At 38.6% G+C, this 115,343-nt stretch carries 102 protein-coding genes (2 of these 102 cut by a window edge); 58 read left to right on the top strand and 44 right to left on the bottom strand.

Annotated features, from left to right (window positions below; translation table 11 throughout):
• Positions 1-614, top strand: the 3' end of a protein-coding gene (gene clpX / locus LEP1GSC203_RS06335; protein ID WP_002973065.1) for an ATP-dependent Clp protease ATP-binding subunit ClpX. The gene continues 667 nt to the left of window position 1, outside the view; only the last 614 of its 1,281 coding nucleotides appear in the window; the start codon falls outside the window, past its left edge; it ends in the stop codon at positions 612-614.
• Between the two features lie 88 nt (positions 615-702).
• Positions 703-1,536 (top strand): subclass B1 metallo-beta-lactamase, encoded by an 834-nt coding sequence (gene bla, locus LEP1GSC203_RS06330; protein WP_002973048.1) that lies wholly within the window; start codon positions 703-705, stop codon positions 1,534-1,536.
• On the opposite strand, the gene rktP is transcribed toward bla, so the two are convergent.
• The 3 genes from rktP to LEP1GSC203_RS06315 all read right to left on the bottom strand — a co-directional run bounded on the left by rktP (position 1,513) and on the right by LEP1GSC203_RS06315 (position 3,668).
• Entirely contained in the window at positions 1,513-2,607 is a 1,095-nt protein-coding gene (gene rktP / locus LEP1GSC203_RS06325) for an Arg-Lys translocation region protein phosphatase RktP (protein WP_002973159.1), read from the bottom strand. The two genes, bla and rktP, sit on opposite strands and share 24 nt — an antisense overlap.
• The gene (tatC, locus tag LEP1GSC203_RS06320; RefSeq protein WP_002972962.1) at positions 2,604-3,320 is read right to left on the bottom strand and encodes a twin-arginine translocase subunit TatC; all 717 of its coding nucleotides are present in this window, start codon (positions 3,318-3,320) and stop codon (positions 2,604-2,606) included. The genes rktP and tatC overlap by 4 nt, the downstream gene beginning before the upstream one ends.
• A gap of 81 nt (positions 3,321-3,401) precedes the next feature.
• Complete coding sequence (locus LEP1GSC203_RS06315) at positions 3,402-3,668, bottom strand: Sec-independent protein translocase subunit TatA/TatB (RefSeq protein ID WP_002973087.1); 267 nt, start codon at positions 3,666-3,668, stop codon at positions 3,402-3,404.
• A 23-nt stretch (positions 3,669-3,691) separates the two neighbouring features.
• Between LEP1GSC203_RS06315 and LEP1GSC203_RS06310 the strand changes: the two genes are divergently transcribed.
• The gene (locus tag LEP1GSC203_RS06310) at positions 3,692-5,593 is read left to right on the top strand and encodes a hybrid sensor histidine kinase/response regulator (protein ID WP_002972965.1); all 1,902 of its coding nucleotides are present in this window, start codon (positions 3,692-3,694) and stop codon (positions 5,591-5,593) included.
• On the opposite strand, the gene LEP1GSC203_RS06305 is transcribed toward LEP1GSC203_RS06310, so the two are convergent.
• Entirely contained in the window at positions 5,573-6,592 is a 1,020-nt protein-coding gene (locus LEP1GSC203_RS06305) for an alpha/beta hydrolase (protein WP_039937366.1), read from the bottom strand. The two genes, LEP1GSC203_RS06310 and LEP1GSC203_RS06305, sit on opposite strands and share 21 nt — an antisense overlap.
• Positions 6,593-6,602: 10 nt before the next feature.
• On the opposite strand from LEP1GSC203_RS06305, the gene LEP1GSC203_RS06300 reads away from it, so the two are divergent.
• Entirely contained in the window at positions 6,603-7,040 is a 438-nt protein-coding gene (locus LEP1GSC203_RS06300; RefSeq protein ID WP_232225812.1) for a copper chaperone PCu(A)C, read from the top strand.
• A complete protein-coding gene (locus LEP1GSC203_RS06295) occupies positions 7,037-7,594 on the top strand; it encodes an SCO family protein (RefSeq protein WP_002973182.1) in 558 nt (185 codons plus the stop codon). The genes LEP1GSC203_RS06300 and LEP1GSC203_RS06295 overlap by 4 nt, the downstream gene beginning before the upstream one ends.
• Here the strand turns inward: LEP1GSC203_RS06295 and LEP1GSC203_RS06290 are convergent.
• Positions 7,574-9,520, bottom strand: coding sequence for a M3 family metallopeptidase (locus LEP1GSC203_RS06290; RefSeq protein ID WP_002973039.1), 1,947 nt, complete (start codon positions 9,518-9,520; stop codon positions 7,574-7,576). The genes LEP1GSC203_RS06295 and LEP1GSC203_RS06290 overlap by 21 nt on opposite strands.
• Before the next feature lie 67 nt (positions 9,521-9,587).
• On the opposite strand from LEP1GSC203_RS06290, the gene LEP1GSC203_RS06285 reads away from it, so the two are divergent.
• Complete coding sequence (locus LEP1GSC203_RS06285; protein ID WP_002973017.1) at positions 9,588-9,992, top strand: thiol-disulfide oxidoreductase DCC family protein; 405 nt, start codon at positions 9,588-9,590, stop codon at positions 9,990-9,992.
• On the opposite strand, the gene LEP1GSC203_RS06280 is transcribed toward LEP1GSC203_RS06285, so the two are convergent.
• Complete coding sequence (locus tag LEP1GSC203_RS06280) at positions 9,989-11,461, bottom strand: ArnT family glycosyltransferase (RefSeq protein WP_039937430.1); 1,473 nt, start codon at positions 11,459-11,461, stop codon at positions 9,989-9,991. The two genes, LEP1GSC203_RS06285 and LEP1GSC203_RS06280, sit on opposite strands and share 4 nt — an antisense overlap.
• A gap of 119 nt (positions 11,462-11,580) precedes the next feature.
• On the opposite strand from LEP1GSC203_RS06280, the gene LEP1GSC203_RS06275 reads away from it, so the two are divergent.
• On the top strand, positions 11,581-12,729 hold the full coding sequence (locus tag LEP1GSC203_RS06275) for a hypothetical protein (RefSeq protein ID WP_002973025.1): 1,149 nt from the start codon (positions 11,581-11,583) through the stop codon (positions 12,727-12,729).
• A 16-nt stretch (positions 12,730-12,745) separates the two neighbouring features.
• Here LEP1GSC203_RS06275 and LEP1GSC203_RS06270 read toward each other — a convergent pair whose 3' ends face one another.
• The 4 genes from LEP1GSC203_RS06270 to LEP1GSC203_RS06255 are packed head-to-tail and all read right to left on the bottom strand — an operon-like array spanning position 12,746 to position 15,871.
• A complete protein-coding gene (locus tag LEP1GSC203_RS06270; protein ID WP_002973128.1) occupies positions 12,746-13,969 on the bottom strand; it encodes an LIC_12337 family protein in 1,224 nt (407 codons plus the stop codon).
• A gap of 3 nt (positions 13,970-13,972) precedes the next feature.
• A complete protein-coding gene (locus LEP1GSC203_RS06265) occupies positions 13,973-14,176 on the bottom strand; it encodes a hypothetical protein (protein ID WP_002972994.1) in 204 nt (67 codons plus the stop codon).
• A 40-nt stretch (positions 14,177-14,216) separates the two neighbouring features.
• Positions 14,217-15,140 carry a DUF4384 domain-containing protein gene (locus LEP1GSC203_RS06260; RefSeq protein WP_002973019.1) on the bottom strand — a complete coding sequence of 308 codons (924 nt, stop codon included), beginning with the start codon at positions 15,138-15,140 and terminating at the stop codon, positions 14,217-14,219.
• Positions 15,137-15,871, bottom strand: a complete 735-nt coding sequence (locus tag LEP1GSC203_RS06255; RefSeq protein WP_198008564.1) for a FecR family protein — start codon at positions 15,869-15,871, stop codon at positions 15,137-15,139. Before LEP1GSC203_RS06255 ends, LEP1GSC203_RS06260 begins: the two co-directional genes overlap by 4 nt.
• A gap of 155 nt (positions 15,872-16,026) precedes the next feature.
• Here LEP1GSC203_RS06255 and LEP1GSC203_RS06250 point away from each other — a divergent pair, with 155 nt between their 5' ends.
• The 10 genes from LEP1GSC203_RS06250 to LEP1GSC203_RS06205 all read left to right on the top strand — a co-directional run bounded on the left by LEP1GSC203_RS06250 (position 16,027) and on the right by LEP1GSC203_RS06205 (position 34,169).
• On the top strand, positions 16,027-17,547 hold the full coding sequence (locus LEP1GSC203_RS06250) for a TolC family protein (protein ID WP_002973066.1): 1,521 nt from the start codon (positions 16,027-16,029) through the stop codon (positions 17,545-17,547).
• Complete coding sequence (locus tag LEP1GSC203_RS06245; protein ID WP_198008563.1) at positions 17,534-18,898, top strand: Ig-like domain-containing protein; 1,365 nt, start codon at positions 17,534-17,536, stop codon at positions 18,896-18,898. Before LEP1GSC203_RS06250 ends, LEP1GSC203_RS06245 begins: the two co-directional genes overlap by 14 nt.
• Positions 18,899-18,903: 5 nt before the next feature.
• On the top strand, positions 18,904-19,428 hold the full coding sequence (locus tag LEP1GSC203_RS06240; protein ID WP_002972973.1) for a hypothetical protein: 525 nt from the start codon (positions 18,904-18,906) through the stop codon (positions 19,426-19,428).
• Positions 19,425-19,934 (top strand): hypothetical protein, encoded by a 510-nt coding sequence (locus tag LEP1GSC203_RS06235; RefSeq protein WP_002973077.1) that lies wholly within the window; start codon positions 19,425-19,427, stop codon positions 19,932-19,934. Before LEP1GSC203_RS06240 ends, LEP1GSC203_RS06235 begins: the two co-directional genes overlap by 4 nt.
• Positions 19,931-20,563, top strand: coding sequence for a hypothetical protein (locus LEP1GSC203_RS06230; protein WP_002973001.1), 633 nt, complete (start codon positions 19,931-19,933; stop codon positions 20,561-20,563). The genes LEP1GSC203_RS06235 and LEP1GSC203_RS06230 overlap by 4 nt, the downstream gene beginning before the upstream one ends.
• A gap of 167 nt (positions 20,564-20,730) precedes the next feature.
• Positions 20,731-21,960 carry an efflux RND transporter periplasmic adaptor subunit gene (locus LEP1GSC203_RS06225; RefSeq protein WP_232225811.1) on the top strand — a complete coding sequence of 410 codons (1,230 nt, stop codon included), beginning with the start codon at positions 20,731-20,733 and terminating at the stop codon, positions 21,958-21,960.
• Positions 21,957-24,941 (top strand): efflux RND transporter permease subunit, encoded by a 2,985-nt coding sequence (locus tag LEP1GSC203_RS06220; protein ID WP_002972979.1) that lies wholly within the window; start codon positions 21,957-21,959, stop codon positions 24,939-24,941. Before LEP1GSC203_RS06225 ends, LEP1GSC203_RS06220 begins: the two co-directional genes overlap by 4 nt.
• A complete protein-coding gene (locus tag LEP1GSC203_RS06215) occupies positions 24,938-27,616 on the top strand; it encodes an efflux RND transporter permease subunit (protein WP_002973117.1) in 2,679 nt (892 codons plus the stop codon). Before LEP1GSC203_RS06220 ends, LEP1GSC203_RS06215 begins: the two co-directional genes overlap by 4 nt.
• 24 nt (positions 27,617-27,640) lie before the next feature.
• Positions 27,641-33,532: a TIGR04388 family protein gene (locus tag LEP1GSC203_RS06210; RefSeq protein WP_002973110.1), complete on the top strand. Its 5,892-nt coding sequence runs from the start codon at positions 27,641-27,643 to the stop codon at positions 33,530-33,532.
• Positions 33,522-34,169: a hypothetical protein gene (locus LEP1GSC203_RS06205; RefSeq protein WP_002973035.1), complete on the top strand. Its 648-nt coding sequence runs from the start codon at positions 33,522-33,524 to the stop codon at positions 34,167-34,169. The genes LEP1GSC203_RS06210 and LEP1GSC203_RS06205 overlap by 11 nt, the downstream gene beginning before the upstream one ends.
• A 174-nt stretch (positions 34,170-34,343) precedes the next feature.
• Here LEP1GSC203_RS06205 and LEP1GSC203_RS06200 read toward each other — a convergent pair whose 3' ends face one another.
• The 3 genes from LEP1GSC203_RS06200 to LEP1GSC203_RS06190 are packed head-to-tail and all read right to left on the bottom strand — an operon-like array spanning position 34,344 to position 39,497.
• The gene (locus tag LEP1GSC203_RS06200) at positions 34,344-36,200 is read right to left on the bottom strand and encodes an adenylate/guanylate cyclase domain-containing protein (RefSeq protein ID WP_002972963.1); all 1,857 of its coding nucleotides are present in this window, start codon (positions 36,198-36,200) and stop codon (positions 34,344-34,346) included.
• The gene (locus LEP1GSC203_RS06195; RefSeq protein WP_002973177.1) at positions 36,197-38,173 is read right to left on the bottom strand and encodes a glycoside hydrolase family 5 protein; all 1,977 of its coding nucleotides are present in this window, start codon (positions 38,171-38,173) and stop codon (positions 36,197-36,199) included. The genes LEP1GSC203_RS06200 and LEP1GSC203_RS06195 overlap by 4 nt, the downstream gene beginning before the upstream one ends.
• A 4-nt stretch (positions 38,174-38,177) precedes the next feature.
• Entirely contained in the window at positions 38,178-39,497 is a 1,320-nt protein-coding gene (locus LEP1GSC203_RS06190) for an O-antigen ligase family protein (RefSeq protein ID WP_002973026.1), read from the bottom strand.
• Positions 39,498-39,546: 49 nt separating this feature from the next.
• Between LEP1GSC203_RS06190 and LEP1GSC203_RS06185 the strand changes: the two genes are divergently transcribed.
• Positions 39,547-40,836, top strand: coding sequence for a glycosyltransferase (locus LEP1GSC203_RS06185; RefSeq protein ID WP_002973063.1), 1,290 nt, complete (start codon positions 39,547-39,549; stop codon positions 40,834-40,836).
• 124 nt (positions 40,837-40,960) lie between these two features.
• Here LEP1GSC203_RS06185 and LEP1GSC203_RS06180 read toward each other — a convergent pair whose 3' ends face one another.
• The 3 genes from LEP1GSC203_RS06180 to LEP1GSC203_RS06170 are packed head-to-tail and all read right to left on the bottom strand — an operon-like array spanning position 40,961 to position 43,714.
• On the bottom strand, positions 40,961-42,001 hold the full coding sequence (locus tag LEP1GSC203_RS06180; protein ID WP_002972987.1) for a hypothetical protein: 1,041 nt from the start codon (positions 41,999-42,001) through the stop codon (positions 40,961-40,963).
• Between the two features lie 46 nt (positions 42,002-42,047).
• On the bottom strand, positions 42,048-43,106 hold the full coding sequence (locus LEP1GSC203_RS06175) for a glycosyltransferase family 9 protein (protein WP_084764910.1): 1,059 nt from the start codon (positions 43,104-43,106) through the stop codon (positions 42,048-42,050).
• Positions 43,103-43,714, bottom strand: a complete 612-nt coding sequence (locus LEP1GSC203_RS06170) for a DUF4254 domain-containing protein (RefSeq protein WP_002973080.1) — start codon at positions 43,712-43,714, stop codon at positions 43,103-43,105. Before LEP1GSC203_RS06170 ends, LEP1GSC203_RS06175 begins: the two co-directional genes overlap by 4 nt.
• 104 nt (positions 43,715-43,818) lie before the next feature.
• Between LEP1GSC203_RS06170 and LEP1GSC203_RS06165 the strand changes: the two genes are divergently transcribed.
• Positions 43,819-44,628 carry an NRDE family protein gene (locus LEP1GSC203_RS06165; RefSeq protein ID WP_039937362.1) on the top strand — a complete coding sequence of 270 codons (810 nt, stop codon included), beginning with the start codon at positions 43,819-43,821 and terminating at the stop codon, positions 44,626-44,628.
• 2 nt (positions 44,629-44,630) lie between these two features.
• Here LEP1GSC203_RS06165 and glyA read toward each other — a convergent pair whose 3' ends face one another.
• Genes glyA through LEP1GSC203_RS06150 form a run of 3 tightly spaced genes read right to left on the bottom strand, consistent with a single transcriptional unit; the run spans position 44,631 to position 47,568 of the window.
• Positions 44,631-45,881 (bottom strand): serine hydroxymethyltransferase, encoded by a 1,251-nt coding sequence (glyA, locus tag LEP1GSC203_RS06160; RefSeq protein ID WP_002973118.1) that lies wholly within the window; start codon positions 45,879-45,881, stop codon positions 44,631-44,633.
• Positions 45,878-46,747, bottom strand: a complete 870-nt coding sequence (locus tag LEP1GSC203_RS06155) for a lipoate--protein ligase family protein (RefSeq protein WP_002973112.1) — start codon at positions 46,745-46,747, stop codon at positions 45,878-45,880. Before LEP1GSC203_RS06155 ends, glyA begins: the two co-directional genes overlap by 4 nt.
• Entirely contained in the window at positions 46,744-47,568 is an 825-nt protein-coding gene (locus tag LEP1GSC203_RS06150; RefSeq protein WP_002972988.1) for a rhomboid family intramembrane serine protease, read from the bottom strand. The genes LEP1GSC203_RS06155 and LEP1GSC203_RS06150 overlap by 4 nt, the downstream gene beginning before the upstream one ends.
• A gap of 58 nt (positions 47,569-47,626) precedes the next feature.
• Here LEP1GSC203_RS06150 and LEP1GSC203_RS06145 point away from each other — a divergent pair, with 58 nt between their 5' ends.
• The 3 genes from LEP1GSC203_RS06145 (at position 47,627) to LEP1GSC203_RS06135 (ending at position 51,731) form a co-directional block, all read left to right on the top strand.
• Complete coding sequence (locus tag LEP1GSC203_RS06145; protein ID WP_039937418.1) at positions 47,627-48,580, top strand: MBL fold metallo-hydrolase; 954 nt, start codon at positions 47,627-47,629, stop codon at positions 48,578-48,580.
• A gap of 4 nt (positions 48,581-48,584) precedes the next feature.
• The gene (locus tag LEP1GSC203_RS06140) at positions 48,585-51,002 is read left to right on the top strand and encodes a penicillin-binding protein 1A (RefSeq protein WP_002973040.1); all 2,418 of its coding nucleotides are present in this window, start codon (positions 48,585-48,587) and stop codon (positions 51,000-51,002) included.
• 288 nt (positions 51,003-51,290) lie between these two features.
• On the top strand, positions 51,291-51,731 hold the full coding sequence (locus tag LEP1GSC203_RS06135; protein ID WP_002973055.1) for a tetratricopeptide repeat protein: 441 nt from the start codon (positions 51,291-51,293) through the stop codon (positions 51,729-51,731).
• 56 nt (positions 51,732-51,787) lie between these two features.
• Here the strand turns inward: LEP1GSC203_RS06135 and LEP1GSC203_RS06130 are convergent, their stop codons facing one another.
• The 3 genes from LEP1GSC203_RS06130 to sppA all read right to left on the bottom strand — a co-directional run bounded on the left by LEP1GSC203_RS06130 (position 51,788) and on the right by sppA (position 54,924).
• A complete protein-coding gene (locus tag LEP1GSC203_RS06130; protein WP_002972997.1) occupies positions 51,788-52,399 on the bottom strand; it encodes a hypothetical protein in 612 nt (203 codons plus the stop codon).
• A gap of 79 nt (positions 52,400-52,478) precedes the next feature.
• Positions 52,479-53,906 (bottom strand): MBOAT family O-acyltransferase, encoded by a 1,428-nt coding sequence (locus tag LEP1GSC203_RS06125; RefSeq protein ID WP_002973140.1) that lies wholly within the window; start codon positions 53,904-53,906, stop codon positions 52,479-52,481.
• Positions 53,907-53,925: 19 nt separating this feature from the next.
• Positions 53,926-54,924, bottom strand: a complete 999-nt coding sequence (sppA, locus tag LEP1GSC203_RS06120) for a signal peptide peptidase SppA (RefSeq protein ID WP_002972984.1) — start codon at positions 54,922-54,924, stop codon at positions 53,926-53,928.
• 55 nt (positions 54,925-54,979) lie between these two features.
• Here sppA and LEP1GSC203_RS06115 point away from each other — a divergent pair, with 55 nt between their 5' ends.
• Complete coding sequence (locus tag LEP1GSC203_RS06115; RefSeq protein ID WP_039937359.1) at positions 54,980-55,876, top strand: aldose 1-epimerase; 897 nt, start codon at positions 54,980-54,982, stop codon at positions 55,874-55,876.
• Positions 55,877-55,933: 57 nt separating this feature from the next.
• The gene (locus tag LEP1GSC203_RS19555) at positions 55,934-56,143 is read left to right on the top strand and encodes a hypothetical protein (RefSeq protein ID WP_002973090.1); all 210 of its coding nucleotides are present in this window, start codon (positions 55,934-55,936) and stop codon (positions 56,141-56,143) included.
• Here the strand turns inward: LEP1GSC203_RS19555 and LEP1GSC203_RS06110 are convergent.
• On the bottom strand, positions 56,094-56,942 hold the full coding sequence (locus LEP1GSC203_RS06110; protein WP_002972964.1) for a hypothetical protein: 849 nt from the start codon (positions 56,940-56,942) through the stop codon (positions 56,094-56,096). The two genes, LEP1GSC203_RS19555 and LEP1GSC203_RS06110, sit on opposite strands and share 50 nt — an antisense overlap.
• Before the next feature lie 34 nt (positions 56,943-56,976).
• Here LEP1GSC203_RS06110 and LEP1GSC203_RS06105 point away from each other — a divergent pair, with 34 nt between their 5' ends.
• The 5 genes from LEP1GSC203_RS06105 to LEP1GSC203_RS06080 all read left to right on the top strand — a co-directional run bounded on the left by LEP1GSC203_RS06105 (position 56,977) and on the right by LEP1GSC203_RS06080 (position 61,016).
• The gene (locus tag LEP1GSC203_RS06105; RefSeq protein WP_002973008.1) at positions 56,977-57,741 is read left to right on the top strand and encodes an LOG family protein; all 765 of its coding nucleotides are present in this window, start codon (positions 56,977-56,979) and stop codon (positions 57,739-57,741) included.
• Positions 57,742-57,759: 18 nt separating this feature from the next.
• A complete protein-coding gene (gene rpmB, locus LEP1GSC203_RS06100) occupies positions 57,760-58,044 on the top strand; it encodes a 50S ribosomal protein L28 (RefSeq protein ID WP_002973139.1) in 285 nt (94 codons plus the stop codon).
• Between the two features lie 23 nt (positions 58,045-58,067).
• Positions 58,068-58,709, top strand: coding sequence for an endonuclease III domain-containing protein (locus tag LEP1GSC203_RS19550; RefSeq protein WP_084764908.1), 642 nt, complete (start codon positions 58,068-58,070; stop codon positions 58,707-58,709).
• Positions 58,710-59,511: 802 nt separating this feature from the next.
• Positions 59,512-60,420 (top strand): UbiA-like polyprenyltransferase, encoded by a 909-nt coding sequence (locus LEP1GSC203_RS06085; protein WP_002973016.1) that lies wholly within the window; start codon positions 59,512-59,514, stop codon positions 60,418-60,420.
• Entirely contained in the window at positions 60,420-61,016 is a 597-nt protein-coding gene (locus LEP1GSC203_RS06080; RefSeq protein ID WP_002973167.1) for a UbiX family flavin prenyltransferase, read from the top strand. Before LEP1GSC203_RS06085 ends, LEP1GSC203_RS06080 begins: the two co-directional genes overlap by 1 nt.
• Here the strand turns inward: LEP1GSC203_RS06080 and LEP1GSC203_RS06075 are convergent.
• Positions 61,000-61,413, bottom strand: coding sequence for an acyl-CoA thioesterase (locus LEP1GSC203_RS06075; protein ID WP_002973064.1), 414 nt, complete (start codon positions 61,411-61,413; stop codon positions 61,000-61,002). The genes LEP1GSC203_RS06080 and LEP1GSC203_RS06075 overlap by 17 nt on opposite strands.
• A 66-nt stretch (positions 61,414-61,479) precedes the next feature.
• On the opposite strand from LEP1GSC203_RS06075, the gene pyrB reads away from it, so the two are divergent.
• The 12 genes from pyrB (at position 61,480) to LEP1GSC203_RS06015 (ending at position 70,845) form a co-directional block, all read left to right on the top strand.
• The gene (pyrB, locus tag LEP1GSC203_RS06070) at positions 61,480-62,412 is read left to right on the top strand and encodes an aspartate carbamoyltransferase (protein WP_002973015.1); all 933 of its coding nucleotides are present in this window, start codon (positions 61,480-61,482) and stop codon (positions 62,410-62,412) included.
• A complete protein-coding gene (locus tag LEP1GSC203_RS06065) occupies positions 62,405-62,773 on the top strand; it encodes a DUF2203 domain-containing protein (RefSeq protein ID WP_002973032.1) in 369 nt (122 codons plus the stop codon). Before pyrB ends, LEP1GSC203_RS06065 begins: the two co-directional genes overlap by 8 nt.
• On the top strand, positions 62,757-63,983 hold the full coding sequence (locus LEP1GSC203_RS06060) for an LL-diaminopimelate aminotransferase (RefSeq protein WP_002972976.1): 1,227 nt from the start codon (positions 62,757-62,759) through the stop codon (positions 63,981-63,983). The genes LEP1GSC203_RS06065 and LEP1GSC203_RS06060 overlap by 17 nt, the downstream gene beginning before the upstream one ends.
• Before the next feature lie 52 nt (positions 63,984-64,035).
• Entirely contained in the window at positions 64,036-65,028 is a 993-nt protein-coding gene (locus LEP1GSC203_RS06055) for an adhesin OmpL37 family surface protein (protein WP_002973022.1), read from the top strand.
• Between the two features lies 1 nt (position 65,029).
• Positions 65,030-65,668, top strand: a complete 639-nt coding sequence (locus LEP1GSC203_RS06050) for a hypothetical protein (RefSeq protein ID WP_002973095.1) — start codon at positions 65,030-65,032, stop codon at positions 65,666-65,668.
• Positions 65,669-65,714: 46 nt separating this feature from the next.
• Complete coding sequence (locus LEP1GSC203_RS06045; protein ID WP_002972999.1) at positions 65,715-66,878, top strand: helix-turn-helix domain-containing protein; 1,164 nt, start codon at positions 65,715-65,717, stop codon at positions 66,876-66,878.
• A 140-nt stretch (positions 66,879-67,018) separates the two neighbouring features.
• Positions 67,019-68,422 carry a transcription termination factor Rho gene (rho, locus tag LEP1GSC203_RS06040; RefSeq protein ID WP_002973142.1) on the top strand — a complete coding sequence of 468 codons (1,404 nt, stop codon included), beginning with the start codon at positions 67,019-67,021 and terminating at the stop codon, positions 68,420-68,422.
• Between the two features lie 12 nt (positions 68,423-68,434).
• Entirely contained in the window at positions 68,435-68,635 is a 201-nt protein-coding gene (rpmE, locus tag LEP1GSC203_RS06035) for a 50S ribosomal protein L31 (protein ID WP_002973045.1), read from the top strand.
• Positions 68,636-68,681: 46 nt separating this feature from the next.
• A complete protein-coding gene (locus LEP1GSC203_RS06030) occupies positions 68,682-69,476 on the top strand; it encodes a pentapeptide repeat-containing protein (RefSeq protein ID WP_002973012.1) in 795 nt (264 codons plus the stop codon).
• Complete coding sequence (locus tag LEP1GSC203_RS06025; protein WP_002973153.1) at positions 69,473-69,661, top strand: hypothetical protein; 189 nt, start codon at positions 69,473-69,475, stop codon at positions 69,659-69,661. The genes LEP1GSC203_RS06030 and LEP1GSC203_RS06025 overlap by 4 nt, the downstream gene beginning before the upstream one ends.
• Before the next feature lie 117 nt (positions 69,662-69,778).
• A complete protein-coding gene (locus LEP1GSC203_RS06020) occupies positions 69,779-70,075 on the top strand; it encodes an STAS domain-containing protein (RefSeq protein ID WP_051064145.1) in 297 nt (98 codons plus the stop codon).
• Positions 70,076-70,080: 5 nt separating this feature from the next.
• The gene (locus LEP1GSC203_RS06015) at positions 70,081-70,845 is read left to right on the top strand and encodes an LA_1326/LA_4305 family lipoprotein (protein ID WP_002973175.1); all 765 of its coding nucleotides are present in this window, start codon (positions 70,081-70,083) and stop codon (positions 70,843-70,845) included.
• A gap of 7 nt (positions 70,846-70,852) precedes the next feature.
• Here LEP1GSC203_RS06015 and LEP1GSC203_RS06010 read toward each other — a convergent pair whose 3' ends face one another.
• The 7 genes from LEP1GSC203_RS06010 to LEP1GSC203_RS05980 all read right to left on the bottom strand — a co-directional run bounded on the left by LEP1GSC203_RS06010 (position 70,853) and on the right by LEP1GSC203_RS05980 (position 80,890).
• Positions 70,853-72,523: a DUF342 domain-containing protein gene (locus tag LEP1GSC203_RS06010; RefSeq protein WP_002973074.1), complete on the bottom strand. Its 1,671-nt coding sequence runs from the start codon at positions 72,521-72,523 to the stop codon at positions 70,853-70,855.
• Positions 72,524-73,591 (bottom strand): hypothetical protein, encoded by a 1,068-nt coding sequence (locus LEP1GSC203_RS06005; protein ID WP_002973052.1) that lies wholly within the window; start codon positions 73,589-73,591, stop codon positions 72,524-72,526. It lies immediately after the preceding gene.
• A complete protein-coding gene (locus tag LEP1GSC203_RS06000) occupies positions 73,588-74,421 on the bottom strand; it encodes a TrmH family RNA methyltransferase (protein WP_002972980.1) in 834 nt (277 codons plus the stop codon). The genes LEP1GSC203_RS06005 and LEP1GSC203_RS06000 overlap by 4 nt, the downstream gene beginning before the upstream one ends.
• 24 nt (positions 74,422-74,445) lie before the next feature.
• Positions 74,446-75,279, bottom strand: coding sequence for a class I SAM-dependent methyltransferase (locus LEP1GSC203_RS05995; RefSeq protein ID WP_002973180.1), 834 nt, complete (start codon positions 75,277-75,279; stop codon positions 74,446-74,448).
• Positions 75,276-77,207, bottom strand: coding sequence for a SpoIIE family protein phosphatase (locus LEP1GSC203_RS05990; protein ID WP_002973057.1), 1,932 nt, complete (start codon positions 77,205-77,207; stop codon positions 75,276-75,278). Before LEP1GSC203_RS05990 ends, LEP1GSC203_RS05995 begins: the two co-directional genes overlap by 4 nt.
• A gap of 57 nt (positions 77,208-77,264) precedes the next feature.
• Positions 77,265-78,554: a citrate synthase gene (locus tag LEP1GSC203_RS05985; protein WP_002973093.1), complete on the bottom strand. Its 1,290-nt coding sequence runs from the start codon at positions 78,552-78,554 to the stop codon at positions 77,265-77,267.
• Positions 78,555-78,622: 68 nt separating this feature from the next.
• Positions 78,623-80,890 (bottom strand): lytic transglycosylase domain-containing protein, encoded by a 2,268-nt coding sequence (locus LEP1GSC203_RS05980; protein WP_002973141.1) that lies wholly within the window; start codon positions 80,888-80,890, stop codon positions 78,623-78,625.
• Positions 80,891-80,938: 48 nt separating this feature from the next.
• Between LEP1GSC203_RS05980 and LEP1GSC203_RS05975 the strand changes: the two genes are divergently transcribed.
• The 7 genes from LEP1GSC203_RS05975 to LEP1GSC203_RS05945 all read left to right on the top strand — a co-directional run bounded on the left by LEP1GSC203_RS05975 (position 80,939) and on the right by LEP1GSC203_RS05945 (position 86,691).
• Positions 80,939-82,138 (top strand): LBF_1011 family protein, encoded by a 1,200-nt coding sequence (locus LEP1GSC203_RS05975; protein ID WP_002972956.1) that lies wholly within the window; start codon positions 80,939-80,941, stop codon positions 82,136-82,138.
• Between the two features lies 1 nt (position 82,139).
• The gene (locus tag LEP1GSC203_RS05970) at positions 82,140-82,913 is read left to right on the top strand and encodes a hypothetical protein (protein ID WP_002973071.1); all 774 of its coding nucleotides are present in this window, start codon (positions 82,140-82,142) and stop codon (positions 82,911-82,913) included.
• 68 nt (positions 82,914-82,981) lie between these two features.
• Positions 82,982-83,422 carry a bactofilin family protein gene (locus LEP1GSC203_RS05965; protein WP_002973191.1) on the top strand — a complete coding sequence of 147 codons (441 nt, stop codon included), beginning with the start codon at positions 82,982-82,984 and terminating at the stop codon, positions 83,420-83,422.
• Positions 83,423-84,352 carry a PdxA family dehydrogenase gene (locus tag LEP1GSC203_RS05960; RefSeq protein WP_002973078.1) on the top strand — a complete coding sequence of 310 codons (930 nt, stop codon included), beginning with the start codon at positions 83,423-83,425 and terminating at the stop codon, positions 84,350-84,352.
• 11 nt (positions 84,353-84,363) lie between these two features.
• Positions 84,364-84,786 carry a hypothetical protein gene (locus tag LEP1GSC203_RS05955; RefSeq protein WP_002973184.1) on the top strand — a complete coding sequence of 141 codons (423 nt, stop codon included), beginning with the start codon at positions 84,364-84,366 and terminating at the stop codon, positions 84,784-84,786.
• Between the two features lie 16 nt (positions 84,787-84,802).
• Entirely contained in the window at positions 84,803-85,924 is a 1,122-nt protein-coding gene (locus LEP1GSC203_RS05950) for a DegT/DnrJ/EryC1/StrS aminotransferase family protein (protein ID WP_002973075.1), read from the top strand.
• A complete protein-coding gene (locus LEP1GSC203_RS05945; RefSeq protein WP_002973174.1) occupies positions 85,924-86,691 on the top strand; it encodes a hypothetical protein in 768 nt (255 codons plus the stop codon). The genes LEP1GSC203_RS05950 and LEP1GSC203_RS05945 overlap by 1 nt, the downstream gene beginning before the upstream one ends.
• Positions 86,692-86,700: 9 nt before the next feature.
• On the opposite strand, the gene LEP1GSC203_RS05940 is transcribed toward LEP1GSC203_RS05945, so the two are convergent.
• From LEP1GSC203_RS05940 to odhB, 4 genes are all read right to left on the bottom strand, one after another.
• Positions 86,701-87,564, bottom strand: coding sequence for a hypothetical protein (locus tag LEP1GSC203_RS05940; RefSeq protein ID WP_002972957.1), 864 nt, complete (start codon positions 87,562-87,564; stop codon positions 86,701-86,703).
• 162 nt (positions 87,565-87,726) lie between these two features.
• Positions 87,727-90,495 carry a 2-oxoglutarate dehydrogenase E1 component gene (locus tag LEP1GSC203_RS05935; RefSeq protein WP_002973100.1) on the bottom strand — a complete coding sequence of 923 codons (2,769 nt, stop codon included), beginning with the start codon at positions 90,493-90,495 and terminating at the stop codon, positions 87,727-87,729.
• A gap of 34 nt (positions 90,496-90,529) precedes the next feature.
• Positions 90,530-91,936, bottom strand: coding sequence for a dihydrolipoyl dehydrogenase (gene lpdA, locus LEP1GSC203_RS05930; protein WP_002973089.1), 1,407 nt, complete (start codon positions 91,934-91,936; stop codon positions 90,530-90,532).
• A gap of 6 nt (positions 91,937-91,942) precedes the next feature.
• On the bottom strand, positions 91,943-93,166 hold the full coding sequence (gene odhB, locus LEP1GSC203_RS05925) for a 2-oxoglutarate dehydrogenase complex dihydrolipoyllysine-residue succinyltransferase (RefSeq protein WP_002972989.1): 1,224 nt from the start codon (positions 93,164-93,166) through the stop codon (positions 91,943-91,945).
• Positions 93,167-93,323: 157 nt separating this feature from the next.
• Here odhB and LEP1GSC203_RS05920 point away from each other — a divergent pair, with 157 nt between their 5' ends.
• Both LEP1GSC203_RS05920 and LEP1GSC203_RS05915 read left to right on the top strand, forming a co-directional pair.
• Positions 93,324-93,857 carry a gamma carbonic anhydrase family protein gene (locus LEP1GSC203_RS05920; protein ID WP_002973111.1) on the top strand — a complete coding sequence of 178 codons (534 nt, stop codon included), beginning with the start codon at positions 93,324-93,326 and terminating at the stop codon, positions 93,855-93,857.
• Between the two features lie 213 nt (positions 93,858-94,070).
• Entirely contained in the window at positions 94,071-94,322 is a 252-nt protein-coding gene (locus LEP1GSC203_RS05915; RefSeq protein WP_002973146.1) for a hypothetical protein, read from the top strand.
• Between the two features lie 26 nt (positions 94,323-94,348).
• On the opposite strand, the gene LEP1GSC203_RS05910 is transcribed toward LEP1GSC203_RS05915, so the two are convergent.
• Positions 94,349-96,112, bottom strand: a complete 1,764-nt coding sequence (locus LEP1GSC203_RS05910; RefSeq protein WP_002973033.1) for a GAF domain-containing SpoIIE family protein phosphatase — start codon at positions 96,110-96,112, stop codon at positions 94,349-94,351.
• Between the two features lie 186 nt (positions 96,113-96,298).
• On the opposite strand from LEP1GSC203_RS05910, the gene nirK reads away from it, so the two are divergent.
• The 4 genes from nirK to LEP1GSC203_RS05890 all read left to right on the top strand — a co-directional run bounded on the left by nirK (position 96,299) and on the right by LEP1GSC203_RS05890 (position 100,367).
• Positions 96,299-97,720 carry a copper-containing nitrite reductase gene (nirK, locus tag LEP1GSC203_RS05905; RefSeq protein WP_002973135.1) on the top strand — a complete coding sequence of 474 codons (1,422 nt, stop codon included), beginning with the start codon at positions 96,299-96,301 and terminating at the stop codon, positions 97,718-97,720.
• A gap of 22 nt (positions 97,721-97,742) precedes the next feature.
• Positions 97,743-98,510, top strand: a complete 768-nt coding sequence (locus LEP1GSC203_RS05900) for a formylglycine-generating enzyme family protein (RefSeq protein WP_002973195.1) — start codon at positions 97,743-97,745, stop codon at positions 98,508-98,510.
• Positions 98,507-99,118 carry an SCO family protein gene (locus LEP1GSC203_RS05895; protein WP_002972969.1) on the top strand — a complete coding sequence of 204 codons (612 nt, stop codon included), beginning with the start codon at positions 98,507-98,509 and terminating at the stop codon, positions 99,116-99,118. The genes LEP1GSC203_RS05900 and LEP1GSC203_RS05895 overlap by 4 nt, the downstream gene beginning before the upstream one ends.
• A 190-nt stretch (positions 99,119-99,308) precedes the next feature.
• Positions 99,309-100,367: a BPSS1187 family protein gene (locus LEP1GSC203_RS05890; RefSeq protein ID WP_002973188.1), complete on the top strand. Its 1,059-nt coding sequence runs from the start codon at positions 99,309-99,311 to the stop codon at positions 100,365-100,367.
• 14 nt (positions 100,368-100,381) lie between these two features.
• Here the strand turns inward: LEP1GSC203_RS05890 and LEP1GSC203_RS05885 are convergent, their stop codons facing one another.
• The 5 genes from LEP1GSC203_RS05885 to LEP1GSC203_RS05865 are packed head-to-tail and all read right to left on the bottom strand — an operon-like array spanning position 100,382 to position 106,797.
• Positions 100,382-101,119, bottom strand: a complete 738-nt coding sequence (locus tag LEP1GSC203_RS05885; protein ID WP_002973043.1) for an SDR family NAD(P)-dependent oxidoreductase — start codon at positions 101,117-101,119, stop codon at positions 100,382-100,384.
• Between the two features lie 53 nt (positions 101,120-101,172).
• Positions 101,173-102,204 carry an MBL fold metallo-hydrolase gene (locus LEP1GSC203_RS05880; RefSeq protein WP_002972977.1) on the bottom strand — a complete coding sequence of 344 codons (1,032 nt, stop codon included), beginning with the start codon at positions 102,202-102,204 and terminating at the stop codon, positions 101,173-101,175.
• Between the two features lie 10 nt (positions 102,205-102,214).
• Positions 102,215-104,638, bottom strand: coding sequence for an ATP-binding protein (locus LEP1GSC203_RS05875; protein WP_002973133.1), 2,424 nt, complete (start codon positions 104,636-104,638; stop codon positions 102,215-102,217).
• Positions 104,639-104,680: 42 nt separating this feature from the next.
• Positions 104,681-105,619, bottom strand: coding sequence for a sigma-70 family RNA polymerase sigma factor (locus LEP1GSC203_RS05870; RefSeq protein WP_002972967.1), 939 nt, complete (start codon positions 105,617-105,619; stop codon positions 104,681-104,683).
• Positions 105,616-106,797, bottom strand: a complete 1,182-nt coding sequence (locus LEP1GSC203_RS05865; RefSeq protein ID WP_002973088.1) for an NAD(P)/FAD-dependent oxidoreductase — start codon at positions 106,795-106,797, stop codon at positions 105,616-105,618. Before LEP1GSC203_RS05865 ends, LEP1GSC203_RS05870 begins: the two co-directional genes overlap by 4 nt.
• A 102-nt stretch (positions 106,798-106,899) precedes the next feature.
• Between LEP1GSC203_RS05865 and LEP1GSC203_RS05860 the strand changes: the two genes are divergently transcribed.
• Positions 106,900-108,156: an OmpA family protein gene (locus LEP1GSC203_RS05860; RefSeq protein ID WP_039937347.1), complete on the top strand. Its 1,257-nt coding sequence runs from the start codon at positions 106,900-106,902 to the stop codon at positions 108,154-108,156.
• Between the two features lie 29 nt (positions 108,157-108,185).
• On the opposite strand, the gene LEP1GSC203_RS05855 is transcribed toward LEP1GSC203_RS05860, so the two are convergent.
• A complete protein-coding gene (locus tag LEP1GSC203_RS05855) occupies positions 108,186-109,709 on the bottom strand; it encodes a malate:quinone oxidoreductase (protein ID WP_002973034.1) in 1,524 nt (507 codons plus the stop codon).
• Positions 109,710-109,779: 70 nt separating this feature from the next.
• Here LEP1GSC203_RS05855 and LEP1GSC203_RS05850 point away from each other — a divergent pair, with 70 nt between their 5' ends.
• Both LEP1GSC203_RS05850 and LEP1GSC203_RS05845 read left to right on the top strand, forming a co-directional pair.
• Complete coding sequence (locus tag LEP1GSC203_RS05850) at positions 109,780-110,976, top strand: metallophosphoesterase (RefSeq protein WP_002973183.1); 1,197 nt, start codon at positions 109,780-109,782, stop codon at positions 110,974-110,976.
• Positions 110,977-111,115: 139 nt separating this feature from the next.
• Positions 111,116-112,897: a methyl-accepting chemotaxis protein gene (locus LEP1GSC203_RS05845; RefSeq protein WP_002973148.1), complete on the top strand. Its 1,782-nt coding sequence runs from the start codon at positions 111,116-111,118 to the stop codon at positions 112,895-112,897.
• Positions 112,898-112,996: 99 nt separating this feature from the next.
• Here LEP1GSC203_RS05845 and LEP1GSC203_RS05840 read toward each other — a convergent pair whose 3' ends face one another.
• Positions 112,997-113,599, bottom strand: coding sequence for a hypothetical protein (locus LEP1GSC203_RS05840; RefSeq protein WP_002973073.1), 603 nt, complete (start codon positions 113,597-113,599; stop codon positions 112,997-112,999).
• 27 nt (positions 113,600-113,626) lie between these two features.
• Entirely contained in the window at positions 113,627-114,460 is an 834-nt protein-coding gene (locus tag LEP1GSC203_RS05835) for a hypothetical protein (RefSeq protein WP_002973018.1), read from the bottom strand.
• Between the two features lie 718 nt (positions 114,461-115,178).
• Between LEP1GSC203_RS05835 and LEP1GSC203_RS05830 the strand changes: the two genes are divergently transcribed.
• Positions 115,179-115,343, top strand: partial view of a methyl-accepting chemotaxis protein gene (locus tag LEP1GSC203_RS05830; RefSeq protein ID WP_002973005.1) — the 5' portion only. The gene runs 1,596 nt beyond the window's last position; only the first 165 of its 1,761 coding nucleotides appear in the window; it begins with the start codon at positions 115,179-115,181; its stop codon lies beyond the right edge, outside the window.

Here is a 115,343-nt window from a genome sequence, read left to right as displayed (position 1 = left end):
CCAATGTTCCTCCACAAGGCGGAAGAAAACACCCACACCAGGAATACATTCCTGTGGAAACCAAAAATATCCTCTTTATTTGTGGGGGAGCTTTTGTGGGACTTAGTGACATCATCAAACAACGTGTGGGTGTAAAATCGATTGGATTCCACTCCAATGAAATTGTAAACGATAAGGGTCGAAAGATCGAAGAAGGGGAGTCTGTAGTTCACCATGTGATTCCAGATGACCTGATGAAGTTTGGTCTCATCCCAGAATTCATTGGACGACTTCCGATCATTGCCACCCTCGATGAACTTACGATAGAAAGTTTAAAATCCATTTTTACAGAACCTAAAAATTCCCTTCTTAAACAATACCAAAAGATGTTTGATATTGAGAATGTGAAACTTAAGTTCACTGAAGCCGCTATTGAAGCCATTGCACAAACAGCGATTAAACGTGAAAGTGGGGCTCGTGGATTACGTGCGATTGTGGAAGAGATTATGATGGAGCTCATGTTCCAAATTCCTTCTCGTAAGGATGTTTTGGAAGTGGTTGTGACAGATGAAACTGTCCTTAAAAAAGAAGCTCCTATCACCATCCTCAAAGGCGATATCGAAAAGATCGCTTAAAGAAAAATTAACATTTTCTAGATCTAGAAAAACTACCGAAAGCCTATCTTAACCGATAGGTTTTTGTTTTTATAGGGGGTAATCTTTTATGAATTTTGTTTCCAGTAAAAATACACGATTTTTTTCCTCAATTCCATTTATGATTCCAATTCGAGTTCTGATTTTGGCTTTCTGTATTGGATTTTCTTTTACTAAATGCAATTTCCAAAAGGCATCTGCTCCTTTACCGTTTCCTGTTTCAAACGATATAGTTTCTCAATCTTCCCATCATCTTGAATGGATCAAAGTGAAAGAAACAGTTTGGATCCATAAAAGTTATGGTGAGTTTGGTGGACAAACTTATTCTGCAAACGGACTTGTGATCGTCACAAACAAAGGTGTAGTTGTGGTGGATACACCCTGGAGCGAATCACAAACCGAAGAGTTGTTTGCTTGGATCCAATCCAAATTCCAAAAAGAGATCCTTTATCTGATTGTAACTCATGCACACGACGACCGTATGGCGGGAACTCCCCTGTTTCAAAAACGGAATATCCCGATCTTTAGCACCAGTTTAACGGCAAAATTAGCCAAAGAAAAAGGGTTTGGAAAAACAAATCCTATCCTCGACATCCAAACAAGACTTGGAGCAGGAAACCAATGGGTCGAAGTATTTTATCCAGGTCATGGACATTCGGCAGATAACATTGTGGTTTGGTTACCTGACACTCATATCCTTTTTGGAGGTTGTCTGATTAAATCGCTGGAAGCGAATGATCTTGGGAATACAAAGGAAGCGAATCGGGAGGAATGGGAAAATTCCGTAAAGAGAGTTCTTTCTCGTTATCCCGATGCGGAAGTAGTCATTCCCGGTCATGGGGATTGGGGAAAACTTGACTTACTCCGCCATACAATTCGTTTACTTGTTTCGCCTGACAACTAAAATGGAAAGTTTTTCCATTGGGTTAGAGAGGTTTCTTTCTGCACCGAGTGCACTCATTTTTTTTGCAATGGCAAGTAACATTTGTCTAGAAGAACTAGGTCGTAAATCCAAAAGGTAATCTACGAACTCTTCCATAATCTCAAAAGATGTCAGTCCAAACTGAGTGAGAGTTCTGTCACTTGCCCAAACCAAATAATCACCAATCTCAATTCCATCAGCAATAGACAGTGGGTGTTTATGGTTCGGATACCAATGGTCATCTCCACTGCCTTCAATCACTTGGATTCCATGTTCGGAAAATTGAAAGATTGGCATGTCCATATAGTGAAGAAAAGACATCTTATCTTCTTTATATTGGATTCCGAAAGCAGAGATTTTTAATTTTAAAAACGTAAATTGGTGGAGGGCGATTTTTAATTTTTCCAAAATTTCTTCTGTCGAAAAAAGACCATCTCCAAAGGAAGATACAATTCCATGAATAAAAACTTTTTCAGAAGATTCTAAAATCCCCGGTTCCATATGTCCGGCAAGGATACCAAATATACCATCTTTTGCTCTTACAATTCGGATATAATCTGCTCCCGCATAACGCATCACTGATGGAAATACGGATACATCAAATCCATGAATTTTAGGGATATGAATATCTGGGATTTGTTTGTTTACAGAAGCGGCTTGGTTTGTTTTCCAATCGAATTTGTTTTCGAATTGTTCTTCACCTAGACTTTCATCACCTTGCAAAAGTGTAAATCGCACTGATTTATAGATTTTATATTCTTCTGATTCTTTGTTTAAATTCCGAATATCTTTAGGTAGTTCATTGTCCTGAATATGTGCAATAAGATGCAAAATATATTGGTATAAAAAACCAAGAAAATAATAGGTCAAAAAACCAGTTAACAAGGAAAATACGAAGGAAGAATAGATCCCAACCAAATTGAAGTTAAGTGTATTTTCGCCTTTTGGATTTTGCCAATGGGTAAAAGTAAACTCAGCTAATAAAAAATGAATAAAAAAGAATAGGAAACTAATGATTCCCAGTAGAACGGGAAGTTTGACACGAAAACTCATTTGCGGTCTGTTGTTTCCAAAACTTTCATAACTATAGCAGAAAGAAAAAATAGAAAGCTAAGGGGAACAAGTAACATCAGCATAGAAAATACATCGGGTCCAGGAGAAAGAACGGCCGAGACAACGGCAATGATAAGCACTGCCTCTCGCCATCTAGAAATAAGAAAACGAGAAGAAAGGATTCCTATCCGACCGAGTAGGATGAGGACAATTGGTAACTGAAATGAGGCACCAAACACTAAGTGCAAATTGAAGAATAAATCGTAGTATTCGTCAATCGGTAAATAAGGATCCACCCCATCGGGTCTTAAGACCACAAGAAAGACTCTTAGAAAGTTTTCAAAGACGGTGAACCAACATAGGGCAAGTCCCGACCAAAAGAGTAAGGTGGAAAATAAGATGATGAACTTTCCCCATTTTTCCGTTCTAGGATCCACGGCAGGAGCCACAAATCCCCAAAGGATGTACAATAAAAACGGCAAAGAGACAAGGACAGATAGGATGAAGGAAGTTTTAAGATAGATTAGAAACGGCGCCATAAGCTGGATCTGAAAGAAATGGGCGTCAGGGCCTAGGACCGATTTGTAGGGTTGGATGAGAAAACTATGGATTTCGCTACCGAAATACAAAGTGCCAATCATAAAGACAGACACCACTAAAATGGAATAAATCAGTCTTTGGCGGAGTTCCTCTAAATGGTCTCCCAGGGACATATACTTTTCCCTGGTTTCAGAGTCCTCCGGCAGCGGAAGTGGAATTGTGGTTCTCTTTTTCCCAGCCAAGGTTTGGATCTTTTAAGCTTTTTTCTTTTTTCCAGATTTAGATGCAGCAGATGACGACTTAGGCTCTTCCTGTGGGAAAGAGGTTTGTGTCGGTTCCTCTTCTTGGCCTGTTAGGGACTTCCGAAATTCTTTGATTCCAGAACCCAAATCTTTGGCAAGGCTTGGAAGGCGTTTCCCACCAAAAAAAAGTAACGCTAAGAAGACGATGAGTGCAATCTCCCATGGTCCCAAATTAAAAAAAGCAATAGGTGCTTGAAAAGAAAACGGATTGGATGGCATATTTCCCTCTTAAGGCAAGAGTTATGCAAACGAATCTGGAAGCAAGCGGAATGATAGAATTCTTTAAGGTCTTGCCCAATCTATTTTCCGGCGGTGTCTACTTAACAGATCCCAAAACTGGTCAGATTTTATTTTCGAACGATTTTTTTAAAAACAATTTAGGTTGTCATAAAGAAAATGCGGATTGTATGGAGTCCGATCTTTTGTTATGGGTTGCGGAGGAAGACAAAGCAAACTTTCGAGACCATTTTCTTTTTCCAAGCAGACATTTTGACCGTGATACCATCCAAGGTGACTATCGTTTTTTAATGCCGAATGAAGTTCTCGTTCGGTGGTTTCAATTTGAAAAGAGAAAAGTAAGAATTCCTAATATAGATTCTTTATTACAAATTGTTTTTGTACGTGATGTAACCAATGAAAAAACAAACGAAATCAATATTGTAGAACAAATTCAATTCTTTCTTGGACTGTTTGAAAATGCTTCCGTGGGTATGGCCTTACAAGACTGGGAAGGTGGATACTTCCGAATCAATCCTCGGTTTACTGAAATCACTGGATATAGTTTTCAAAACTTAACCGACATGAATATCAAACGAATCAAAGGGGAACCCATCTCAGAAGAAGAGATGGAATACTTTGGTTTTTTTAAGGAAGGAGCAGAGGAGTCGCGACTGACAAGAAAGGATGGCCGCCGAATCAATGTCTACCGCCGAATCAGTGCTTTCCGAAACTCACAAGGGAAACCCGATTTTTATTATGTTTTTTTGGATGATGTTACAGAGAAAAAACAATTAGAATCCTATCAATTGCATTCTCAAAAAATGGAAACCATTGGAAGTTTGGCGACAAACATTGCTCATGATTTAAACAACTATCTCCAACCAATTCATGTTTTTTCTCAGTTAGGTGAAGAGCAAATCAAGTTAGGTAAATTTGACCAAAATAAAATATTAGAATATTTAGAAAAAATTAGAATGGGTGCAGATAATGCTCGTTCGATGATCCATAGGATTATCAAATATTCTAAGGTAAAAGATGAAGATTCTGCTACTAAAATTGAGATATCATCTGTGGTTGAGTCTTCCATTCCACTGGTGAACGCTGGATTACCAAAAAATGTGGAAGCTCAGTTCGATTTTCATAAATCTCCACTTTATACAAAATTAGATGCAGTCAGATTTTCTAAAATTCTCTGTGAACTAACTTCCGGCGGTTTACTCGTTTGGGATGACAGAAAAAGAGGTCTTGTCCGAATCAAAACTTCTGCTGCCGACGAGTTTAAACTTTTAGTTTCCATGGAATTTACAGGACTTTCTTTGCCGAGCCTCTCCGGTATAAACACCCTCGACTTTGTGAACTTTGGTGATGAGGAGTTCCAGTGGACAGGAATGCACCTAATCAACCGTTATGTGAAAAATTGGGGTGGTGAGTTTTATATAGAAAAACCGGAGCCGATGACAGTTCTCATCCACATTTTTCTTCCCTTAGAAGAAGGACAAATTGTCCTCGGGCCTGCAAGACCGGTTCAGGAAAACAACCCTAAAGATGTATGGTCTGAGATTTCTAAAAAAGAAATTTGGATTGTGGAAGATGATGAAGCTGCGAGTGAAGCTATTTGTTTTGTGCTTTCTCAGAAACAAGTGGTACCTACTGTTTTTCAAAGTTCTTCACAGGCTTTGGATAACTTAAAGAATAAAGTTCCTGATTTTATTTTATCGGACTACAGAATGCGAGAAATGAATGGACTAAGCCTCATTCGGAAAATTAAAAAAGTAAACCCCGAACTTTCTGCAGTTCTTTATACAGGAAATAGGGACGGACTTGATTCTGAGGAGTTGGATGCAGAGCGGATATTGGTTCGTTCTAAACCAATATCCGTTGATGAACTTTACGAAACGATTTTGTTATCGTTTGGATTTCTTTGATTTTTTAACTTCTTCGGCTCCTGTACTGTCTTTGATAAATTGTATCAGTTCTCTTTCAATGAGCTCTTTATCTGTTTTTACATACTTAGAAAGTAAAACATGGGAACCATTTTCAATTTTTAAGAGTTTGTTTTTTGGGTTGGGATTTTGACCCGACTGAATCGCATCATAAACCTTTAACATTGCCGGTACAGAAGCCACAAAGTCATGTTCTCTTTCTGATTTATAGTAGTACATCAGTAAGGTGGGGGCTGTAATCTTTGGGTAAGGATTGTCTTTGTCGACAAACCTTTTTAGATCCAATATGTTTTGAATGGCTGCATAATACTGATCTAAGTACCAATATTTTGCTGATTCATCTTTAGGATCTGTTTTTGAAATACGCATTTCGCCTTTGATGGCATTGATAAAGGATTTTCCCCAATGGAACCGGAAAATATGAGCACTTGGATCGTCGAAATCATAAAAGGGAGAAGCAAGGACAAGTGAGTCCACAAGATCTGGATGTTTTGCTGCTAAATAAGAAGCAATGTTTCCACCCATGCTTGTTCCCACTAACACTGTTTTGTCGCCCAGTTCTCTGGCATAAATTAAACTATCTTCAGCATCTTGAAGGTATTTTTGAAAATTGGTATTTAGATGATCTTCTGCATTGGTTCCATGCCCAGGTAATCTTAAATAATATGTATTGGCGCCGAAGTATTCAGTGAGTTTATTTGTGACTTCCTCTCCTTCGCCACGACTCGCACCAAATCCATGGATGTAGACAATGACTATGGGAGTTTTTTCTTCCGATACACGAACCAGTAATTCTTCGTTGTTAGGTCTTGTGTTTTCTTTTGCACTGAGAGCAAGTTCGTTCTGGTAAAAGGCATCAAAATTTTCAAATTTACGAGAGGAATCATAATTGTATTCACCGGTAGACCAGTTGTAAGTGGATACTAGAAATGAAGAAAGAATGAGAGTGATCGCAATCACCCATTTGATTATTATTCTCATCGAGGTTCTCTTGTTACGAAAGATAAATATAACAAATGCAGGATTTCTGTTACTAATTCAAGTCAATTTGTTAGTTTTCTGTCACAAACCGACAGAACCCATCAGGCTCTGGATGACAGCTCCTCCAGAGGTAGCAAAAACTGCTGCTGTGTATGGTGAAATTCGAAATCCCTACAAAACCGATGTGGAAATTCAAACTATAGTTAGTAACGGATACAAAACAGTGGATTTCCATGAAACAAGTTTAGATGAAAGTTCTGGAATCACCAGGATGCGAAAGTTGGACTATCCTATTTTACTAAAAGCTAGTGAAACCATTGAACTAGTGCGATCCGGGAAACATTTGATGTTATATGATAAATTGCATCATTCGGGAAAGTTGGATTTAAAAATTCAATTTTCGAATGGAGAAAGCCAAACCGTTGTTGTGGAAGAGAAAGAATTATGAATAGAAAAAATATATTAATCTCGTTAGTTGCATTTTTGATTGGTTGTAGTTCTGCCCTAGATTTCACAGAACTACCGATAGGTGGAAATTTTGAAGTTTTGGACAAATCTGGAAATTCAGTATCCTTAAAAACCTTCGAGGAGCCAGTCCTACTCGTGTTTTTTGGCTATACCTATTGCCCTGACTTTTGTCCCAACACATTGGCAAAAATCAAAGCTGCCGTAGAGCCTTTAAGCGAAGTGGAGAAAACAAAATTCAAAGTTGTTTTTATTTCTATAGATCCTGTGCGTGATTCTCCAGAGACTACCACAAAGTACGTTCAGTTCTATTTGCCTCAATCGGTGGGACTATCTTTTTCATTTGATACAACTAATAAAATTCTAAAACAATATGCAGCATACGTGGAAAAAACAGAAGATGGCCAAAGTTTTGACCATTCTACTTATATTTACGTTTTGGATAAAAATCGGAAGACCCGAAAGTTAATCAAGTCTACCGATTCCAAAGATGTCATTACCAAATCCATACAGGTATTAAGCGGCAATTCCATTTAATCTCAATAATGCATCTATCTCTGGATCTCTTCCATAAAAATCGCGGAATAGGTCCATGGCACTTGCTGACCCACCTTTTTCCAATACTGTTTTTCTAAAATGAGCTGCATGTTCTAAGTCAAAAACTCCCCGGTCAACAAAGGAATAGTAGGCGTTAGCGGAAAGTAACTCAGCCCATTTGTATGAATAGTATCCTGCTGCATATCCACCAGCAAAGATATGGGTGAATGAATTTTGGAATTTATTGTAGGATGGAGGGAAGACAACACAAACCTCATTTCTTACTTGGTCTAAGATTTCCTGAACTCTTACTTCACTTGGTTTTTCCCTATGGATCAACATATCGAACTTTGCAAATTCTAACTGTCGCACAACACCCATCGCTGACATAAAGTTTTTGGCCTTTACCATTGTTTCGATATAGGAATTTGGGATAGGCTCTTTCGTCTGGTAGTGTTTTGCGAAAAGTTCCAATACTTTTGGTTCGTAAGCAAAGTTTTCTAAGAATTGAGATGGAAATTCGACTGCATCCCATTCTACACCATTGACCCCACTCACAAAGGCTTCCTTAACGCGTGAGAGTAAGTGGTGGAGGGCGTGGCCCAATTCATGGAAAAGTGTTACAACATCGCTTGGTCTTAGCAAAGAGGGTTGTGTGCTTGTGGCTTTCGGAAAACTAGCTACGACAAAGGCTACAGGAAGTTCTATTTTTCCCGTTTCGTCTTGGAAGTGGGGCTTCCAATTATGCATCCAAGCGCCCCCTTTTTTTTCTGCGCGAACTTCAAGGTCCAAATACAATCGCGATCTGATTTCTCCTTCCACAACCAGGTTATAACAAAGAACAGACGGTTCCCATACAGGAGTAGTCACTTGTTGGAATTGAATTCCTAAAAGTTTTTCCAAAAATTGGAAGGTTCCTGCAATGACAGTTTCTTTTTCTAAATAAGGACGGTAGATTTCTTCATCATAGGAAAAGGATTCCTTTTTTAGTTTTTCAGAATAATATGTTAGGTCCCAAGGTTGTAGATCCGAATGACCTAATTTTTTAGCAAAAGCTTTTATCTCGTTTAGCTCTTGTAAGGCGATTGGCGTTGCTTTTTTTGCTAAATGATCTAAAAATTCAATTACTTGTTCAGGTGTGTCCGCCACTTTCATGGCCAAACTCAAATGAGAGAATGTTGGAAATCCTAGGAGTTTTGCTTCCTTATCGCGTAGTTCTAAGATTTCTTCCATAAGTTTTCCATTTTCTGGAGCTCGTGTGCAGTATCCATCATAGAGTTTTTTTCGAATTTCTCTATTTTCACCGTAAGTCATATAAGCAATGTAAGATGGGAAGTGTAATGTGAATTTATAGGTTCCGTCATCTTGTTTGGCAGAAATTTTTTCGCTTTCAGGAAGGCCAGTAACATCGGCCTCTGAAAGAGAAAGTGCAAAGGCATTAGTCGCATTGAGTACGTTTTGCGAAAATTGGTTTGAAAGATCGGATTGGCGAATTCGAATTTCTTTTAAGGCATTTTTAGTTTCCGCGTTAAGACCCACTCCAGATAATCGGAAGTCACGGATCTCATTTTCTAAAACTTTGGATGCTTCGTGATTTAAGTTTGATTCAGAGGATTGGATTCTTAATAGAGTAGAAAAAATATCTTCGTTTTGACCTAGGTCTGTATAGTATTCACTCAGTATTGGCAAAAGCCGACTGTAGATAGTTTGGCTTTCTTCATTATTTTTTACAGAATTGAGATGTGAGATTTCTGTAACAAGATCTCCGAGTTCCGTTTGGATGCGTTGGTATGGTTTTGCAAAATTTTGAAATGTAGGGTTTTCTATTTTTAATAGAGTTTGAATGAACTTTTTGTTGGACTCCATTTTTTCTAAAATGGCGGATTCTTTTTTGGGAAGATTATCAGAATGAAATTCAGGGAACATAAAGGCCTCTATAGATTTAGACTCGATTTCAAATGGTTCTTCGCCAGTTTGGGAGTAGAGGGAAAGGATGCCACCGGAAAAAAGTAAAATTGTTTTCTTTGATGGGGTTTGTCATTTGTGTATGGGTTCGGTTCAGTTTCTTTTGAAACATAACGCAAAAGAGGATTTATTTTTTTCTACCATTGGATCTGAAACCTTTTTTTCCCTGCTTCCCAAAGATTCCTTTTCCCAATTGCCAGACAGCATACTGTATTGGAAGGAAGGAACTTTGTATTTAGAATCGGATGCGGTTTTGCAACTGACTCGAGAATTAAAATTTCCGTGGCCATTGTTTTATTGTTTTTGGATTTTTCCTCGTTCCCTTCGTAATCTCATTTACCGATTTATCGCCAAACACCGCTACCAGTGGTTTGGCAAAGCAGAAGTTTGTATGGTACCATCACCAAACATTAAAATACGCTTTTTAAACTAAAGGTCGTTTGTTTTTACCACTCTTAGTTTTAACATTTTGTTTCTGTCATAAGCATAAATAGATAGTGGTTCTCCCATTCCTTCCCAATGGAGACCAAGTCCTTTCCAAATTTGGTAATCGGATTCAGAGACTAAAAAATACCCTTTCTTTGTTTTGAGGTCTTCCCAAGTGATTTCCTGGATAGGTCTGTGGTAATAATATGCAAAACTCGGAATTCCATGAGCACCAAAGGAGTGTAAGGTTTTATTTTGAGGAACTAAACTACTAACAACACTTGCCGCTTTGATTGTATCCTTTCGCAATTCTGAAAACCGAGGGAGTAAAATAAAAGAAATGGTTGCGATCATCACAAGTGATACGGTGAGATAAACTCGATACATATAAATTTGATTGTGTTTTCTTGCGAGTTGGTCTGCTAAAAGAATCGATAAGATGGGATAAGCACTTAAAGGATAGGAGGGAAGTTTACTTGCTAAAAATTCATAGAAGAGCCAAGAAAAGACGAGTCCGAGTAATAAAAACCTTTTGGATGTAAAAGGGAAATTGTTTTTTTTCCAATGCCATGGAAGAAGGTATTGGGTTACTCCCAAACCTTCTGTTTTTAAATAAGCAATGAGTTTCCAGCCGTTTTCATTTAAGAAAGAAAGATACAACCTGCTCCATGGGAAAAACGTTACTACAAATAACACAAGATAGGTGCCTGGAGGTCCTGATTGGCCAAATACCGGATCGGTGGCCCTTCGTAAAATATACCAATCCACCATCCATCGAATGAGTTCCCCCTTATCTTTTTGCCAGGAAAGTGTTCCCCAAAGAAGAAGAGGAACGAATGCGATAGGAAGCCAAACAAATGGATTTAATTTCCAAATCTTAGAACGGATTTGGTTTATACTTAAAAGTAAAACACAGGTTCCACCAAGAAAGATGAGAATGGGAGGCCCTTTCACAAGGAGTCCCAAGCTAACCGAGAGCCAAAAGAAAAAAACAAACCGCTTCTTTTGCGATTGAATCCAGTGATATAGAGAAACAAATCCACACATCCCAAAAAATACTAAAAGAGAATCTACAAGGGCAATTTTTCCATTTAACGGAAAATACAAAGAAAAACTGAGAATACTAAATGCATACAGTGCTGTCCTTGATCCAAACATTATGCTAGTTAGATGGTATGTTAGTAAACTAGTTCCGAGGATACAAAGAGCAGGGAAAAGGCGTAAGATCCATTCAGAAGGTCCGAAGATTTGAAAAAAAGACGAAGTGATCCAAAAATGCAATGGCGGTTTTCTATGGGGAGTGGAGTAGGGAAAGTCCATGGTAAGAAAGTCTTTTGTTTCCACCATAGTTCGAGAAAATCCAGCATAAGCAGCCTCATCTTGGTCGACAAGGGGAGAGGAATTCCCATAGAATAAATAGACAATTAGGACAGAGAGAAGGATGAGAAAGGTGCGGTGGACAGATAAGAATTTCACAGTTCCAACGAAGGAAAAACCTGCCTTGTTTGTCAAAGCAGAATTGAATTCTTGTTTTTGTATCCATTTTGTAACAAAACTGGAATCAAAAGGTAAAGAAAGTTCTGTAGAGTTTTCTTATGCTTTTCAATGTTTCCGGGCCCATTGTTGACACAGACAGGCAAACGGCTCTACGTCCTTCTTTATGGAAGTATCGGTATGTGCTTGTTTTCCTCTCTTTGCTCGGAATTCTCTGTTTTTATCAGCTAGCAGTTGTCATACTTTTAAGGAAGTCGATAAATTTATCAACCTCTCCTTTCCAAGGAACAAATCTTGTAAATCCATACCAAAATTGGAATGGAGAAGGTCAGGAAAAGATCTCCTTACATGCACATTCCGACGAGGTTTGGTTTACGCCGGAAAGGCATACAGTGGCCGAAATCCAATCGGAATACAAAAGAGAAGGTTTTTCCAATATAGCAATTACCGATTATGGTCAAATTTCAGAAACAGAGAATCCAAATTACATTCGTGGATTGGAATGGGGACAAAATTTAAAAAAACGCCATTTACTTGCGATTGGAATCAAAAAGTCCTTTTATGATTATTTCCCAGTGTATGCAACTCGAGAAAATTTAAACTGGGTGATGGATCGTATGAAAAAGTTAGGTGGATATGTAATCATTCCCCATCCCAAACTATTTGATTCATTTTCAAGGGAAGAAATGAATTCTTTGGGTGGTTTTCAAGCAGTAGAAGTGTATTCTCCATTTGGTGATGATCCAAAAATTTTGGACACTTTACTCAGCCAAGGAAGGAATGTCCATTGTATGGCAAGTGATGACCTACATTATTTTCCAGAAACTTCAATTAAAAGTTTTAACCAGCCATTTTGGAAAGATATGATTCAAACTTTGGGTAACCAAAGAGGTCGTAAGGGAGAGAGTTTTCTTCGTTACATTGTGACTGCAGAAGGTGTAAAGGATCAGAATTCTGTATTATCTTCTTTAGAGTCTGGCTCTTTTTATTGTGTTAAAAAATTCTTTTCTGGAGCCGAAGATCCGAAGGTTCCAAAGATTCAGGTGACAAAGAATCATTCCATCCAACTGAATTCAAAAGAACGCTATTTAGAAATTCGTTTTATTGGACAAAAGGGTGAAGTTTTGCAAATTGATCCAGATACCAACCACGCAGAATATGTTTTTAAGGAAAACGATTCTTATGTGCGATTGGAGATGATCGGCTTAACTGGATCGATTCTCTCCAATGCTATTTATAGAAACAATTAGTAAAATTCACCTAACCTTATTTGAAGGTTAGGTTTTGGTCAGAACCATCAAAGGCATCTAAAAAAGCTTTGGAAGTGGTTTCATATTGTTTTACCGTTCCAAGTCCCGCTTGTCCTGCAATGCTTGCTCCAAATGCTACATAGGTTCTATTGAAAGCTTCATCTACAGACATAAAGTCAGCACCACCTACGGTGGGACTTGGATAGTCTGCTGGAATTTGGGCCGCTAAGAGTTGGTCCGTTACATACCCGTTGATATTAAAGATTCCATAAGACAAACGAACATTAGGAGCCGAAGGTGATTCCGGAATGGCACAGATGGTTTCCGGTCTTGCCGTACTCATGGTAAAGGTGGCTTTAGCTGTTGTTTGGAAAGGAGAGTCAAACTTTTGCATATACGCAAGTGCATAGTAAATTTGATCACTAGCACCAGTTCCTTGCACTGTATTGCACACTGTTTTTAAATTGTCTAACGCCGCCGTACCTGTTGGGTTTACGGCTTTGAGTTTAGTGAAGGTCAAACGAACCACGGAACGAAAACATAGTTGTCTTCCTGAATCTACTTCCGTTAAAACCACACGACCATGTTTACTGATCCAACTTGAATTTTCGGGACCGTTTCTCCAAGTATAAGTTTGAAATTTTGTTCCGTAGATGGAATCATTTCCCGTGTAACTTTCTGTGATAACATCTCCCACATTTGCAAAAGCAGGGTTTCCAAAATCAACCAAACGATAATAAACTAAAGCACCATCATTTCCTAAAGTAGTTTCTGGATCATCGAAAAACAACTGTAAGGAGGGAATCGAAGCACCTGTTTTTTTGATCTCAAAAAAATGGTTAAAAGTTTTTGTTCCTGTGTAGGCCGTGGAACTAATCCCTGCCGTAGGTGTGCTGATTTTGATGGTAAGTGTTGCAGAACCAAATCCATTCAAATTGACATTACTAAGGACATCATTTCTTGGTGCAGAGTTATTGAAGTATCCCGCATTTTTTAAAGCAAGGATGAGAGAGTCAATGATCCCTGAATTGCCCCTGGCCCAAGTCGCAGACTGGCGGACAAATCCCCAGTTGTCCGCACTTGTGGCAGACCAAAGTTTTTCTGAACCAATTCCAAACTGTATGGCTTCGCTAAAGAGACTAGTGAGTCGGATTTCCTGATCCAAACGCGCAAGTTTGTGGAAGTCCGATACTTGGAAACTCATACCCAAAAAGATAAATGTATAGAGGACCTTTTTCATAACTTACTCCGCAATTCCTTTGGGAATACAAATTGTGAAACCTGACTTGGGTCCAGAACAACCAGCCGATTGGTTGTAGGCCCAAAGTGAGAGTAAGAGGGCATTTAGCACATTCTCATCTTTTTTATCCTCTTTTTGAAAGAACGAACAAGCGACGAGAGTACTGAGTCCGAAAAGGGCAATGGTTTTAAGGATAGAGGGTCTCATACCTTTTATAACAAAAGGTATGAGGTGAATTTGCAAGAAATTATCGAGAAAGGATTTGGTATTCCCACTCCATTACTGGACTTTGTTCAATGGATGCAGTGAGTGTGTTGGGAACAACCGTCATAGACCTAGCAGTGGTTTTAGTTCCAGTGACTGCTGGAGGAAGGAGTCTATAAAACGAATCTTCCTTTTTTCCTCGGAGTTGAAATTCTTTCCATTCTTCGCGAGAAGCAAAGGCACGAATTCGGTCTTTGGAGGGAACGGAAGAAGCTTTGAATGAAATTCGTTTATCAGGAATTGTCACTCTGTCTCCTTTGCGTACAAAATTGTCATTTTGGATTTGGTTCGGGAAAAGAAGGATGGGTTCGCCTTTTTGATTTTCTGGGACAAGTACTACATAAACATAATTGTCTTCAGCAGATTCAATTTCAAATCGAATGGGCTCACCTGCCACATAGGTAGGTTTTAAGGAATTGATTTTGAGTTGGGCATTGGATCCAGATCCCGTTTCAGAAAGAGCTAAGTAGATATTCTTTTTATCCAAAAATCCGAGGAAGTCAGAAACTAGCGTTTTAGAAAGACTATCAGGTAAAGAGTTTCTGTACTCTAACTTTCGGTGTAAGACATCCACAAAAGAAATCACGGCTTGTCCGTCTTCAGTTGAGATGAGGACAAGTTTGTCTGTGTCTGTGTATCGCTTGATGTTTGCTACTGTTTCTAGTGTTGGATTTCCTTCTTTGTCAAATTCCCAATTTCCAGACTCGGATTCTTTTAAAGGAAGGGATATCGTTCCCCTGGATGTGGACTGGATTTGTTCTTTGATAAAATCACGTAAAACAATCCCTTCTTCAGTGGCAGGAACTGCTTCCACAGCAATTTTATACACAGGGAGTCTTCCGATTTTGTCAGAAGAAAAGATCGAAAGAGAAATGAGAGCAGATAGAATTAGAAAACGTTTCATCATTCGTCTATCCTGCCTTGGCCTTTGTAATCATTCATAAGTTGGTCGTTCTTTTCGTATTGTTCTTTGATACGTTGGTAATTCTCTTCTTTGATGGCTTTGAATTCTTCAAAAATACGCATTTTGTCTTTTACGAATTCATCTAAAATTTGTTTCTTTAGCTCTTTACCGGAAAGTACTACTTCTTCGTTTTCCTTAACGAGAGTTTGTTTTCCTTTTTTATCGGGACTTACAGCAACAGTTCCTTCATTGACGTAGACTCCGGTCGCAACATTGCTTAGGTCTTCATCCACCCCACCAGTATCCGGGGCTGCTGCTAAAAATTCTGTTCCTCGAACTCCAGCCACAAAACTAGGATTGACTACGCTCAGTTGGTTTTCGTTTGGAACTCCAGTTTGCGGTTTGTGGGCTTTTACAAATAACTTCCCCCCCACAAGTTTCAAAGTGGTGGATTTCGATTTTGGGTTGAGGAGGTCTTCGATTTGGATAGAAGAATATTTGGCCAAACGAATGGTAGATTGGGTAGCCAATTGGATTTCGCAAGTTCCATCTTCTGTAGTGATGGTATCACCCTTTTTTAGGATACTTCCTAATTTTACAGGTTCCTTGGCCTTTTTGAACCGTGGTCCCGAAAGGTAGTTTTTTCCTTGGTTGAAACTAATAATTCCTACCTCCTCTGCTAAAACGGCGGAGGTTACAAAAAGAAACAAAATGGACACAAGGAATCGGATCATGCCACTTTTATAAAGGAACTTTCTTCTCTTACAAGTAAAAAAAACTAAAAAAAAAATCAAAAAATCTCCTATAAAAAGGGAAAACGAGAACCAGCGAGCGAATTTATCACCTATCGTCTGATATGTGGTATTGGGTTTGGATTTTCTGTTTTTGTATGGTTTGTAATTCTCTTCCATTACAGGCGGAAGGGAAATTGTTATGGGAAGACTGTGTTTGGATAGGAATGGAACGAAATGGGAATTTGGGTTTGGAACAGGTTCGTTCCGAAATCTATCCTATTCTTACCCGGGATAAATGGAAACAATATCTCCCTAAATTAGGGATCCATTACTTTGGTATCTTTTCAAAAAACCAGGAACAAATCGATCAGGAATACCGAGATGTTCGATTGCAAATCCAACAACTTCTTTATGATGGCGGTGAAACCGAGAGGGAAAAACAAAAACTAGAAGTAAGGCGACTCATTCATTCGGAAGAGAAAAAACTTCTCAGAGAAAAAGTATTCAAATCTATATCCATAGCCTATTTAAATTTTAATAAACGTCAGTTAGTCGACTCAATCTATTTACTTCGGTCGGAACGTTATCATTTAGAAAAATCAAAACAAGAAAAAGAATCTAGTTTAGGCCTTTCTCCCCAAGGAGAATGGGACAAACGAAAAGTCTGGGAAGTCGAATTCCAGTCCAAGTGGATCCATTCTACGGCGGCTAAAAAAATCTCCCTTTTGGAATTACAACAATCAATGTCTTTGGATCCCAATATGAATCTATCCTTAGAAGGAGGCATTATAGAACGGATCCGACTATTTGATCCGAACAAACTTAAGGCCACACCTGATGAAAACCATCCATTACGAAAAAAAACAAGGTTACAAATCGAATTGGCAGAACTGGACGAAGAGAGTTTGGAAAATGATTGGAAACCAAAACTTGTATTAGGTGGATATGTAGGAAAAAATGGCAACGCAGGTTTCCCTTTACAGAATGAGATCTACGGAGTTAGTGTAGGGGTCCAAGCAAATTTGGGTGGAACCAATTTTCAGTCAAATACACAAAATGGAATGCAATCCGAGGGGAATGGAATCCAAAGAATCCCAGGTTATGGACCACAACCTGTAGGACCTGGAGAAAATTCCTTTCAAAGTGGATCGATAGGACTTTTCGATGATTTAGGTCGTAATAAAAAAATATTCGATTCAAAAATGAGTTTGTTACAAGCTAAAACGGAATGGAAACAAACTGAGATTAGTTTCTCAAATCAAATTCAAACATTAGAAATTAAGTTAGTTGAATTGTATAAAAAGTACAATTTGTACTTAGAGAATACAAAATCTAATTTCTACCAACATAAACTAAAAAGAGAAGAAAAAGTCCAAGGCCTCATATCTGAATTAGATTATTTAAAATCGGAAGAAGAGGTATTTGTTGGTTTGGAAATTCTATTAGACCATTACTTTCAATATATTTCTACGGCCTTGGACCTCGTTTTATTATTGGGAGAAAACCCATTTGAAAATCGTTACTACCGATTAGAATCTAAAATAAACCAAAGTGAACTAACGAGGATTCTGGAAGATTGGAAACAGGAACAATCTTTTGGAATTAAAAAAATTAACGAACCAAAATTTAGAAAACAATACCCATTTTTTATGGAGGATTCGTATGAAACTCGTTAGATGGAATTGTATATTCTTACTTATCGTTCTATTATTTCAATGCAATTCAAAATTAGGTTCTTTGGAAGATTGGATGGGAGTTTTGAGTGGTGGAGATTCTCCTCGGGTTCTAATGTTGAGTCCAACTTCTGATTCCACAAACGTAGATCCAAAGACAAATATATCTTTTGCCTTTAGCCATCCTATGTCCATCCAGTCTTGTGTTACTGCTTTTTCATTGGAACCACCAGTCAGAGGAAGTTTTGAAACCTCAGAGATCACTTTAAAATTTTCACCCAAAGAAGAACTACCTTCAGGTGGTTATATCGTTCGTCTCACAAAACAATGCGAAGGCAAAGATGGAAAAGATTTAGATCGGGTTTATAACATTCCCTTTCGGGTAGGAGATAAGGAAAATCCTTCTCCCCCAGACCTAACATCTGTTTTTGTTTTGACGGGAACAGAAGAAGAATGTTTGGCCGGAGGAATTCCTGTCGGCATACATTTAAGCGATGTTTCTTCTGCCTGTTCTGGTGTTCCAGGCCCCCCTCCCATCCAAGTCCAATTTACCAAACCTATGAACCAAACCGAAGTGGGACTTGGGTTACGTATCGAACCAAGTATTTCCTACCGTTTGGAATGGGAAAGCCCAACTCAATTCACAATTTTACTAGATACCGTTTTGTTGCCTGAAACAAGATACCACATTCAATTCCCCGCAGGTTTACACTCTTTGGATGGAGAGGAACTAACAGAGACAATTCGCTTAGGTTTTTTGGTGGGTAGGGATGGAAATGACCCGGAGGTGATTGGATTTGGATTAGAATCACAAAATTGTGGGTTGGGAATTCAGGAATTAGGTTCTATTGCCGGTTCTCGTTGGGATTCCCTAACTTGTTTTTGGAGTCGAGGGTTGCCCATTTTAAGTCCTAATTTTTACCAGTTTCGTGGTGGAGACGATGGCACTGGTGGGTCTTTAAGTTCACAAGCTTGTGCCGATGTGAATACAGATAATTTTCGAATTATGTTTAACCAATATATGGATACTTCTTCTGTGATTGGTGCAACAAGACTTTCAAAAATTTCTCCACCTTCAACAAACATTCGTTTGTCGACTTGGGTATGGAGCCATTGTCAAACTGTTTTACCATTTGGCTGTCGAGAACTAACCTATTCTTTTGCGGAAAGTGAGGCTAGTTGTAACGGTAGTTTGTTTGGGAATATTTCTACTGGAGGGGATTTTAACCTTTCCGCTTCAGCAACTGCTCCGAGTTTTTATCCATTTTATGAATTTCGATTGGATGCAGAGGCAAAATCAAGTTCGGGCAAAAAAATGAAATCAGCATTTGTCATTCAGGTGGAAGCAAAATGAAGTGTATGTTGTTTCTTGTCTTTCTTTTCTTACTATCTTGTGTCGATAGTTCACGAACCGTAAAAACAAAGTCCTTCAAAGTTCCGATAGGATCGAAGTTACTTTTTGTAACTAAAACCGCGCGGATATTTAATGAAAGTTATACGCAAGAAAATGAAATTAGTCTGAACATTTTGGAAGCATTGGAAGAGGTTGGTTATTCTGTTGTTTTGAATGATGGGGTTTGGGAGGAAAACGCTTTTCCTGTTCCAGAGGATCATTTAGATCAATTCCATAAAACACTGAAAAACCAATCCTTCGAAGATCGATCAAGGATTCAAATTTGGAAAGAACGAGCCGAAAGGATAGGAGCAGCTCAAGTTTTACTTTTGCGGTTTTGTTTTCCCTCCGAACCAAATGAGGTTCACATCCGAATGTTATGGATTAATTTTTCTAATAATGAGGTCAAACGGTTCGATTGGATTTGGAATCAAAAGGTTTCGTTTTCATTAGATGATATTTTCCAACAAACGGATTGGAGGAGATTATGAATCAAAAGTGTATTGTTTTTTGTTTGTTATTTTTTCCGTTTTTACATTGTTCACGGTCTAACCCTACCCATGCAAATGATTTCAAAATCCTATCCGATGCTTTTCATGCGGGTCATTTGACCGTTGTTAGGTCTAGGCTAGTGGAAATTAAAAATGATAGAGATTTAACAAAGGAAGAAGTGGCACTCTATGCAAAAACTTTGTTTTATTTGGGAGAATGGAAGGAGTTCTTTGCACATTGGGCTGGAGTTTCCCATAAAACACCAGAATTGATTTTGTTGTATTTTAAGGCTGTGTTTGTATCATCATTGCCGGTCATCGTATCGGCAGAAGATGAATCAAAACTAATCGAACTTTTGTCGGTATCTCCAGAAGCTTGTTTGTTATATTTAAAATTGAATCAAAGTAAATGGCAAGGTAAACAAAGAAAACTTTTTTTGGCCCAGTGGAAACAATTCCAAACCCAAGTAGATAGACTACAAAAACAATTGGGAGAAATCAAATGATTGGTTCTGTCTGGATGCATTGGTTCCAAGCAAACATTCGAAAAATGGGGAGATTGGGAAAAGTAAAGGTAATCAATTTTTATCATTCTCCTTTTTTTTATCTACTGCTTTACCTTTTCCTCTATGGGTTCCACTGTTTTTGGAATTGGGAAGAATGTATAAAGATCAATCGAAATTTGGAAGTGAACGCGGCCAACTCAGGCAAAGAACTTTCTATTTGGAGTTTGTATCCGTTTCAGATATTTAGTGTCCTTTTTGTCGCAGTTTTTTATTTTATTGTTTCATTCAGTATCAATTTTTTATTCGCAAAAGGAATCAGAACTAAACTTACCTATAGTAGTAATCTGAAAAGTTTCCTTAAAAAACTCACACAACAATTCTTTTTCTTTGTATGCCTATTGTTTATAGGAAACCAGTTCTTAGGCTTATTTTTAGATACAAAGTTTTATTCTTTCTTGGTTGTGATGTTTTGGACAGGTTTGTTTTTAGTTTTTCTGATAAAAAATGGCGAATTGTACAATCGTTTGTTTGTTTCAGAAGACCGCTTTATTCTATTTCTTTCCCATAGTTTGGGTTATTTGAATCCTATCTTATTTGTTTTCTTTGTTCTAGCATTGGCAAATGTATGAATTCAAATCAGTGGTCCATAATAAAAATTTGGATTCGTAAGATCATGATATTGGGAGTTTTATACGTTTCCTCCTCATTTCTTTATAATTACTTATCTACAGTGGGGATGCGTGGTCGATTTCCCTTATTGGCTACAGTTCTGTATTTCCCTGAATCCTGGGGAAAAATGAATGAAATTTCCGCGATGGAATCGCCAAAACAAAGTTTGGTGTATAAAAAACCACGTGTATTGGAAGAAAACAAAGTTTTAGAATTTCCTTCGGTTGTAGAGCCTACAAAAGAAATTCAACTACATAGCAAACAAAATGGAAGGATTCGAAAGATTTTTGTTGAAGAAGGAAGTTATGTAAAAGAAGGCCAAATTCTATTGGAGATGGATGATGAATTGATACGATTAGAGGGGGAGCGGTTACGTCTTTCTTCAGAAATAGCTGGATCCCAAGTATCGATTGCTTTGGAAAAATGGAAAACTGCAGAGAAACAAATTGATATCAAACTGAGAGAAATTGATAAAAAAACGGAATGGATTGATTTAGCCGAAAAAGAATGGTCTCTAAGTAAAGACTTAAAAGAGAAGAAAATTTTACTTTGGAAACAAGGGTTTGTTTCCTTAACCGAAATAGAAAAACTAAAACAAGACGAGGAATCCAAACAAACTCAATATAAAAATTTAATTAGAGATAGAGAAAATTTATTATCGGGAATCAATTTAGATTTAGGTTCAGAGAACCTTAATTTTGAAGAGAAACTAAAATTTTGGAGGGAAAAAAATACATCTTTAGAAAAATCTGAATACGAATTAAGTCAGTCTCATCAAAAAATTATAAAAAGTCAAATTAAGTCTAACGATCAATTGTTAGCTGAAGCTCGATTGAGAGCTCCGAAACCTGGTAAAATATTAAAAATCCATACCAAGGAAGGGGAACTAACAAACCAAATGCCGGTTATGGTTCTCATAGAAAAAGGTGAACTTTCCGCTGGATTTCAAATTGCTGAATCGGATCTTATCTATCTTTCCCCTGGTAAGTCAGTTATATTTATTCCCTCAGGGAAAAATTCTTCAGCTATCAAAGGTAAGGTGGATCGAATTGGCGGATTTTTAGACTCTAGATCTCATAGTATCGGAATCAAAGTCAAATTGGAATTGAAACAAAATATGATTTTGCCTGGCATGTTCGGACTCATTCAGGTGAAACTTCCTGAAATTACAGAGAAGGTTCTCATTCCTTCCTCTTCTCTTCATGGCGATGAGGCCAGTGGCTTCTATGTGAATGTAAAAAGTGTTGGTGGTATTGAAAAAAGATTCATTCAATTCAAACCATATTTGTTAAACGAATTAGAAATATTGTCCGGATTATCAGCTGATGAAATAGTAGAATCTAGTTTGTCATTATGAGCATAAGGAGCTATATTCACTCTTTATTCCAACACAAACAATTGTATTGGGTAATTTGTATTTTATTATTTATTGCAGTTTTGTTTCGAATTTCTGAGTTAGAAATTTGGTTGTTACCGAAATTAACCCCTGCAAGTTATTTTATACTCACAGAATATCCTAATCATTCTGCGGAAGATACGGATTTACTCGTAAGTTTGCCAATTTCAGAAATGGTATCTTCGGTAAAATCTGTCGAACGTATACGGACAATGTCGGAACATGGAAAGTCAATTGTCCAAATCAATTTGCAATTTGGTGCCTCTGTTTCTGAATTTAAAGATGAGCTGTATCAAACAATTTTGGAAATGAAAGATAAATTGCCGTTAGGTGTCGGGAATTCGTGCTTGTTGCAAGGAGAGGTTAGTGAAACACCTTTTCTGGAAATTCTCATTCCAAAAACGAAATTCGGAAATGCTGAAAATTTCAATTTTTATCTACAACAATTGTTTTTCCAATTAGAACGTATTTCTGGTGTTACAGAAGTGAAGAGAGTGGCTGAACCTAAAAATTCCACCTTCATTTCTCTTGATTCCCAAGTTTTAGATTTGTTTCCTATCAACATTCGAGATTTAGAACACCAGATACAAGTAGCCATGCGCGGTGGTTCGCTTGGTTCCTTGGAAGGTTACACTAAAAATACCGAATTAAAATTTGCGCCAGAAATCCGCTCCAGTCTTAATCTTAACCAATTTCCTATCCATTTAGGAAATGGAAACTCGGTTAGTTTAGGAAGATTAGCTAAAATCTATCAATCCCAATTGCCAAGTGAAAGAATAACGCGAATTAATGGAATGAGTACTGTTTATATAGCAGTTTTTACTGACCCTTCCGCAAACCCATTGAAGTTATCTTCAGAAATTAAAGAAAAGTTAAAACAATTTGAAAATGAATTGCCTTCCAATATTTTTTATAATGGATCCGATGAACTAGAAAATCAATTAGTTCAATTTGGATTTAATGTAATTTGGGGATTGTTTTTTGCCTTTTTGTTTTCTTATTTTCTTTATCGAAGTTGGACACCAGCCTTAATTTTGTTTGTTTCTGTTTTGTTTTCTCTGATTCTTTTTTTTCACCTACTATTATTATTCTCTATTTCTATCAACTTACTAAGTTTAGGTGGAATTTCTGTTGGAATAGGAATGTTATTTGATGCAAGTAACCTTTCAGTTTTTTCTATTCGTAAACAATTGTTGAATGATGTTTCTGCAGTTGAAGCAGTTATCGAAGGGTTGCGGTCTGTCCTTGTATCTCTTTTTTCTTCTTCCTTAACTACCATTGTTGTTTTTGTTCCGCTATTAGTATATCCGATGGAGTGGAAAGACTTCTTTTTTGATTCAGGGGTGTGCATTGCTCTATTGGTTTTCTGTTCTTTGGTTTCTTCTGTTTTCATTGTTCCATTAATTTCTATTTCTTTTTCTGATTTTTTGAAACCAAGTGGCTATAATACAAACTCAGAAAATCTAATTTTGGAATTTTACGAAAGAACTTATGTGTTTTTTAAATTTTGGAATTACAAAGCGGTTGTGATTCTTTTGGTTTTATTTTTGAGTTTCATTATCTTTTCAATTGGTCCAAAATTTGAAATTTTCCCCAAACAGAAACCTGTTGGTGTCCGGTTGGAAATGATTCCGATGCAACCCATTCGTTTGGAGGATGAACTTGCCTTTGTTTTAGATTTGGAAAGCAAAATCAAAAGATATGATTCTAACCTTTCTGTTTTAGTAGTTCCTCTGGATGTTAAAAATACCCAAAGTGAAAATCCTCAAATAGGGATTCCCATTCAATGGAAACTGCTTAGGGTAAGTGACCATGAAAAATTAAAAACTTTTATTTCTGATAATCTTTCCAAAACGAATTGGGATTTGAAATTTGAATCTATAGAATCTCAAGTTGCGAGTACCCTTCCTTTGGTTTCTGTAGATTCTCTTCTTTTTTTTCATGATAGTTGGGAAGAGTTAAAGAGGATTGCAAAAGAATTTGAGATTAAATCCAAAACTCTTGGATTTGCTGGTAAGTTTGATTTTTTACCAAAACAAATTATTTTGGAGGAATGGGACCGGAACCAAGTTCCTGTTCCAGATTTCATCCCTAATGAAGAAGATTTAAAGTTAAAGTTTTTATACCATCAGATTCCAAAGTATTTGGGTACAGTCGGTGAAACATCAAAAAATAATTTATATCTTGGTTTGGATTCTTTTGGTTCTGATTCTTGGAATTGGAAAGATCTTTCTAGTTTAAGTTTTAAAACAAAAACCAATGAATCTACTTACATCAGCTCTTTGTATCAATCTAGGAAGAAAGAAAGTTATAATCAATTTCGAAGAGATTCTGGGCTTTTTTACATGGAATGGATTGGGGAGTATGCAGATTCAGATCCAAGATTGGTGCTCCCGAGTGGGCCTTTTTCTATTCTTAAGGTATCGGCAAAAGATCAGATACAAAAGTTTTATTTAATACTGGTTGTTTTATTACTGATTTCATTTGTTTTTATCTACTTGGCTCTTGTTGGAATTTATGAGTCTTTTGAAATTCCTTTTTTTTATCTTAGCATTTCTTTTTTATATCTGGCGTTTACAACGACCTTCGTATTTATTCTTTTTCAGGAATTTCATCTTGGACATTATTTAGGTCTTATCGTTTTACTTGGATTATCCATTGATAGTATTTCTTTATTTGGCGAAAGGTGGAGAGAAATACCAGCGGAGACCATTGGCTTTAAAAGAAGAGAATTAGTATTTCGTTGGTTGGTTTGGCCTATTTTATTAAACTCAGGTACTACAATGATGGGATTAATTCCAGTCATTGTTTTTGGAAACCAGAACTCTGAATTTTCAAAAGCAATTGCCTTGACAATGTTTATTGGGATTCTGATTTCCATCGTCTTTGTTTTCTATATTTATCCAACTTTGTTTTATAGATTTAGCGGTAAATCTCAATGAATCGGCGATGGGTTTGGCAATTCCGTTACCGAATTTTTTCGTTTGTATTGTTTTTAACGTTACTTTCCCTATTTTCCTTGAATAACGTTTTGTTAGGTGAAGACCATGTACCTGAAAAAATGGTAACAATACAAATCACACACCAATGGCCCGATAAAACTGCCTCACAAGTTGAAGAGGAGATAACAAAGCCTTGGGAACAAATATTGAAACCTATCTCTGGTTATAAACAAATTGATTCGATCTCCGAACAAGGTAATGCGCAATTAAATCTAGAGTTAGAAAAAGGGATAAAGAGTCAGGAGGTCGTCCAATCCATTCGAAATGAATTTCTTTTGCAGAGGCATAGGTTCCCTCAAGATTCTTTTTCCCCTCGGATTCGTTCTGATGAAGTAGAAGATCATTACATTCTCATTTTGCAAAAGATAAAAAAAAGCTCTGATAGAAATAGGAAATTATTGGAACAGAAGATACGAAACATAAAGGGAGTATCTTCATTTGTCCATTATGGAGAAGCCGAAGAGGAGGTGTTATTAAAAGTTCGTCCTGAATTGATTTTGGGTTTTGAATTTCCTTCGCTAGCAACTATCTATTCTGCAATTCGAAAACATAACTTTGGATTTAGTTTTGACAAGTTAAATGCTCTATGGTTTCAAAAAGATTTCCCCACAGATCCGAGTGGATGGTCCAATCTCGGAATCCCTTCTTCTTTTGGTGAAGGACTCCATGTTTCTTCTATTGGATCTGTTTCTTTGAAAAAACGACATTTACATCAAGGAACAAGGATTAACGGATTAAGTTCGGAAACGATTGTAATTAAGGCTGGAAATGCTGCTTCTTTATACCACATAACTAACGAATTAAAATCAATTGTATCGGATACTAAGGATTGGATTTTAGTTTATAATAGTCAGGAAGATTTTTTTGAAGATTTGTTTCGATATTTGATACTTTTCTTTTTTTTAGAGGTAATTTTCATATTATCTCCAACTTTCTTTGGAAAGAAAACCAATGAAATAGGAATAGATTTTCTTTCTTTTTATATAGCTTTTTTCATTTTTTTGGGTGTATGTAGTTTGTCCGCTTACCCTATAGGTAGGTCGATTTTGTTTTCCTCTATCCTCTGGAAATATTTTTTGGTTTTTTTCCCAACTAGAAGGGTTGGGAAATGGATCGCCCATATTTTTGTTTCGTTATCTATTTTGTGGATATTTATTTTTTTGCATTGGTTTCCTCAATCTTTTGGAATCAGTTTTTTGATTCATATTTATTTTTTACTTTCAATTTCATTCTTTAAAATTCTTTTCCAAACTTTACTCTCTCAGTGGATTTTGAATTTTCGTATTCCATTTTTTAAAGGATTCTTTTATCAGTCGCAACAATCAATAGAGCCGAGAAAAAATCCAGGCAAACCAATCATTCGATTTTTGATTTCTTTAGCATTGATTGTGGGAATGATTTTGTCCTTGGTATCAAGTTTTTCATTCTATTCGTCACAACCTTTCTATGGAACCATTCAAATGGGAAGATTGGAATTTCCTACATTCATTCCCGAACAAGAATCCAGTCGGATCACAAAACAAGTAGAAGATACAATTTTGCAACGAAAATTGACAGATTTATTAGTAGTGAAACAAAACCTTTCGAGTGCAACATTTTACTATCGTTTGAATGAATTAGGTTTGAAATCCGGGATAAAAGATCTTCCAACAGAATCAGGATACTTTCATATATTGGGAGAGTCAGATACTAATTCGAATCGAATTCTTCGTTTTTCCAATGCAAATCCCAATGATTTAGAAAAAACAGTTCTAGGTTTGGTTCCATGGTTACGAACAATTCCGGAAGTAGAAGAAGTTGTTTTATGTTTCCAGCCTGCTACGGAAGGACTAGAGATTCATGCACAAACTGAATTTCGCAATTTAGCCAGTTTTAATTCGGAAGATTCTTTTCGCGAAAGATCAATGGAATTACAGTCAGCAATTGTAGGTAAAATGCTTTTGAATAATAAACTAACGGATGTTCGCCTATTTGTTGAGCAAGACAAACAACCGGATCGTTATCCAATGAGGCCAACGAAAATGACTTCAGGGGTACCAATATTCAGTAATACATTTTTGGATTACAAAAATGTCAAAACCCCTGGTAGAATTTATCATAAAAATGGTGAAACAAGTTTGGAAATTATGGTTAAAGGTAAAGTAATCCAATGGAAGGAATTAAAATTTAAAATTCAGCATTTTTTAAGTAAGGATGCAGTCAAACTTTCCGAAATAAGTCCTCCTAGAGATTTAAGTGATAGGTATCAGCCTTTCTTTTTGATTTTACTGATTGGTTTGTTTTTATATAGGAAAAAAGATAAGTGGCTTTGGTTTGTCCAATGGATTTGTTTTCTGTTTCTTTGGAAGTTACATCTTTCTTTTTTTGGTAATGACTACTTTCTTTTCGGAAACGTGGCAATCTTTTTGTTGTTTTTGATCTTATGGTTCCCTCGTCATTGTTTGGAATTTAATTATCAAATTCCGTTGGTTATTTTATTGGTATTATCTTATTTACTTCCGGGTGAAGGAGGTAGATTTTTTATGGGAGGTTTTTTATTGGTACTTTGTTTTCTGTATTTCCATTCTAAAATAATTCAAAAATGGAAAAATTTTAAAACCAAATTTAACTTTTGAAACCTAAGAGAACTGAGGTTCTCTATGTTTCTAAAACCATCGGTTCGTCCTCTTGTCATCTTTACTTTGGCAGCTTTCGTTTGTGCAATTTATGGGCAGTCACTATCTGAAACTTGGAATGTCCCTGTATACCAATCTTCCGACTATTCAGAGTTCTATGGTAATCTTTATTTTGCAAATTCGACGGAAGAATGGGATTCGCGAGTGGAAGAGGTTTTATACCATTCCATTGGCCAGTGGCAAGAAAATGCTGATCAAATGGTGGAACAAATTTTGTCAGAAGAAACCGGAAAGGATGCTTTTGTTTCTAACGAAGGTTATTTGGATGAAAAGCGGCGGTCTCTATTATCTGAAATTTCTATTTTGTATTCCGCTTGGGAAAGAGATTTAATCGACGATTATTTTGAGAATCGAAATGCATTTTTGGAAAAATTGGAAACAGGAAAAGTGGATGCACTATATTTTCATAGGATTGGACAGGAATCTTTATATGAAGAATATACAGTCGAAGAACTAAAATTAGCAGAAAATCGAAATAAGATATTAGAATCTGCTAGGGAATGGGAGTTCCAATGGGGACAGACTAGGCAGGAAGGATTAGATTCGTTTGCTAATTCTATTGCAAAGCTTGATAATGATTACCAAACCTATCTCCGTTCACTTGATGAAACTGAGAACCAATTCTCCAAAAATTTGAATGCCATTAATTCCTATAAGAATACAATCAAAGTTGCATTGTCTGATGTTGTATCTCAATTGAAGTTGGGATTAGATTCTTCCTGTTCCGTTTCATCTGGTTGTCAATATAGGAATTTTGATGGAAGTTATAACGATGCAGGTAAAATATTTTCCAAATTCATTAATGATCTTTCTTTGCAGCTCAATCAATCAGAGATTGATCCTGATTCGATACTAACTTCAATATCAACTAAGATAAGGGATTTCCTGACAGATGAATCGAATAAAGCTCTTTCAGAATACAACATTTATAATAATCAAGTTTATACATACCAGACTGGATTTCAAATCAATTTGAATCATACGAAGGCAACCTTTGATTTAGCGAATGCACAGTGGAGGTTACGAAACCAAACTTATCACGAGTTATCGGCAGATTTAAAGTATGAAAACTGGTTGACTGGAGGTGCGGGAGAAGTTGGAAATTTTTCGGAAATTTATGACCTAGAGATGAAAGGGATTTTTCAGTCAATCCATCATGGGGATTCCGAAAGGCTTATTAGCATCATCAATAATAGATTAGGTGATGGAAGGCGTGTCCAGTCTTTGGTGTCGGCTAATTTATACACTGATGCCTTCCACTTTATTAACAATCAAAAGATTGGAGATTTTTATATCCCATTTGACTCTGCAAGTCATACCCATGGTAATTTACTCATAGACGGAAAAACTTCCTATGGATATTGGAATGCTGATAGATACCTAACGATTTTAACTCCTGGCAAGGTTAGTTTTCAAATGGGTGCCATTGGGTATTCAGTTCTCTATGAAATGTATGATGAAAATTCTTCTACAACTTCTCTCTATTGGAAAGATAATTATTCTCAGTTAGGTGGTCAGTCAAATCACTTTGGGAATATACTGCTTCCTGCAGTATCCAATTGGGAATCAAAAGTAAAAGAGTATTCCCAGTCCTATGAGGAGTGGAAGGGTACTCGAGAAAATCTTATCGCGGAAGCGACTGCCAAGTTGGAAGCCAATCGATTGGAAATTGAAAGTTCAAAAGAGGAATGGTTGGAGCGTTTGGAAGAGGAAAAACGTAACGGCTGGAAGTCGTGGTCTGATTTGTATCAATCTGGAGATACGAATGAAAATTTCTCGCCCTCGATTTCAAATTGGAATCCACATTCTAAAACTCCAGTATTTGGAGATTCAAAACTTTCCGAATTTCAGACTTTGGCAAATTTCCAGGTACCTACTGACGAGCTTCAGTTTGGTGGTAATAGTTTGTTACAAGAATTTCAGAGAACTATCACTGGTTTGGGACAATATGCTTCCGTTATCCAAATGAATAGTGATTTAGAAAAATTTAGTCATTCCGAACAAAAAAAATTAATTAACCAAATGTCCTATACTGTCCAGCTAGAATCATTAGGTGGGAGGGAATTAACAAGAAATGAAAAAATATTAATTGGTAGTTTTGAAGGTTCTGAACTCACCGAAGCAGAACAACAGAATTACGGATCTTGTTACGAAAATCCAAATGCAGATATATGTAAATCTTTGTTAAAAAAAGATTACGATGTAACATTTGATTCAAAGAACGGAATACTCACTTTAAAAAAAGATATCCATAACGGTTTGTTGGCTGGAAAAAATTCAGATGGAGAATACAATGCTGGAAAAACAGAGGAAGTTCGGCAGGTACATTTAAGTTCTATTGGTAAACTTCAAGTTTCAGATAAACTCAATTTTTTTACAGAATGGAGTGAAGAAGACTGGGCTACACTGCAACAAAAGAAAACAGATATTTCTAATTCTTTTTTATCAAATTCACTCCGCAAAGACAAACAATCCATTGCTTCGAATATGAATTCGATCCAGGAAAAAGAAAAACGTAATCAAGAGTTATTCTATGCTAGAAAAGAAACTCAAGAAAAGAATGATTCGCTAATTCAAGAATTGGCAATTGCCTATTTTACTGGAGGAGGCGCTGCAGGGATGAGGGCAGCTCTAAATAGTAAATTAGAATCTGCAATTAATGGTGAATTGGCAAAAGCTTGGATCACTGCTACTGGAGGACAAGAATCAGATGTTCAGATGGCAAGTATGGTTATCGATTTTATGCGAGGAAGGATGAGCGCTAAAAAAATTCAATCGCGTGACCAATTTATTTCTATCAAAAACCCTTTGCAAGCTTTGGAGACAGTCTTTGCTAAATCAATATCAGGTACATTAAACGTATTAGACCAAGCTTCTTTTGGTGCAGCTTCAGTTACATTAAATGCAACGATGGCATCGTCTATGGGTATTACCAAAGCATTACTTGGCGAAAGACAGTTTAACAAACTAAATGATCAAATTGCAGGTAGAGGAAAACGTTTGCAAGAGATTCAAACAAAAGAACAGTCGATAATTCAAAATGGTGTTTCGACAGTTATCTCTCAAGGAACTGGAATCCCAATTGATGCTATATCAAAAATGTTAGGTGATAAATATGGACAGATCAAGGCGAAAAAAGCTAACAAAGAGATGGCAAAAAATCCCATATTCGATATGGGTTCGCAGGTGATTGGGGCTTTTGGAGGGATTGTTAAGACTGCTATAGTTGCTTTCGGAACTAATGAAGAAGGAATTCAATCGGTTATGGAGGATACTAATGGAATTCTCCATGCAGGGAATCCGAATCAAAATTCTTCCACTAGTACAAGTTTGGGATATTCATTGCAAGCTTTCGGTTTACAAGCGGGTTGGACAAAACACCAAAGTGCTTATCTCAATCTCCGCGATTCAAAAGCAGTAGTGGAAGAACTTGGAAAGAAAGAACTTTCTAAAATTTTAGCGAAATCCATAGGAATCGATGAAAATGCAATCGGCCAAATTATCGATTCCACTTATTCTTCTTACCAAAAAGAAAAATCTGATAAAAAAGCCAGGTCAAATGCAGTCAGACAAACGGTAGTAAATGCAGTTTCTATTGCGCTTACTATGGGGGCTAGTGGTTTATTGACAGGAGTTAACTCCGCTTTGTCGGCGATAGGAAAAGCGGTTAGCAGTATCACAAGCGGACTTTTACCAGCAACTACTCAAGTGGGACAAGCCGTAGCTTCCACCATTGTTCAAACCATTGCAGGCAGTCATGAAGGTCCTAAGGGGGCCATGGCGGGATTTGCCAATGGAGTATTAGGTGGAATTACACAAGGAATGGGAAAAATCCAATCTGGATATTTAAAGGGTATGATACCTGGTATTGGTGTTTCTTATTCTGAAAAAAATGGTTGGGGGGGGTCTGTTGGAATAGGAAATGCCATTAGTAATATGAGTGTTAGCTTTTCTGAACAAGGAAATACTTCTTTACAAGCTTCCAAATCATTGGGTGGAGGTGTACAATTGGCCACAGATATCACAACCAACGGTGCTTTAAACGTAGGTCTCAATTATAATCCTACTGGTGAAGGACCAAGGAAGGATTGGAATTATTCCATGATGTATGATTTGAAAGCAGGGGGACTCAGTGGGAGTATTGGTTATACCGATCCAACTTCTAAACTTGGTCTGACTTCTTCCATAGATAAAGATGGAATTTCCGCCTCATCGAAGTTACAAGGAGTCACATTAGGAACAAATTCGGAAAATGGATTTGAAATGCAGGAAATGAATTTTGCCGAACAGAACATCAATGCTGCTCAGGATGAAAGTGATCTAAGTGATGGAGAAACATTGTCGGATGCGGGAAATGATTCCGATTCATTTTCTGACTTTGCCAATGCTGCTGGAACCATGGGTGCTCTGTTACTTGGAGGAGTTGGTTTAGGGTTTGGTTTGCGAAACCGATTGAGTCGTGGACTTTCTGGAATTACTTCTATAGGATCCGATGCACAAACCATCGACATTCAATCAACATCTGAAAAACCTATCTTGGGAGCCATTACCAATCCATTAAAGGCTGGGTTACTTCGTTTGGGCCAAACTGTCTCGAGTTTTGCCGATGGATTCACTATAGAAAAAAATTCGGAACATAACAAAAAATCAAAAGTAGACTCTAAACAAAAAATCTCTAACGAGGAAATCAAAAAAATTGAATCCAGTGTAATCGATGATTTTAACAAAGATTCTCGTCTAGATACAGAGAAGAAACTTTATGAATTGAGAAAGGCAGGTGTGGATACAACAGAAATCGAAGCAAAAATAAAGAAACTACAAGGTGGAAAAGATGCACCCATACCAAAGCTGGTAGAAAAAGAACTGAATGAATATATCCGTCTGCGTGAAGGAAATTCACCTTATACATTGTCTCCGGGGAATACTATCTATATTTCATCCGCAATTGCCTTAGCAGGCATAAACATAAATCATGATCCGAAGAAAGAATCGAATGCCGCCTACTTGAAACGATTAGGTGACGAAATCTGTGAAGCTTCTAAAAATGTAGACCTCTCTACAAAGGAGTTAGTCACCGAACATGTTGTCAATGTCGCAAAACTTTTAGGGGAATCTCTGAAAGGCAAAATTTCTTACCAACAATATAAAATAATCGATGGTAAAGAAGTGGTATCTGGAGTAAATCCAGTAGATGCGAATGGATTTCGCTCTGTGGATGGATTAGACTGTATTCGGTTTATAGGAGCTGTTCTGAATGCATCCGGTATCACCACCGCGGGAAGTTTTGCAAATTTAAATACAGATGTATACCAAATGCCAAATGAAATGAAAAATATGAGTTCAGAATATGCCAATCGAACGGCTCATAAAAATGGAGTGGAATACTTCCGCCAATCATCCAATTTTATGAATTTAGTTTCGGATCGAATCACAACGAGTAAGGATTTAGCTGACCATAAGGCCAATTTCAAACCAAAAGAACTCAACATAGGTCTGATTGGAATCACGAGAGCCGATAAAAGTTTGCCTAACAGCATAAGTTCCGCTGTTAAGTCTGACCATGTCTATATGATTACCAACAAACGGTTTAATAAAGAACTCGGTATTTTTGAATACCAGATTGCAGAATCACGAGATGGAAAGGGAATAGATAATAGATGGATTAGGTCTGAAACTAATAGAGTATTGAATGAGAAGATCAATGCAGATTTGAGTAAAAGTAAACTAACTAAGAGCGAAATACAAAATCGGATAAAAATATTGCTAAGTTCTTCCGAGTCTACTGATTATTTGAAGCGATCTGAATACTATGAATTAAAACCTCTGGTTAGGTTAGGAAATGAAAATGAAGTTTAAGATTCTATTGTATATATTTTGCTTATTAAATGCAACACATTGTAAAGAGAGTAAGAATATCTCAATTGAAGAAAGTGGCTCATTTAATGTCGATTTGGAAGAGGGTTGTAAATCGGTAACCAATTATTATGATAAGCAGAACAATTCAAAATGTGAGATGCAAAAAGAACTGCTATTCTGTTATAATTTATTTCATAAAGCTAATTCTTCACTAATTGATCAAATTTTTTATAAAACTAAATGGTCGGATTCCGAACAAGAATCAAAACGTTATTTTTGGGATCAACGAGGTAAGGTGACTCTTTTGGAAGGTGGGCCTGCGGATATGGAAAAAGATTACGAAATTATCGGTCAAGGAAAAATATATAAAGAGAATACTGGTTGGGTTTACGAACAAACATGTAAACCTGGTAAATGTGAAGATCTTAAGTTTTCTATTGAATACATAAGTTGTGATGCAAGCTTTCACCCAAGTGATCGAGATTATCATCTGTCGGTCACTATTGGAAATAGACATTATGATTTTTTAGAGCCTAATAATAAAGAAAAACACGTTTCGCTAGAGTACGATGGAATCATTAAACCACAAATTAGGAACGGATTCGAACTTTATCTCGTTCCTCCTCCGGTCAAATAAATTCCCGCGCCAGCGATTGCAGCGGAAATCCTTTCGCGATGCGAAAGATTGGAGCGTAAAGCGCGGTCGTTTGGTAAAACGGATATCCATCCACCAAACGATTGCGAGGCGCCCGAAGATCTAAACTTAATTATATTACTGTTTCCAGTTCCGGTGTCTGGACGGGAATTGAACTTATACCTTCCAAACATAAACAAAATCAGTTCTGTCAGCCCAGGGGAGGGGAAATTCGATTTTATGTAGTTTGATCGATTCCGCACGTAGGTATTCCCGGATGTCTCGGTCGCGGAAAATGGTTTCGCTAAAGGAAACTTCCCCTGAGTTTGTTACCGATTGGATTTTAGCCGTGTAGTTGACTGTGTTTCCGAAGTAGTCGATATTACTGTTTAGGTTTACTGCCAAACAATTTCCGGTATGGATGGAGATTCGTATCCTAACGGGCGTATGTTGGTTTTCGGGGTGAAACCATTCTTGCATTTCCTTTGCTGCCTTTAATGCTTGTAAGGGGCTTGAAAAACTTGCCATTACGGCATCGCCGATAGTTTTTACAACGACACCACGAAAATTTTGAATGATTTGGTTTGTTTTGATGAAGTGTTCGCGGACTTGTAAAAAGGCACCGTGGTCTCCTTCAGATTCGTAGAATTTTGTCGAACCAACAATATCAGTGAATAGGATGGTTTTGATTCCAATGTCTAGTTGTAAATTGGTGGCAACCGCTTCTTCCGAAAAGAGATCACGAAATTCCTGGTAGTTGAAAATTTCTGAAGGTCTTAGGCTTGTTTGGTCTTCGCTTCTTTCTTCAAGGATGATGGTTACATCGTTGTCGGAATCGTTTTCAAATACTAAGTTTGGTTTTAGGGAAACTTTGATTTCTTCTTCTTTCGTTTCAGGTAACCACAAAATATCTGTTTGTGGGTATGCAGATTTAACATCTACTAGACGATATTTTTTATCTCCTTTTTTTCGAAGCCGGAATACTCCCGCCCCAATGAGCAAACTAGAAGAAAATGATTTTTTTCCTCCAATGGTTTTTGTTAACAGGATATGTTGTTTTTGAGCTGGTTCTGCAGCACAGTAGAATTGTTTTTCGATAATTCTGATGCTGGGATGGAGGTGAAAAGTTACTTCAATAGAGTTCACACCTGTTGTGTCAAAATCAATCTCACAAACTTCGCATTCGTCTTTGGCTGGTAGATCACTAAGACGAGTGAGGCTTGTTCGAACACCCCGACAGTGTGGACATACAATATCCCAGCTGAGAGTAAAGATTCCCAACCGGCATCCATGTAAAAAGAGAAATAGGACTTCGTCGGGATCTAAGTCTAGTTTTCGACTTACTTCCTTAATACGAATTCGGTCTAGTTCATTGTCAGAGGCCGTTTTGATCCATTGAAAAACTGCGGTAACTGCTTCTTTCGAAATACCTTTGTTGATTAGGTTTTGGGTTTCTTTGTCTAGTTTTTCTGGATGGATCCACTGCGCTTCTGGAACAAATGAAAATTCCTTACCAGGAACTAATGATTTAGTGCGTTTCTTAAGTTTGATCTCATCGGCTATTTCGTTTAAAGACCTGCGAAAGGAGATTTCCAGTTTCGGCATTGCATATTGGAGAAGTTTTTTCATAAAGAAATTTCTAGGAATCCAACCAAAGTAAATATAAACTTTACTTCTCGATTCACCTAATGTCTCTAATATGATCCTACTACGGACATAGTGTCCAAATCCTTTAATATAAATGCGAGCGTTCCCAATTTCTTTGAGATACTCCCACTCCCAAGGGACTTCTTCCCATTCTAATTGAAAACCCACTTGTCTGGTTTTCCCCATCATGATTCCGTTTTCTTCCGTGTAATGATAAATAGGCATACCCACCCTTTTGTTGAGGGCGGAGGTATCAATTAGATGGGGCCAAATTTCTTCCCTTGTCACCGGTAAGTCAAATTCCCAAAGTGTGTCTAAGGGTGTTGCCAGTGATTTCCATCGATCTTCCCAGGGGTATTTTTGTAGTAAGGATTCTAAATCAATCATAATGGTGTTAGGATGAGGCTCGCTTTCCCCCCATTCCCTTTGACTGTAAGTTCTCCTTCGTTTTCCGAAATTTTTTCTGCATTGGAGAGTACGATCTGTACGCCATTTGGGTATACAAATCTTGGTACTTTGATCACACAAGGTTCTGTGATGGCAAGATCTGACAACCATTCAAAATGAAATTCTCGGGAATCTAAATCGTATTTCATTTTGATCGGTGTTCCTTGAGTGAAAGCAGCATAAGGCCTACAAAACCCTTCAATAGCCCGACCACCCCCGCCGTAAACATCGGGGTCGGAGCCTGGAATGATTTGGTCTTTGGAAAAAATACTGAGGTCTTCTTGGTTCCAACCATCTCCTACCATCAAATCGTTTTCGTTTGTTGCAGTGTAGTTCCAAAGGGTGTTCGAAAGAAATAAGTGATCCATTGCATTGTACATGGCATCGAGGGCCATTACATGCCTCTTCCAAATTTTGGGAGAGTGGTTTCCTTTTTTCCATTCTTTGTATGCTTTTCCCCCTTGTAAGTCAAAAGGGATTCCAAATTCACCGATAAGACTTGGAATTTTTCCTGGAACAGAATCGGCTGTGTTTTTGATACGAGTGAGCTGACGCACATACATAGCTTCAATTCCAGATTTCCCGAATACAGGTCGTTTGGTGAGAGTATCAATGGCTATCGGATAAAGAAATGTTTTGAAGAGTAGGGTGAGAATATCATACCAATGAGCGGCATTGACAGCAAGTTTTGGTGCCTCTCCGTTGAGGTGGGGGTGAGTAAAAGCATCAGAGGCTTCTCTTTCGATAAATACCATCCAATCATTTCGAATGGACCTAATGGTTTCGCCGACAGTTCGCATAAAAGGAATCAGGTAGTCTGCATCAAAGTCGATAGCTTTCCCTTTGACGTTTTGAAAAAAATCATTTCTTTCAATGAAAGGAGTTCCATCTTTTGTTATGGTATAAGCTCCTTCTAATTGAAAGGGATCGCCTGGAGATTCTGGTAACCAAATGGAAATTTGGTTTTTGTTAACGGTTACAGTTTTAGTAGGAACAAATCCACCTTTCCAAACTTTGAGTGTGAGGTAAGGTAAATCAATCGTATGTCCATGGGATGAGAAGAGAGCATCGATTGGAGACCAACCTAGTCCCGGTTTGGCGGGATCTTTGTCTGTGTTTGTTAGACCACGGTCATTCATGGCACGACCGATAAATCCTTTTCCTGGTTCATTCAGAGAATCAAAACCTAAAACAAAATCAAAATCCTTTACACGTTCTGCAATTTGTTTCATACAGCCTAGGTAGTGGCCTTGCAGATAATCTTGTACATTTTTTCCATCGATTAGGAAGTTAGGAGCAAAGTCTTTTCCTCCAAAAAATAAAGTCCAAAGGATGGCATTCCCAGCATAACGATAGTTTTGTGACCAGCACATGGTTGGGTAATTTTCTTCCTGACGGATGCCTGGTCTATTGTAATCATACGCCCTTTGCATGACGATGGCGGCATCTGCTTCCGAGAGTTTACGATAATCGATCCCCATTTTTTCAAAAATCCAACCCGGTGCCCCGTCTCCACCAGTCATCCGAGACCAAACATCTTGATGGAAATCTACAAAAACATAAAAACCATATTCTCCCGCCAAACGAACAATTTCTGTAAAATAATCCAAATAGGCTTCGTCATACTCTCCAGGACCTTTGTGTTCGACAGCTTCCCAAGTGGTTAATAAACGTAATACGTTAAACCCCCATTTTTTTAGTCTGGTGAAATGGGTATCTGCTTCCGAAAGAGGAAAAGGTCTGCCAATAAAACTTACTTCTTTGTGGTCAGAAAAATCGGTTGGGAACTGGGTTCCCCCATTGGGGAAAGGAACCTTGGTATCGCCACCTAAATTGATTCCGCGTAAGATTACTTTTCTTCCAGTTGTATCTACGAACCATTCGCCTTGGGGTGAGAGTTTTTTTAGTGCCATCGATTTATCTTCCTGCCTCAATTTCATACGTATTATTTTCGGACTCGGCGTAAAGATTGAGATAGCCGAGTAAAAAGTAAAATACAATCAATACTTCATCATCTTGAAAATAACATTGTAATAGACCAGATAAGAAAAACCCAACCAAACCATAAGTCATAAACCTGATTTTTTTGGGAATGTTTCCATTTAATAAAGTGTAAAGGATGGTGCCAAATAACAGAAGATATAGAATTCCCTGTGGACCACCGAATACGGCTGTTAAATGGAAGTAATCATTGTGTGCATGACCTCGTTGTGTCACTTCGTAAAAGAAACTAAGTTCTTTGTTTTCTTTTTCTCTTTCCTTTCTTGAAATCTCAATTTCTTTTTGGTAATTTCCTGAGCCAATTCCAAAAATAGGATTTTTTTCGATCAGAGGGAAGGTGGAATCCCAGATAAAAGTTCGTCCAGAATCAGTATGTTTCTCTCCACCAAACAAGGGATCAACTACCCTTTTGACTGCTGATGTGGTTTTGTAACCTGTAAATATTAAAATAAGAAATAGAATACTAAAGATTACTATTCGTTTTAGCATTTTTTTGGAAATGTCTTTGTCTATAAATACTAAAATATAAATTCCAAAAATTGTGCTTACCAAAGCGCCGAGTAACGATGACCTCGCATTGTTAAATAAAAACACTGTTGCTACTAACAAAAGTAATATGGCATTAACTGATATTTTGGAAAAGGATTCTTTTTTATACCAAGAATCATATAAACGGAATACAAATCCTGGAAAGATAAATGCTAGTAATCCACCAAAAGTGAGGTGAGTATTCATAAGTCCAATAGGTAGGTAGATGTTTATGTTAGTAATTTTTCCATAATGGTGTTGGTAAGGCCAAGAAGCAGAAGTTTTATACAGATCTGAAATTAGTCTGGAAAGCCTTGTCATAGAAAAAATGGAGATAAAACCTGTGATGACGATCACCAGAGCGAAAATAAAAAAAGTTTTATACAGGTATTTTTTATCCTCTGGTTTGATCCCTTGGATTGAGATAAAAGCAGTAACAAGAAAGATGTCTTTCATCTCATCACGGAACGCATGTTTGATGGATGTAATGTCGAAACCAGAAGCGGAGAAATGATACAAAACGGTTACAATTTGCCAAAGATAAAATAAAAAAAGAATTTTTACCAATTGGCTTTTTAGTTTCGGTTTTTCTGGCAGAAGTAGGAAAAAAACAAAAGAGAGGAGTAAGAAAAGTTGGCTAAGGGAAACAGAAAGGGCACAGGAAATGATGGACAAAGCAAGAAAGAAGCGATAGATTCGGTAAAACATAACTTTGGATGAGACTAATGCTTTTCTCCAATTTGTAAAGAGGTAACAGTTGCGAGTCTTATATTTTTCCGATACTTTTTTGCCAAAAACCGACGGAGTCGCTGTTTCGATTAAGAATTTTTCAGAACTTTTGGCTTTGCGTGGGCACGAGTTTTGTATTTGTGCTCCTAAATATGGTGACGGGGACTTTGATCGGATGACAGACAACATCCAAGTCATCCGATTTCGCTCTGGATATTTGCCAAGTTACCCCGATATCAAAGTAGTTTTGCCTTCTCCAGGAAAAATCAAACGAATCATTGAGGATTTTAAACCCGACCTCATCCACATCCATACCCCAGGACTCCTCGGGCTTTATGCAGTGAATGCCGCTGAGAGATTTGGAATTCCTACAATTGGCACTTATCATACGCTGATGGCAGAACAGGAAATGTATGTTTCCTTTTATCGGTTGTTCAAACTCGATAAACTTTTTTTCAAAGCCAATAAATTTAAGAAAAAACTGAATATTGATGAATTGGATAAAATTGTAAAATTTGATAACTTCAATATACGCAAAAAAATTATCTTAAAAATATGTAATGATATCTATAATCGTTGTGATGTGGTTATTTCCCCAAGCCACCTCATTAAAGAACAACTTATCGAATATGGAATCACTCGCCCTATCACTGTAGTTTCCAATGGAATGGATTTGAAACGGTTTCAAGGAAATCCTAAAAACTATACTGGTGGGGAGGCACCGAAATTTTTACATGTGGGTCGCATCTCTTATGAGAAAAATTGTGATGTGATACTCAATGCTTTTAAAGCCATTCATGAACATTATCCTAAAGCAACACTTGCCATCATAGGTGAAGGTCCAGCCATTCCTTCGTTACAAAGACAAGCGGAACATTTAGGCATCCATGAGGCAGTGAGTTTTAAAGGATTTATCCCCAATGCTGTGTTACACGAGGAGTATCCAAAATATGATGTATTTTTGACTGCATCCACTATGGAAACCCAAGGCCTTGTTGTATTAGAAGCCATTGCTTGTGGACTTCCTGCTGTGGGAGTGGATTCATTCGCATTGCCAGAACTCATTCGTCACGGCGAAAACGGATACATTGCTAAACCTTTTGATTCCAAAGGAATTGCGCAAGGTGCTTTGGAAATTGTTCGGAACCCAGAAGAATACGCAAAGTTTTCTAAAAATTCCATTCAAATTGCTTCAGGACATGAAATGGAAAAATGTGTCGATGCGATGGAAGAAGTTTATTCCAAAGTCATAGAAGCAATGAAAGGGAAAGTTAAAAAATCAAATATCTTTGATCTATTTTTTGATTTTATGCAATGACAGATTTTGCGATCGCAGCTCTCGCCGAATGGAATACAACCACTCTTTTATTTCCTACGTCCGCAAGGCGCTGCTTGTTTGATTTTTGTGATGATGGTAAAGATTCGAAAATGGAACTTAGAATCTAATCCTGATTCGGAGTTGGATAAAAAACAACAGACTTAAGGATACGTCCTTCCTCAGTATCTTCAAAAACAACTTCTGCCTGTTTGGTGCGAGCGGGCATATAGAGTTGGACCGCTTCCACAATTTCATAGGCACTTAGAGTGTAGTCTAAAACTTTAATTGCAAGTTCTACGCCGAGAAACCTTTCTCGAGTTACGGTTTTAGTATCTGTTTTTTTGGCAATAATAAGCCATTTGTAAAGACGGGCCGAACGATTGGTGTCTAATAGATTTCCAATATCCAGTTTCATTTGAGGGAGGACGGCGGGAGTTTGGTTGAACCTAACTTCGATTCCTCTCAAATGAGGCTCACTCAGTCTTAGGGAAAGTTGTTTGTCAAAAAGTTCATCATCAATATATTCAATGCGATCACAAGTGGAGTACACTGTGTTACATAAATTTCCGTAATTTTTATGGAAGAAAAATACCTGTAAAACTTTTCCCGTTGTGGGATGGTAAAGGACTTTTGCATTATAGTGGCCCATTCTACCAAATTTAAGAGCAGAACGAATTCGTTTGTATAAATTATAACTCAAACCAAAGAGGTCTTTTACGATGGGAACATCAGTAAAACCTAAACCTCTTGTGGCAATATAAAATGGTTCTAAACTGACATGACCATCCCGTCTTGCAATTTCACGTAAATATTCTGTGATATCGTCCATACGAGATTCACTGAGTGAAAGAGGTGCATCTAAAAAATCTACCACTACTTTTCCGCCGTTTTTCCCCAGTTCCTCCCAGACTTCTGATATATACTTTCCGTCATCCGAATAAGGAATTTTTTTACAATACAACTCTTGGCATTTGATTTGTTCTTCGTAGTCGGCTTTGTTGGGAGAAGGGAGAATGACTGGTTGGAATTCAGAAGAAAATTCTTCCGCCAAAATCTGCATGGGGTTTAGAAAAAGAAAAAGAATGAGGGGTAGGGAATGGAAAAAAATGGAAACAGTTTTGTCGTAAGAACTAGGAAAACTGTTCTCAGTCGTTTGCAGTTGCATAAAAGTCTCCTATTCTCTCTCGTTGGATTTGAGAATGTCTATTGAATTACCAAAGTGTATTTACATTTTGGATGAGTCGGATTCGTCTAACAACGTCTAGTGGGTCAATTAGTTCCATACAAGCATGATCCCCACGCCAACATTTTGTATTTCCATAAATAGAACAAGGCCTGCATGGTAAGTCTACTTGTAATACTCCCGAATCTTCTTGGGCAAAAGGACCAAATCCAGAAAGAGGGTGTGTGGTTCCATAAATTCCAATCACGGGTTTTTTGAGAAGTGCCGCAATGTGGACGTTGGAACTATCCATCCCAATCATCACATCCAACCTGTCCATGATCCCGAGTTCTCCCCGAATTCCTAAATTCCCACCTTGTACAATATGAGCCCGTTTTTGACCATCGCGAAGGATATCTAATTCTTTTGCTTCGTCTTTGCCACCAAACAGAAATACGTTGCAATCGGGGAATTCATCGAGTAATACTTCTACGAGTCGTTTGCATTTTTCAAAACTCCATTCTTTGAGTGCATGTCCTGCAAAAGGTGCAAATCCAAACCATTGGCCTTCTTTTTTATCAATGCCTTTTGATTTAAAGAAATCTTTTGCATACATTTTCGATTCTCCATCCACATTGAGCCAAGGGCCTTTGCGAATCGGGGCATCAAAACCTGCTTTGCGAAATACATTTAAATAACGTTCTACTGTATGGGGAAGTTGATTTAATTTTTTATTATAACGTCTTGTTTGCGCTAATTTTTCACGACGGCCTTTGATGATTTTGGAGTAAGCAACTCCTTGGCTACGAAATAAAAAAGCAATAAATCGGGAACGAACTGATCCATGTAAATCAATCACGTGACCGAATGGTCCTAGTTTGGCGATATCACGATACATACGCCAAAGACCCAAAATTCCTTTGTATTTTTTTAAGTTAATTCCTAACACATTCAAGTTCGGAATATTATAGAAAAACGGTGCGAAGTTTCCTCTTGTAACCACTGTCAGCTGAATATTTGAATATTTAGCTGCAATGGCAATGAGAGCTGGGGTCATTAAAGCCACATCCCCCATTGCCGAAAATCGTAGTACTAAAAGGTTTGTCATTTTTGATTCTTATACAAAGACGGATTTAGATTCTGGTCGTTGTACATCTTCATTTGACGATAAACTTTGACTCGTTTGGTTCCCTCGGAGTAATCGAGAAAGAGTTCGTCCAAACATTTTTTCAAATCTTCCCTTTGGTCTAGGAGTACATCTAACTTTGTTTGGCATTTAGCAATATGTTCTTGGGAAGCAGATGCGTCTTTTCTTGCGACTTGTTCTTCCATATGGTAAATTTTGAGTTCTAAAATACTCATTCGATCGAGTAACCAAGCAGGAGACTCAGAATTCAACCTTGCATTTGGTTTTGGTGTGATGGCGCGAAACATTTCGATCACAAAGTCGTCGAGTTTTTCTACCATATCGGTTCTGTCTTGGTTCAGTTTGTCAATTTTTCGTTTGAGAGCCACAACATCTTCCAAAGCAATGTCTGGTCTTCGGATTTCATCTTCAATATGCCACTGGATGGTATCGATGTGGTTTTTTTGGTAGAGTGTGGACTCCAAACTTCCTTCAGGATAAGGATTTGGATGAGGGGCTTCTTTTTTATGCCAATCCAGAACGGATTCCTGGAAAATAGAGACGGCTTTTGTGGCTTCCAATGCTTTCATATCGTAATGCAATTCATGATTTAATATGGTTTTTGGCGTTCAATCCAAATATTTCCCAGGTTTTTCGCTTTCTTTTGCCATCTGCTTCAGACATTTGAATTGTCATGTGCCTAGTTGTAATTGCGTACAGGGTCCATCCTGAATTTCCACTTGTGATTGTTTCCAATCGAGATGAGTTTTTTGAAAGGCCCACGGGCCCACTCCAAATCTGGGAATCGAATCCTAAGATCCTGGCGGGAAGGGATTTAAAAGCAGGGGGAACTTGGCTTGGTGCTAACTCTCTCGGTAAAACTGCTTTTCTTACGAATGTAAGAAATTTTAAAAAACCTCCCCATCCCAATCCGAAATCACGTGGAAGTCTTGTTTTGGATTTCTTAAAATCATCCAAAGATCTAAGTTCTCTCCAATACCGAGAGGAGGTTTTACAAACGGCTTCCGACTATGAAGGATTTAATCTCTTTGTATTCGATGGAGAAGTGGCAAGTTATATTGGCGGGGAACCTTTGCAGTCCCAGATTTTAGAACCAGGGTTTCATGCCGTAAGTAATGCCAATTGGAATACCCACTGGCCTAAAACAGAAAAATTGAAAACTGGCGTAGAACAGTTGTTTGGTTCTATTCTAGAAGCTCAAAACTGGACAAACCAAGTGACTCAGGAATTTTTTAAAATGTTAGCAGATTCCGATTTAGTAAAAGAAGATTCGTTTCTTCCCGATACAGGAATTGGTCTCGAACGTGAAAGATATTTATCTTCGATTCGGATTCGTGTCCCCGGTTATGGAACTCGGGCATCTACTTTGGTATTTTATGGAAAGGATTCGGTAGAGGTAGTGGAGCGCACTTTCTCCGATCCGTTTTCGAATGAATTTACGGAACGGAGAGAGGTTTTAGAGTTTAGCGAAACTAAATCTTAAGTTTAGTCTTCCAATCGGAAATGTTTCATAGGGAAAGCGGAAGTGATTTCTTTCACTGCTGCTTTTACTTTGGATTCCCAAGTAACATCACCGAAATGTTCGAGGAAATCACAAATTAAATTTCCAACTGCTTCGATTTCTTTTTCTTTTAACCCACGAGTGGTGAGAGCTGGAGTTCCAAGTCGAATTCCAGAAGCCACTGCAGGCGGGTTTTTATCAAAAGGAATCGCGTTTTTATTTACGGTCACTCCAATATGATCTAATCCATCCGCGGCATCTTTTCCTGTAAGTCCTTTGACAGACACATCCAACAGAACGATATGATTGTCAGTTCCACCTGAAACCACTCGGAAGCCACGTTTTTGGAATACTTCCGAAAGAACTTTTGCATTCTTCACCACTTGTTGGATGTATGTTTTGAAATCTGGACGGAGCGCTTCACCAAAAGCCACTGCTTTTGCTGCAATCACATGCATAAGTGGTCCCCCTTGGATTCCAGGGAATACTCTTGAGTTTAAAATCTTTTCATGTTCCGATGAGGAAAGGATAAGTCCTCCCCTTGGTCCCCGTAAAGTTTTGTGAGTGGTTGTAGTTACAAAGTCACATACGCCAATTGGACTGGGATGTTCGCCGGCAACCACCAAACCAGAGATATGCGCAATGTCAGCCATGATTTTAGCACCAATTCCGTTGGCAATTTCTTTGAATTTATTAAAATCAATGGTTCTTGGATAGGCAGAAGCACCGACAACAATGAGTTTCGGTTTGTGTTCTTTGGCAAGTTTTGCAACTTCATCGTAATTAATGGTTTCTGTTTTTTCATCCACTCCATAAGGGATTGGTTTAAAATATTTTCCGCTGATGTTGACTGCACTACCATGTGTTAGGTGTCCGCCATGTGCCAAATTCATTCCAAGAAAACTATCTCCTGGTTCGAGAGTGGCAAGAAATACAGCCATATTCGCCTGAGCCCCGCTATGTGGTTGTACGTTTGCGTATTCTGCTCCAAACATTTTTTTGGCTCTTTCAATCGCGAGTTCTTCTACCCTGTCTGCGTTTTCACAACCGTTGTAGTAACGTTTTCCAGGATAACCTTCCGCATATTTATTGGTGAGAGTGGAATGGTAGGCTTCGAGTACGGGACGTGATACAAAGTTTTCACTCGCAATCATTTCGAGGGAATGTTCTTGGCGTTCGTCTTCTTTTTTTAATGCAGCGTAAACTTCAGGATCTTGTTTTTCTAAATAACTCATGTGGGAATTTCTCTGTGGAGGGTATAGTCTGGATTTTGGTATTTCTTCTTACGAATAGATTCAGATTCCTGGAGGACGAGTTTCCGAAAAGTAGAAAAGTCCGGGCCAAAGAAGGAAATTTTTGAAAAATCTTCGGGTGTATTTTCCCCTAAATAAGTAAAAACTTCTGAAACTAGATCTTTTGCCCAAATACTTTCAGAAAAAAAATCGGGAATCGAGGTAAGGAAGTCCTTATGGCTTCGCTCTTTTCGGTAGTCTGGTTCTTCGGGAGGGTGGTGGAGGACTTCCGCCACTCGTTCAATTAAGTTTTCTTCCAAAATCAAGGTGCCATGTTGGACAATACAATTACGTTTGCGAAACTGTGCATTCCCCGAGATCTTTTTTAAAATTCCATTTTTTTCTAATACTAAATCGGATTTACCTTTTGGCGAACAATGGATGCCTTGTTTACTTAAGGATTTGGCAACAATTCCCAGTAAAATATCATAGGAATCTTTGACAGGAAAGAGTTCCTTTCTTTCATTTAAGTTTAGATAAAGCGAATAGTTGATATTACCTGTTAAAGAATGAAATACTGTCCCGCCTCCCGAAGCCCGTCTAGCAATATAACAAAAATTAGGTTTTGGTTTTTTTGAAAATCCTATGGTGCGGGCTTCCGTTTCATAAGCGCCGACTACTTCTTCTTTGATGTTGCGAAAGGGATTTTCGGAAAGTCCCAAAATAATGGAGTCCGGATTTTTCCAGAGCCTAACCCCAGCTGTGATATTTTGAGATACCAGTTGAAGTGACAATGCCTCCTCAATCGCCAAATTATAGTAAGGTGACCTAGGAGGGATTTGTGGGAAATAGAATACTTTGGAATTCACTCGTTGAAATATTTTTGCGATGCATCGTTTAAAAATTTTCGTTCGCTGCGAGAAAGGGACTCCATTCCATTTTTGGAAATTTTTTCCAAAAGTTCATCCACTTTCGTTTTCGCATTTTCCCTTTTCGCCATTTCCTCTTGGTAACGCATAAACCTACGTTTTTGTAAATACCGAGAAAGAGACCAAGTCGGAACGGATGCCTTTGTATTTTTCCAGCCAGTGTAAACTTTCATGAATAAGAAACCCCCAATGGCTCCCCCTAAGTGGGCAAAATGGGCAACTTTTTCCCCTTGGGCAAAAAGAACCATAAGCATCACAATCATCACAAAGTATTTAGCTCGCATAGGGAAGATGAGAAATACAAGAAGTTCACGATTCGGCCAAGTCATCGCATAAGCAACGAGTAGGCCATAGATACTGGCACTTGCACCCACCACAAGGCCCTGAGGAATGCCAAAAAAATGAGCAAGAATCGTACAAACCCCACCAAGAAATGCGGTAAAAAGATAGAACTTTAAAAAAGCACGTTCTCCCCAAATTTCTGCGAGTTCTGAACCAAACATCCAAAGGCTCAGCATATTAAAAAGAATATGGAGGAAACTTCCATGGAGAAAGGCATAACTTAGGAGTTGCCAGACCCAGCCATGAAAAACGAGTTCTGGGGTAAGCCCAAAATACAATTCCACTAAGGGAGAATGGAAAGCCAGTTTCGTTGCCATCTGCAAAAGAAAGAGAATTGCATTGATGATCATGAGAGTGCGTACAACGGGAACCATGGGAGGTCCAAATCGGAGTTCATATCCTGGGTAACGAGAGGCCATAAATTCAAGGTCGCAAATCTTGAGTGACAAGGAAAGTCGATTTCCTAGCATCGAGGAAGTGATTGTGCAACTCTACGGAGTCCGCGGCTCCATAGCGAGTCCCCTCCGAAACCAAGACTACCGCAAAAAAATTATCGATATTCTGGACCTCTACAGGCAAACGGGGGCTGGCGTATCGGCGGATGAATTTTGGCAAGACCTTCCCTACCACCTAAAATTTGTGACAGGATCCGACACCACTTGTGTTTCCGTCACTGACGATGAGGGGGAAGTCTACATTTTAGACATGGGGACAGGCTTACGAAATTTGGGTGACGAACTCATCTCGGAATATTTTTCTACGAAGTTAAAAAGGACAGTTTCTTTCTTTATCACTCATACCCATTGGGATCACATCCAAGGCCTTCCCTTCTTCAAACCTATTTATTTTCCCGACTTCTACCTTAATTTTTATTCACCTTATTCGGATTTGGAATCGCGCCTCCAAAAACAACAAGAGCCAGAATACTTTCCAGTCGCTTTGGATGGAACGGGTTCCGCCAAAGACTTCAAACTTTTTTTTCCGGGTGATGTTTTAGAATTTGGATCGGGAATGAAGGTAGAGTGTTACCCTCTGAAACATCCCGGAGGTTCTTTTGCTTATAAATTTACCAACAGAGCCGGTAAAATTTTCATTTTTGCCACGGACGCCGAGTTTACGGGAGGGGATATGGATTTAATTCATGAATGTTATCCTTTCTTTGCAGAAGCAGATTTACTCATACTTGACACACAATACACGTTAGACGAGTCCTTTTCTAAGTTTGATTGGGGCCACACAGCATACACTATGTCTGTGAACTGTGCCTCTTCTTGGAAAGTAAAGAACTTAGTTTTAACTCATCACGAACCAAGTTATTCAGATGAAAAAATTTACGAAATTTATAATGATGCCAAGCTCCACAAAGAGCAGTTAGGCGAAAAAAAATTAAAAATTCATTTAGCAAGGGAAGGATTGCGATTCCACCTATAATATTATGAACAAAGAAAAAACACTCCGAATCACTATCACTACTTTCTTTAGCATTGCCCTACTTGGGGGATTCTTTTTTGGATATATCCTTTCTGAAGTAAATAAAGGAAAAGAGTTACAAAAGTTGGCATCTTACCAACCGACAACTCCTACCAAACTTTATGATTCGAATGGAGTTTTGTTTGCTGAACTATATCGTCACAAACAAGAATTATTAAAATATAGCGACATTCCTCCTCATGTAATTCATGCGTTTTTATCCGTTGAAGATGATAACTTTTTTAACCACTTTGGTATAGATTTTTTAGCAATCGTACGTGCTGCCATTAAAAACGTATTTGCGGGACGTATCGTCCAAGGTGGATCCACACTCACCCAGCAGTTAGCAAAAACTATCTTACAACAAAGGAAAAAAACCTTTGGTCGTAAATTTTTGGAAGCGCTACTCACTCTACAGATTGAACAAGAATATACTAAAGAAGAAATTTTAGAAATTTATTTTAACTTAATTTATTTAGGTCATGGAACTACAGGACTTTCTTCTGCAGCCAATGTTTACTTTCAAAAAGATGTGAGAGATTTAAGTATCGCCGAAGCAGCTATGCTTGCACGTCTTCCGAAAGCTCCCGTTACTTATTCCCCGTTTAAAAACCCAAAAGAAGCTAAACAGGCTCATATGGTGGTTCTTGGCCTTATGGCAAAAAATGGATTTATCCCGAAAGACCAAGTGCAAAAAATCCATGATGATTTTTGGGACAAGTATTGGCCTGTTGTCATCACACAATCGCCCTCTCGTTCCACTTGGGGGGCAAAACTCAACAGAGCTCCATATTTTACAGAATGGGTGCGCCAAATTTTAGAGAAAGAACTTGGTGAAGAGGCTTTATATACCGGTGGTTTAAGGGTGTATACAACCATTGATGTAAGAAAACAAGAGATTGCAGAAGAAGAACTTAGAAAAGGTCTTATCGAACAAGACAAGTATGCATTTGGAGCAAACTTCCGTTATGTAGGTCGTGCCGACCGAGGTCTTGTTTCTTTATACAATTTATTGGGATCTATTTTTCCGGTGGGAGTTCCTTATGTAACCAGTTTGGATGATAGACAAGTATTTCGTCTTCATTTAGAAAAAGAAATGGCCCCAGCTTTGGAACTTTTAACTGACTTTGTTCCTTCGGAAAACGAAAGTTCTGCAGTCAAAGAATTTCAAAGATCATCACTAGTGTTTTCTTCCAACTTACACGTAGAAGGTGCCATTGTCACCATTGACCACCAAACAGGATACATTCAAACCATGGTCGGTGGATCTAGGTTCTCTCCAAAAAATCAGTTCAACCGAGCTATGCAAGCTCGCCGCCAAACCGGATCTGCATTCAAACCATTTGTTTATGCAGCAGCCATTCAAAATAGGGCTGTTGGTTCTGGAACTGGAATTATGGATGCTCCTCTCACAACCATCACAGAAGAAGGGGAAGGGTATTCGCCGCAGGATATATCGGGAGATTTTAGAGGGATGGTTCCACTTTCGCGTGCACTCTCTTTATCTTTAAATATCGTATCGGTGCAAGTGCTTATGCGAACAGGTACCGATGCTGTAATTGATTTTGCATCCAAAGTGACAAAAACAAACAAAGCTAGGTTTCCTACAGGTCCTGCTTTGGCACTAGGTGTGGCGGAACTTACCCCTTATGAGATGGCACTTGGTTATTCCATTCTTGCTAACAAAGGCAAGGATGTAATCCCATTTAGTGTTCGTTATGTGCTGAACCAAAGTGGTAATGTAGTTTACAATAAAGAAAAAGAAGTTCAAGAAACTCTTGCCGAAGAAGCAAAAAATGGATCGATCCAAATCATCCCTGAAGCCACAGCTTATATCATTAAACAAATGTTAATCGGTGTTGCCATGGGGGGAACTCCTACCCAAGCCCTTCGCGCTGCAGATAAAGGAAATTATAAAGGTGAGTCTGGTGGAAAAACGGGATCCACTTCCTCATATACTAATGTTTGGTATGCTGGTTTTGACCCGAAATACACTTCGATCGTTTGGATGGGATTTGATAAATCCTCACTTTCCCTTGGAAAAGGTGTGACAGCGGCTGGAGTGGCAGCACCGATTTGGGGAAAAATATACTCTCGTTGGTACAACGAGGGTCCATATCCATTATTTTATCCCAATGGACGAGCAGAAGAAATTCCTGCTGATGTCGTAAAGGGAGCTACTTGTGCTTTCAATGGCCTCTCTCCTGGACCCAATTGTCCTTTGACAGGAAATTTATTTTTAAAGCCGATTACTATCGCTGGTCGTACCCTTGCCGTTCCCGGTGGTAGACAGTGCGATGGGGACCGTGACCACTACCGGTCTATGGACCTAACAGACTTTCTCCAAAGAGAGTTAGAAATCTCTGATGAGGAATTGAAGTAAGCAAGTTTCCTTTTTCATCCGCTCTACTTAGTAAGCCACTTTCCAAGGAAAGGGAGGCACAAAACGTAAGCGGGTCTCCTTTTCCATCATAAGCGACATAACCCATACCTTTTTCTATAATTCTTAGGAAATACATTTCTAATTCATCATTGTGCGTACAATTTAAGCAAATTGGTCTTCATTTCAAGCTTCTGACTTTCCCCATTGTCCTTCCTATGCGTTTTGGAGCCCTTTGGTCCTGGCACGATAGTTGCATCATAGTAAGGGAACAGTTAGTTCGGAGGGAATATGAAAAAAGCAATTCTACCCATTCTAGTTTTAGCACTTACGGCATCCATTTCTGCCGGAGAGTCTTCTTTTATGAACGAAGACCTAGATTCCCTCATTAGCCAATATGACAAAGAAACTCTGACCGCAATTTCGAACGAACTCGTAAAACTTGCTAGTGAAGAAGAGGGAATGGGAGAGTTTGATTTGGCTTCTGGACATTATTCACGGGCGATAAAAATTAGAGAAGCGATTGGAATGAGTGAACACAAAAGTTTTGCTTCCATCCAGTATCTAGCAAGCCTTGCCCATTCCAAAGCAGGTAACTTTTGCGAAGCTTCTACACATGCGAAAAAAGCAAGTGAAGCTTTTCGCCAACACGGAATTACTAAATTCGAACAAAAAGCAAATGTAGAACATAAAGAATATGCACGTGCTTGTGCAGTTGTGGCTTTTAGATAAACACTATGTAATGATTCTTTCTAGAGATGGTTACCCTTTTTTGATTCTTCTTCGAATCAATCCAACTTCACGTGGTTGTACACGTGGGGTTGGAATTCTTTTTTCCCATACTTCAATCTAGCTTTTTCAAATAAACTCGACTTGGTGTAGGGAAGATCCGACTCCCATGCAATCCCAAAGTTTGCTTCGTTGTATCCTGATTCATATTGTAAGGGGAATAGTGATTTCCCATCATAATAATACAATAATCTATGGTTACTCGAACGCTGGTTTGGTGATTTCTGACTGGAACAAGGAAAGAGTTTCAACCAATCTTTGCCTTGGGGAATCAGTATTGTGTTTTGATTCGATTTACATTCCAATTCATTGATAAAATTTGTTTGAAATAAAACCCAATCCCCAGACTTTTCAAAGTCTCCCATTCCTTCTTTAAAATGAAATTCGGAATGGTCTTCGTATACTTTCCACTCGCTCCAGGTTTTGGTGAATTTTGAGTTGGATTGTAAATGGATTTCTTCTTTCCAATATAGTTGGAATTGTTTGGAGCCAAATGCGGATTTTTTTTCGGCCGGACGTGAATAGGTTCCAAGTTTGATTTTTTGATCTCTTATGGCTTCAATTGGTAGGGAACGAATCCATTCCAATTTGGGCGCACATTGAAGTAACATGAGGATTAACAAAGCGGAAAGAATTGTTGAAATTCTTTCCGGCTTATTTCCTTGAAATCTACTTCTACGTAGATGGGATTTAGAACTGGAAGTAGATAAAATCTTGTCCACCATCGCCAAAAATTCCGAGTAATAATAAAATCACTACTGATAGAAAGGGAAGGAGGATATTTTGATAAGGTTTTAACTTTTCGTAAACAAAGCTAGAATATTGAAACCAGTTGAACATAAGTCCGAGAGCAATGAAAGTGGGTAGTTCATCCACTCTACTTAACGATTCGCCTGTATTGCGGAATGTCAAAACACCTTTAAAGATTTCGAAGGCTACATTCATCGATTCTTCACCTCTTGCTGCTGCTCGGAAAAAAACACCAGAAAAAGTAAAAACGATAAAGATCACAATGGTTCGTATGATTCCCACAAAAGGCATCGTATCGGGTAGGAATTTCTTTTTTCCTCGTCCCAAATAGAGTGACCTTTCAATCCAAATCAAAGCCCCCAAATAAGCTCCCCAAAATACAAAGGCCCAATTGGCGCCATGCCAAAGTCCCCCAAGGCACATAGTAATGAATGAGTTCAGGTTGGAACGAAAGATCGATCCTTTACTCCCCCCAAGAGGGATATAAATATAGTCACGCAACCAAGAAGAAAGAGTGATATGCCATCTAGACCAAAGTTCTCGAAACGATTGAGAGAAAAAAGGTCCCTGGAAGTTTTCTGGAATTTCGTATCCAAGTAAATTTGCAGACCCACGGGCCATATCTGTGTATCCAGAAAAGTCGCAGTACACTTGTATGGCGAAGGCAAGCACACTAAAAAATATCGAAAAACTATCAAATTTGGACGGATCCATAAAGATTGGGGAAATGATAGGCGCAATGTTTTCTGCAATGATTACCTTTTTAAAAAGACCACCGATGATGAGGAATAGTCCTTTTTTCATTCGGTCGGAATCAATAGTTGGATGGTCTAGTTGCGGAAGAAAATCCTGAGAACGCATAATGGGTCCCGCAATCAATTGAGGGAAAAAAAGTATGAATAAAAAATAATCCACAGCGGACATTCTTTTTTCAATGATCCCTCTATGGATGTCCACTTGCACCGCTATGATTTGGAAGGTATAAAAACTTATGGCCAGTGGTAAAAAGATACTCCATGATCCCGAAATTTCTTTAAACGCTGGATAACCTGTGAGTGAAAATAGAGAGCCCGTAATAAAGTAAAAATACTTAAAAAAACCTAAATTGATTAAGTTTAATGCAACGATGGCAAAGAGTAGATGGCTGTATTTTTCGCCTTTGTCTTTTTTACGAAAGATCCATTCGCTAAATCCATAATTGACTAAAATAACAAATAGGAAGTGGAATAAAAAAGGGAAACTGAAATAGGCATAAAAAATTAAGGAAGAGATAACCAGTAAAGGTTTTCTTCCTTTTTGCGGGATATTCCAGTAAATTAAATATGTGAACGCAAAAAGCAATAAATAGGGAATAGAATTAAATAACATTGATTAGTTGGCCTTAAAATTATAAATCCCAAAGATAAAGAAATTTAGCGTTGGTTCCTGTTCCTAAAATTTTATCAGCAATACCTAAAGAAAAAGGGTTTTTATTTGAATCTGTTGCTTGGTAGATATTTTCCACGCGACCTTTCCCTCTTTGGTAAGTGATCACTCTAGGATTCCCAGAACGATTTCCTTGGAATTTAGGATGTTGCATGATTTGGTAAACAAAGTCATCAAAGTATCCGATGAAATCAATCATACCTTCCTTTTTAGCTTGTTCTGCAGTGAAGATCCTTCCATCACAAATTTCTTTGAGTCGAGTCTCTGCAACATTGGGTCTTCCTTTTTTGACGATTTCAAAAAAGCGACCATACAAACTATCTATAATGGACTGAAGGATTTTTCTTTGTTCAGGTGTCATCTCAGAGATCGGAGAACCAAGAGCTTTGTTTGGGCCTGAGGTAAAGGACTGATCCTTTACTCCGATTTTATCCAAACCTTCCTTTACATTGATCCCAGACATGATGACACCAACAGACCCTGTAACGGTTGTTGGGTGAGCGCCAATGCCATCAGTTGCCATGGCAATGTAATAAGCACCACTTGCTGCTGTATCCATAAATCCTGCAAACACAGGGATGGATTTTCTGCTCTTAAATTTTAGAATTTCTTGGTAGATAATATCACTTGCAGTGACTGTTCCACCTGGTGAGTTGATTTTTAGTATCACAGCCTTTACATCTGGATCGCGTTCTGCATACTTTAAGGATTCTTTGATCCGAGCGACCATTGATTCCGTGGAAGTACCAAAAAAGGTTTCTTTAGATTCATCAGAAATCATTCCTTCAATGGAGATGATTACGATTTTTTCTTGATCTCGACCGGCAATGAGTTTCTCTTCGAAATCAGCCTTGCCACTTTGTGGAAATAAGTTGAGACTGTTCCCAATGACACAAGATTCGGTAAAAAGAACCGAAAGAAGAACGATACAAACGAAAAGAAAAAGCTTTCTTGAAGGCATACAAACCTTTCTAAGATCGCAAACTATGACTTCAATCATTTTTGGGAGATAAATCTTGTACCAACTGAAAACAAAACAGTCTTGTTTTGAAACCCACCCCACAGGTGGTGGCCAATGGCTCGGTTTACATCTTCTGTCTCCCGTGGATGGGAAGTCAGTTTCTGTCGTTTCCGGCCATAAGGCCCCTGACCCTTTTTTTGCATCTGGGTCTTTTCTTATGTTTCCCTGGGTCAACCGTCTGGAACCCAACCCTTGGGCCAGAGAACCCTTTTATCCCAGCACTCATTGGCTCACCGATGGAAACGGGATTCCCTTACATGGCCTCTACCATAACCTCCCCAGGCATTTGGTAAAAGAAGAGGTTGGGGACAATGAATCCTATGCCGAATTTGAAATGGAAATTCCTTCCGTTTGGAAAGGCACTTTATTGTCTCAGATCCAAGTGAAAGAATGTTACCGCTTGTATCCATCAGAGTTAAAAATCATTTATCGATTGGTCAACGAATCGGATTCAGAATTTCCCTTTGCACTCGGAATCCATCCATACTTTCGATGGAATGAAGATGAATCCATTGACGATCTTTTTTTATTTGGCTCTGGGTTTCATCGGGTGAAGTTAGGAGACTATCTTCTTCCAGAAAAAATCCAGAAAGAAGATGTGGTATTGAACACGGAAGAGACGCTGATGGGCAAAAATTTAGATGATCTCTACTTTGCCATTCATGGACAAAATTCTTATATTGGGCTTTTTTCAATGAATAAAAAAGAAAAACTCATCATCCAAGGTGGCGAGTTTTATCAAGTATATACTCCACAAGATCGAAGATCTATAGCAATTGAACCTATGACCGGTACTGGGAATTTTTTACATTTCCCTGGTGGTAATCCTAAAACCATAGCACCGAAGACAGAAAAACAGATAGAATTTTCGATTCGTTTGGATCGTTTTTAAAAATTTATCATCTCTTTATCGAACAAACTGTCTAACAGGAGAGAGGTTAGTTCAACAATGTCAGATGCACTAGTGAATACATGCAAACAAATCAGTAAAAATCTATTAGAGATCAAATACTTCGCTGAAAAGAAAAACACTAGCCGAACCTCTGTTTACCGAGCTTTACAAGATAAAAAAATCAATGAGGTTGTCATTGGTAAAAACTCTCGTTTTATCATTTTGGATGATTTGGCGAAAAAGTGGAAACCTGGTAGACAGTCCTAAATTCTAATTCCGTTCCTAATAGATTTGTTTCTGTCCATTGGTTTGTACTCGGTGAGTTAGAAATTTTCCATATTTCCTCTGGAATCATCTTACGTATGGAATCCGGTAGGATCGATGGAAATCCCCAATAGGGTAACAGGTATTCGTCGAATTTATTTTCAAGTATGTATCCGAGAAAACGATAAAAAACCCTGCCCAAACTTTCATCATTGTGTTTGTCTCGTGTTTTGATATACACTTCTGCAAACTTTGGATAAGGGGCTTTGAATTCTTTTTTGGTCCATCTGTAGTGGATGGTTTTTAAATGTCCTGTGCGAAAGTAGAGTTTCTTTTCACCATCAAAGGAAAGAGGAAGGGCATTCGAAAAGTAATTTGGTTCTAAATCTAATTCCATTCGAAGTTTCGTGAATCCTAAATGAATCCAAACTAAAGATAGTGGTGTGTTCCAAAATTGTTTCCAGTGCCTAGAAAAGGAGTTTGATTCCAAATTTCTGTCTTTTGAAAAAAAATGATTCCATGTAATTTCTGTTAGTTGCTTTTTTGTTTTTTGGAAATACCACTTAGGCAAAATCCAAAAACGGAAAGATTGGAAAAAACGAAGAGTAAGTATTAAATTTAAATCTAACCGAGCCTTACCCAGAGGTAATGTTTCTGTTTTCCAGTCCATAACTACTGCCGGACGTAAGAATGGAAATCCCAGATCCTCCCAACCTAGGCAAATTTGTTTTAAATCGGTCTCTTTGATAGGGAGATGTTCTAAAGAAATAGAGACGGGGAGTGTTTTTGGGAATTTCCGCATTTTTTATACCATTCGGTCGATCTATGATAACAAGATGAATGATTTAGCCTTTGAGAATCAAAGTTTTTTATGGGGAAATGAAGCCGGTCCCGTTCGTATCCTTTCCGAATACCTTCACCCCAAATCGGAATTCCAATCTCATGGAATCACTGATACCATCGTTGTCTTCGGGTCTGCAAGAATTCCTGCACCAGAATCACCAAAACAGAACCCACCTTCCCCTATTGATTCATTAAGCCATTACTATGCGGAAGCTTGCGAGTTTTCCCGACTGATTTCCGAGTGGGCTGATACACTCAAACAAATAAATCCTTCCCGAAATTTGAATATTTGTACGGGTGGGGGACCGGGCATTATGGAAGCAGGAAACCGTGGAGCAAAAGAAGCCGGTTCTAAATCAGTTGCCCTCAATATCGTTCTACCTCACGAACAACATGTAAATCCCTATGTGGATCCAGAACTTGCATTTGAGTTCCATTATTTTTTTATGAGAAAACTCTGGTTTATGAAGACCTGCCGAGGGATGATTGCATTTCCCGGTGGATTCGGAACTTTTGATGAACTTTTTGAAACCTTAACTCTAGTGCAGACTGGTAAAAAAACGAAAATCCCGATTCTATTGTATGGAACAGAGTTTTGGACCCAAGTGATCAATTTCAAAAAACTAGCAGAGATGCGCCTGATCTCAGAAGATGACTTACAATTGTTTGGGTTTGCGGACACCCCAGTGGATGCACTTCGATTCTTTCAGGAAAAGATTCGTTTCGAATTGACCCATTCTGAGGGTACAAAAACATAGCGAAACAAGGTAATAATTATGGCTAGAACATGTGTAGTAACCGGAAAAGGAACGACGGCAGGGAACAATGTATCCCATTCTCATAAAAAGAACCGCCGTATCTGGAAGGTGAATGTGATCACAAAGAAAATCTTTTTGGAAGACGAGAACCGTTGGGTTCGCGTTAAGATTTCTACACGTGCTTTGCGAACTCTTCGTAAAAAAGGTTTGAAAGTGGCAATTAAAGACCACGGCGGCGATATTTCCGCAATCACTCCTAAAAAATACGTAGGGATCACTCCAAAAGCACAACCAGCAGCTTAAGTTTTTAAGACTGCAGTGGTGGATTGAAACAATCCAGAAAAACACCAAAAATCACCGAAGTCTACCGTCTTTTAGAGGCGGAATTCGGTGCAGTAGAAACCCCCCTTTATTTTACTAAACCTTATGAATTGGCCATTGCGGTCATTCTCAGTGCGCAGTGTACGGACGAACGTGTGAACACTGTCACTCCGGAACTCTTTCGCACCTTTCCCACTTTGGAGTCCTTTGCCAAGGCACCTCTTGATTCGATCGAGAAAAAAATCTTCTCCACTGGATTTTATAAAAACAAAGCCAAAAGCATCCAAGGTTTTGCTCGTATGGTTTTGAATGACTATGGCGGAAAAATTCCAGACACCATGGAGGAGGCGATCAAACTCCCAGGGTTTGGAAGAAAAACCGCCAACGTGGTGCTTGCGGAAATTTATGGAGTGGTGGAAGGGTTTGTGGTAGATACCCATGTGAAACGTCTTACCAAACGGTTGGGTTTTACTAAAAAAACAGAACCCGTACAAATTGAACGGGACATGGTAAAGATCACTCCTAAGGAGATTTGCCGAAACCTATCTCTGTACCTAATATTTCTCGGTCGTAAGAACTGCCAGGCTCGCCGGACATTTTGTTCGACTTGTCCTCTTTCTTCCCTATGTCCTTCGTTTTCGGCGTAGGTTTTTCCAGTCCTTCTTCTGTTTCCGATTCTTTTCTCTGTTTCCAAGAACGATTCCGATCAGTTAAATTGATCGATTCTAATTTATAATCCAAACGAATCAGATTGCGTTTTCGAAAGAATAGATTCAATGTTCCAAGCCTACCATAATCTCTCGGACATTCGATTTGGTGGACATTGGACAAATAGCGAAAACGGGCTTGTGGTTTTCCTTCTACAAGAAGAAAGAGGGGGAGTTCCGGATGGTTTTGCCAGGGAAGGAGGGGGATCTTTGTTTCCTCATCGGCACCAACGTAAACGATCCAACCATCATAATCCTCGATATTTTTGACATCGAGGAGTTCCTTTATGGAACCTAAGCCCAGTTTTACGGGTCCATGGTTCATCTCTCTTGGTTTTCCCAAAGTAAATCCGTCAAAAGGAAATTCCAATGGTTTGTCTTTGGGACTAAAAGGGTACAACATGTACCCTTTTCCCCGTTTTAAATCCAGATCCATTTTTTCTCGTTCCACAAATCCAAGTAAGGCACTGAGACCCCCGCGACCTTCCTCATCCATCTGCGTGAAGAGTTCTTTTCCACAATGGAAAAATATACGTAAAGGGCGGTCTTCCCAACTGGGATGGGCATTGGCAGTAGAGGTGAGGAGAAAAATCCCGAATGTAACAAAGGATACGGGGAATCTACCAAGAAAGGAAAGACGGATATTCATAAATTAAGACCTTGGTTCTAAGAACGGAAGAAATCGAATCTGAATGAACCAAAAAACCTTTTATCTGTCTAAACTATGGGCAGAAAGGATGCCATGAACTTCTTTAAAAACCTACTTCTTTACGCTAAAATGGTAAAATTTTCCCACACACTCTTTGCTTTGCCCTTTGCTGGGATAAGTTTCCTCCTTGCCTATTTGGAATCCACCTTGGACACGGGGGACTTACTTCGAATTGGGGCTCTTGTCCTAGTTTGTATGGTGAGTGCCCGCAGTGCTGCCATGGGATTCAATCGTTATGTGGATTCGGAAATTGATGAAAAGAACCCCCGCACCCAAAATAGAGAAATTCCTTCTGGGAAAATTTCCAAACTATCCGCGCTCCTTTTTATTGGATTGTCTGCGTTTATTTTTATCTTTGCCAGTTTCTTCGTAAACAAACTGGCATTTTTACTTTCCTTTCCGGCTCTTTTTGTTTTATTTCTTTATTCACTGACAAAACGATTCACACTTTTTTGTCATTTGGTTTTGGGATTTGCGATTTCCCTGGCTCCCCTTGGGGCTTGGATTGCCATTACAGAAACTATTAACTTAGTTCCCATTTTATTTTCTTTGGGACTTCTTTTTCATATATCCGCCTTTGATGTGTTATATGCCATCCAAGACATGGATTTTGATGCAAAAGAAAAATTACATAGCATCCCTTCTCGTTTAGGGGAAACCAAATCAAGAGCCATTGCCGTTCTATTACATATCTTTTCTTTTGTATTTTTTATCTTTGCAGGAATTAGTGCAGGGCTTGGCCTTATGTATTTTCTCATCCTTTCTGTGATAGGAATTTTAGTATTGTATGAACACAAAATTTCCTATCAGTACAAATCCAAAGACTTACCGATGTTGTTTTATCAAATCAATTCTTGGATCAGTGTAGTTTTATTCCTTGCGATTCTATTTGATAAATGGAATGAATTTTTATTAAAAATTTCCTCAGGAATTAGTTTCTAATGAAACTAGTGGTGGGTCTTGCAGGTGCTAGTGGTAGTATTTATGCCGCCAGATTCCTTCGAGCTTTGTATGAAGTAGAAGGAGAATCCTATCTAACTGCAAGTCCCGCAGCAATTCGTATATTTTCAGAAGAGTATGAAACGAAAGTAGAATCTGCAGAAGACATTCTTTCTTTTGTGGAAACCAAATGGAAAGTAAAACCCAAACATAAATTCCATGTGCGTAATTTTTTTGATATTGGATCTGACATTGCCAGTGGATCCAACCGTTGGGATGCTATGGTAGTTGTACCTTGCAGTATGAAAACAGTGGCTTCCCTGTCTCACGGCCTTACAGAGAACTTAATTGAAAGAGCAGCTGATGTATCCCTAAAAGAAAGAAGAAGGCTTATAATTGTTCCTAGAGAAACTCCTTACAACCGCATCCACCTAAAAAATCTCTTAGCATTAGATGAGGCAGGAGCTATCATCCTTCCTGCTTCTCCTGGGTTCTACCAAATGCCAAAAACTTTGGACGATCTAGGGGATTTTATCGCGGGAAGGATCTTCAATCTTTTGGGGATAGAGCAAAATCTTTATCCTAAGTGGTTGGGGTAAAGTTTCGAAAGTAAGCGGTTGGTTTTCCATTCTCGCCTAAACAAACATAGGTGATGTCACTTTCGATCACAGCCGACATTTTTCCTGTCTGTGGGTTGTTGGTAATGGCCAAAGTCCGGGAAGTGACCGAAGATTTTCCGTATTTTACGATTTTTCCATAAATTTGGATGATGTCTCCCGCCCGAGCCGGTGAGCGAAATACCACATTGTCCATACTCATCGTGACAATATTGGTATAACGGATTTTATTCATCACATACATTGCCATCCCTTCATCGATCCAGGAGAGCATTTTCCCCCCAAAAAGATTGTTATGGTAGTTCAAATCGTCAGGTTGGACTAGGTGTTGGGTGACCAGTTCCATATCGCGGAGTTTGTTCTGAATCGTGTCGACCATAAATACCAAAAAATATGTTTTCGATTTATTCGATACCAAAAACCCTAGAGAAAAGATTTCCGACTTATGTACTCTTACTCTCACAAAAACATTCTAGACACCCTCCAATTTTCCAAAGAGGACCTCAACTTCCTTATCGAAAAAACGCAAGCTATGAATCTCCTTCAAGAATCAGGGAAGGCATTCGGAATTCTGAATGGAAAACTCTTAGCTTCTTTATTTTTTGAAGCAAGCACACGAACGCGGCTGTCTTTTGAAGCAGCAATGGAAAGGCTCGGGGGAAGGCTGATCTCCACTGTGGGATTTCAATTTTCTTCCATCTCTAAGGGAGAAACTCTTTATGATACCATGAAGATGATTGAAGCTTATGTAGACATCGCTGTCATTCGCCATCCCGTGGAAGGATCTTCTCGGATTGCCGCCGGTGCTGTGAACATCCCAGTCATCAATGCAGGTGATGGAGCCGGCCAACATCCCACACAGGCCCTTCTAGATTTATATACAATCGTCTCTGAAAAAGGAAAGATCGATGGATTAAATATCGCCTTCATTGGAGATCTCAAATACGGAAGGACAATTCACTCACTCATTAATCTTCTCAGACATTACCCGGTCCACTTGTATCTCATTAGCCCCGAGGAACTCAGGCTTCCCGAAAAATACAAAAAGAATTTGGAAGGGTATCCTATGACTTGGGAAGAGACCACAGATATCAAAGCCTTTTGGGATGCTGACGTTGCCTATGTGACAAGGATCCAAGAGGAAAGATTTCCTGATCATAGAGAGTATGAAAAACTAAAAGATATTTATAAAGTAAATAAGGAACTTGTCCTTGCTTCCAAAAAAGACACAACCATCCTCCATCCACTCCCTCGTGTGAATGAACTCTCCACCGATGTAGATGATCTTCCCAATGCAGCTTACTTCCGTCAGGCGAAGTATGGTGTCGTTGTCAGAATGGCCTTACTCTGCCTTAGTCTTGGAGTGGATTTTGACTAAAAAAATTTGGACACTAGCGGAAGCAAGAGAAGTCCTTCCACTCGTGCGAGATATTACAAGAGAATACTATTTGAAAGCAAGTGTTTTGGCAGACGATGTCCGGAACAAATTGTTACCAGAAAATGTTTTGGAAGCCAAAGAAGATGAAATTGGCGAAATCGTTAAACATTGGACAAATGAAATTTTAACAATGAATATCGATGTCAAAGGATTGTGGCTTGTTGATTTCGACCATGGCAGCGGGTTTTATTGTTGGACCTGGGGCGAAGAAGATGTGTTATACGAACACGGTTATCATGAAGGATTTAGATCGAGAAAACTCATAGAGGAAAAGAAAGAAGAAGATGACTCAGATAAATGAAAACTATTTAAAATTGAAAGCAGGGTATTTGTTTCCGGAAATTGGAAGAAGGGTCAAAGCCTATTCCGATGCCAACCAAAATGCTAAGATCATTCGTCTTGGGATTGGCGATGTCACATTACCTTTGGCACCCACAATCGTAAATGCTATGGTAGATGCGGCCAAAGAAATGGGAAGTGCTGGTGGATTTCATGGTTATGGACCAGAACAAGGGTATTCCTTTCTCATCCAAAAGATTATTGCACATGATTATACAGCACGTGGCGTACAAATTGCGGAAGATGAAGTATTTGTTTCTGATGGTTCTAAATGTGACTGTGGAAACATCCAAGAGATCTTTTCTTTAGATAGTAAAATTGCTGTTGTGGATCCCGTTTATCCCGTGTATGTCGACACCAATGTGATGGCAGGACGAACTGGCGAAGTAGGTTCTGATGGACGATATGCGAATATCATCTATATGCCTGCCACTGAAGAAAATAATTTTGAACCGGATTTCCCAAAAGAAAAACCAGACATCATCTACCTCTGTTATCCAAATAACCCCACTGGTATGGTGGCAACTAAGGCACGACTTACGGAATGGGTAAACTTTGCTAAAAAAATTGGTAGTATCATTTTATTTGATTCCGCTTATGAATCTTTTATCCAAGATCCAGAAATTCCTAAATCCATTTATGAAATCCCAGGTGCCAAAGAAGTGGCTATGGAATTCAGATCTTTTTCCAAAACCGCTGGATTTACGGGAACTCGCTGTGCTTACCTTGTGATTCCCAAAGACCTCAAAGGAAAAACAAAAACAGGGGAAGAGGTGAGTTTCAATTCTCTTTGGAACCGTCGCCACACCACCAAGTTCAATGGAGTGTCATACGTGACACAAAAAGGAGCCGAGGCAGTTTTTTCACCTCATGGCCAAGTAGAAATTAAAGAACAAATTTCTTACTACATGCAAAATGCAAAACTAATCCGAGAAGGCCTTACCACTGCGGGTTACACCGTATTTGGAGGAACCAACGCTCCTTACATTTGGTTAAAAACTCCGAGAGGTCTCAAATCCTGGGAATTTTTTGATGAACTTTTAGGAAAAGCACAAGTGGTTGGAACCCCAGGCTCTGGGTTTGGACCGGCCGGAGAAGGATATTTTCGACTTTCGGCCTTTGGAAAGCGCGAAGACGTCATTTCTGCCATAGAACGAATCCAAAAAATGTAAAATTTAGTCCTGGTTTTTCCCGTAGCTCCGATATATAAAACAAGGTAGAGCTATGGGAAAATGGAAATTCATCCTCTTTTTTGCAATGGTTGTGGGTCACATCTCACATATCAGCGCAGTATCTCCAGAACAAACGAATCTGGGGATTTTAATCTTTGAAAACAAAGAAAACTTAAATTTTATCAATGTGGCTCTGAGTAATTTGGCTCCTTCCCAAGAAGAGGCGCAAAGCACAGGCCAACCGGGTGCTGAAACTCCCGCAGCAGATCCTTCCAAAAAGAACTTGGACTTTGATTATTTTAAACTTCTCAAAGCTGCCAACCAATCTGACTTTAGTGGGAACATGTGGTACTTGCAAAGTAACTACGTGTATGGATTTCGCCAACTCCGCCAAGCACAAGGGGAATTGAAAAGTATCTTCGAAATCGTTCTTCAAAAATACATTGAAGATGCGAGAGCACTGCTCGAAGCTGCGGCACCGGCGATCATTCGTTCCAACGACAATAACGCCAAAGCTTTGTTACGTTTAGGTTTTCGTGACCTACGTTCTTCCGAAGATCTCTATACAACAGGTCTAAATTCCAGCCCACACCAATACCGATACAAACTCACTCTTTATAAAGAAGGGATTCTCACTCTCCGCCGTGCTAAACGTTTTGCAATCCTTGCAATGATTTATAGCAAAACACCGGACGAAGACAAACCAGAATACCAATACCGTTCCAACGAAGATCTTAAAGATGCTCGTAACGAAGAAAAACAACGTAACTACGAGAAGGTGAGAGATACACTCATTAACTTTATAGAAAACAAACGTATGGAAAGAACGGTTGTTCCTCCAGGAAATCCTGATGCAAAACCTTTGGACCTATTGGAACAACATGATGACAACTACGGACTCATCACTTCCAAAAAACTCGACTTGTTATTAGAAGCTAACGCTCAAATCAAAGAAACGGAAGGAGCTAGACGCGAATCAGTTCCTCCTACTCCTAAGTTTGATGAAAACGGAAAAGCAATCTACCCAGAAGAAAAGAAAAAATAAAATGAAGTGGATTACCGGTGTTATCATCTTCTTTTTTACACTCAGCATTGTGGCAAAAACCACAATGTCATATAGGGAACGTAAAAAACAATTGGATGGAAAAATAACACTGGTTCTCGACATCAAAGACCAATTAAATTTGGAACTAGAAGCTGGTAGAACTTCCATTGAAACCATTCGTACGCAAGTGGAAGAAACCTACCGCGCTGGCAACCGCGTGGAAATTGAAAAAACACTTTCTGTCGCTGAAGGCGAACTTCTTGTCACTCAACGAAAACTCTGTTTTCCCATGGAAGAATCTGCAAACCAGCTCTACCAAAAAGCCATGGGTAGGTGGATTCTTCTGGAAGGTGAAGATAAGTCAGGCTCCAAACCATTAGAATGGGATACAAAAGAAAAAATCCAAAGATATCTTGTGATGGCAAAAAGTGAAAAAGACCATGCAAAAGAATATTTTTTGTCTGGGAATTACCAACTTTCTCTCCATACATACAAACGTTCGCTAGTTTACAGTCTTATGTCTTTACGTTCGCAAAAAGCAGAGATCCCAGAAGAATACCAAACCGCAGACAATGTTTGGGTCCAACCCATTTGGATGGGCCTTCACAAACAAAAGCAAAACACGATTCAAGAAAACTAAAAATTTCGATTTTCACGGGTAACAAATTCCAAAGAATGACTGGTTAGTGAAGTTTGAATCACTCTATCGTCATTTTTTGCTGACAAGAGCCACCCACCTTCCCGTCATTTCGGAGGAGGGAGAGTTATTAGGTCTTTTATCGAAAGATCGTGTCCACCGCGAGTTGTCAGATTTGGGAAGGGAAAGAGAAGAACTAGAGGAAATCCCTTTGGACATCCTGGAAACAGAACTTCACGAAAACCTAATTTTATATTTTAAAGAATCATCGCAGATCCCGGTCATTGGGTTAGATGGAGAAAAAAAAGACAACTGGGACAAACCTAGGTTCCTTGCCGCCTTTACTAAATTAGATGCTTCGCATTCCCGTAATCCAAAACTGGAAGAAATCGAATCCAAACTAGAAAAAAAGAAAGAAAATGCAGACTCTGTCCAATGGTTTATGGAACTCATTCTCTCTCATTTTCCAGATGGTCTCATTGCAACCGATGTCACTGGATCTACAGTTTTTTATAATGAAACTTTTGAAAATGAAATTCTCACAAAACCATTGTTCCGTGACTCGCTCCAACTCGCCGAAAAATACCTTCACAACCTCAATAGAGAAGTTCTCGCAAGTTATTTAAAAGACCATGACATGAGTTTGGGTAAAGATGCAGATACCAATGTTTTATATACCAATCTAACTGAGCTTAGAGTAACATTGCGTATTGTAACATTGAAAAAAGAAAAGAAGGTATTTGGATTTTTATACCATTTTTCTCCCTCTTCTTTTGCCAACCCTTCGGGAGATGGTCATTCAGAATTCCCGAGTTTAGACGAAGCCTTCCATTCAAAACTTCCTTTGGAGTCTGTTTTAGAAGAAATGGAAGCGCATTACATTCATAAGTCGCTTAAACGCAATTCAAACAATATCTCTCATACAGCCACTGAACTCGGTGTTCCAAGAACTACCTTACAAAACAGAATTCGATTTTTAAAACTTTCGGAACGATTTCGCAATGAAACCAAAGTGAAAACGGTAATCCCAAGAAAACGTTCGGAAAAATCGGAGCAAAAACCGCAAAAAACCACGGGGAAGGGAAAACAGGTTCCTTCCAAAAAGTCCAAAATCATTAAGAAATCAGTAAAAACTTTGAAATCAGGGCCTACTTCTAAGAAACCGAGTAAAAATCAAAGTCCAGCGAGAAAAAAGACAAAAAAAAGACGTTGACGAAAATGAGGGAAAAACGATTTTTTCATTACCGTTTGAGAAAACACCTCCGCACTTCGCTGTTTCCCTTGCATACTTAACTTGCACAAATGGTTTCCCAAATTTAATCAAATACTCTAACAATCAATGTAGAACAATCTATGGCATCACGCAAACAAGACGAAATCCAAATTAATCCCCCCGAAGACCAAACCGAATATACAAACGGCATCATGGACCAAGAAGATGGTTCTGAACCACCAAAACAATTTAAGAAGAAAAAGGGAAGATACGAAGGTCCCATTCCACCTCCACTTGATTTAGTAGAACTCAAGAAAAAAAACATCAATGAACTAGCAGACCTTGCCAAAGGATTGGGAGTGGAAAACACTCATGGTTTAAAGAAACAAAATTTGATGTTTGCTCTTCTCCAAGCACAAACGGAAAAAGACGGTCAGGTGCATGCAGCCGGAGTTATGGAAAGACTGCCTGATGGTTATGGTTTCCTCCGATCACCTGACTACAATTATGTGCCAGGTCCAGATGATATTTATGTTTCTCCTTCACAAATTAAACTTTTTGGTCTTCGTACTGGAGATACAGTTACAGGACTCATCCGACCTCCCAAAGAAGCAGAACGATTTTTTGCTATGCTTCGAGTGGAATCCATTAATGGATTTCCGGTTGAGGTTGCTCAAAAAAGAAATTTATTTGATAACTTAACTCCACTTTATCCAGATGAAAGAATCAATATGGAGTTTGATCCAAGCCATTTGGACACTCGTATTATTGATCTTATGTGTCCGATTGGAAAAGGGCAAAGGGCTTTGATTGTAGCGCCACCAAGAACAGGTAAAACGGTTCTTATGCAGTCCATTGCGAATGCAATCACTCGTAACCACCCAGAAATTTTTCTTATTGTCCTTCTGATTGATGAACGTCCGGAAGAAGTAACCGACATGGCTCGCCATGTAAAAGGAGAAGTGGTAAGTTCTACTTTCGATGAACCAGCACAACGTCACGTCCAAGTGGCTGAGATGGTCATCGAAAAAGCAAAACGACTTGTGGAACATGGAAAGGATGTAGTCATCCTTCTAGACTCCATCACAAGACTTGCGAGAGCTTACAACCAAGTAGTTCCCACATCAGGAAAGATCCTTTCTGGTGGTGTGGATTCCAACGCCCTACACAAACCAAAACGTTTTTTTGGAGCGGCTCGGAATATTGAAGAGGGTGGGTCACTGACCATCATTGCTACAGCTCTCATTGATACCGGTTCCCGAATGGATGAGGTGATTTTTGAGGAATTTAAGGGAACGGGAAATATGGAAATCCATTTGGACAGAAAACTAGCTGACAAACGAATTTTCCCTGCCATTGACATCAACCGCTCAGGAACCAGGAAAGAGGAACTCCTCCTTCCGCAGGACACTCTCACTCGAGTTTTTATCCTCCGAAAAGTACTTTCTCCCATGAGTATCACCGAAAGTATGGAACTATTGATTGAAAAAATGCGCGGCGCGAAGACTAACGACCAATTCCTCGCCAGCATGAATACGAACTAAAAGGGCACCACCATGAAAACTGACATACATCCAAAATACGTTGCTGCTAAAATCAAATGTGCTTGTGGTACTGTGATCGAAACAAGATCCACTGCCGGAGATATCAGTGTGGAAATTTGTTCCAACTGCCATCCATTCTTTACTGGAAAATCCAAACTAGTGGATACAACCGGTCGAGTTGACAAGTTCAAGAAAAAATACAAAATGAAGTAATTGGCATCTGCCAAATCCGTCTAATCAGTAAACGGGGAGAACACTCATGACAGTAATGGACTTTGCTCGCTACAAAGAAATCAACGACCAAAGGATGAATTACCGTGAGATGGACGATGCTACCGTCGTCTCTTACTACCGCAACACAGGTTGCGGAGACGGATATCGCATCTACTTAAAGTTAAATGACCAGTCTGTTGTGGAAGACGCAAGTTACACTACAACAGGATGTGGTTTTGGTATCGTGGCTCTTGCCATGGCTACCGAATACGCCAAAGGGAAATCTCTTCTCGAACTTAAAAACCTAACTCCTGAAACTTTAGAAACTCTGTTTGAGTTTCCTGAAAGAAGAAAGAACTATCCAGAATCTGCAGTGGCTGCTCTCAAAAAAGCGGTCGAAGATTATGAATCTGGACAAGGGGTTCCAAAAGAAAACCGAATTACAAAATCTCAAACGATGGAACTCCTTCACAACCAAGGCCATCTGCGCGATGCTAAGTTATCCAGTGTTATGTTGGAAAAAGAAAAATTAGATGGGGTGGATTTTTCGGGAGCGGACCTTCACAATGCCTTTCTTCAAAACTCTAGTTTTGTGGGAGCCAACTTCCAAGGAGCCAACTTGAAAGCTTCTTTTTTTAATGGAGCCGACCTTAGAAACGCCAACTTCCGTGGTGCAGACTTACGTTTTGCCAAACTTGCCTCTGCCAAAATTGAAGGTGCTGATTTTACCGATGCCATTTATGATATTGGAACTCGAGTGGATCATAGCCAAATGTACATCTTTGAAGTGATGAAAAAGGCCGGTAAAGACCTCTATTTAAAAACAGAGGGTGGGGAATGAAGCCAGGCGATAAGGCAAAATTAATAAAACCGACATTCCTAAATAAAGGAATTTTTATATTTACCGGATCTACTGTAGAAATCAAAGAAATTCAATCTGACAAAGCGATTGTAGTTTATAATGATAAAGAAGGATATCCGCACGATTTAGAGATGAATCTCACAGATTTGGGCCCTCTTTCCTAAGCCCGATTTTCTTGACACAAATCCAGAGAATCGTAACGTATTGTTAATCCAACTATGTTGATTCTAAGCCACCGTCAGGAAAATCACCTGCTTCTATCGATCCAAAGGGATGTCCTGATGGAAAACTCAAGAGAGTTTTACCAAGAATTTGAGAAGGCAATAGAAAGTCAGAATTTTGGAAAATTGACAATGGATTTCCATTCTGTAAAGTTTCTGGATTCTAGTGGGATTGGAGCCGTAATCAAAGCATCTTCAGCTCTCCACAACCGTGGTGTAGAAATCTTCGTTACCAATTTGAATAAAAATCTTAACTCTGTATTCCGTCTTTCTGGACTCAATCATATCCTTTCCATTTTGACATTGGATGAATACCTTTCCAAATTTCCAGAGTTTCAAAAAACTCTAGAGGTATAAATATAATGAAACTCTACCGAATTTTCTCTCTTTTCCTATTTACCATGATTCTTAACTCCTGTGCCACTGGTGTTAAGAGTCGCGCTCTACTATTTCGTAGTAATGAGTTTGCGATTTACACTGTATCTCGCGATAAAATCAGCTTAAAGTCTGAAACTGCTGTTTCAAAAACTTTTGCCCATCCTGTGGAACTAACAGAAGATAAAGTTTTGGATTTACTTGGGAACATTCGTTTTCGGGAAGAAAGTTCTTACGGTGATGTAAACCAATATGTTTTTGAAGAAAAGGAAATCAAAGAATTTGCTTTGGATCTAGTCGATGGTTTACAAAAACTAAAGCCAGACCAGCTACTGCTTGTTATCTCAAAGTACAACCCAGTAAAGTCTGTTGTTTCTCATTATTCTAGGACTGGATTTTATATTTGGTCAACTGACACATCTATTGAAATTTTATTTGGAGAACTCCAAAAAGAAATTACTTACGATGAACAAGGGAATTATTACGACTGGTCCAATATACCCGACATTCCTTTCGAACATTTTCCTCAATCAACCTATATATTACAGGGCCAAGGATTTTCCTTTAAAAAGGTTTCTGGTTTCCGCAATAAACATTGGTTAGTTTTTGATAAAGCCGATTTGACAAAGTTAAAATTTGAGAAAAGAAAGAAAACCACTATCCCTGAGGTGGCAAAATCGGTTGATGCAGACCTTAAATCTGAAAAGAAAATATCAAAAGATGAAGAAGAGGGAATACTAAACGAAGAATAAATTCTGTTTAGTCTTCTTTGCGGATGACGGTTCTATCGGTTTGAATACTACCGTCAGTTCCCAAATAAAAATGAGTTTTTCCTACTAAGGAATTAATTCCCATTCGATAGTTTTTTCCGGCACCAAAACTTAAATCTACTCCAGGAAACACTTCTCTTTCTACATCTACAAATGCTTCTGGATTTGGTTCGTATGAACCAAGGGCAGTTTCGAATTGTTTACTTTGTGCTTCTAAAACCTTTGTAAATTTTTCGTTCGCATCTTTTAGTTTTGCAATGGTTTCTTTTTCTTCGATAGTCAGTTCTTTTTTCTGACTTTTCTCTACAAGTTTTGTGAGTGTGAGTTGAACTTTGTGGAGGGTGATTTCTTTATCCGCAATTTCCTTTTTCATCCGATTGAGTTCATCCAGTAATTCTGGTGGAGTTCCTATGGCTACTTTGGTTTTGGTTTCAACAACCGCACCGAGTTTGGCACAAGTGAGTGAGTTTCCTGCAATGACTGTTCCCCCAATGACTTCTCCTCGGCCTCCAACAACTCGAATAAAATCTTTTGCAGAAAGTTCAGAATGCATGACAGCTTCTTCTACAAAGATACTTCCTTGGGCAGTAAGTTTGCCTTGTTCTACAAATTTTGCGTAGATATTACCTTCTGATTCTATATAACCTTCACCTCTTCCCATAAACCCACCTGACAAAACAATGTCACCTTTGGCTTTTAGGAAAGCTTTTCCCACTGAATTTCGAATGATGATACTTCCACTTGTAGTTAAGGAAAACCCGTCTCCGATTTTTTCTTCAACGATTATGGTTCCAGGGAAGTCAATGTTTCCTGTAGAATAATCTACAGCTTCTAATTGGATCACTTCATCCACTTTGATTTCCCAAGCTGCTGATAGAACGGGTCGCCCTGCAATTTTAGCGTACAGTTTGTCCCCTTTCAATTCCACGTTTGGTCCCAGGTTCCAGTCGATCGTTTTTTCTTCTTGGTAAGGGATCATGGATCCATTGACAGTTTTTCCGAACTCTCCTTTTTTGGGAGGGATTCGTTCGGCAATTAAATCACCTGGTTTTACTGATTGAATGACAGCAATGTTTTTGTAATCGATACGTCCATGTTCATCTTCTTCTAACTGGGGTTTGTTGTCGGAGCGAAAGTAGATTTTTATTTCCCCATCTTTTCCTGGAACTGGTGGATAACCTTTGGCGATCGTATAGGGAATAAAAAAATCAGGATTTTTCACTTGATTTTGTATCACTGAGTCAATGATACCAACAGAAATTCCTACAGAAGCAATTTGCTCACGTAACTGGTATTCACTGAGAAGGGCCCCTCCATGTTTGGGAGGATGGAGAACCATTTTCGCTTCCATATGATCTTCGGATATGGTTATATCAGCATAGGAGTTTACAGGATCACCTTTTGACCAAGTTCCAATTTCAACAGGTTTATCTTCGGCAAGAGCAACAACTTTTTTGATCTGATCTGGTTGGTAACCTTCAACTCCAAAAAGTTGCACTCGCGCCAGTACATCTTTGTAATCGACTTTTTTCCCTTTGGGTCCCGGTTTCGTAATTTTTAATACGGCTTTGCCAGCGGAGTTTTCGATTTGGAAGTATCCGTTTTCTGAGGCTTCTAAATCTTGAAGGATTCTGTCTGTATAGGAGTCTGGGCCTGGCATTTAATTGTATTCTAATAAGTGAGATACGACGTCTTCTTCTCCATCTGTTTTTAGTTCTAACTTGGGAGTCATTGAGTCGATTGTATTAATTAGAGTCAGCACTTCTTCAAATTGACAAGAAATTATTCGATTAAGATCAATATAAGCTGACCGAAAATAAAGGTCGAGTGCATTTACCAAATAAAAGTATTCAGCAAAATCACCTCGATCTGTATATAGAATCGGTGTTTTAGCATAATAACATTCTGCCAGAATTCCATAGCCTGGTTTTGTACAAAAATAATCGGCAGCTGCTACGAGATCCGGGTAGTGAGAGACTTCTGGCACGAGGATCCCTTCCGATTGGATTCCAGGAACTCCATAAGCCACCAACTGAATGGACTTAGAAAGATGATCTGTTTGTAGTTTGGTTCCATCAAGGCCGTAAGCTCCAAATGACAAAAGAATATATGTGGTATTGTCCTTAAAGCCAAACTTTTGTCTGGCAAGTTCTTTCGATAAAGTTGGTTTTCTTCCCACAAGACCGATGTTAGTCTGTTCCAAAAAATTGGGCATGGGACAAGAAAAAGGTAAGACCAGAGCTTCGGTTGCAAAACCGTATTCTACCTGCAACTGGTCACTTAAGTTTCCAAAATAGGAATCATCTTTGGCATAGTTTCTATAGATAAAATCCCAAGTAAAGTTGCCGAGAAAAATACTTTGGATTCCTACTTCTAATGCAATGGTGATGGGAAACGAGGAACTATCGGTTAGAATGAGTGAGATATTATTTCTTTTGCAGTATTCAGTTTCTTCTTTTAGGAGTAGGGCTTTGTTTTTCTCAAAATCCTGAAGTTCTTCTTTGGTAGTTTCTAAATCAATGGAAAGAGAGTTCTTTTGTGAAACTCCTACATCCAGTTTTAGATTTCGTGTTTTTAATTTTGGATGGGTGAAATCTAAAAAGGTAAGTCTTGTGCTTACTAGATGGATTTCTTCAATGAATTCAGCATTCAGTAGACGTTTGATTATATTTCCAGAACGACTTATGTGTCCAAACCCATGGCCTGAAATATAAAAATAAATTTTCATTGGTTTCTTTGTCGGATGGATTCATACAATACAATTCCACATGACATCGCTAAGTTGAGAGAATCTGCTTCTCCTAGCATGGGTAAGTAGAGAGTATCGTCTGAAAGTTTTTTGGCATCAGCACTGAGTCCATACTGTTCACTTCCAAAAAGGAAAATTGATTTTTCTTTCATATTTACAGAAGTATACAGTGTTTTTCCTTCTGGTGTCACCGCGTAACGTTTGTATCCTTTTTTATGGAACTCTGTGAGAACTTCGTTTAATTCACCAATATAAACTGGCAAAGTAAAGATGGTACCTGTACTTGCACGAACCACATTAGGGTTAAATAGATCAATCCGCGAATCGGTGACTATCACAAGACCCACCCCTGCACCTTCGGCAGTGCGTAAAATGGTACCAAGGTTTCCTGGTTTTTCCACACCTTCAATGATAAGCACAGGGTTTGTTTCCAAGGATTTTATTTTATCCCAAGGTACAAAGGCATCGGGAGTTTCCGCTACAGCGATGAGTCCGTCGGGCCTATCCCTGTAAGAAATTTTTTCAAAAATTTTACGAGGTAGTTCAAACACAGGACAATGGACCGACTGAATCAATTGTTCTTCATTTTCACCTAAAAAACATTCAGGCGAGATAAATAAACTGGTGATATTGACCGGCAAACAAGGGATAGGTGAAGAGGGGTTACTGGCAATGGCTTTTTTGATTTCCCTATACCCTTCAATGAAGAATTTTTTTTCTTCATCGCGGTTTCTTTTTTCTTTAAGTCCCGCTACCCATTTGACCTTTGGGTTGGAAAAACTGGTGATGTATTGTCTTCGATTTGGCATGGGACTTATAATGAATGGACGTTTTTATTTAGTGAAGAAAGTACAGAATCCCGCAGGATATTTTTTCCCCGATCTTTCTGGAATGAATAACTCAGAGGTTTGGTAAGTACCTTTGGTTTTGATTCTTGAAGACAAAATCCTTTCTAATGTAAGGGGACTAAAACCTTGGCTATGGCAACTGAGAATGACAAATTCTGGTTTGGAATCCGACAGTTCCATAAGGGCATCCATAAGTTCAGGTAAGTTCTCTTCAATTTTCCAAACTTCTCCTTTAGAACCACGACCGAAACTGGGTGGATCGAGAATGAGGCCTTGGTATTTTTTTCCGCGTTTGATTTCCCGACGAATGAACTTCATTACATCATCCACAATCCATCGCACAGGTTTAGAATCGAGTCCTGAAAGTTTTGCGTTTTCGCGTGCCCAGTCTACCATACCTTTTGAAGCATCAACATGACAAACACCCATACCCGCATCCAAACAGGCGAGAGTGGATCCTCCTGAATAAGCAAACAGATTTAAAACTTCGAGGCCTTGTTTCTTTTTTCCAATTTCACGGATTCGATTCCAATTGGTTTCTTGTTCTGGAAAAAGTCCAATATGACCAAATGGGGTAAGTTTAATTTTAAAGGTAAGATTAGAAAATTCAATGGTAAAACTTTCGGGAACTTTCTTTTGAAAATTCCAATGACCAGAGCCTGAATCATTTTTAATGTACTGCGCATGGAGGTCGCTCCAAATCCCTGGAGTTTCCTTTCCGTAAGCTGATGTAGGGGAAGAACGATGGAGTTTGTAACCACCTACAATTTCCAATTTGGATAGATCACCTGAATCCAAGAGTTCGTAACTTTTTGTCATACCAATTCCAGAAAAATAAACGTTAGGTCGTCGTCCCACTCTTTTATTTCTGTTTTAGAAAACGACTCTAAATCTTGAATGAGTTTTCCTTTGAATAAATGATTGGGTATTTCGCGATTCGTGCGTAAAAATTCCAATAACCCGGACTCTCCATACATTTTTCCTTCTGGATTAAAAGATTCCAAGACTCCATCACTTAGGATGAGGATACGATCCTTCGGTTCTACCCGGTAAGTGGTTTCTTCAATTTGGATTTCTGGAAAAACTCCGATAATTTTTCCTTTGGGATGGACCTTGATAATTTCGCCACTTGCTCTTTGCAGGTAAGCACTAGGATGGCCTGCACGTCCAAACCGCCATACCTTAGTTGATGTATTAAGGTAAACATAGGAAGCCGTTACATATTGAGGATTACAGTTACCGTATAACACGCGATTCATTCCTTCTAAAACTTGTTTAGGAGAGGAAATATTATCTTTTTGAGTTGTAAAGGCAACCTTTCCCATAGCAGAAATGAGCGAGGCTGGAATTCCATGGCCTGAAACATCACAAAGTACAATACCTATTTCGTAAGGGTTTGGTGAGAAGAATTCGTAAAAATCTCCACCCACATCTTTCATTGGTAAGATATAAATTTGAATTTGTAAGTTCTTAACATCGGGAATAGTTTTCGGAAGGGACTGCATGAGGATGTCCCTGGAAATCTTTCTTTCTCGTCTGAGGCTTGTGACTTGGGCCAGGGCCATATCTTTTTCTTGGCGTAACAATTGAATTCGATCTGCCAAAGCGAATGCAAACAAAGTAATGTCAGCAAGAGAAGCGATGGGAAATAACATCTCTTCTAAAAAGGGATTGGAAGGGAGAATCCCAAATTTAAGTAATCCATAAACAATACAAGTAATGAGTAATAAAACAAAGGCTACGGCAAAATAATAAAATGAACGGAGTCGCTTCCAAATTCCCCATACAAGAACGATCAGTAAACTGATACAGATCAAAACTGAAAGCCAACTTACACCAATAGATGATTGAGAGATTCCACCAAACAATGCAACTGCGGCATTCAGTAAGGAAAAAATTCCTAATACATGGTAGAATCGAGCTACTTTTGGAATTCGAGCTTTCAGTTTTAAAAAATTAGAAGTAAATAAAACAAAGAAAAAAAGGCAGATACTAAAAAATACAGGGATACCAATCCGTTTCCAAAAATAAGAATCGGGAACAAAAAAATAACCCCAGAAACCAAGAAGAGAAAGTTGACCGAGACCAAAAAATAAAACATAACCAATATAATAAAAATAGTTCCTATCTCTTACAAAAAATGCAATTGCTAGATTGTATAAAATGATGATACCTAAACTTCCAAAAAATAATCCGTAAATCCATTGGGTAATGTAGTCTTCTCTTTGGAGATTTCTTTGGTTAGTAAAAACTAAAGCAAACTGAAGTGAAATTTCAGAACGGATGGCAATGAGAATGGTTTCTTTTTCATGTCCAATCCGAAAGACAAAATTTCTGTGGGGTATTTCTCTTTGGAAAACAGGTTGGTTATGGCCGGACTTGGATACTACATATGACTTCCCATCATTTTTATGAAATAGCTCCACAGAATCAATGTTATGTGCTTGGATGAGGAGTAATGGGTATTTGATTGGATCGGGGAAATCTCTTGGATCTAACCTTAACCAAAGAGTTCCTTTCAGAAAACCAAAGTTTACAAAGTCCTCGGTTATTGTTTTAAATTCCCCAGTTTTTAAAACAGATTCAATGGGAACAGTTGAGTTGGGATCAATCCAATAGGTGAATTTTTTTGTTTGGATAATTCGTTCCCCAATGTCATTGGGTGTTTCGGAAAGAAGTGTGTTAGTAAAGGATAGAGTAGAGAGAAAAAATAGAAAAAGGATTTTGTCCGGGAATATTTTTTTCAATTTTTAAGTTTTGGACAGGAGATTCTATCCCCTGTCCTTGTTTTGTTTAAAGGTTTTTTAAGCCTGTTTTTTTGCTGCTTCGTAAGAGATTTCTTGTGGACCAGTGTAAATTTGTCTTGGTCGACCAATTTTTAAACTAGGGTCTTCAATCATCTCTTTCCATTGTGCAATCCAACCTGGAAGTCTTCCCATAGCAAACATCACTGTAAACATATTGGTAGGAATTCCAAGAGCACGATAGATGATTCCAGAATAGAAGTCGACGTTTGGATAGAGTTTTCTTTCTACAAAGTAAGGATCATTCAAAGCTGCTTCTTCCAATTCTTTTGCAATGTCAAGAAGTGGATCTTTGATTCCTAGTTTGTTTAAAACTTTATCGCAAGCTACTTTGATAATTTTGGCACGAGGGTCAAAGTTTTTGTAAACTCTGTGCCCAAATCCATTCAATCGGAAACTTGAGTTTTTGTCTTTGGCTTGTTCTACGATTTTTTTAACCGAGAGTCCGCTTTTTTTAATGCCTTCCAACATTTCCAATACTTCTTGGTTGGCTCCCCCATGACGTGGTCCCCAAAGAGCAAGGATTCCTGCTGAAATTGCTCCATACAAGTTGGCTAGAGAAGATCCCACCAAACGCACAGTAGATGTAGAACAATTTTGTTCGTGGTCAGCGTGCAGGATGAGAAGTAAGTTGAGTGCAGAAACAATTTCTGGATCAATATGGTAATCTTCCGCAGGAACCGCAAACATCATGTTCATGAAGTTTGATGCATAATCTAACTCGTTGAGTGGATGGATGATGGGTTGGCCAATGGATTTTTTATACGCATAAGCAGCAATTGTTGGGAACTTTGCAAGCAATCGAATGATGGAAATTTCTCTATGTTCCTCATTCATTGGATCATAACTGTCTTGGTAGTATGTAGACAAACATCCCATCATACAAGACATGATTGCCATCGGGTGACCATCTTTCGGAAAACCGTTAAACAGGCGTTTGAGATCCTCATGGATCATCGTGTGTTTGGTAATGGAGCTATTCCATTCTTTTAGTTGTGCATCGTTTGGAAGTTTGCCGTAGATGAGTAAATAAGCTACTTCAGTGAATGTAGACTTAGCGGCCAAATCATCAATAGGAATTCCGCGGTAACGGAGGATCCCTTGTTCTCCATCGAGAAAGGTAATCTCACTGGTGCAAGCACCTGTATTTAAATAACCGGAATCAATCGTAACATAACCGGACAATTGGCGGAGTTTAGTAATATCAATTGCCTTCTCGTTTTCACTTCCTACTAAAATCGGAAGTTCGAACTCTTTTCCATCCACTTTCAGAATTGCCTTTTCGGACATATCTTCTCCTGTATATCTCTGTCTATTTCAAAGGATAGACAGAGGAAAGGGTGGGGAAAAGCCATTTTTTACAACTTATGGTATTTTTTCATGATGTCGTATGCGTAGAAATTCGAAACCACGATGCGACAGTAATCTCTTGACTCTTTGTAAGGAAGATCCTCTAAAAAATGGTTAAAATCGCCAGTGTAAACTGACTTCTTCCACTTCCTTAAATTTCCTGGACCCCCGTTATAAGCGATGGATGCCCATTTCAATTCATTCCCATTAGATTTCAAAAGATAGGCCAAAAATTTAGTTCCCAAACGGATGGAGGTTTCTGGTTCATAGAGGGAATAGGAAGTGATTCCCATACGCATTGCGAGTTCCTTGCCGGTAGCTGGCATAATTTGCATGAGCCCCCGTGCATTGGAGCGAGATGTCGCCGTTTCCTTAAAGAAGGATTCTTGGCGCATTAATGCATAAACTTTGTCTTCCGAGATATCGTTTTCGTTTGCGTAGCGTGAGACAATACTTTGGTGGGGCCTCGGATAAATTCTGACAGAAATGGAAGTCGGAAGAAGGATGGGGTCGTCAGGAATGAAATGTCTTTTGAGGAGTGACCTTGTGTGAAATGCAGTATAGTACGTGTTATATGTTAGGTCACCAATCCCAACTAAAATTTCATCTTTTTCTTCTTCGGATAGATTTTCCCTTTTTACGTGAAAGTTGACAAGGCTTAGTCCTAAACTGTCTTCTCCAACACGGAAGTATTCTTTGGCGAGATTCAGAAGTTTATGACCTTGGATCCGTGAACTCATACCTCCCAGTTTATTGCCTAATTCATAAGAATCTTTGGGATACACAAATCCCAAATTACGACCGAGGATTGCATAGGACTCTTCAGGAATTCCTGCGGTGTAAGATAAGTATTCAAAAAGATACTCTTTGTTATACGTAGGATTGTCGGGTTTGTTTGATTCTTTGATGATGGGCAAAAATTCTTCACGGATCACACGTGTATAATACGAACCCGGACAAAGGGCATAATACCGCTTCAGTTCTTTTTTTAACTTTTCTGTGTCTCCACTTTCTTTGAGTGATCGCAAATACCAATACACAAGTCGGCCCTTCACAGGAAGGTTCGGAATTTCGGCAAGGGCTCTTTCGAATTTTGCAAGTGGCGCGTAGTCTGATTTTTCCCCTTTGCGATCCACTAGATATTCGATGAGTCGGTCTTGGTAAAAAAGATTAAAGGGATACTTTCCTAAATACAGAATTAGGTTTTCAAAATACAGTTCCCTGTCTCCCAAACGGTCGTAAGAGGCCGCAAGCACACGGTTGTATCCTGCATCTCTTCCTGGGAATGTTTTTAGAAGTTCTATGGCTGCCTGAAATTTGTTTTGTTGGTACAATACATCGGCAAGGGATACAATCCAAGATGAATCCATATCAACAAAGGTTTTATTGGAACGTAAAACTCGGAAAAGTTCATTGATTCTTCCTGTTTTTGTTAAAATAGAAGTTAAGTGTTTGAATCCTTCATAATACGCAAGTCTTGTCGAAAAAAGCTCAGGCCTTGTGCGAAACAAAGCTTCTTTGTCATTATGACTAATGGCAGGAAGGAGAATCGTAAGTTCTGAAGGGGCAAGCTGCAAAATACTACCTGAACCTTTGTATTTAGTCCAATCAGCAGCGACCATATGGACTGTAGAGTCAGAAAGTCCTTCTCTTTGTAATAAGTTTAACCATTCCTCAACAGCAGCTTTTTCATCACCTAAGATGAGTTTTGCTTTCCCATATCTATATTGAGTGTCACCTGTAAGAAGGTATTTTTTATGTGATTCTTGGATGGAGTTTATTTTTTCTAAAATTTCCTTCCATTGGTTGTTTGCAGCAAGAAGTCGCACAAGTTCATCCAGAAGTCGGCGGCAAATTGGGTCTTCTTCTAAATTCAGTCGGTTTAAAAATTGGATTCGTTCTGCGGGTGTTAGATAATTTCTTTGGGTAATTTCGGTATACAACTTCCAATAACTCAGTTTGAATAGTGTGGTTTGGAAGGGCATAGTTTGTGTCAGGATTTTTCTTACTTCTTCCTCTGAAGATTCGGAGACAAAAACTCCACGAACGAGAGAGATCAAATATCGAAATCGTTTCTCCTTGTCTCCGTTAGGTGCTTTTTCATGAAATTCAATTAAGCTATACACTTCACTTTCACGCGAAGGATTTGTATTTTTAAAATGATTTTCGATTTGCCCCCACTGGTGGGATTTGATTAGATATTGAAGGTCAGTTTCCGCAAATAGGGATGTTGTGAAAAAGAGAAGAATTCTACTTGCTAACCAAAAATGCCTCATGCATACTTCCTATGATTACGAATTTAGAGAGGGAAGGTTCCTCTCCTTATGAGCTTACAAACAGAATACAAACTGCAATGGCCGGAATATCGTATTGAATTCCATAAAAGCCCTCATATTCTTAAAAAGGCCAGTCTTACCGAACTCTGGCCTAGTTTACGTGCCTTCTTTTCAGGCAATCAGTCTCGTTTTGCAAACTATCTCTTCTATTTATCGACCGATTTTTCTGGCGGGTTCAGCCTTTGTTCCATTTTAGGGGAAAATGAAGTCGCCAATCGGTTCAAAGACCCACAACTTTTCACACCCACGACCTTCCCTGTGGAATCCTTGGTCCAAATTTGGGAACTCTGCCAAAATCGTGAATTTGAGGAGATGGAAAGGGAAGATTGGGAACTTGTCGGATTTGGACTTTTGTATTCGGGAAAGATTCGAGAATTTCGAAATTGGGTTTTAAAAACTAAAGAATTCTTTGGTCAAACGGATGATAACCGAAGGTTTTTGTTTTTACTCGGATGGGAATCTTCCGAACTTCCTTCTGATAACTCCATATTGCATATGTTAGTTGAGTATGTTAAAGGGAACCGGGAAAGTTTAAATTTTAAAACTCTCACTGACGCCGTTACTCTCGATTCCCATTGGCAAATCGCAGGGGTTCTTTTTCATGCGATCGAAATGGGATGGTTCACTGGTGAGGAAACGTTCCGATTTTGGAAATTTCTGATAGGTTTTTATTCAGAATGGGAAGAATGGGAAAAACAAAAATTTTGTATGGTTTCGCTTGGAAAAATTCCGGCCTTTCCTGCTTTACGATATGCAAAAAGATACTTTCCTTTCGAAACTTTTTTTCGATACAGAAACGATTTGGAAATGGCACTTCGTGGGGACTGGATCGAAGGAAATGAATTTGGATATGAGTTATCACATGAAATGGATCCTTTTGTGGAAACTGTTGTTCGATTTCAGAACGATGGAGACAGTTACGAAGAAGGTTTAAAAAATGAATTAATCCTCAAACCTTATTCTTATTTTATCAATTTACAATTGGCCTCAATTGCATTTGTAAAAAAAGAAAATCAAAAGTTTTTAAATTTTTATAAAAAAGCCGGTCGACTCAAGTATTTACCTTTGGCTCTCAATTTGTATTGGCGAGTTTTGAAAGATACTGGCGAAACAGTTTTGGCAAATACTATCGAACGTTCGTTAGTTTCTTCTGGCGAATCAGTAAACATTCCAGAAGGTTGGGAATAAGATGCCACTTTCGCAAGAACAGATTATGGAACTCTCCAAATTGCAGAAAATGCTAAGGAATTTGGAGAAAATAGAAAGAAATGCCAAAAATGATCTGCAAAAAGAACGTGTTGCCTATGACATCGAACGTTACAGACGTCGTATGCAAGAGGTTTCTCCTGAAGGAATCCCAGATAACTTAGAGCAGACGATGCGGAATGCGAAGACAAGAGAGGAAAATCCAGAAAACCTCAAACATAAAGTGATATCACAATATCCTGTTATGAAAGTTTCTCCCAATTCCAACGATAGCGAAATCAATCAAATTGGTACTCTTGTGAATATTATGGATTTGGAGTATATCCCCATTCTTGGAGATGGCCATATTAAGTTCGATTATTCACATGCAACAGAAAGGGATTCTGTCCTTAAGTATATGGAAAATTTACGTAGGAACATGAAGATCCTAGTCGAGACAATAGAAGAATATGCTGCAGCCGACAAACAAGAGTTTCGTGAACAGCTCTCTCGAATGAAAAATAAACAATCCCGAATCTTTATCGCAGAATCCTTTGAAACCCTCGGTAAATTCCGAGATTTTCTCACTGCGGTGAACAAAGACATTAAAGATGGGAATAATGTCATCATGAACATGGAAGAGCCGATCAAATTCAATCCTAGATTTGAAAAGGCCACAGTTTTGGAAGGTAGGTCGATTATGGAAGGGCTTCGTGAATTTCAGGAATTTGCAGAAGAGGCTTGTGATTTGATTCGTCTCCCGTCTTTTCGAGGGTAAAAAAACCTTTTCATTCCCGGGGGGAACAAGGACACTGTGAAAAATCACATTCACGGACCCGTAACAGCATGGCATTAGTCAAAAATCAGACCGAAGTTACCAATTCAACTATTGGTGAGAATTCTTACTTCAATGGTAAATTCTTCATCAATGGATCCTTAAAAATTGACGGTAAATTCGAGGGGAAATCCCTCCAAGCCGAACACCTCTATATCGGTGTTACAGGAAAGGTCAAAACCAACATCACTGCTGCCAGTGTCATCGTAGAAGGAATTGTGGTCGGAAACGTTACTGCTAGAAACCGCGTGATGCTCCTTCCCACTTCGAAAATCCTTGGCGATATCAAAACTCCGGAACTCATCATCCAAAATGGGGTGATTCTAGAAGGACGTTGTATGATTTCCAACGACCTCAAACACAGCGCGAAAGACTTAATCGAATTGGAATACTCCAAAGATTCTTTGAGTGTTGAGAAAATTTTTGGGAAACAACCAAACGCAAAAGAATAATTGAAAACCATTCTGATTTCGGAAGGCGATCCCACAAGTATCAACTACGAACTTTTGGTTTCTGCCTTCCCTCTGTTGTTATCCTTAGGGAAACGCCATCGCATTTACCTCATTCGTGGCCCCCACAATCTCACGGTACCCTCGCTACCCACCTTGACCCAACCGAGTGACAAACCGGGATTCTATTCTCTTCCTTGGTCGGATTCTAAGAAAACTCGTATCTTTACTTTAGGCAAACCCTCCGCCACTTCTGGTAGGATGGCCTATGATTCTTTACAAGCTGCCATGGACTGGCAAAAGGAATTAGGGGCCGATCTGATTACCCTGCCTCTCTCCAAAGAGTGGGTCGCAAAAGCAGGGGTCAAAGGATTTCGGGGCCATACAGAGACCTTGGCCGAGTATTACAAAAGACCTACGTTTATGATGATGAGTGGGGAAAAACTCAATGTCATCCCCTTAACCACCCATGTTCCATTGAAGGATGTGGTAAAACATCTGAAACGTTTTTCTTGGAAGGAACTAGGATCTGCAATTTCCCGTTCCCCGTTTTTAAAAAATCCAAAATTAGCTTATTTGGGACTGAACCCACATGCAGGTGAGGGAGGAAAGATTGGAGAGGAAGAATCCACCATCCTTGCCGTCGGTGCAAAAATATTACGAAAGGCGAAGTTTTCGGTCGAAGGGCCACTTTCAGCAGATTCTGCATTTCTACCGGGGGCCAAACTGTACGATTTGTATTTGGCCGGATACCATGACCAGGGCCTCATTCCATTTAAATTGCTTGAAGGGAAGAAGGGAGTTAACATAACCTTAGGTCTGGATTTTACTCGTGTGTCCCCCGATCATGGGACAGCCTTTGATATTGCTGGAAAAGGGATCTCTGATCCTACAGGACTTATTTCCTGTTTAGAAAGACTAACGGAGACTTAAAAAAAGAATTCATGACACTATTGGAAGCAGTTGCCTTTCCTGTTCTTTTCATTTGGTTTGTGGGCCTTCTTCTCACTCTCTTCCGGAGAGATTTGGAGTCACACTGGAAGTTTTTTTTCTTTCTTGTGTTTTGTTTTTATCTGGTTCAATTCTTTCCTGAATTTTGGGAAGGGGTGGCTCGTTGGAAAGAAAATCCAAAAGCGGAAGTTCTGATTTGGATCTCTGCTCTCGGAAATTCTATCTATGTATTTTTATTCTTTTTATGGCCCCTTGTTCTCATCCGAATTTATTATTCTGCATCCAATAACTTAAGTAAAACCTTGATCCCTGCACTTGCTTATGGGACAGTTCTGTATTGGGCATTATTTTTTCTTTGGACCATTTACTCCAAAGAGTTCAACGGCTGGCTTCATCAAATATTCACAAATAAGTAATTAAAAAGGGCATACAATGGCAGTTCCATTTATAGATATCAAAAGATTTGAACCAGGATTTTTGGACACCTGGAATGAAAAAGTAAAGTCCATGTCACAAAACGCACAGTTTATCGGTGGAAACGAAGTCACCGATTTGGAAGCAGGCCTTGCTACTTTTGCAGAAACAAAATATGCCATTGGTTGTGCCAATGGGACCGATGCACTGCAACTGGCTTTACGTGCGGTAGGTGTGGGTCGTGGTGATAAAGTTTTGTTACCCGACTCGACGTTTTGGGCCACCTTTGAGGCAGTAGTGAATGTCGGTGGAGATCCATATACCGTCGATACAAATCCTGTCGATTTACAAATGGACTTCCAAGTATTTCAAGAGGCTGTGGAAAAAGTAAAACCGAAAGCGGCTCTTGTGGTTCATTTGTATGGTTGGGGAACAGCAAAGATTGAAGAACTTCGTAAATTTTGCAAAGAAAAGAATGTGGCTCTCATTGAAGATGGGGCGCAGTGTTTTGGAGTAAAGTTCAACGGAAAGTCAATCTATAAAGATGCACTCATTTCTACTACTTCCTTTTATCCAGCGAAGGTGTTAGGTGCTGCTGGTGATGGTGGTGCCGTATTTACTAATGATGAAGAACTTTCTGTAGTGACTCGTAGGCTTGTGAACCACGGAAGAACTTCACATTATGAACATGGACTTGTCGGTTGGAACTCAAGACTAGATTCTTTACAAGCGGCCTTCCTCAATTTATCTTTAAAACACTTACAAGAAAGAATCAATTCCCGTAAAAAATCCCAAAATGTATATTATAAAGAACTTCCAGGTTTAGGAATTGGTGTGATCCAACCACCGAAAGGTTATGAGGAAAATGGATACTGTAACGTAACTTTGGTGGACCCCGAAATCCGACCAAAAATTGAAGCAGTATTAAAAGACAAAGGAATTGGATTTGGAAACATTTATCCAGGCGCCATGTCTGACCAACCAGGTGCCAAACCTTATCTCATCGAAAGAATTGGAAAGGAAGGAAATGCTCGTCGGATCTCCAAGTCAGTTCTTAACTTCCCGCTCTTTGCATATATGACAGAATCGGAATTGGATGAAGTGTTTAGTGCGATAAAAGCATACAACACAAACAAATAATGGAAAAGTTTAGAGTCGGAGTTTTTCTATTTTTTTTACTCATATTAGCGGTGCTTACTTTTAGTTTGTCTAAAAGTTGGCGCCTCTATGATGATGGGTACGAAGTCACAGTAGAAACTCCTGAGTCTAAAGAAAAAGACAATAGTCCCGAACCGACTGATAGTTTGGATTTAGAAGATGGGAATGGAAAGATCTATTGGAAACAATACTTTATTTATCCCCATGGTCTAGTGACCGAATCGGGTGGGTTTGGACCCGATGGAATTCTATCGCATGCCAGAAATCTGTATTCTATCAACTTAAAAGATGGAAAGGTGCAAAAACTATTTCCTCATGATGTTTACATCTGGGATTTTTTTGTTGGGGACTTTGAAAAAAAATCGGTTTCCAATACCATAGATGATCCCAAAGAAGATGTCCTTTCTTTAGAGAAAAAAATCATTATCTTAGCAGTCACTGAAGATAGTAATTTAGATGGTGTTCTCAATTATAAAGACCACAAATTAGTTTATCTTTTTGATCCAGAAACCAGTGAACTCGAAACGGTTTTACCTGTTGGGTTTCATTTTCGTAAGTTAGTATATAATTCGGCAAAAAATCACTTAACTTTGATTTTGGGAAAAAATGTCGACAAACAGGTCAACAAAAGAAGAAAACTTCCCGAGCCGGAAATCAAAATCCATATCTTTGATTATGATGCGACAACAAGCAAGGGAATATTGAGTGGCTCCTTAGAAGCTTTGGCCGCACCGAATCCAACTCCTTAAATTAAGAGCTTACTTTAATCCTTTTCCCATATTGTCCAAATTGAAAATAACTCCAAATTGAAATCCAACTTGATCGAAAGTTTCTGAACGAAATACATCGGACCTTAACATACGTTTGATGCCATGAACTTCAAAGGTAAATCCAAATTCGGGAGTCACATGGTAATTGATTCCACTCGAAATCCTTCCACTGTAACCGGTGCCAGGCACCATAGAACTATACAAAAATAAACTATTGTTATTATAAGAACGATACGAGGTATTAAAATTGATCAAACCGAATTCAATACCAAAGTATGGATCAAACCTGTTTTTAGTGAGTAAATGATAATTGAGTCCTAAAGCATAAATTTTATCTTCATAAAATTGATAACTTGTAGGGGCAGCTTCCAAGTATGGACTAAAGCCATTTGGATTCGTCCGATCGGAATAAATAAACTGATTCAGTCTTTTCCCATTGACAGTATTACTTGAGAGTGAAGCCGTAATTCCAATATGGTCAGTTAATCCGTATTCAAATGCAACCCGTTCCGTTTTACCTGTGTAGAATTTACTTTCTGGTAGAGGAATCCCATTGGGAACATTGACAGAGGCTAACAACCTTTTTGGTAAAATTCCGAAGTCCGCTTGTGATTTGAGTGAATTTTGATAAGATTTTTCACGGTTTTCCAGACTCCCACCAGTATAAATAGTATCCCCTCCGGCCAATTGTAAGTAAAATCCTCCTTGGTAAAAACCATAAAACGTTTCTTTGTTTTGATTTGAGATCGTTGTTTCGGTTGGGGCTAGCGGTTCCGATAATAATGGAATTTGGAAACCATAGGTGATGAAAAAAATGAAGAAAAGGTAACCGAAGTTATAGATTGATTTCATTGGAATAGATTCTAACGGCTGCTTGCTGGTTTGTCAATGCATAAATTCAGATTTAAGTTATTGCATAAGAATATTCAAAGTCCTTAAAATAAAAAAAGCCTTACGATTTCTCGTAAGGCTTCATTTAACACAAAATTAATTGGTTGGTAAGATGAACTATCTTTAGGATAGTGCATCCTTAACTAAATCTTCTTGTTCTTTTAAATGTGTGACTACGTGGCCACAAGCAGGACTTGGGAACTCAGAACGGCCAGCATAGTGTAAACGTTTGTTTTCCGGCATCACTGCCTCAATTCGATCACGAACAAAGAACCACGCGCCTTGGTTTTTTGGTTCTTCTTGTACCCAAACAAATTTTTTCAGTTTTCCGTAGCTTGTAATCATTTGTTTGATATGGTTTTCAGGAAACGGATAGAGTTGTTCGATCCTCACTACAGCCACGTTTTCTAGTTTTTGCGTATCAATGGCTTTGCGTAGGTCGTAGTATACTTTTCCAGAACAGAAAAGTAACTTCTCCACTTTTTCCGGTTTTGCCACTGGATCTGGTAGGATCTTTCTAAACGCACCCGTCGTAATATCTTCCAAACTAGAAGCCGCATCTTTCAAACGAAGGAGTGACTTCGGTGTCATGATGATGAGCGGTTTTCTAAAACTCTGTAAGATTTGTCTACGTAGAATGTGGAAGTATTGGGCTGGTGTGGTTAAGTTGGCCACTTGGATATTGTCCAAAGCACAAAGTTGGAGGAACCTTTCTAACCTAGCGGAAGAGTGTTCTGGACCTTGGCCTTCATATCCGTGTGGCAATAAACAAACAAGACCCGACATCCTTTGCCATTTAATTTCCGAGCTGGAAATGAATTGGTCAAAGATCACCTGCGCATTGTTAGCAAAGTCACCAAACTGAGCTTCCCACATAACAAGACTATTCGGATCCGCAAGGGAGTACCCGTATTCAAATCCGAGACAGGAATATTCGGAAAGGGAAGAGTTTACGATATCAATCTTTGCTTGTTTGTCGCTGATATGATTGAGAAGGGTAAGTTTTTTTCCATTCACAATGTCGGATAGAGTAGCATGTCTATGAGAGAAAGTTCCCCTTTGTGCATCTTGTCCACCAAGACGAATTGGAAATCCATTTTCCAAAATGGAACCAAAAGAAAGTGATTCTGCAAATCCCCAATCAATTGGCAATTCCCCAGCACCCATTTTTTTACGATCTTCCAAAACCTTAATGTGTTTTGGATTCGCAGTATATCCTTCTGGAAGGGTAGTGACGGCTTTGACTATCCCACCTAATTGTTGTTGGAGGAGTTCTGTGTGGACATCTGAATCTAGAGGTTCTTTAGTGTATCTAGACCAAACCCCACCCAGAGTATCTACAGTGATGCGAGTGTCTTTTTCTTTGGCTTGTTGGAAAGAAGTTTCGAGTCCTTGAAGGATTCCGTCTTTTATGAATTGGATTTCTTCTGGCGTGATGTCGCCTCTTTTGAGTAACTTCTCTTCATAAATGCTAATGGTTTTTGGATGTTTTTTGATGATATCATACATCTGTGGTTGTGTGAAGGTCGGTTCATCCGTTTCGTTATGACCAAGCCTTCTGTAACAGATTAAATCAATGATGACATCTTTTTTGAATTTTTGACGGTATTCTAACGCTAGTTTTGTGACGCGGTAAGTGGCTTCTGGATCATCTCCATTGACATGGAAAATGGGAACTTGAAATCCTTTGGCAAGATCAGTTGCATATAAGGTAGATCTAGATTCACTAGGAAGAGTGGTAAATCCAATTTGGTTATTGATCACAATGTGGAAAGTTCCGCCCACTGTATAACCATCTAGGTTCATCATGTTGAGAGTTTCTGCCACCACACCTTGACCAGCAAAGGCAGCATCCCCATGTATGGCCACAGGCATAAATTTAGAACGGTCCAAATCTTTTGCCATTTCTTGGCGGGCACGAACCGATCCAAAAATAACTGGATCCACAGCTTCCAAGTGGGAAGGGTTGAAGGCAAGAGAGAGTTTGACTTCTTTTCCGTAATGAGTCATGACATGGTTGGAATACCCAAGGTGGTATTTCACATCCGCATAACCAAGTTGGCCTGGATTTAGTTTTTCTTCAAATTCAGCAAAGATAAGTCCTGCTGGTTTTCTGATGATGTTTACAAGAACATTGAGTCGTCCTCTATGAGCCATACCAATGACAAGAGCATCCATTTTATGACCACCAGCTTCCTCGACTAAAGTGTCGAGCATCGGGATCATGGTTTCTCCCCCTTCGAGGGAAAATCTTTTTTTCCCTACGAATTTTTTTGCCAAGAAGTTTTCAAAACTATCGGCTTGGTAGAGTTTTTCAAACAAACGTAAAGCGACCTTTTTGCTAATGGGTTCATTGTTTGCCAAAGGTTCCATACGGTTTTGTAACCACTCTCTTTCCTCGTCATTGACAAGGTAGTAGTGTTCACAACCAATCGAACCACAATAGGTTTTTTCAAACCAATCAATGACATCTTTTAGTTTGGCTTTCCCTAAATTGGCAATTCCAGAATCCACTTCTGTTTCTAAGTCGCTTGGTTTTAGGGCTTTCACTTTCAGATCAATGAATTCGCGGTTGGGTTTGTTGATCCCGAGTGGGTCGAGGTTGGCAGCTAAGTGGCCTTGTCTTCGGTAAGCATTGAGTAGGTTGATAATCCCAAAGTCACTGAGTGAGGAGTCTTTTCGGTGTTCGGTGGATGCATAATTCACATATCCGTTTCCGTTGAACCCATTTCCTCCCGATCCGTTACTAGAAATGGACGACCTTTCCAATTCTTGGAAAAAATCGATCCAATCTTTGGTTAATGAAGATGGATCTTCTTTAAACTGTTTGTAATACTCTTCCAACAATACGACGTTATCGCCGTATAAACTCATCATCTGGTCGGTTGTCATATACTCTCCCTAAAACAACAAAACAACAGTTAAATTACGAATGGATGGACCATTTCGCATCAGCATCCATCGCAGCTTCCCGAAATACTTCGGAAAGAGTGGGGTGGGCATGTGTAGAACGAGCAATGTCTTCGGCACTAGCACCAAATTCAAAAGCTATAGCTGCCTCTGCGATCATGTCCGAAGCACGCGGCCCAACGATATAAACTCCGAGAAGTTTATCCGTTTTTTTGTCGGCCAAAACCTTTACTTGTCCATCGGTTTCGTTCATGGCTTTTGCACGAGCATTGGGTTTGAACATGTATTTACCCACTTTGTATTCAATGCCTTTGGCTTTTAATTCTTCTTCGCCAAGACCTACCCAAGCCACTTCTGGCCAAGTGTAGACAATCCAAGGAATGGCTTTATAATTTACATGGCCATATTTTCCAGAAATCAGTTCCGCAACAGCGATCCCTTCATCTTCTGCTTTGTGAGCAAGCATCGGACCGTCGACCACGTCCCCAATAGCATAGATATTCGGAATGTTCGTCTGAAATTTGTTAGGTTCTACTTTGATACGACCGCGGTCAGTCATCTCGATTCCAATTTCTTTGGCACCAAGACCGTCTGTATTTGGTCGGCGACCGATGGAAACTAAAACCTTATCTCCTTCGAGAACTGTTTTTTTACCATCTTTGCCTTCGATTTCCACTTCTACTTTTTTGCCCTTTACTTTGGCCCCATGCACTTTGGTTTCAAAGAGGAAGCTAATCCCTTGCCCAGTGAGTAGTCTTTCGGCAAGACTTGCCATCGCTTGGTCGGCAGTTCCGAAAAGGCGCGGCATAAGTTCCACCACAGTGACTTTGGCACCGAGTCGTAACCAAACTGAACCAAGTTCTAGTCCAATCACACCAGCACCTACAATGATTAGGTGTTCTGGTACAGCATCCAAACCAATTGCATGGTCAGAAGTAATGATATTTTTTCCATCTACAGGAAGGGGAGGGATCTCGATAGGAGTGGATCCAGATGCGATGATGATATTGGTTCCAGAGATGGATTCTTTTTTTCCATCTTCTGAAGTAATGGAAACTTCTGTTTTAGAAACAAAAGTCGCATGTCCCAAGTAACGAGTGATTTTATTTTTTTTCATCAGGTAGTCAACACCAGATGTCACTTCACTGACCACTTTGTCTTTACGGGCCATCATCTTTGCGATGTCGATTTTTACATCTTTCACAGAGATTCCGTGATCGGCTAATTTGTGTTTTGTTTTGTGGTATTCTTCGGAAGAATCGAGAAGAGCTTTGGAAGGAATACAACCCACGTTGAGACAAGTCCCCCCGAGAGTTTTTCTTTTTTCAATGATAGCAACTTTTTTACCTAGTTGTGCGGCACGAACTGCCGCTACATAACCACCGGGACCTGCTCCAATGACAACGATATCATATTGTTCCATAAAACCTTATACCTCAAAGAGGAGTCTTGTTGGGTCCTCTACCATTTCTTTGATCTTAACGAGGAATTGGACTGCTTCCTTTCCATCCACAATTCTGTGGTCATAAGAAAGAGCTAAATACATCATGGGTCGAATTACAATTTGGTCATTTACGACTACGGCGCGTTTGACGATATTGTGCATTCCGAGAATTCCTGACTGTGGTGGGTTTAGGATTGGAGTCGACATCATTGAACCATACACACCGCCGTTGGAGATAGAGAAGGTTCCGCCTTCCATATCTTCCAGAGAAATTTTCCCGTCTTTTACTTTGCCAGCAAGTCTTGCGATCTCTTGTTCTACACCGGCAAAGCTAAGTAAGTCGGCGTTACGCACAATCGGAACCACAAGTCCTTTCGGTCCACCCACAGCCACTCCGATATCATAGAAGTTTTTGTAGACGATGTCTGTTCCACGGATCTCTGCATTGATGGCAGGATAAGCTTTGAGTGCGGCAACCACTGCTTTGGTAAATAGAGACATGAACCCAAGACCCACACCGTGAGTTTCTTTGAACTTGTCTTTGTATTTATTTCGAAGTTCCATAATCGGCGACATATCCACTTCGTTAAACGTAGTGAGGATGGCAGCCGTGTGTTGTGCTTGTACCAATCGATTAGCGATTGTTTGGCGTAGTTTTGACATGGGAACTACAGTCTCTCTAGGACCTGCGTTTGCAGAAACTACCACCGCTTTTGGAATCTCGGGACTTGGAGTGGCAGCCTTTGGCGCAGAAGCTCCTCCTTTTTCCATAAAGAGAACCACATCTTCTTTTGTGATTTGGCCGTTACGACCTGTTCCTGTAATTTTCGAAATATCTAATTTATTTTCTTCAATGAGTTTACGAGCGGCTGGAGGAAGTTCTTCATTCACTTTGCCTGTGTTAGGTTGCGCTGCTGGAGTTTCTGCTTTGGGAGTAGGAGCACTAGAACTAGTAGGAGCCGAAGCTACAGCACCTTCTTCAATGGCGCCGATGATATCTCGCACATGAACCACATCTCCCACTTTTTTGGTGATAGATTTTAAGACTCCACTTGTCGGAGCAGGAATTTCTAATGAGACTTTGTCTGTTTCTAAAATGGCGAGCACTTCGTCTACTTTGACAGCATCGCCTTCTTTTTTGGTCCAAGCACTGATAGTCGCTTCGGTTACGGATTCCCCCATCTCGGGGACTTTGATTTCTATTGCCATGAAATGTTCCTTAGCAGGTTTTTAGAGAAAAATAGCGTTTTTGAGGAGTGAGATCCCATTTGAATCTAAGACTACGGTAACTTAGTTGAAGGTAAAAACGCAAGCGGAAAAAACGAAAAGGCCTTGAGTTTCAGTTGGTTCGCCTGTGCTTAGAACTATGATCCGTTCTTTTCAAGGCCATACCCCTTCTCTCCACCCCACGGCCTGGGTGGCACCCTCTGCTGATGTACTGGGAAAAGTCACGATTGGCGAAGAGTCTTCTATTTGGTTCCAATGTGTCCTTCGTGGTGACGTAAATACCATCACCATTGGCAAACATGTCAACATCCAAGACATGACTTTGATACATGTGGCAAGAGATTTGTTTCCCGTCACCATTGGGGATTATGTATCCATTGGTCACCACGCGACCATTCACGGTTGTGTTTTGCGAGACCATAGTTTTGTGGGGATGGGTGCCATGCTTATGGACGATGTGGAAATCGGAGAATGGTCCTTTGTGGGTGCCGGCTCCCTGGTTCCCCCGGGAAAAAAAATTCCTCCGGGAGTTCTTGTCATAGGTAGCCCTGCAAAAATCATCCGAGACATCACAGACAAAGACCGCGAAATCATCACCCGCACGGCAAACAATTACGCAAAGTATAAAGAGAACTACCGTAAAGAAGGAATTGGGGGCACATCCCTTTCCTAAAGGAAAGGGACCGGGCTATCCGCTCCAATCTTTCGCTTGGCTGCGAAAGGATTTCCGCTTCTATCCCTTGCGCGAGTCAGATTGGATTTGCAGGAAACTTACCGTTGTTAGTTGTTTTTTTATGAGGAACTTCCGGATGAGTTGGGATTTAGAACCATTCCCCATAGGAACCACTTGTTGGTTACTAATTCCCCTTGACCAGAAAATTGATTTTTGATTTATGAAAGGGCAAGGGGACAAAGTTTGTATACACTCATTCGTTTTGAAAATGTTGAATTAGCGCATATCCAAGTAGAAAAGGGAGGAGTGAAATCATTTCCTTGTAGTTTCGATTCCTCAAAACACATTATGGAAAAATCATCCCAAAGATTAGATTTAAAAAAAATCCGAGTGGCTGTCGCCAAATCTGCTAATGCTGATTCTGATATTTGCGGAACCTGTGTCGGCGCATTGTATTCTAATTAACCAATCAATTGTTAGTCGGTCAGATTTTAAATCCGATCCACTAACAATACAGTCACATCATCTGCAAAGTCGTTTGATCCTACATACTCTTTGGCTGCAAGGATGAGGCCATCTGCAGAATCTTGAGTGCCAAGAGTTTTGAACTTTAAAATGGCTTTTTGAAATAACTCTTCGTCATAACGTTTGTTATGGTCTTTAGACATATGTTCTGTGATACCGTCTGTATACATTACGATGCGGTTTCCTGGAACAAAGGAAAATGTTTTTTCTTCATAAAATAAATCTGGAATTAGTCCCAAAATTTTTCCTTTGACATCTAACTGAACAATAGGTGAGTCTTTTTTGTCCAATAAAAATGGGGCGTGGTGGCCTGCATTGGCACAAAGGATGGTATTGTTTTTTAAATCGATGATTCCGTAGAAAGCAGTTAAGAAATTCCCAGCCAATTTTCCATACAACATATGGTTTAGTGTTGTTAAAAACAAAGAAGGACTGAGTTTGATGTCTTGTTCAAAGTTTTTTAAAACCATATGAGCCATTGCAGCAAGCACCGCTGCTGAAAGACCGTGACCCGAAATATCTGCAATCAAAATGGAAAACTTAGAATCTTCTAATTGAGTAACATCATAAAAATCACCACCAACTTGTTCTAATGGAATGTGTGCCACACCATACGAAAGTTCGTTGGAACTGGGTAGAATCGAAGGCATGATCTTTTTCATGATGTTTTTGGCTCGGTTCAGTTCTTTTCCCGTATCTATAATTTGATGGAAAAGTTGTGCATTTTTAATTGTACTACTGAGTCTTGCTGCAATGTTAGTGAGTAGATCCAAATCAGAATGTTGGAATGCATACCCAGAAAGTTTGTTATTGATACTGATTACACCAAGTAATTCGTTTTGAAAGATGAGTGGTGCTGAAATAAGAGATTTTGATTCAAACTTATAAGGAGAAAGTTTGTTGTATCTAGGATCCAAATCTAAGTTGTGAATGAGTAGGCTTTCTCTTCTTTCTGCCACCCAACCGGAAACTCCTGATCCAAAAGGAACTTTGATTTTTTCATAGGCCTCTTCTGGGATTCCTTTTGCTGAAAGGATACTTAGTTCTTGATTTTCCGCATTGGCGAGATAAATCGTTCCCGAAGTTGCACCTAAATATTCTAATACTCGGTTTAGAATCCATTTCCCCAGTTCATTTAAACTTTTTTCAGATACTGATAGTTTCTCAAATTCATATAACAAGGATAATTCGAGGATACGTTTGTCTAAACTGTCTTTGGTATTTGCATTTTGGATGGCAGTCGCAGCCACTTCCGATAGAGATACTAAATATTCCAAATCAGAATTATCAAAGATACGGTTGTTTGTTTTATTTATAACCTCAAGTGTTCCGATGATTTTATCTTCGATGAAGAGTGGAACACAAATTAGAGATTTAGTTTTAAATCCAGTGCGTTTGTCCATACTCGCATTGAATCTTGGGTCTTTGTAAGCATCTTCCAAAGCAATGGGTTTTTTCTCTCTGGCCACCATTCCCACGATGCCTTCCCCTAACTCAAGCCTTGCATACTCCTGGATGATTTCTCCCTTTTCCCCAAGTGCCACTTCACAATAGAGAAATTCTTCGTCCTCCAAAAGGAAAAGGGAACTTGCCTCAGCCTCTAGTAGATCTTTAGAATATAACATAATTAAAGGGAGGAGTTGGTGCAAATCTAAGTTTGCATTCAGAATGGAAGAGATATGGAGTAAGCTGCGAAACTTACTAAGGCTTCTTTGCGGATCTAAAGTCATGGGGCACCAAACCCATATTTATCCCAGTTTCGAATCCGTCGATTTAGAAATTCAATTTAGTTTTTTCCTTAAATAAAGAAAGTGAAGAAAAAATACTTCTCTATTCGCAATTTTTGTGCATTTTGTAATGTTTGCGCTCGAATCCATTGATTTGTATCAATGAGAATTTGGTTAGGGCATTTTAGAATGAAACAAAAGGATACGGAAATGTATATGAAACTACCGAAACCAAAGATCTTAGAAATTTTTCTTCTCCTTTTGGTCATGACAAGTTTATTCACTGTTTGTTCGGGACAAAAAACAGAAGAGGCCAAACTCACGTATGCCCCGGAAGTTCCTCCCCATATCGACAGAACAAACGAAGCCAAAGTGATTGTGAATATGGAAACTGTGGAAGTAGTGGGTCGGCTTGCCGATGGAGTGGAATATACTTTTTGGACATTTGGAGGTTCTGTTCCTGGTCCCATGATTCGCGTTAGGGAAGGTGATGATGTAGAATTCCACCTAAAAAACCACCCTTCGAGTAAAATGCCACATAACATTGATTTGCACGCAGTCACTGGTCAAGGTGGAGGAGCTGCGGCCTCCCTCACGATTCCCGGCCATGCATCTAAATTTTCTTTTAAAGCATTAAATCCCGGTTTGTATATTTACCACTGCGCGACTTCTCCTGTGGGAATGCATATCGCAAACGGTATGTATGGATTAATTTTTGTACAACCGAAAGACGACCTACCAAAAGTAGATAAAGAATACTATGTGGTTCAAAGTGAATTTTATACCAAAGGAAAAAATGGAGAGCCTGGACTCCAACCATTTAGCATGGAAAAGGCGATCACAGAAATTCCAGATTATGTTGTGTTTAACGGATCTGTGGGTTCACTTGTTGAAGATCGGGCTATCACTGCGAAAGTAGGGGAAACCGTCCGACTTTTTGTTGGGAATGGAGGTCCTAATTTAGTTTCTTCATTTCATGTCATTGGCGAAATTTTTGACAATGTTTACACTGAAGGTGGGGTTCTTCCAAACCAAAAAAATGTTCAAACTACATTAATTCCAGCGGGTGGTTCTGCTATTGTTGATTTTAAAGTAGAAGTTCCAGGAACTCTTATTTTGGTAGATCATTCCATCTTTCGAACATTTAACAAGGGTTCGCTTGGAATGCTGAAGGTGGAAGGGGAACCAAATGCCACTGTCTATTCAGGAAAACAGGACGATACAGTTTATCTTCCTGAAGGACCAGCCATCCAAAGAATGGTAACAGAAGTAAAACCCAAAGCTTCTGCAAAAACACCAAAAGAAATTTTGGCCAATGGGGAAAGAGTTTATAAATCAGTTTGTTCCGCCTGCCACATGAAAGAAGGACAAGGAGTTGTCGGAGTTTTCCCTCCATTGGCTAAGTCAGACTATCTCAATGCAGACAAAGGCCGAGCCATTCAGATTTTGAAAAAAGGATTGAGTGGGCCAATTACTGTGAACGGACAAAAATACAATAACGTAATGCCACATTTAGAACTTTCCAATGAGGAGATTGCCAGTGTCCTCAGTTATGTTTACAACCAGTGGGGTAACAAAGGAATCATGGTTTCTGAAGCTGAGGTAAAATAATTAAGAAACTAATACACCAATCATGAACAGATGGTTCTTTTTATTGATTTTCCTTTTTGTGATTCCAATTTCCGGCGAAATGGTAAAAATCCCTGCCGGAACTTGGAGACCCTTTCTAAAAGAAACCGATTCAAAGTTAGGCGGTACTCTAAAAATCAAAAGTTTTTATTTGGATCAGTATCCAGTGACAAAGAAAGAATATTTTGAATTTATAGAAGCCAATCCAGAATGGAAAAAGGGAAAAGTATCACCTTTATTTGCTGATGGCGGTTATTTAGGGGACTGGAAGTTTAAAACACCTGAATCCAATCAGGTCCATTCCCCTGTTACCTATGTTTCTTGGTTTTCTGCAAATGCTTATTGCCAGTGGAAAGGAAAAAGGCTGCCCAAAGAATCAGAATGGGAGTATGTTGCAAACATTCCACCAACAGGTAAAAATAAAAAGGAAGTGGAAACTGTGATCCTTACTTGGTATGGAGAACAGAAACCAGAGTTTTTACCTTCTGTGGGTCGTTACAAAAATGGACTTGGGGTATATGACCAACATGGAATGATTTGGGAGTGGGTCTTTGATTTTAATAACACTTCTGTTACCGGGGATTCCAGACAAGATACAGATTTAGAGAGTAGTCTTTTTTGCGGAGGCGGTTCCTTAAAAGCGAATGACTTTTCCAATTATGCATCTTACATGCGTTATGGGTATCGAGCCGGTTTGAAAGGTTGGTATACCGCAAAGTATTTAGGATTTCGATGTGCATCAGATATAAAAATAAAGGACAATCCATTATGAAAAATCAGTTCATTCAAAAAATCATCTTCCTTTTTGTTGCTTCCGTATTGTGTTTAGGTTGCGACGATCATAGTTCTGGCGAACACAATCACCATGATCATGTTTTAGCTGCTGGTGACGGTGCCCAAGGGAGTTTATTTGACTTGGGCTCAAAGTGGACGACCGAAATTAACCAACCGCTGGTTTTGAAAAATTTAAAAGGTACTTTATTTATCATCAGCATGTTTTATGCATCTTGCCAATCCATTTGTCCAAGACTTGTAGCAGATATGGAACAACTTTCCAAAAAAATAAAAGAAACCTCTGGATTAGAGCCTCGTATGGTGCTTGTTAGTTTTGATTCTGAAAAAGACACACCAACTGTTCTCAGCGCCTATAAAAAGAAAATGAACTTAAACGAGAGTTGGACTCTTCTTTCAGGTAAGGAAGAAGACATTCGTATGTTGTCAGTGGTTCTTGGAATCAATTATAAAAAAATTTCTAATGGAGAATTCAATCACTCTGCCGTTTATAGTTTGGTTTCCAAGGAAGGTATTGTTGTATCAAGAATCGAAGGAATCGGTTCTAAGACGGATGACCTAGTTACGCAGTTTCAAAAACTAAAGTAAACTTTCCAAAAAGCATTCATTTTTCTTAGTAGAGATTGAAGTTGAATTTAATCTGTATTTAAGCATTTTGTTTGTCCTTTCAGCAAGTAGGATCTCGAAAAGTGAACGACTATAATTGTATAAATCATTGCTTTCTTTTTGTAGATATTCTAAATATATCTTATTAATCTTTTATTTTAGGGTGTTTTCATTGAGTTCTAGTTTTTTAATTCGTTTTCTTACGGGATTACTTGTCCTATCTATTTTTGTTAGTTTCTTTTATTCATGTAAAAAGGATTCCAAGGAAAACGAAAACGAAGATATTGTGACTCTTTTGGGTATTGGATTGTATGCACGTTCTTGTGTTGGACAAAACACCTTTCCATCCAGTGGAAACGTGGGTGCCTTAACTAGATTACAAATTTCACCTACACAAACTTCTTCTGCGATTAATTCATACAATACTCCGCACCAAGTCTATCTTCCTCAATCAGGTGTTAGTCGAAAAAATATACTATCTGTTTTTTATCCGGGTACAGGATCTTCGCCTTGTGAAATTGGTGCGATTTTACAACAAGGTGCTACACGTGGTTACCATATCATTGGACTTAGTTATCCAAATAACGAAGCTGTAAATAGTGTCTGTAACCAAGGAGATGCTAAGTCTGATGCAGGTTGTTTTGAAAATTTGCGTAGGGAAGTAATCACAGGGGCAGATGTATCTCCTTATGTATCGGTGGATGCTTCTAACTCCATCGAAGGAAGGTTACTTTCCCTACTTCAATATTTGGTTCAAACAAGGCCAGGGGAAGGTTGGGAGCAGTTTGTTACTGGAAATAATATCAATTGGTCTTTAGTGTATGTAGGTGGTCACTCGCAAGGAAGCGGGCATGCTGCATTTCATGGAAAAATTCGGGCAGTGGCAAGAGTTTCTATTTATAGTGGAGTCTCTGATTATAGTTTACAATTTGCAACCATTCCCACTTGGATGGGGGGAGCACAAACGGCTCCTGCGGGTTCGTACTACGGTCTAATTCATGAAAATGATACTGTTGCCAACTTTAGTGGAAATTTAAACCAAGTAACAGATGCTTGGTTGAATCAATTCTCTATGACAGGCGCTCTCACGAATACAAGTATAGGTTCACCATTTGCAAATAGCAAGCGTTTGGTGACTAGTGGCTGTAATGGAATGGGAGCTGCTGCATTGCATAGTTGTCCAATGATTAACGGTTTCCAATCAATTTGGAACTATGTCAGTTATCCTTAGCATTGATTAATTAATCAAAAGGGAGGGAGGCGCTTGAAAATCCATTCTGGAATGATACGAATCCCAAACATGATCCAACGCCATGGCCAACGAATATAAATAATATCTTTATTCTTAAGTCCTGCGTTTACAATGAGTTCTGCAGCACTTTCTGACTGTAAGGTGAGCCATGGAATCAGGTTGTGACCCTCTGACATTTTTGTATACACTGGACCCAATTGGATGGTGCAAATATGGACTCCTTTGGAAAACAATAGTGACCGAAGACCAGAGAGGTAGGTAGTAAGTCCTGCTTTGGCACTTCCATAAATATAGTTCAATTGTCTACCGCGCTCCCCCGCTACAGAACTGATGACAACAATTGTTCCATTTCCTTTTTGTTCCATATCCAAAGAAAAGATATTAATGAGTGAAACGATTCCTGAGTAATTAGTGTTGATTGTTTTTAAAAGTTCTTCCTGATCGGTTCTTGCTTTCGTTTGGTCTTCATAATACCCTGCGACAAAAAAGACTATGGATGGTTTGGTCGGAAGGGATTCATAAAAAATATTATGTGAGGAAAAGTCTGTTACATCTAATAAATAAGTAGCAACTGTTGTATTTGAAAATTGGGGTTTAAGTTCCGTATTCAATTCTTCTAACTTTTTTTTGTTTCTTCCCGTTAGAGAAAGTGAAAATCCTTTTTTGGCTAGGGATGTAGCAATATGGATTCCAATGTCGGATGTGGCACCAATGACTAAAGCATGTTTCATAATTAAGACCTAAATAAAATCTATCTGACTGTATTAATGAACGGATACTTCTGTCACTGAAAATTCCACCAGCCATCTACACTGCCTGAGCCTGTGAAGGCAAAACTTTCTCCAATTTTAGGAACTTGCAAATTAAGTTTTAAATTTTGAGAGGCAACCAGAACTCGTTTGATTGGATCATTCCAAGGATGGAGAGAAAGAATAAATTTTCCCCAATGGACGGGAACAAAAGATTTGGCTCCGATAGTTTCTGCTGCAAGCGCAGTTTCTTCTGGGCGCATATGGATAGAGGGCCAGTCGTCACCATACTGCCCACATTCTAAGAAGGCCAAATCAAAGGGGCCATATTTTTTTCCAATGGTTTCGAATACAGATCCGAAGCCAGAATCACCACCGACAAAGACTTTATATTCTCCTAATTTTAAAACATAGGAACACCAGAGGCTTTTATTTCTAAGTACACTTCGTCCTGAGAAATGCCTTGTAGGTGTGGCAGTCACAGTTAGATTGGAAACAATTTCTTTAGACTCAAACCAATCCAACTCCACAATTTTCTGTAAAGGAACTCCCCAAGATAACAGGTGGGCAGATACACCTAACGGAACAACGATGGTTTTTGTCCTGGGATGTAACTTAATCACCGTTTCATAATCTAGGTGATCATAATGGTCATGAGTAATAAGTAAAATGTCTAAATCGGGCATATCTTCAGGTAAATATACATCGGTTCCATCAAATGATTTAACTGCAAAAGGAACAGGTGAGGCATAACCGGAAAATACAGGATCGACTAAGATTTTTTTTCCATCAGCTAACAATAAATAAGAAGAATGTCCAAACCAAATGTATTGCGGCTTAGTGGCATCCAACTCGTTTAAGTTGATTTTGCTAGAAGGAATAGGCGAGGAGGGGCGTATGGAATTTGGTTTTTGCCAGTATTTGATAGCCATTTTCCAATAGGAACTGTTAGGTGCTAGCATTTCTGTTGGTTCCAAGTTATGAAAGCTGCCGGATTGGAAGTGTTCAGACTGAGAGAGACGTTTGAGAATATCGCCGTGGGGAAGTTTGCCGAGAGTTGTAGCCAATGGAGGGTCCTTAAATATTGGACTGTATCAAATTCTTTTTCGCCCATTTTCGAATCATAAAATCAAGATCATGTAACAAAAGCGGTTTTGTCATAAAATCATCCATTCCTGCCGAAAGACATCGTTGTTTTTCTTCCTCGAGGACATTGGCCGTGAGGGCGATAATGACAGGTTGTTTGGCGATGGTCTGGGATTGACGAATGCACTTAGTCACTGTAATTCCATCCATATCAGGCATTTGGATGTCCATAAATACTAAGTCTGGTAATTCAGAGCGAACCATATCTAAAGTTCTTTCTCCATTATCAGCTTGTAAGGTGGTATAACCAAGTTTCTTTAAGAAAAGACTCGAAACTTTTTGGTTGATTGGGTCATCATCAGCAATTAGAATCTTTAAAGGATATTTATCAGATAACTTCGAATCCCATTCACTTTTGGGAACAGTTTCTCTTTCGTTGGTAATTGATTTTTGCGAAATGGATTCTTGTGGGACTTGAGAATCAAATTGAAAAGTGAAATTCGAACCCCTACCGTAAACACTATGTACGGATATGGATCCACCCATTTCTTCAATTAATTTTTTCGTAATAGCGAGTCCAAGTCCTGTTCCTACTGTTTTTTCAGTTAGATGGGAATGCACTTGAGAGAAAGGTTGGAATAAAATTCCCATCCGGTCTTCAGGAATCCCAATTCCAGTATCTTTAACTGAAATCACCAATCGGATTTCTTTGTTTGGTAAAGGAATTGATTCAACGGAAATATTGATGGATCCTTTTTCTGTAAATTTTACTGCATTACTGACAAGGTTAGTTAAAATCTGAGCAAATCGTCTTTGGTCTGTGATAAGAAAGGTTGGAGGAGTATTTAAAAATTCTAATTCGATCTTTAGCTGGTTTGAATTTATTTGAGATTTAAAAAGATTAATACAATCGCCTAAGAATTTATGCAAAGGGATTGGCTCTAAATGTAATTCAAATTGTCCAGATTCTAGTTTTGTTAAATCCAAAATATCATTTACAAGTAATAATAGATTATCTCCGCTAAATTGAATGAGGTTTAAATATTCTTTTTGTTCTTCAGATAATTCTGTTTGTTTTAATATTTGAGTCATCCCCAATATTCCATTCATGGGAGTTCTAATTTCATGACTCATTGTGGATAAAAAAGATGTTTTAAAGTGAACTTTTGCCTCTGCATTTTCTTTTTCTTGTTTAAGTCTTTCTTTGTTTCTAAAGTTCTCAATCATGCGATCTGCAATGAAAAGTGCTTGGGATAGTCCAAAAACAAGAAAACCATATTGCGTTAGATAGGCGGTGCCTTTTTTTGCAAATTCTGTGAGAATGTCTAGGGAAAATAAAGACATTGTTGCAACCACTGAAAATAAAAAGAACTTACTTCCTGGTTTTTTTAAAATAACTCCATGAATGATCGGATAAAATAATCCAAAAAGTGCAAAGAGCGAAAGTATAAGATGTAATCCTAAAAATTTTGAAAAAGTTAGTATGTTGAGCGGTAATGCAAGGAATAATAAAGATGCTACAAAGAAGTTTATCCTATAAACTAAATTATAAATTTTTGCATTATAAATTTCTCTAACATAAAGAACAAAAGATAGATACAATAAAACGAAACTGATTCCATTGATTCTTACCATGGTTTCATAGATTCCAGGTGGAAGGTAGTTGTAGATGAATCGAGTTTCGCCAGTGCTTAATAAACGAATGGCTGCTAAAAAACAAACAGATGCAAAGTAGATATGAGTTTTTTCATCTCTCCAGAAAAGGTATAAGACAAGATGGAATAATGCTAAAGTAAGAAGAGATGCAAATACAAAAATATCTCTGCTTATAGTTTCTAAAAACGATTTATTAATTCCAGTATGAGTTCCGAGAATGTAAGGCGTTGCAATTCCGCAAATATGGTAATGAAAACAGGAAACTCTAATGGAGAGGTCGATTTTGTTGTTAGTTGAATTGGGCAAAGAAACAGTTTGGATATTAAGATTAGGAATCTCAGAAGAATACGTTTCCCCAATGGTTCCTGATTTGTAGATGGTTTCCTTTCCCACAGCGATTTCGAAAGCGTTGCGAGTGACTCCGTTTTGTAGGTATAATGTTTTTGTATTTTCAGAAACCAGTATGGTAAGCTTAAGTGTTGCATAACCCGCTGGATATTTTTCGAAACTAGAATTGGTCCAATGACCCGGTACTACAGTGAATTCCTGATTCAGTGAATCTTCTTTGGGATTCCAGTTTTTCCAATCGATACGCCATTCTCCATTGAGTGGCACATTCCCCATAGTTTCGAAGTTCCAAACACTCAGATCCAACACTGCTTTTTTCGCAACTGGTACATTGGCAATCTCATTGGGACCACAATATCCCAAAGTTATGATGATTATAATCATAAGGAAGATTTGATTGGTTATCTTCATTGCCTTCGTTTGATTCGACGAAAGAAAATATGGAAATATTCATCAATTGCTTGAAGGGATCCACCGCCTTACGAAGGAAAGGGCCCAATCCAATAAATTTGGCCTCCGTAGATATCCTAGTTTCATCAGGTTTTCCTTGTTCTGAAATCCTTTTAGTTTATCAGGATTTACTAAATTATAAATAGTATGGATTTGATTGCCTTTCATAGTAAAAATTTGGACAATATTTGGGATACCATGGGAATATCCAATGATCGCGGGAGAACCGTTGGCATAGCCGAAAAAGATTTCAGTAGTTTTGGCCGCTTTTTTTGTGGTCCTCTTGAGTAAAGAGACTACCCTTCGAATTCCAGGAATTGGAATTCTCGCGGCATGAACCTTGCCGCCTCCATCAGAGAAAGCAATAACATCATCCCGCAAAAGTTTTGTTAGAGATTTTGTGTCTTGGTTGTAACAAGCAAAACTAAATTCAAGTAATAGTTTTGAATGAAGTGCCGGGTCTGGATCAAACTTTTTTTTTCGAGATTGGATAGCAGTCCGAGCCCGACCCAAAATTTGCCTACAATTTTCAATACTTTTATCTACGATCTTCGAAATTGATTCATAATCAAAATCGAATAACTCACGTAAAATGAATATGGCTCTTTCTGTTGGATTTAAAGTTTCTAAAATTACAAGAAAAGCAAAATCAATTTTTTCTTCATCCAAAGCCTCTATAGTTTCGGGAATTGGTTCAGGAAGGTAGGGTCCAATATAAGTTTCTTTTTTTCTTGAAGCTTTTTTCAAAAGATCAAAAGCGAGTCGTGCGGCAATACTTCCAAAATATGATTTGTGGTTTTTGATATCTACTTTTTTGGCAGAGAGCCATCTAAGATAACTCTCCTGTACAATATCCTCTGCATCCACATAACTACCTGTAATTCGATATGCGATAGAAAAAATATAATGTTTCCATTCTAAAAATAAATCGATATCATTCATGAAACCAAACCTTCCCAGGAAATAGATTTCTTTAATACATCTTTTTCAAATTTGATGGGATTCCCTTTGGGCCAAAAATAGAATCGGAAAGGTAGTAGTTTTTCCATCTGCAATGAAAAGATAGTGAATCGATTGACCAATTCTTTGATTCGAGCTCCCCATCTACCTTTAATGATTAACTCTTTAGGTTTGTCATCACCGGAAGTAAACTGGATGAGACCTTCTTCTCTCCCTAAGGAAAGACACCTACCTGCAAATTGGAATGAAAAAGGAGATATACTTTTTCCTTTGATCAGTCGTGCCAATTGGTCTGCTATATAGGCACCCATTGGTAATGCGGTCACACATCCCATTCGCAAAATGGAATTTTCCAAATATGCTAAATCTCCGGCAACAAAAACATCTGGATATTCGTTAGATCTAAGAAAGGAATCCACATAAACTTGGTTTCGGTGGTTGGTTTTAAAACCTGATTTTTTTGCCAGAGAGGAAGCTAAAAACCCACTGCAGTTGAGAAGACAATCATATGCTAATTTGGTTTGGTCTTCCAACAAAATTTCATTTTCATGAATTCTATGGATATTTACATTTTCCAAAACTTGGATATTGTTTTGTAACATATAATTGCGTAAATACTTCTTTCCTTTTTCTGAAAACGAATTACCCCATTCTTTTCTATCAACGATAGTGACAGATGAATGAGGAAAAAAATATTTCCATTCGGTTGCCATTTCAATTCCGGTAAGGCCTCCTCCTACAATACATAGTTTTTGAATTTTTTTCTCTTCATTATTCTTCAAAAATTTTAAAACTTCTTCTTTGGATTGAATCGAACCTTCTTTGTTGTAGAGGGATCGGATATTAGCACTCCCTAATGAAATGACAAGATAATCATAGATTTCATTCTGAGAACTTGCTTCTAATTTCACCGATTTTTCTTTGGGTAGAATTTCACTAATCTTTGCTTGTAAAAATCTAACCTTTGTTCGAAGAAGATCTTGGATCTGTAGTTTATCTTTTAAACCTTGTGTTGCCATTTCATGAAACCGAATTCTTTCTTGGAAAGTATTGGATTCCGAAATCAGAGTAATTTCTGCTTCTTTTAATTGTTTGTCTAAACGGTTTGCTGCCATAACCCCTGCATAACCGGCTCCTAAAATTAGAATTTTTGGTTTCATTTTTACACCTCGTTACCAAGACGAATTAGCCATATGGATTTGTGACAGAGTTTGTAAAAAAAATCAGCTTGCTTTAACGCGTGATACAATTCAAAATCAGATATGCCAAAATTGAACTTGAAATTTATTTCCATTTTTATAGGAATAATCTCTTTTTTCCCAACTTCGTTTGCCTTTGGCCAAGGTTTTGACCGTGGAAAATTAATTTTGTATGGGACGGGTGGCTTAGGTCTTGGAAACAACTCAGGTCGCATTGAAAAGAGTGTAGAGAATACAAATTTTCCTAATTATTTAGCGTTAAACTCTCCTTATACGGACAACCTTACCATTTTTTCGAATTTTTATGCGTTGAATGCAATGGTAAAAGACAGGACGGAGTTATCAAGTCGACTTGGTGAATTGGGATTTGAATACGGACTTTTCAGATATTTTGGAATTGGTTTTTCCGTATCGAACCAAATCATTACAGCTTCTCATTTTAGAGCAATAGACGAAAGACAAATCATTATATATTCTTTAACTGCGTTGGATAATACCACTTTATTATCTAGGTTAAATCAAGGTGATTTTTATGACTTTGCCGTTCAAAAAAGAAGAGATGTTTTAAATTCAACCTCTGGGGATTTAAGTTTATTTTTCCATTTCCTACCCAACGATCCATTCGATCCTTATATACGAGTAGGTGGTGGATCCGGATTTGAAAGACTTTTTGGTGGGACCACCAACCGTGTGTTTGGTGCATTGGGCGTTCGGTACCATATCAATGATCTATTTTTTATTAATGCTGAAATAGAACACGCCAATGTCTATATGGTCAAATATGAAGCTCCCAATTCTGGCCATAGAAACAAAGGAAATTATGAAGAGAGCTTTTTTAAATTTGGTTTGGGACTCAGTTTTACACTTCATGGACAAACAAACCCTGAAATAGAGTCAAAACCTGTCAACGTTTTGGAATCCGTTGGATCGGAAGTCCCACCGCAACAAACAAAGGAACCAGTAGTCGAAACTAAATTGGAACGTTTTGTGTTTCTTGCTAGTGAGATCTTTGATCTTCCTTCAAGTCGTATCCACTTAGAAGGCAGGGCTCGATTGGATGCTATTTCGCGCAGTTTGGAAAATGAATACAAAGACTATGATGTTCAAGTTATCACTTATACAACTCCCTTTAAAGAAGATGTACCAGGAAATTATGATAACTATGACTTAGGGTTTGAACGTTCCCAAGCCATCTCGCGTGTGCTTCGTGAAAAGGGTGTGAATTCTAGAAGGATCATTGATTCCACGCAAGGTTCAGCCATGTACAATGTGGATTCAAAAGAGAAAGTGGTGATTGAGCTTCGAAAAAAGAATAAATAATTTTTAAGGAAGCCCAATCTCTATTTACTTTAAACCTTGGAGCTCATACTGGCTCCTTGGTTTAGTTCCAAAAGTTCTTCCGTTTTTCTGCGGCTTGCGATACAAATCTCTGCGTTGTCTTTCATCGATTCACCAAAACTTGGAATCATCGTTTTTAATTTGTTTTTCCATTCGGAAGATTGCATCTCTTTAGGAAAACAATCTGCTAACACTTCCAACATGATTGATACAGAGGTGGATGCTCCTGGACTTGCCCCGAGGAGAGCCGCAAGAGACCCATCTTTTGCAGCTACAACTTCTGTTCCAAATTCAAGGACCCCGCCTTCTTCCTCATCTTTTTTGATGACTTGTACCCTTTGGCCGGCCACTACCAATTCCCAATCTTCTGATTTTACTTCTGGAAAATATTCTCGCAGTGCAGCGATACGATCTTCATGCGACTGCATGGCTTGGCTTATGAGGTACTTTGTCAGTGGTAGGTTGTGCATTCCAGCTGACAACATCGGAAAGATATTATCAAACTCTAAGGACTTAACTAAATCTAAATAGGATCCTTTTTTTAAGAATTTAGTCGTGAAACCAGCGTAAGGTCCAAATAATAATTCTTTTTTCCCTTCAATAATCCTTGTATCCAAATGGGGAACAGACATCGGAGGAGAACCTACATTGGCTTTTCCGTATACTTTAGCAAAATGTTGTTTGATCACATCTCGGTTACGGCATCGTAACCACTGCCCGCTAACAGGAAATCCGCCAAATCCTGCGGCCTCAGGGATATCTGATTTCTCTAAAAGAGGAAGGCTTCCACCACCTGCTCCAATAAATACAAATTTTGCCTCATGGTGTTCTTTTTCATGAGTTTGAATGTTATTTGACGTTAGGTGCCAATATCCATTTTCTGCACGTTCCAAATCTTTTACATCTTCAAAATAATGCACATGAACATCTGGAAAACTTTCTAAATACCGAAACATAGCACGAGTCAGTGTACCAAAATTGACATCGGTTCCTAACTCCATTTTGGTGGCGGCAATTGTCTCCGAATCTTCCCGACCTTGCATGACAAGAGGTAACCATTCGGTTAAAGTGTTTTTATCTTCTGAATAAACTAAATCTTTAAAGAGCTCATATTTTTTTAATGCCTCGTATCGTTTTCGAAGAAAAGAAACATTTTCCTCTCCCCAAACAAAACTATAATGCGGAACTGAGTGGATAAATTCATCAGCATCTAGGATCCGTTTGGTGCCAGAAAGGTATCCCCAAAATTCTTTGGAAATTTCAAACCATTCGGCAATTTGTAGAGCTTTTTTAGTTTGGATGGACCCGTCTTCGTTTTCGATTGTATAATTTAATTCACAAAAGGCAGAGTGTCCGGTCCCTGCATTGTTCCAGGCATTGGAACTTTCTCGCGCTGCAGCATCCAACCTTTCCAATACAGTGATTGTTAGGTGGGGTGCAAGTTCTTTTAAAAGAACGCCAAGTGTGGCACTCATAATTCCTGCACCTATCAGTATCACATCGGATTTCGTTCTAACTGTATCTTTTTCTTTCATCCTCTACCTTCTGGTTAATTATCGACAACTTTCATGATTCCCATCCTGTCCAATGAGTAGGGTAACTTGATTGAAAGCATTCTTCCTATTTTTGTCCGTTCTGACATCCTTACTTGGATTTATCTATTATTATTCTACCTTTCGTTTGATTTCAGGACTTTCACTGAATGGACCGGTGGTAACAGTGATTTTATTCGGTGTGGGGGCGCTAGTTTTACTGGTTCCGCTTACCTATGCCTTAAGTCGGATTTCCAAACGAGAGAAAACGCAGACATTTTTTGCCTATGTCACTTTCACAAACTTCGGTTTTTTTTCTATTCTATTCACTTTGGTTCTTCTTATGGATCTTCTTCGCCTGGTAGACTTAGGAATAGTGACTCATTATTCGCAAGTTTTGTTTTCGACCTTACTTCATTTTGGATTTCCTCTCGATGGTGTAACAGAAGTAAAAAATTTTAGTTATGCATTTGTTACCATTGTGGTGGCAACAGCACTCAGTTCTCTTGGTTTTTTCAATGCCCATGTGCGTTTGAGATACAAACGAGTTTCTATCCCGATAAAAGACTTACATCCTGATTTAAATGGATTCAAAATTGTACAAATCTCTGATGTGCATATTGGAGCCACGATTAAAGAAAAGTTTTTAAAGCGGGTGGTAAAACGAATCAACCTACAAAATCCAGATGTTGTTGTCATCACTGGAGATTTAGTAGATGGACCTGTATCCACTCTCAAACAACATTTAAAACCATTGGCCGACATTCAGTCAAAGTATGGGACTTTTTATGTAACAGGAAATCATGAATATTATTCAGGAGTGCTTTCTTGGCTTCCGGAAATCCAAAATCTAGGAGTAAAAATTTTACTGAACCAAAACCAAATCTTAAAGATTGGCAATGCTAAATTGCTAATGGCTGGTGTGACTGATTTAGCTGCAGGAAAAATCATCAAATCCCACCAAACCAATCCTAAACGAGCTATGGAAGGAGGAGAGAATTGTGATTACAAGATTTTGTTGGCCCACCAACCTAACAGTATTTATGAAGCCAGTGCAGTCGGGTTTCAGTTACAAATTTCAGGTCATACCCATGGAGGCCAATTTTTTCCTGGCAATTTTCTTATATATTTTGCACAAAAGTTTGTATCTGGTTTACATAAATATAAAGACTCACTAATATATGTTAGCCGAGGGACTGGTTATTGGGGGCCTCCGTTTCGGTTGGGTGCACCCTCTGAAATTTCCATTTTGGATCTTAAGTCCATATGATTTCTCTTAACTTTTAGGACGAATCCTGATTTCTGAACACTCACATAGGTTAGTTCTTTTGGAAAAAATTTACGAAAGTAGGTGATGTCTCTTTGGATTTTCTAAACTATTGACAAACCAAACGGCGGATCACAAGCAAATGAATCAGAATCTACTCATCAGGAAATTGACAGTTGCCATTGAAGCTCCCTTATACTTACTTATCTTTCCTTATTTTATCAACTTTTGTCTGTTTGCCTCCCGTTTTGATACGGATACTCTCATCCAATTAGGAATCCTCGGCACTCTGCTTTCCCTGGTCCCATTGGTAATTGGTATTGGCCTACGAAACAAAAGACTTAGAAAGTTATTAAACTTTACCAAAGACACAGATAAACAAACACTAGAAGGTTTAAAAAAAGGACTTTTGGAACACCCGCATTGGGAAGGTCGAGTGATCCTCATTCGGTGGACAGTTTCAATTTTTGGATTTTCGTTTATGGCAGTGACTTTGCTCGGACTTCCATGGATGGAAATTTTAGCCTTGCCATATGCTTCTGTGATGCTTTCTCCCATCATCTATTTGGCATTTTATTTTCAAACTGAAGTGTATTTGAGTCCAGTGCTTAAGGCCAAAGAATTATCGGCTGTACTTTTAGATGAAACAAAAATTCGTATCTTTGGAGTTTTCCAAAGAAACTTATTTACCATGATTGCTGTCGCAATTCTGCCAATGTTAACCTTTGGCTATTATTTGTTTTTGATCCTACTAACGGAATTTAGGTCTCCGTATTGGTTTTATCAAATGCCGATTGTGTTTGTTATGATGGTTGTAATTATAATATACGCAGCTTACGTGGGAAGTAAATCGCTAAAAGATGATATCGATAATCTCAATCATTCCATTGAGAAGTTGTCCCAAGGAGAATTGTCAGAAACTATCCCCCAACTCTCCGCAACAAACTTAAGCCATACAATTACAAAACTGAATCTATTTATGGAATCGTTGCGACAATACTTTCAAACTGCAAAAGACGAAGCTGTGTCTCTTTTGGAAACTTCCAAAATGATTTTGGATAAAGGTGGCGTGATTGATTCCCAAGTTAGTTCAGAAAAAACAAAACTTGATTCTACTTTTGAGTCCGTAAACCAAATCCAAAGCCTATCCAAAGCCACCTATGAACGTGTACTTTCCCAAAAAGACAAAACGAATTTTTTGGCATCAGAACTCACGAGAGTTACAGAGGAAATGACAGATCTTTCAAAAAAGGCAGATGAACTGGCACAAAACACAGTACATTCGATCGGCACGGTGCAAGTGGCAAAAGATGCCATCCAGTCTGCTTATGAAAAAGTAGAAGTGATGAACCAAATGAGTGAAAATATCAAAGCCACTATTTCTATAGTAGAAGATATTTCTGACCGTGTGAATTTGCTTTCTCTCAACGCATCGATTGAGGCAGCAAGGGCTGGTTCTATGGGAAGGGGTTTTGCCGTCGTAGCAGGAGAGGTATCTCGCCTTGCCGATGAAACGGCAAAAAATATAGAGGATATCAAACGAGTGGTGAAGTTATCTCAAGTGGCATCCAAAGAAAGTTTAGAATCTATGAAAGAAATCATTTCTACAAATGAAGATGTAAAATCAAAGTTTGAAGAAATATCAAAAGTAGTCCAAATGTTTGGTCGTACAAGTGAAACCAGTTCCGAAAATGTAAAGTCCTTAAAAAACCTTGTTGGTGAGTTCCAAAGGGATGCAGAACAGATCACCTCAGAAATGAAATTACAAACTGGATATACTGAAGAATCCAACACCAACTTGCAGGCGTTATGGGAAAATCATTCAAAAATTGCCAATACATTTGGTGAAATTTCCGAAGAAGCCAACCGTTTGCAAAAAGTATCCGATTCTATGGAAAGAATTGTTTCGAGGTTTCGGTTTTAATTAGAGATGGGATACAAACTTTTTACTTTTGTATCCCAAATGAATCATAAGTCTATTCTCTTTCGTTTTTTATATACTTAAGAAAATACCTGTTTTATTTTATTTTTTGAGGTAACCTTTTTCTTTAATTTCTGCATATGCGGAACTAAGCATTTCTCTTCTCTGTGCATCTACCACTGTCCCTGGATCATAAAAAGGCATTACGAAAAGAAGCAAAATTTGCCCAAATTCAGTTCTTTTCTCTTCTCTTTTTACTTCGCCTAGAACTTTTCCTGATTTATCTTTAACCGATAGATTCAGTGATATGACTGATTTAGAATATTGAGGTATTACACCAGCAGTTAATATACTGAACCAGATGGAAACATTGACTGAAAAATAACTTGAACTCTCAGTAACTTTAATATCGAAAACATAGTTTGCCTCCGTTTCGCTTCGGGTAGATAAAACATCTCCACTTTCATTCAAAACTTTGGCAGCTTCATTCTTCCATTTTTGTACAATGTTCTCGTTCGCATTTCCAGACTCTCCTCCAATCAAAATTTGATAATCGGTATTGAGTTTCACCAATGTTTTTTTTGAGACACCGAAGTTTTTGGTAACTGGAGTGCCTTCAAATTCGCCACTTCTAAAATTCAAACAGTTAACAGTAAGGATTGTTAATGTTAGAATCAAAAATTGTTTAAGAATGTTTTTTATCATATTGATTTCTATTTGGAGGTCTCTTATTTACTTTTTAAATTTACTTAGCTTTTTATCAGCGAGTTCTTGCCAGTATGTTTTTGGGTTTGCTTTACTCACACCTTCGAGAAATACAAATTCATCATAACCTGGTCTACGCAAATCAGGATAATAGTATCTGTCTTTAAGAGCTTCTGAATTTGATTTTAGGATGCCCTCATTGTCTTTTTCTAAAACAAATTTCTTTTTATTAGAAACACCAAGTAACTCATCAATCGTTGGGGGAAGCGCAAATGGATCATCGGAAGTTGTTTCTTTTAATACTCCTTTAAATAATCCTAAATATTGAATTTCACCTGGTTTAGCTTTGAAATTTAACACTTTAGCTGAATCTTCTGGGTCAAAATCTATATACACATTATTACATTGTTGTTGTGTTGTAGGAACTCCGTTTACAAAAACAATTTTGGTTTGGCAGAATACATAACCTGCTGTCGAAACTGTATACGAATTCCCATCTGCAGGAACAATACGAGAAATGAAGGAAATGATTTGTAACTTTTTACCGTTGTAAATTTTTTCCTTATCCGTTTCTTCCACTAAAACATCTGCAGGATCTGGAGTTCTTTTTTTGGCATTTACCTTGCTATCTGCATCTAACTTTACAATTAGGTCTCCAAATGCCTGACCAAATTGGTATTGATTTTCCGTTCCAAATAGACCTGGTGGGTATTCTAGATAGATTCCATAACCAACCAAACCTACTGATTTGATTTCTTCTTTGGTTTTTGGTGATTCTAACCTGTAGACAGAAGACTTACATGCGATTACAAACAAGAATAGGGGAAGTAATATAATTCCCGTGATGCGAAGTTTGTTCATTTTTTTTCCTTATTTTTTGCAAAATCTGAACCTTCGATCAGATTTTGCAAGCATTAAGAAGTGGTTTTTTACAAAACTAAGGATTATTTATTTTTAGTTTTTTGATAAATACAACAATTCATCCATCATCCCACTTGTTTTTTTTCCAGCCAATTCCACAGATTTCGTCTTTTTAGATTTTAGAAATATTTTGGTGCAGGTGTTTGGCACAATTTCACGAAACGAATTGGTATTAAATCCTTAAGACTAAGCGTTTGTTTGGTGAACCTGATTCTCTAAGATTAACATACGTAAGCTTTTATTTCAGTGATAGTCCTAGTTTGTAAATATCAATTTAGAAATTCTCGGATGTGTTAATTTTTACGCAAAGGATGTTAATTACTTTTTTATTTGTTTCAGTTGAATTCCCATAAATTAATTATCATTAATTTATATTTGATCGAATTGTTTCGTTCTTTAATTTTGCAGTAGTTTTTTATGGAATGCAGTGGGATGAAATCATTCGGGAATCTATGTCTCGTAACCTTCGAAAGGAGGGATGGGCTTGCCAATTTTTTATCTAAAGGTTTTGTAATATGTACGTCGTTCAACAGTGTATTGATAAGAAAACCCTGTTATTTTTTTTACGGGTTACTTGTAATCGGGAATCTTAAAAAAGACTTTCATTTCGTATAAAGTTTTCGTTTTCTCAACAATAAATCGATCAATTTCAAATTATATGATAAAACAAACTCTTCATAGCCTAAATTCTCTTAACATCCGTTCCCAAATGATGATCTTTATTTTTTTGGTTCTTAATTTAGTCCTTGGACCCATTTTTTATCTCGTCTATCAATCTGCAAAAAGCCAAATTATAGATATTGGTGCTGAATTGTTTAAAACT

It is taken from the genome of Leptospira terpstrae serovar Hualin str. LT 11-33 = ATCC 700639 (genome assembly GCF_000332495.1).
GTDB classification, from domain to species: Bacteria; Spirochaetota; Leptospiria; order Leptospirales; family Leptospiraceae; genus Leptospira_A; species Leptospira_A terpstrae.
This window is presented reverse-complemented; position numbering and strand designations above follow the sequence as displayed.

What these genes read in the sequence shown, in the direction of transcription:
- LEP1GSC203_RS05855 (WP_002973034.1), bottom strand. Translation starts at nt 109,709, where the DNA reads ATGAAAGAAAAAGATACAGTTAGAACGAAATCCGATGTGATACTGATA.
- LEP1GSC203_RS06215 (WP_002973117.1), top strand. Translation starts at nt 24,938, where the DNA reads ATGAATCGGCGATGGGTTTGGCAATTCCGTTACCGAATTTTTTCGTTT.
- LEP1GSC203_RS06130 (WP_002972997.1), bottom strand. Translation starts at nt 52,399, where the DNA reads ATGTTACTTCAATGTGCGCCCAAATTGGAATGGATTCGTTCCCTACCA.
- LEP1GSC203_RS06285 (WP_002973017.1), top strand. Translation starts at nt 9,588, where the DNA reads ATGCCACCGGAAAAAAGTAAAATTGTTTTCTTTGATGGGGTTTGTCAT.
- LEP1GSC203_RS06315 (WP_002973087.1), bottom strand. Translation starts at nt 3,668, where the DNA reads ATGCCATCCAATCCGTTTTCTTTTCAAGCACCTATTGCTTTTTTTAAT.
- LEP1GSC203_RS05835 (WP_002973018.1), bottom strand. Translation starts at nt 114,460, where the DNA reads ATGAACAAACTTCGCATCACGGGAATTATATTACTTCCCCTATTCTTG.
- LEP1GSC203_RS05885 (WP_002973043.1), bottom strand. Translation starts at nt 101,119, where the DNA reads ATGAAACATGCTTTAGTCATTGGTGCCACATCCGACATTGGAATCCAT.
- sppA (WP_002972984.1), bottom strand. Translation starts at nt 54,924, where the DNA reads ATGCCTTCAAGAAAGCTTTTTCTTTTCGTTTGTATCGTTCTTCTTTCG.
- LEP1GSC203_RS05945 (WP_002973174.1), top strand. Translation starts at nt 85,924, where the DNA reads ATGGAAAAGTTTAGAGTCGGAGTTTTTCTATTTTTTTTACTCATATTA.
- LEP1GSC203_RS06005 (WP_002973052.1), bottom strand. Translation starts at nt 73,591, where the DNA reads ATGAAAATTTATTTTTATATTTCAGGCCATGGGTTTGGACACATAAGT.
- pyrB (WP_002973015.1), top strand. Translation starts at nt 61,480, where the DNA reads ATGTACTCTTACTCTCACAAAAACATTCTAGACACCCTCCAATTTTCC.
- LEP1GSC203_RS06060 (WP_002972976.1), top strand. Translation starts at nt 62,757, where the DNA reads ATGACTCAGATAAATGAAAACTATTTAAAATTGAAAGCAGGGTATTTG.
- LEP1GSC203_RS06250 (WP_002973066.1), top strand. Translation starts at nt 16,027, where the DNA reads ATGGTTTGTAATTCTCTTCCATTACAGGCGGAAGGGAAATTGTTATGG.
- LEP1GSC203_RS06015 (WP_002973175.1), top strand. Translation starts at nt 70,081, where the DNA reads ATGAAACTCTACCGAATTTTCTCTCTTTTCCTATTTACCATGATTCTT.
- bla (WP_002973048.1), top strand. Translation starts at nt 703, where the DNA reads ATGAATTTTGTTTCCAGTAAAAATACACGATTTTTTTCCTCAATTCCA.
- LEP1GSC203_RS06235 (WP_002973077.1), top strand. Translation starts at nt 19,425, where the DNA reads ATGAATCAAAAGTGTATTGTTTTTTGTTTGTTATTTTTTCCGTTTTTA.
- LEP1GSC203_RS05895 (WP_002972969.1), top strand. Translation starts at nt 98,507, where the DNA reads ATGAAAAATCAGTTCATTCAAAAAATCATCTTCCTTTTTGTTGCTTCC.
- LEP1GSC203_RS06245 (WP_198008563.1), top strand. Translation starts at nt 17,534, where the DNA reads ATGAAACTCGTTAGATGGAATTGTATATTCTTACTTATCGTTCTATTA.
- LEP1GSC203_RS05910 (WP_002973033.1), bottom strand. Translation starts at nt 96,112, where the DNA reads ATGACTTTAGATCCGCAAAGAAGCCTTAGTAAGTTTCGCAGCTTACTC.
- nirK (WP_002973135.1), top strand. Translation starts at nt 96,299, where the DNA reads ATGAAACAAAAGGATACGGAAATGTATATGAAACTACCGAAACCAAAG.
- LEP1GSC203_RS05950 (WP_002973075.1), top strand. Translation starts at nt 84,803, where the DNA reads ATGGCAGTTCCATTTATAGATATCAAAAGATTTGAACCAGGATTTTTG.
- rho (WP_002973142.1), top strand. Translation starts at nt 67,019, where the DNA reads ATGGCATCACGCAAACAAGACGAAATCCAAATTAATCCCCCCGAAGAC.
- LEP1GSC203_RS06240 (WP_002972973.1), top strand. Translation starts at nt 18,904, where the DNA reads ATGTTGTTTCTTGTCTTTCTTTTCTTACTATCTTGTGTCGATAGTTCA.
- LEP1GSC203_RS06205 (WP_002973035.1), top strand. Translation starts at nt 33,522, where the DNA reads ATGAAGTTTAAGATTCTATTGTATATATTTTGCTTATTAAATGCAACA.
- LEP1GSC203_RS05875 (WP_002973133.1), bottom strand. Translation starts at nt 104,638, where the DNA reads ATGAAGATAACCAATCAAATCTTCCTTATGATTATAATCATCATAACT.
- LEP1GSC203_RS06080 (WP_002973167.1), top strand. Translation starts at nt 60,420, where the DNA reads ATGAAACTAGTGGTGGGTCTTGCAGGTGCTAGTGGTAGTATTTATGCC.
- rktP (WP_002973159.1), bottom strand. Translation starts at nt 2,607, where the DNA reads ATGAGTTTTCGTGTCAAACTTCCCGTTCTACTGGGAATCATTAGTTTC.
- LEP1GSC203_RS06260 (WP_002973019.1), bottom strand. Translation starts at nt 15,140, where the DNA reads ATGATGAAACGTTTTCTAATTCTATCTGCTCTCATTTCTCTTTCGATC.
- LEP1GSC203_RS06265 (WP_002972994.1), bottom strand. Translation starts at nt 14,176, where the DNA reads ATGAGACCCTCTATCCTTAAAACCATTGCCCTTTTCGGACTCAGTACT.
- LEP1GSC203_RS06110 (WP_002972964.1), bottom strand. Translation starts at nt 56,942, where the DNA reads ATGCGGAAATTCCCAAAAACACTCCCCGTCTCTATTTCTTTAGAACAT.
- LEP1GSC203_RS05985 (WP_002973093.1), bottom strand. Translation starts at nt 78,554, where the DNA reads ATGTCCGAAAAGGCAATTCTGAAAGTGGATGGAAAAGAGTTCGAACTT.
- LEP1GSC203_RS06175 (WP_084764910.1), bottom strand. Translation starts at nt 43,106, where the DNA reads ATGACAAACCTTTTAGTACTACGATTTTCGGCAATGGGGGATGTGGCT.
- LEP1GSC203_RS06075 (WP_002973064.1), bottom strand. Translation starts at nt 61,413, where the DNA reads ATGGTCGACACGATTCAGAACAAACTCCGCGATATGGAACTGGTCACC.
- LEP1GSC203_RS06270 (WP_002973128.1), bottom strand. Translation starts at nt 13,969, where the DNA reads ATGAAAAAGGTCCTCTATACATTTATCTTTTTGGGTATGAGTTTCCAA.
- LEP1GSC203_RS06275 (WP_002973025.1), top strand. Translation starts at nt 11,581, where the DNA reads ATGCTTTTCAATGTTTCCGGGCCCATTGTTGACACAGACAGGCAAACG.
- LEP1GSC203_RS06000 (WP_002972980.1), bottom strand. Translation starts at nt 74,421, where the DNA reads ATGCCAAATCGAAGACAATACATCACCAGTTTTTCCAACCCAAAGGTC.
- LEP1GSC203_RS06140 (WP_002973040.1), top strand. Translation starts at nt 48,585, where the DNA reads ATGAACAAAGAAAAAACACTCCGAATCACTATCACTACTTTCTTTAGC.
- LEP1GSC203_RS05980 (WP_002973141.1), bottom strand. Translation starts at nt 80,890, where the DNA reads ATGAGGCATTTTTGGTTAGCAAGTAGAATTCTTCTCTTTTTCACAACA.
- LEP1GSC203_RS19555 (WP_002973090.1), top strand. Translation starts at nt 55,934, where the DNA reads ATGTCAGATGCACTAGTGAATACATGCAAACAAATCAGTAAAAATCTA.
- LEP1GSC203_RS06135 (WP_002973055.1), top strand. Translation starts at nt 51,291, where the DNA reads ATGAAAAAAGCAATTCTACCCATTCTAGTTTTAGCACTTACGGCATCC.
- LEP1GSC203_RS05965 (WP_002973191.1), top strand. Translation starts at nt 82,982, where the DNA reads ATGGCATTAGTCAAAAATCAGACCGAAGTTACCAATTCAACTATTGGT.
- rpmB (WP_002973139.1), top strand. Translation starts at nt 57,760, where the DNA reads ATGGCTAGAACATGTGTAGTAACCGGAAAAGGAACGACGGCAGGGAAC.
- LEP1GSC203_RS06055 (WP_002973022.1), top strand. Translation starts at nt 64,036, where the DNA reads ATGGGAAAATGGAAATTCATCCTCTTTTTTGCAATGGTTGTGGGTCAC.
- LEP1GSC203_RS05860 (WP_039937347.1), top strand. Translation starts at nt 106,900, where the DNA reads ATGCCAAAATTGAACTTGAAATTTATTTCCATTTTTATAGGAATAATC.
- LEP1GSC203_RS05940 (WP_002972957.1), bottom strand. Translation starts at nt 87,564, where the DNA reads ATGAAATCAATCTATAACTTCGGTTACCTTTTCTTCATTTTTTTCATC.
- LEP1GSC203_RS05970 (WP_002973071.1), top strand. Translation starts at nt 82,140, where the DNA reads ATGCCACTTTCGCAAGAACAGATTATGGAACTCTCCAAATTGCAGAAA.
- LEP1GSC203_RS05870 (WP_002972967.1), bottom strand. Translation starts at nt 105,619, where the DNA reads ATGAATGATATCGATTTATTTTTAGAATGGAAACATTATATTTTTTCT.
- LEP1GSC203_RS06310 (WP_002972965.1), top strand. Translation starts at nt 3,692, where the DNA reads ATGCAAACGAATCTGGAAGCAAGCGGAATGATAGAATTCTTTAAGGTC.
- LEP1GSC203_RS06025 (WP_002973153.1), top strand. Translation starts at nt 69,473, where the DNA reads ATGAAGCCAGGCGATAAGGCAAAATTAATAAAACCGACATTCCTAAAT.
- LEP1GSC203_RS06225 (WP_232225811.1), top strand. Translation starts at nt 20,731, where the DNA reads ATGAATGAAATTTCCGCGATGGAATCGCCAAAACAAAGTTTGGTGTAT.
- LEP1GSC203_RS06105 (WP_002973008.1), top strand. Translation starts at nt 56,977, where the DNA reads ATGAATGATTTAGCCTTTGAGAATCAAAGTTTTTTATGGGGAAATGAA.
- LEP1GSC203_RS06230 (WP_002973001.1), top strand. Translation starts at nt 19,931, where the DNA reads ATGATTGGTTCTGTCTGGATGCATTGGTTCCAAGCAAACATTCGAAAA.
- LEP1GSC203_RS06030 (WP_002973012.1), top strand. Translation starts at nt 68,682, where the DNA reads ATGACAGTAATGGACTTTGCTCGCTACAAAGAAATCAACGACCAAAGG.
- LEP1GSC203_RS06020 (WP_051064145.1), top strand. Translation starts at nt 69,779, where the DNA reads ATGGAAAACTCAAGAGAGTTTTACCAAGAATTTGAGAAGGCAATAGAA.
- rpmE (WP_002973045.1), top strand. Translation starts at nt 68,435, where the DNA reads ATGAAAACTGACATACATCCAAAATACGTTGCTGCTAAAATCAAATGT.
- LEP1GSC203_RS05975 (WP_002972956.1), top strand. Translation starts at nt 80,939, where the DNA reads ATGAGCTTACAAACAGAATACAAACTGCAATGGCCGGAATATCGTATT.
- glyA (WP_002973118.1), bottom strand. Translation starts at nt 45,881, where the DNA reads ATGAGTTATTTAGAAAAACAAGATCCTGAAGTTTACGCTGCATTAAAA.
- LEP1GSC203_RS06210 (WP_002973110.1), top strand. Translation starts at nt 27,641, where the DNA reads ATGTTTCTAAAACCATCGGTTCGTCCTCTTGTCATCTTTACTTTGGCA.
- LEP1GSC203_RS05865 (WP_002973088.1), bottom strand. Translation starts at nt 106,797, where the DNA reads ATGAAACCAAAAATTCTAATTTTAGGAGCCGGTTATGCAGGGGTTATG.
- LEP1GSC203_RS06305 (WP_039937366.1), bottom strand. Translation starts at nt 6,592, where the DNA reads ATGAGAATAATAATCAAATGGGTGATTGCGATCACTCTCATTCTTTCT.
- lpdA (WP_002973089.1), bottom strand. Translation starts at nt 91,936, where the DNA reads ATGGAACAATATGATATCGTTGTCATTGGAGCAGGTCCCGGTGGTTAT.
- LEP1GSC203_RS05920 (WP_002973111.1), top strand. Translation starts at nt 93,324, where the DNA reads ATGATCCGTTCTTTTCAAGGCCATACCCCTTCTCTCCACCCCACGGCC.
- LEP1GSC203_RS06180 (WP_002972987.1), bottom strand. Translation starts at nt 42,001, where the DNA reads ATGCAACTGCAAACGACTGAGAACAGTTTTCCTAGTTCTTACGACAAA.
- LEP1GSC203_RS05840 (WP_002973073.1), bottom strand. Translation starts at nt 113,599, where the DNA reads ATGATAAAAAACATTCTTAAACAATTTTTGATTCTAACATTAACAATC.
- LEP1GSC203_RS06165 (WP_039937362.1), top strand. Translation starts at nt 43,819, where the DNA reads ATGTGCCTAGTTGTAATTGCGTACAGGGTCCATCCTGAATTTCCACTT.
- LEP1GSC203_RS06190 (WP_002973026.1), bottom strand. Translation starts at nt 39,497, where the DNA reads ATGTTTTACCGAATCTATCGCTTCTTTCTTGCTTTGTCCATCATTTCC.
- LEP1GSC203_RS05955 (WP_002973184.1), top strand. Translation starts at nt 84,364, where the DNA reads ATGACACTATTGGAAGCAGTTGCCTTTCCTGTTCTTTTCATTTGGTTT.
- LEP1GSC203_RS06125 (WP_002973140.1), bottom strand. Translation starts at nt 53,906, where the DNA reads ATGTTATTTAATTCTATTCCCTATTTATTGCTTTTTGCGTTCACATAT.
- LEP1GSC203_RS06295 (WP_002973182.1), top strand. Translation starts at nt 7,037, where the DNA reads ATGAATAGAAAAAATATATTAATCTCGTTAGTTGCATTTTTGATTGGT.
- LEP1GSC203_RS05900 (WP_002973195.1), top strand. Translation starts at nt 97,743, where the DNA reads ATGAACAGATGGTTCTTTTTATTGATTTTCCTTTTTGTGATTCCAATT.
- odhB (WP_002972989.1), bottom strand. Translation starts at nt 93,166, where the DNA reads ATGGCAATAGAAATCAAAGTCCCCGAGATGGGGGAATCCGTAACCGAA.
- LEP1GSC203_RS06170 (WP_002973080.1), bottom strand. Translation starts at nt 43,714, where the DNA reads ATGAAAGCATTGGAAGCCACAAAAGCCGTCTCTATTTTCCAGGAATCC.
- LEP1GSC203_RS05995 (WP_002973180.1), bottom strand. Translation starts at nt 75,279, where the DNA reads ATGACAAAAAGTTACGAACTCTTGGATTCAGGTGATCTATCCAAATTG.
- tatC (WP_002972962.1), bottom strand. Translation starts at nt 3,320, where the DNA reads ATGTCCCTGGGAGACCATTTAGAGGAACTCCGCCAAAGACTGATTTAT.
- LEP1GSC203_RS06195 (WP_002973177.1), bottom strand. Translation starts at nt 38,173, where the DNA reads ATGGCACTAAAAAAACTCTCACCCCAAGGCGAATGGTTCGTAGATACA.
- LEP1GSC203_RS06255 (WP_198008564.1), bottom strand. Translation starts at nt 15,871, where the DNA reads ATGATCCGATTCCTTGTGTCCATTTTGTTTCTTTTTGTAACCTCCGCC.
- LEP1GSC203_RS06220 (WP_002972979.1), top strand. Translation starts at nt 21,957, where the DNA reads ATGAGCATAAGGAGCTATATTCACTCTTTATTCCAACACAAACAATTG.
- LEP1GSC203_RS05935 (WP_002973100.1), bottom strand. Translation starts at nt 90,495, where the DNA reads ATGACAACCGACCAGATGATGAGTTTATACGGCGATAACGTCGTATTG.
- LEP1GSC203_RS06150 (WP_002972988.1), bottom strand. Translation starts at nt 47,568, where the DNA reads ATGGCCTCTCGTTACCCAGGATATGAACTCCGATTTGGACCTCCCATG.
- LEP1GSC203_RS06200 (WP_002972963.1), bottom strand. Translation starts at nt 36,200, where the DNA reads ATGATTGATTTAGAATCCTTACTACAAAAATACCCCTGGGAAGATCGA.
- LEP1GSC203_RS06010 (WP_002973074.1), bottom strand. Translation starts at nt 72,523, where the DNA reads ATGCCAGGCCCAGACTCCTATACAGACAGAATCCTTCAAGATTTAGAA.
- LEP1GSC203_RS06085 (WP_002973016.1), top strand. Translation starts at nt 59,512, where the DNA reads ATGAACTTCTTTAAAAACCTACTTCTTTACGCTAAAATGGTAAAATTT.
- LEP1GSC203_RS06290 (WP_002973039.1), bottom strand. Translation starts at nt 9,520, where the DNA reads ATGTTCCCTGAATTTCATTCTGATAATCTTCCCAAAAAAGAATCCGCC.
- LEP1GSC203_RS06050 (WP_002973095.1), top strand. Translation starts at nt 65,030, where the DNA reads ATGAAGTGGATTACCGGTGTTATCATCTTCTTTTTTACACTCAGCATT.
- LEP1GSC203_RS05845 (WP_002973148.1), top strand. Translation starts at nt 111,116, where the DNA reads ATGAATCAGAATCTACTCATCAGGAAATTGACAGTTGCCATTGAAGCT.